105 protein-coding genes, 1 other RNA gene and 3 pseudogenes are annotated in these 104,300 nt (G+C 59.2%); 40 read left to right on the top strand and 69 right to left on the bottom strand.

Going from position 1 to position 104,300, the window contains the following annotated elements:
- Positions 1-476: pseudogene (locus EKL29_RS18210) on the top strand (phage tail protein); the annotation flags it as partial.
- A 179-nt stretch (positions 477-655) separates the two neighbouring features.
- Entirely contained in the window at positions 656-1,066 is a 411-nt protein-coding gene (locus EKL29_RS18215; RefSeq protein WP_311779040.1) for a tail fiber assembly protein, read from the top strand.
- Positions 1,067-1,094: 28 nt separating this feature from the next.
- On the opposite strand, the gene EKL29_RS18220 is transcribed toward EKL29_RS18215, so the two are convergent.
- The 17 genes and pseudogenes from EKL29_RS18220 to EKL29_RS18295 form a co-directional block, all read right to left on the bottom strand.
- Positions 1,095-1,685, bottom strand: coding sequence for a tail fiber assembly protein (locus EKL29_RS18220; protein WP_126690372.1), 591 nt, complete (start codon positions 1,683-1,685; stop codon positions 1,095-1,097).
- Positions 1,685-2,752, bottom strand: a complete 1,068-nt coding sequence (locus EKL29_RS18225; protein ID WP_126690373.1) for a phage tail protein — start codon at positions 2,750-2,752, stop codon at positions 1,685-1,687. The genes EKL29_RS18220 and EKL29_RS18225 overlap by 1 nt, the downstream gene beginning before the upstream one ends.
- Complete coding sequence (locus EKL29_RS18230) at positions 2,749-3,357, bottom strand: phage tail protein I (protein WP_126690374.1); 609 nt, start codon at positions 3,355-3,357, stop codon at positions 2,749-2,751. The genes EKL29_RS18225 and EKL29_RS18230 overlap by 4 nt, the downstream gene beginning before the upstream one ends.
- Positions 3,350-4,258: a baseplate J/gp47 family protein gene (locus tag EKL29_RS18235; RefSeq protein WP_126690375.1), complete on the bottom strand. Its 909-nt coding sequence runs from the start codon at positions 4,256-4,258 to the stop codon at positions 3,350-3,352. The genes EKL29_RS18230 and EKL29_RS18235 overlap by 8 nt, the downstream gene beginning before the upstream one ends.
- A gap of 4 nt (positions 4,259-4,262) precedes the next feature.
- On the bottom strand, positions 4,263-4,610 hold the full coding sequence (locus tag EKL29_RS18240) for a GPW/gp25 family protein (protein ID WP_120454869.1): 348 nt from the start codon (positions 4,608-4,610) through the stop codon (positions 4,263-4,265).
- Entirely contained in the window at positions 4,610-5,200 is a 591-nt protein-coding gene (locus EKL29_RS18245) for a phage baseplate assembly protein V (protein ID WP_120454871.1), read from the bottom strand. Before EKL29_RS18245 ends, EKL29_RS18240 begins: the two co-directional genes overlap by 1 nt.
- A gap of 71 nt (positions 5,201-5,271) precedes the next feature.
- Entirely contained in the window at positions 5,272-5,727 is a 456-nt protein-coding gene (locus tag EKL29_RS18250) for a phage tail protein (RefSeq protein ID WP_126690376.1), read from the bottom strand.
- Positions 5,660-5,980, bottom strand: coding sequence for an Rz1-like lysis system protein LysC (lysC, locus tag EKL29_RS23385; protein ID WP_311779041.1), 321 nt, complete (start codon positions 5,978-5,980; stop codon positions 5,660-5,662). The genes EKL29_RS18250 and lysC overlap by 68 nt, the downstream gene beginning before the upstream one ends.
- Positions 5,901-6,251, bottom strand: a pseudogene (locus EKL29_RS18255) (LysB family phage lysis regulatory protein); the annotation flags it as partial. The pseudogene EKL29_RS18255 and the gene lysC, both read right to left, overlap by 80 nt.
- Positions 6,248-6,757 (bottom strand): lysozyme, encoded by a 510-nt coding sequence (locus EKL29_RS18260; protein ID WP_126690377.1) that lies wholly within the window; start codon positions 6,755-6,757, stop codon positions 6,248-6,250. The gene EKL29_RS18260 and the pseudogene EKL29_RS18255, both read right to left, overlap by 4 nt.
- On the bottom strand, positions 6,754-6,963 hold the full coding sequence (locus tag EKL29_RS18265; protein ID WP_126690378.1) for an HP1 family phage holin: 210 nt from the start codon (positions 6,961-6,963) through the stop codon (positions 6,754-6,756). The genes EKL29_RS18260 and EKL29_RS18265 overlap by 4 nt, the downstream gene beginning before the upstream one ends.
- Before the next feature lie 2 nt (positions 6,964-6,965).
- Positions 6,966-7,169, bottom strand: a complete 204-nt coding sequence (locus tag EKL29_RS18270) for a tail protein X (RefSeq protein WP_126690379.1) — start codon at positions 7,167-7,169, stop codon at positions 6,966-6,968.
- 351 nt (positions 7,170-7,520) lie between these two features.
- Positions 7,521-7,712: a hypothetical protein gene (locus EKL29_RS18275; RefSeq protein ID WP_240629454.1), complete on the bottom strand. Its 192-nt coding sequence runs from the start codon at positions 7,710-7,712 to the stop codon at positions 7,521-7,523.
- A 166-nt stretch (positions 7,713-7,878) separates the two neighbouring features.
- Positions 7,879-9,849 carry a replication endonuclease gene (locus EKL29_RS18280; RefSeq protein WP_126690380.1) on the bottom strand — a complete coding sequence of 657 codons (1,971 nt, stop codon included), beginning with the start codon at positions 9,847-9,849 and terminating at the stop codon, positions 7,879-7,881.
- A complete protein-coding gene (locus tag EKL29_RS18285; protein WP_126690381.1) occupies positions 9,849-10,073 on the bottom strand; it encodes a TraR/DksA C4-type zinc finger protein in 225 nt (74 codons plus the stop codon). The genes EKL29_RS18280 and EKL29_RS18285 overlap by 1 nt, the downstream gene beginning before the upstream one ends.
- Entirely contained in the window at positions 10,073-10,291 is a 219-nt protein-coding gene (locus EKL29_RS18290; protein WP_120454889.1) for a DUF2732 family protein, read from the bottom strand. Before EKL29_RS18290 ends, EKL29_RS18285 begins: the two co-directional genes overlap by 1 nt.
- A 70-nt stretch (positions 10,292-10,361) precedes the next feature.
- Entirely contained in the window at positions 10,362-10,682 is a 321-nt protein-coding gene (locus EKL29_RS18295; RefSeq protein WP_240629455.1) for a hypothetical protein, read from the bottom strand.
- Positions 10,683-11,011: 329 nt separating this feature from the next.
- Between EKL29_RS18295 and EKL29_RS18300 the strand changes: the two genes are divergently transcribed.
- The 3 genes from EKL29_RS18300 (at position 11,012) to ddlA (ending at position 13,247) form a co-directional block, all read left to right on the top strand.
- Positions 11,012-11,626: a phage repressor protein CI gene (locus EKL29_RS18300; RefSeq protein ID WP_126690382.1), complete on the top strand. Its 615-nt coding sequence runs from the start codon at positions 11,012-11,014 to the stop codon at positions 11,624-11,626.
- A 111-nt stretch (positions 11,627-11,737) separates the two neighbouring features.
- A complete protein-coding gene (locus EKL29_RS18305) occupies positions 11,738-12,073 on the top strand; it encodes a hypothetical protein (protein ID WP_120454894.1) in 336 nt (111 codons plus the stop codon).
- A gap of 79 nt (positions 12,074-12,152) precedes the next feature.
- Entirely contained in the window at positions 12,153-13,247 is a 1,095-nt protein-coding gene (ddlA, locus tag EKL29_RS18310) for a D-alanine--D-alanine ligase (RefSeq protein WP_120454896.1), read from the top strand.
- Positions 13,248-13,268: 21 nt separating this feature from the next.
- On the opposite strand, the gene EKL29_RS18315 is transcribed toward ddlA, so the two are convergent.
- The 4 genes from EKL29_RS18315 to EKL29_RS18330 all read right to left on the bottom strand — a co-directional run bounded on the left by EKL29_RS18315 (position 13,269) and on the right by EKL29_RS18330 (position 18,548).
- Positions 13,269-14,693 carry a GGDEF domain-containing protein gene (locus EKL29_RS18315; protein WP_120454898.1) on the bottom strand — a complete coding sequence of 475 codons (1,425 nt, stop codon included), beginning with the start codon at positions 14,691-14,693 and terminating at the stop codon, positions 13,269-13,271.
- 369 nt (positions 14,694-15,062) lie between these two features.
- Positions 15,063-16,532, bottom strand: a complete 1,470-nt coding sequence (locus EKL29_RS18320) for a SulP family inorganic anion transporter (RefSeq protein WP_126690419.1) — start codon at positions 16,530-16,532, stop codon at positions 15,063-15,065.
- A 2-nt stretch (positions 16,533-16,534) separates the two neighbouring features.
- A complete protein-coding gene (locus EKL29_RS18325; protein WP_126690383.1) occupies positions 16,535-17,155 on the bottom strand; it encodes a carbonic anhydrase in 621 nt (206 codons plus the stop codon).
- A 583-nt stretch (positions 17,156-17,738) separates the two neighbouring features.
- Positions 17,739-18,548, bottom strand: a complete 810-nt coding sequence (locus EKL29_RS18330; protein WP_120454902.1) for a 5'-nucleotidase, lipoprotein e(P4) family — start codon at positions 18,546-18,548, stop codon at positions 17,739-17,741.
- Positions 18,549-18,648: 100 nt separating this feature from the next.
- On the opposite strand from EKL29_RS18330, the gene EKL29_RS18335 reads away from it, so the two are divergent.
- Positions 18,649-19,362, top strand: coding sequence for a polyphenol oxidase family protein (locus tag EKL29_RS18335; protein ID WP_126690384.1), 714 nt, complete (start codon positions 18,649-18,651; stop codon positions 19,360-19,362).
- A gap of 107 nt (positions 19,363-19,469) precedes the next feature.
- Positions 19,470-21,485, top strand: a complete 2,016-nt coding sequence (locus tag EKL29_RS18340) for an FAD-dependent oxidoreductase (protein WP_409339863.1) — start codon at positions 19,470-19,472, stop codon at positions 21,483-21,485.
- Here EKL29_RS18340 and rlmG read toward each other — a convergent pair whose 3' ends face one another.
- Entirely contained in the window at positions 21,486-22,604 is a 1,119-nt protein-coding gene (gene rlmG / locus EKL29_RS18345) for a 23S rRNA (guanine(1835)-N(2))-methyltransferase RlmG (protein WP_126690386.1), read from the bottom strand.
- An 81-nt stretch (positions 22,605-22,685) separates the two neighbouring features.
- Here rlmG and EKL29_RS18350 point away from each other — a divergent pair, with 81 nt between their 5' ends.
- Entirely contained in the window at positions 22,686-23,189 is a 504-nt protein-coding gene (locus EKL29_RS18350; RefSeq protein ID WP_120454911.1) for a M48 family metallopeptidase, read from the top strand.
- Here EKL29_RS18350 and EKL29_RS18355 read toward each other — a convergent pair.
- The gene (locus tag EKL29_RS18355) at positions 23,186-24,874 is read right to left on the bottom strand and encodes a chloride channel protein (RefSeq protein ID WP_126690387.1); all 1,689 of its coding nucleotides are present in this window, start codon (positions 24,872-24,874) and stop codon (positions 23,186-23,188) included. The genes EKL29_RS18350 and EKL29_RS18355 overlap by 4 nt on opposite strands.
- 147 nt (positions 24,875-25,021) lie before the next feature.
- Between EKL29_RS18355 and EKL29_RS18360 the strand changes: the two genes are divergently transcribed.
- The 3 genes from EKL29_RS18360 (at position 25,022) to sstT (ending at position 28,708) form a co-directional block, all read left to right on the top strand.
- On the top strand, positions 25,022-26,014 hold the full coding sequence (locus tag EKL29_RS18360; protein WP_126690388.1) for a Gfo/Idh/MocA family protein: 993 nt from the start codon (positions 25,022-25,024) through the stop codon (positions 26,012-26,014).
- A gap of 254 nt (positions 26,015-26,268) precedes the next feature.
- Positions 26,269-27,240: a TerC family protein gene (locus EKL29_RS18365; protein ID WP_126690389.1), complete on the top strand. Its 972-nt coding sequence runs from the start codon at positions 26,269-26,271 to the stop codon at positions 27,238-27,240.
- A 235-nt stretch (positions 27,241-27,475) separates the two neighbouring features.
- Positions 27,476-28,708, top strand: a complete 1,233-nt coding sequence (gene sstT / locus EKL29_RS18370) for a serine/threonine transporter SstT (protein WP_120454919.1) — start codon at positions 27,476-27,478, stop codon at positions 28,706-28,708.
- 376 nt (positions 28,709-29,084) lie between these two features.
- Here the strand turns inward: sstT and EKL29_RS18375 are convergent, their stop codons facing one another.
- Genes EKL29_RS18375 through uxaC form a run of 3 tightly spaced genes read right to left on the bottom strand, consistent with a single transcriptional unit; the run spans position 29,085 to position 33,446 of the window.
- Positions 29,085-30,575, bottom strand: a complete 1,491-nt coding sequence (locus tag EKL29_RS18375) for a UxaA family hydrolase (RefSeq protein ID WP_120454921.1) — start codon at positions 30,573-30,575, stop codon at positions 29,085-29,087.
- 4 nt (positions 30,576-30,579) lie between these two features.
- A complete protein-coding gene (locus tag EKL29_RS18380) occupies positions 30,580-32,028 on the bottom strand; it encodes a tagaturonate reductase (RefSeq protein WP_126690390.1) in 1,449 nt (482 codons plus the stop codon).
- Between the two features lie 2 nt (positions 32,029-32,030).
- Entirely contained in the window at positions 32,031-33,446 is a 1,416-nt protein-coding gene (gene uxaC, locus EKL29_RS18385) for a glucuronate isomerase (protein WP_126690391.1), read from the bottom strand.
- A 376-nt stretch (positions 33,447-33,822) separates the two neighbouring features.
- Here uxaC and EKL29_RS18390 point away from each other — a divergent pair, with 376 nt between their 5' ends.
- The 11 genes and pseudogenes from EKL29_RS18390 (at position 33,823) to EKL29_RS18440 (ending at position 41,251) form a co-directional block, all read left to right on the top strand.
- A complete protein-coding gene (locus EKL29_RS18390) occupies positions 33,823-35,127 on the top strand; it encodes an MFS transporter (protein WP_120455124.1) in 1,305 nt (434 codons plus the stop codon).
- Between the two features lie 126 nt (positions 35,128-35,253).
- Positions 35,254-36,027, top strand: a complete 774-nt coding sequence (gene exuR, locus EKL29_RS18395; RefSeq protein WP_120454927.1) for a transcriptional regulator ExuR — start codon at positions 35,254-35,256, stop codon at positions 36,025-36,027.
- Between the two features lie 322 nt (positions 36,028-36,349).
- On the top strand, positions 36,350-37,027 hold the full coding sequence (locus EKL29_RS18400) for a DedA family protein (RefSeq protein ID WP_120454929.1): 678 nt from the start codon (positions 36,350-36,352) through the stop codon (positions 37,025-37,027).
- Positions 37,024-37,386 (top strand): EnvZ/OmpR regulon moderator MzrA, encoded by a 363-nt coding sequence (gene mzrA, locus EKL29_RS18405; RefSeq protein ID WP_120454931.1) that lies wholly within the window; start codon positions 37,024-37,026, stop codon positions 37,384-37,386. Before EKL29_RS18400 ends, mzrA begins: the two co-directional genes overlap by 4 nt.
- 178 nt (positions 37,387-37,564) lie before the next feature.
- Positions 37,565-37,939 (top strand): DUF1090 domain-containing protein, encoded by a 375-nt coding sequence (locus EKL29_RS18410; RefSeq protein WP_120454933.1) that lies wholly within the window; start codon positions 37,565-37,567, stop codon positions 37,937-37,939.
- 36 nt (positions 37,940-37,975) lie between these two features.
- Positions 37,976-38,281 carry a YqjD family protein gene (locus EKL29_RS18415; protein WP_048784365.1) on the top strand — a complete coding sequence of 102 codons (306 nt, stop codon included), beginning with the start codon at positions 37,976-37,978 and terminating at the stop codon, positions 38,279-38,281.
- Positions 38,282-38,283: 2 nt separating this feature from the next.
- Positions 38,284-38,682, top strand: a complete 399-nt coding sequence (locus EKL29_RS18420; RefSeq protein ID WP_179256414.1) for a phage holin family protein — start codon at positions 38,284-38,286, stop codon at positions 38,680-38,682.
- Positions 38,679-38,966, top strand: a complete 288-nt coding sequence (locus EKL29_RS18425) for a YqjK-like family protein (protein WP_120454937.1) — start codon at positions 38,679-38,681, stop codon at positions 38,964-38,966. The genes EKL29_RS18420 and EKL29_RS18425 overlap by 4 nt, the downstream gene beginning before the upstream one ends.
- Positions 38,967-39,175: 209 nt before the next feature.
- Positions 39,176-39,589, top strand: coding sequence for a DoxX family protein (locus EKL29_RS18430; protein ID WP_120454939.1), 414 nt, complete (start codon positions 39,176-39,178; stop codon positions 39,587-39,589).
- 75 nt (positions 39,590-39,664) lie between these two features.
- Positions 39,665-40,639: a glutathione S-transferase family protein gene (locus tag EKL29_RS18435; RefSeq protein WP_126690392.1), complete on the top strand. Its 975-nt coding sequence runs from the start codon at positions 39,665-39,667 to the stop codon at positions 40,637-40,639.
- Positions 40,640-40,768: 129 nt separating this feature from the next.
- A pseudogene (locus EKL29_RS18440) lies at positions 40,769-41,251 on the top strand (YlaC family protein).
- On the opposite strand, the gene EKL29_RS18445 reads toward EKL29_RS18440, so the two are convergent.
- The 3 genes from EKL29_RS18445 to rsmI form a co-directional block, all read right to left on the bottom strand.
- Complete coding sequence (locus tag EKL29_RS18445; protein WP_126690393.1) at positions 41,248-42,651, bottom strand: PLP-dependent aminotransferase family protein; 1,404 nt, start codon at positions 42,649-42,651, stop codon at positions 41,248-41,250. The pseudogene EKL29_RS18440 and the gene EKL29_RS18445 overlap by 4 nt on opposite strands.
- 150 nt (positions 42,652-42,801) lie before the next feature.
- Positions 42,802-43,179, bottom strand: an RNA gene (gene rnpB, locus EKL29_RS18450) — RNase P RNA component class A.
- A 33-nt stretch (positions 43,180-43,212) separates the two neighbouring features.
- The gene (gene rsmI / locus EKL29_RS18455; RefSeq protein WP_126690394.1) at positions 43,213-44,076 is read right to left on the bottom strand and encodes a 16S rRNA (cytidine(1402)-2'-O)-methyltransferase; all 864 of its coding nucleotides are present in this window, start codon (positions 44,074-44,076) and stop codon (positions 43,213-43,215) included.
- A 62-nt stretch (positions 44,077-44,138) separates the two neighbouring features.
- On the opposite strand from rsmI, the gene EKL29_RS18460 reads away from it, so the two are divergent.
- Genes EKL29_RS18460 through dolP form a run of 4 tightly spaced genes read left to right on the top strand, consistent with a single transcriptional unit; the run spans position 44,139 to position 47,720 of the window.
- The gene (locus EKL29_RS18460) at positions 44,139-46,178 is read left to right on the top strand and encodes a penicillin-binding protein activator (protein WP_126690395.1); all 2,040 of its coding nucleotides are present in this window, start codon (positions 44,139-44,141) and stop codon (positions 46,176-46,178) included.
- On the top strand, positions 46,136-46,531 hold the full coding sequence (locus EKL29_RS18465; protein WP_126690396.1) for a YraN family protein: 396 nt from the start codon (positions 46,136-46,138) through the stop codon (positions 46,529-46,531). The genes EKL29_RS18460 and EKL29_RS18465 overlap by 43 nt, the downstream gene beginning before the upstream one ends.
- Positions 46,532-46,545: 14 nt before the next feature.
- On the top strand, positions 46,546-47,133 hold the full coding sequence (diaA, locus tag EKL29_RS18470; RefSeq protein WP_120454953.1) for a DnaA initiator-associating protein DiaA: 588 nt from the start codon (positions 46,546-46,548) through the stop codon (positions 47,131-47,133).
- A gap of 14 nt (positions 47,134-47,147) precedes the next feature.
- Positions 47,148-47,720, top strand: coding sequence for a division/outer membrane stress-associated lipid-binding lipoprotein (gene dolP / locus EKL29_RS18475; protein WP_120454955.1), 573 nt, complete (start codon positions 47,148-47,150; stop codon positions 47,718-47,720).
- Between the two features lie 42 nt (positions 47,721-47,762).
- On the opposite strand, the gene EKL29_RS18480 is transcribed toward dolP, so the two are convergent.
- Entirely contained in the window at positions 47,763-48,467 is a 705-nt protein-coding gene (locus EKL29_RS18480; protein ID WP_120454957.1) for a pirin family protein, read from the bottom strand.
- Positions 48,468-48,597: 130 nt separating this feature from the next.
- Between EKL29_RS18480 and EKL29_RS18485 the strand changes: the two genes are divergently transcribed.
- Positions 48,598-49,497: a LysR family transcriptional regulator gene (locus EKL29_RS18485; protein ID WP_120454959.1), complete on the top strand. Its 900-nt coding sequence runs from the start codon at positions 48,598-48,600 to the stop codon at positions 49,495-49,497.
- 45 nt (positions 49,498-49,542) lie between these two features.
- Here EKL29_RS18485 and EKL29_RS18490 read toward each other — a convergent pair whose 3' ends face one another.
- The 11 genes from EKL29_RS18490 to pmbA form a co-directional block, all read right to left on the bottom strand.
- Positions 49,543-51,453 (bottom strand): transcription antiterminator, encoded by a 1,911-nt coding sequence (locus tag EKL29_RS18490; RefSeq protein WP_126690397.1) that lies wholly within the window; start codon positions 51,451-51,453, stop codon positions 49,543-49,545.
- A 130-nt stretch (positions 51,454-51,583) separates the two neighbouring features.
- Positions 51,584-52,324: a 2-dehydro-3-deoxy-phosphogluconate aldolase gene (gene dagF / locus EKL29_RS18495; RefSeq protein WP_126690398.1), complete on the bottom strand. Its 741-nt coding sequence runs from the start codon at positions 52,322-52,324 to the stop codon at positions 51,584-51,586.
- Positions 52,321-53,442, bottom strand: coding sequence for a DgaE family pyridoxal phosphate-dependent ammonia lyase (locus EKL29_RS18500; protein WP_126690399.1), 1,122 nt, complete (start codon positions 53,440-53,442; stop codon positions 52,321-52,323). The genes dagF and EKL29_RS18500 overlap by 4 nt, the downstream gene beginning before the upstream one ends.
- Complete coding sequence (locus EKL29_RS18505; RefSeq protein ID WP_126690400.1) at positions 53,426-54,559, bottom strand: amidohydrolase/deacetylase family metallohydrolase; 1,134 nt, start codon at positions 54,557-54,559, stop codon at positions 53,426-53,428. The genes EKL29_RS18500 and EKL29_RS18505 overlap by 17 nt, the downstream gene beginning before the upstream one ends.
- 45 nt (positions 54,560-54,604) lie before the next feature.
- Positions 54,605-55,246, bottom strand: coding sequence for a DUF4310 family protein (locus EKL29_RS18510; RefSeq protein WP_120454968.1), 642 nt, complete (start codon positions 55,244-55,246; stop codon positions 54,605-54,607).
- 10 nt (positions 55,247-55,256) lie between these two features.
- Positions 55,257-56,033, bottom strand: a complete 777-nt coding sequence (locus EKL29_RS18515) for a DUF4311 domain-containing protein (protein ID WP_126690401.1) — start codon at positions 56,031-56,033, stop codon at positions 55,257-55,259.
- A 28-nt stretch (positions 56,034-56,061) separates the two neighbouring features.
- Positions 56,062-56,361: a DUF4312 family protein gene (locus EKL29_RS18520; RefSeq protein WP_120454972.1), complete on the bottom strand. Its 300-nt coding sequence runs from the start codon at positions 56,359-56,361 to the stop codon at positions 56,062-56,064.
- A gap of 2 nt (positions 56,362-56,363) precedes the next feature.
- Positions 56,364-56,726: an SFCGS family glycine-rich protein gene (locus EKL29_RS18525; RefSeq protein WP_120455125.1), complete on the bottom strand. Its 363-nt coding sequence runs from the start codon at positions 56,724-56,726 to the stop codon at positions 56,364-56,366.
- Positions 56,727-56,741: 15 nt separating this feature from the next.
- The gene (locus tag EKL29_RS18530) at positions 56,742-57,074 is read right to left on the bottom strand and encodes a glycine dehydrogenase (protein ID WP_240629457.1); all 333 of its coding nucleotides are present in this window, start codon (positions 57,072-57,074) and stop codon (positions 56,742-56,744) included.
- A 293-nt stretch (positions 57,075-57,367) separates the two neighbouring features.
- On the bottom strand, positions 57,368-57,754 hold the full coding sequence (gene cybC / locus EKL29_RS18535) for a cytochrome b562 (RefSeq protein ID WP_120454975.1): 387 nt from the start codon (positions 57,752-57,754) through the stop codon (positions 57,368-57,370).
- Between the two features lie 70 nt (positions 57,755-57,824).
- A complete protein-coding gene (gene pmbA / locus EKL29_RS18540; RefSeq protein WP_120454977.1) occupies positions 57,825-59,165 on the bottom strand; it encodes a metalloprotease PmbA in 1,341 nt (446 codons plus the stop codon).
- 117 nt (positions 59,166-59,282) lie between these two features.
- On the opposite strand from pmbA, the gene yjgA reads away from it, so the two are divergent.
- Positions 59,283-59,825 (top strand): ribosome biogenesis factor YjgA, encoded by a 543-nt coding sequence (gene yjgA / locus EKL29_RS18545; RefSeq protein WP_120454979.1) that lies wholly within the window; start codon positions 59,283-59,285, stop codon positions 59,823-59,825.
- Positions 59,826-59,920: 95 nt separating this feature from the next.
- Here the strand turns inward: yjgA and mpl are convergent, their stop codons facing one another.
- A complete protein-coding gene (mpl, locus tag EKL29_RS18550) occupies positions 59,921-61,273 on the bottom strand; it encodes a UDP-N-acetylmuramate:L-alanyl-gamma-D-glutamyl-meso-diaminopimelate ligase (protein ID WP_126690403.1) in 1,353 nt (450 codons plus the stop codon).
- 168 nt (positions 61,274-61,441) lie between these two features.
- Here mpl and fbp point away from each other — a divergent pair, with 168 nt between their 5' ends.
- On the top strand, positions 61,442-62,446 hold the full coding sequence (fbp, locus tag EKL29_RS18555; protein WP_126690404.1) for a class 1 fructose-bisphosphatase: 1,005 nt from the start codon (positions 61,442-61,444) through the stop codon (positions 62,444-62,446).
- A gap of 83 nt (positions 62,447-62,529) precedes the next feature.
- Here the strand turns inward: fbp and EKL29_RS18560 are convergent, their stop codons facing one another.
- Positions 62,530-64,089 carry a methyl-accepting chemotaxis protein gene (locus EKL29_RS18560; RefSeq protein ID WP_120454985.1) on the bottom strand — a complete coding sequence of 520 codons (1,560 nt, stop codon included), beginning with the start codon at positions 64,087-64,089 and terminating at the stop codon, positions 62,530-62,532.
- A 156-nt stretch (positions 64,090-64,245) separates the two neighbouring features.
- Here EKL29_RS18560 and EKL29_RS18565 point away from each other — a divergent pair, with 156 nt between their 5' ends.
- The 3 genes from EKL29_RS18565 to ppa all read left to right on the top strand — a co-directional run bounded on the left by EKL29_RS18565 (position 64,246) and on the right by ppa (position 65,810).
- The gene (locus EKL29_RS18565) at positions 64,246-64,659 is read left to right on the top strand and encodes a lysozyme inhibitor LprI family protein (RefSeq protein ID WP_126690405.1); all 414 of its coding nucleotides are present in this window, start codon (positions 64,246-64,248) and stop codon (positions 64,657-64,659) included.
- A 71-nt stretch (positions 64,660-64,730) separates the two neighbouring features.
- Positions 64,731-65,180, top strand: coding sequence for a DUF441 domain-containing protein (locus EKL29_RS18570; protein WP_120454989.1), 450 nt, complete (start codon positions 64,731-64,733; stop codon positions 65,178-65,180).
- 99 nt (positions 65,181-65,279) lie between these two features.
- Positions 65,280-65,810 (top strand): inorganic diphosphatase, encoded by a 531-nt coding sequence (ppa, locus tag EKL29_RS18575; protein WP_120454990.1) that lies wholly within the window; start codon positions 65,280-65,282, stop codon positions 65,808-65,810.
- Positions 65,811-65,945: 135 nt separating this feature from the next.
- Here the strand turns inward: ppa and EKL29_RS18580 are convergent, their stop codons facing one another.
- The 3 genes from EKL29_RS18580 to EKL29_RS18590 are packed head-to-tail and all read right to left on the bottom strand — an operon-like array spanning position 65,946 to position 71,787.
- On the bottom strand, positions 65,946-66,302 hold the full coding sequence (locus EKL29_RS18580; RefSeq protein WP_033792318.1) for a gamma-glutamylcyclotransferase: 357 nt from the start codon (positions 66,300-66,302) through the stop codon (positions 65,946-65,948).
- 2 nt (positions 66,303-66,304) lie between these two features.
- Entirely contained in the window at positions 66,305-70,075 is a 3,771-nt protein-coding gene (locus tag EKL29_RS18585) for a translocation/assembly module TamB domain-containing protein (RefSeq protein ID WP_126690406.1), read from the bottom strand.
- Positions 70,072-71,787: an autotransporter assembly complex family protein gene (locus tag EKL29_RS18590; protein WP_311779042.1), complete on the bottom strand. Its 1,716-nt coding sequence runs from the start codon at positions 71,785-71,787 to the stop codon at positions 70,072-70,074. Before EKL29_RS18590 ends, EKL29_RS18585 begins: the two co-directional genes overlap by 4 nt.
- Positions 71,788-72,258: 471 nt before the next feature.
- Here EKL29_RS18590 and EKL29_RS18595 point away from each other — a divergent pair, with 471 nt between their 5' ends.
- Positions 72,259-73,587, top strand: coding sequence for a hemolysin family protein (locus tag EKL29_RS18595; protein ID WP_120454996.1), 1,329 nt, complete (start codon positions 72,259-72,261; stop codon positions 73,585-73,587).
- Positions 73,588-73,620: 33 nt separating this feature from the next.
- On the opposite strand, the gene EKL29_RS18600 is transcribed toward EKL29_RS18595, so the two are convergent.
- On the bottom strand, positions 73,621-73,827 hold the full coding sequence (locus EKL29_RS18600; protein WP_033754894.1) for a DUF1107 domain-containing protein: 207 nt from the start codon (positions 73,825-73,827) through the stop codon (positions 73,621-73,623).
- A gap of 315 nt (positions 73,828-74,142) precedes the next feature.
- Between EKL29_RS18600 and EKL29_RS18605 the strand changes: the two genes are divergently transcribed.
- A complete protein-coding gene (locus EKL29_RS18605; RefSeq protein WP_120454998.1) occupies positions 74,143-74,697 on the top strand; it encodes a YtfJ family protein in 555 nt (184 codons plus the stop codon).
- A 33-nt stretch (positions 74,698-74,730) separates the two neighbouring features.
- Here EKL29_RS18605 and cysQ read toward each other — a convergent pair whose 3' ends face one another.
- The gene (cysQ, locus tag EKL29_RS18610) at positions 74,731-75,471 is read right to left on the bottom strand and encodes a 3'(2'),5'-bisphosphate nucleotidase CysQ (RefSeq protein WP_120455000.1); all 741 of its coding nucleotides are present in this window, start codon (positions 75,469-75,471) and stop codon (positions 74,731-74,733) included.
- Between the two features lie 272 nt (positions 75,472-75,743).
- Here cysQ and EKL29_RS18615 point away from each other — a divergent pair, with 272 nt between their 5' ends.
- Entirely contained in the window at positions 75,744-77,687 is a 1,944-nt protein-coding gene (locus EKL29_RS18615; protein WP_126690408.1) for a bifunctional 2',3'-cyclic-nucleotide 2'-phosphodiesterase/3'-nucleotidase, read from the top strand.
- A 93-nt stretch (positions 77,688-77,780) separates the two neighbouring features.
- Here the strand turns inward: EKL29_RS18615 and fklB are convergent, their stop codons facing one another.
- Positions 77,781-78,401, bottom strand: coding sequence for an FKBP-type peptidyl-prolyl cis-trans isomerase (gene fklB / locus EKL29_RS18620; RefSeq protein WP_120455003.1), 621 nt, complete (start codon positions 78,399-78,401; stop codon positions 77,781-77,783).
- Between the two features lie 218 nt (positions 78,402-78,619).
- On the opposite strand from fklB, the gene EKL29_RS18625 reads away from it, so the two are divergent.
- On the top strand, positions 78,620-79,291 hold the full coding sequence (locus EKL29_RS18625; RefSeq protein WP_158591251.1) for an OapA family protein: 672 nt from the start codon (positions 78,620-78,622) through the stop codon (positions 79,289-79,291).
- Between the two features lie 99 nt (positions 79,292-79,390).
- Here the strand turns inward: EKL29_RS18625 and rplI are convergent, their stop codons facing one another.
- From rplI to rpsF, 4 genes are read right to left on the bottom strand one after another with little or no spacing between them, the layout of a single operon-like run.
- On the bottom strand, positions 79,391-79,840 hold the full coding sequence (gene rplI / locus EKL29_RS18630; RefSeq protein WP_120455007.1) for a 50S ribosomal protein L9: 450 nt from the start codon (positions 79,838-79,840) through the stop codon (positions 79,391-79,393).
- Positions 79,841-79,879: 39 nt separating this feature from the next.
- Complete coding sequence (gene rpsR / locus EKL29_RS18635) at positions 79,880-80,107, bottom strand: 30S ribosomal protein S18 (RefSeq protein ID WP_000135199.1); 228 nt, start codon at positions 80,105-80,107, stop codon at positions 79,880-79,882.
- A 4-nt stretch (positions 80,108-80,111) separates the two neighbouring features.
- The gene (priB, locus tag EKL29_RS18640; protein WP_120455009.1) at positions 80,112-80,429 is read right to left on the bottom strand and encodes a primosomal replication protein N; all 318 of its coding nucleotides are present in this window, start codon (positions 80,427-80,429) and stop codon (positions 80,112-80,114) included.
- A gap of 6 nt (positions 80,430-80,435) precedes the next feature.
- On the bottom strand, positions 80,436-80,831 hold the full coding sequence (gene rpsF, locus EKL29_RS18645) for a 30S ribosomal protein S6 (protein WP_120455011.1): 396 nt from the start codon (positions 80,829-80,831) through the stop codon (positions 80,436-80,438).
- A gap of 373 nt (positions 80,832-81,204) precedes the next feature.
- Here rpsF and EKL29_RS18650 point away from each other — a divergent pair, with 373 nt between their 5' ends.
- A complete protein-coding gene (locus EKL29_RS18650) occupies positions 81,205-81,411 on the top strand; it encodes a hypothetical protein (RefSeq protein ID WP_120455013.1) in 207 nt (68 codons plus the stop codon).
- Between the two features lie 48 nt (positions 81,412-81,459).
- Here EKL29_RS18650 and yjfP read toward each other — a convergent pair whose 3' ends face one another.
- Positions 81,460-82,221, bottom strand: coding sequence for an esterase (gene yjfP / locus EKL29_RS18655; protein WP_126690409.1), 762 nt, complete (start codon positions 82,219-82,221; stop codon positions 81,460-81,462).
- A 156-nt stretch (positions 82,222-82,377) separates the two neighbouring features.
- Here yjfP and EKL29_RS18660 point away from each other — a divergent pair, with 156 nt between their 5' ends.
- Together EKL29_RS18660 and bsmA are read left to right on the top strand one after the other, a co-directional pair.
- Positions 82,378-84,309, top strand: a complete 1,932-nt coding sequence (locus tag EKL29_RS18660; RefSeq protein ID WP_126690410.1) for a methyl-accepting chemotaxis protein — start codon at positions 82,378-82,380, stop codon at positions 84,307-84,309.
- A gap of 56 nt (positions 84,310-84,365) precedes the next feature.
- Complete coding sequence (gene bsmA, locus EKL29_RS18665; RefSeq protein ID WP_120455017.1) at positions 84,366-84,692, top strand: biofilm peroxide resistance protein BsmA; 327 nt, start codon at positions 84,366-84,368, stop codon at positions 84,690-84,692.
- Here the strand turns inward: bsmA and EKL29_RS18670 are convergent.
- The 15 genes from EKL29_RS18670 to nnr all read right to left on the bottom strand — a co-directional run bounded on the left by EKL29_RS18670 (position 84,666) and on the right by nnr (position 102,738).
- Positions 84,666-86,294: an isovaleryl-CoA dehydrogenase gene (locus EKL29_RS18670; protein ID WP_126690411.1), complete on the bottom strand. Its 1,629-nt coding sequence runs from the start codon at positions 86,292-86,294 to the stop codon at positions 84,666-84,668. The two genes, bsmA and EKL29_RS18670, sit on opposite strands and share 27 nt — an antisense overlap.
- A gap of 85 nt (positions 86,295-86,379) precedes the next feature.
- Complete coding sequence (gene rlmB / locus EKL29_RS18675; RefSeq protein ID WP_081140753.1) at positions 86,380-87,114, bottom strand: 23S rRNA (guanosine(2251)-2'-O)-methyltransferase RlmB; 735 nt, start codon at positions 87,112-87,114, stop codon at positions 86,380-86,382.
- A gap of 83 nt (positions 87,115-87,197) precedes the next feature.
- Complete coding sequence (gene rnr, locus EKL29_RS18680; RefSeq protein ID WP_126690412.1) at positions 87,198-89,627, bottom strand: ribonuclease R; 2,430 nt, start codon at positions 89,625-89,627, stop codon at positions 87,198-87,200.
- Positions 89,628-89,643: 16 nt separating this feature from the next.
- Positions 89,644-90,087 carry a nitric oxide-sensing transcriptional repressor NsrR gene (nsrR, locus tag EKL29_RS18685; RefSeq protein ID WP_120455022.1) on the bottom strand — a complete coding sequence of 148 codons (444 nt, stop codon included), beginning with the start codon at positions 90,085-90,087 and terminating at the stop codon, positions 89,644-89,646.
- 219 nt (positions 90,088-90,306) lie between these two features.
- Positions 90,307-91,605, bottom strand: a complete 1,299-nt coding sequence (locus EKL29_RS18690; protein WP_120455127.1) for an adenylosuccinate synthase — start codon at positions 91,603-91,605, stop codon at positions 90,307-90,309.
- A 164-nt stretch (positions 91,606-91,769) separates the two neighbouring features.
- A complete protein-coding gene (locus EKL29_RS18695; RefSeq protein WP_126690413.1) occupies positions 91,770-91,970 on the bottom strand; it encodes a DUF2065 family protein in 201 nt (66 codons plus the stop codon).
- Positions 91,971-92,026: 56 nt separating this feature from the next.
- Positions 92,027-93,031, bottom strand: coding sequence for a protease modulator HflC (gene hflC, locus EKL29_RS18700; RefSeq protein ID WP_120455026.1), 1,005 nt, complete (start codon positions 93,029-93,031; stop codon positions 92,027-92,029).
- A 3-nt stretch (positions 93,032-93,034) separates the two neighbouring features.
- Complete coding sequence (hflK, locus tag EKL29_RS18705) at positions 93,035-94,270, bottom strand: FtsH protease activity modulator HflK (protein ID WP_120455027.1); 1,236 nt, start codon at positions 94,268-94,270, stop codon at positions 93,035-93,037.
- 183 nt (positions 94,271-94,453) lie between these two features.
- Positions 94,454-95,734, bottom strand: coding sequence for a ribosome rescue GTPase HflX (gene hflX / locus EKL29_RS18710; protein WP_126690414.1), 1,281 nt, complete (start codon positions 95,732-95,734; stop codon positions 94,454-94,456).
- Positions 95,735-95,815: 81 nt separating this feature from the next.
- Positions 95,816-96,127 carry an RNA chaperone Hfq gene (hfq, locus tag EKL29_RS18715; protein ID WP_081140747.1) on the bottom strand — a complete coding sequence of 104 codons (312 nt, stop codon included), beginning with the start codon at positions 96,125-96,127 and terminating at the stop codon, positions 95,816-95,818.
- Between the two features lie 102 nt (positions 96,128-96,229).
- Positions 96,230-97,180, bottom strand: a complete 951-nt coding sequence (gene miaA / locus EKL29_RS18720; RefSeq protein WP_126690415.1) for a tRNA (adenosine(37)-N6)-dimethylallyltransferase MiaA — start codon at positions 97,178-97,180, stop codon at positions 96,230-96,232.
- A complete protein-coding gene (gene mutL, locus EKL29_RS18725; RefSeq protein ID WP_126690416.1) occupies positions 97,173-99,050 on the bottom strand; it encodes a DNA mismatch repair endonuclease MutL in 1,878 nt (625 codons plus the stop codon). The genes miaA and mutL overlap by 8 nt, the downstream gene beginning before the upstream one ends.
- A 47-nt stretch (positions 99,051-99,097) precedes the next feature.
- Positions 99,098-100,756 (bottom strand): N-acetylmuramoyl-L-alanine amidase AmiB, encoded by a 1,659-nt coding sequence (amiB, locus tag EKL29_RS18730; protein ID WP_120455034.1) that lies wholly within the window; start codon positions 100,754-100,756, stop codon positions 99,098-99,100.
- Positions 100,753-101,217, bottom strand: a complete 465-nt coding sequence (gene tsaE, locus EKL29_RS18735; RefSeq protein WP_120455036.1) for a tRNA (adenosine(37)-N6)-threonylcarbamoyltransferase complex ATPase subunit type 1 TsaE — start codon at positions 101,215-101,217, stop codon at positions 100,753-100,755. The genes amiB and tsaE overlap by 4 nt, the downstream gene beginning before the upstream one ends.
- Positions 101,218-101,223: 6 nt before the next feature.
- Entirely contained in the window at positions 101,224-102,738 is a 1,515-nt protein-coding gene (gene nnr / locus EKL29_RS18740; RefSeq protein WP_126690417.1) for a bifunctional ADP-dependent NAD(P)H-hydrate dehydratase/NAD(P)H-hydrate epimerase, read from the bottom strand.
- Here nnr and queG point away from each other — a divergent pair.
- Entirely contained in the window at positions 102,737-103,876 is a 1,140-nt protein-coding gene (gene queG / locus EKL29_RS18745; protein ID WP_120455040.1) for a tRNA epoxyqueuosine(34) reductase QueG, read from the top strand. The two genes, nnr and queG, sit on opposite strands and share 2 nt — an antisense overlap.
- Positions 103,877-104,300: the final 424 nt, after the last annotated feature.

The following is a 104,300-nucleotide window of genomic DNA, read 5'->3' on the forward strand; positions in this document are numbered from 1 at the left end:
AAAACCTTGGTTTAGGAGAAGGCGCGCCAGTCATCGGATCCCCATTCCCCTGGCCGCACGCGCAAATGCCTAATGAACTGTTCGCATCGATGTCTGGCATGGTCTTTCTGAAAAGCAATGGGGCCAGTTTCAGCGGGACGCTATATCCGAAACTTGCCTTAGCTTATCCGGGGTTAAAGCTGGCTGATCTTCGCGGTGAGTTTATTCGCGGTTGGGATGACGGGCGCGGGGTAGATGCTGGGCGTACCATTTTATCTGCGCAGGCTAGCTCCGAGATAAAGGATTGGGCGGGTGCAAATGGCGACTATCCATACCGGGGAACTATAGGCGTTTCATTCGGCGACGGTGCTGGTCAGGGGGATGCGGGCTGGTCGATCGCAAGTAATTCGGGTCAGGTCTCAGTTGGCGTGGGAACAAGCACAACCAAAATCCGCCCGCGCAACGTCGCGTACAACTACATCGTGAGGGCTGCCTAATGGCAAATGTAGCGCTTGATAAAAATGGCCTGGCTAAAGCGGCCGGCACATTGACGATTTATAACTTTCACAGTCTGACAGGCGAGTTTACCGGCTCAGCTGATGAGTACCTGCAGCGGGGCGTCGGGCTTCCTGCCTGCGCCTGTACAGCTGCCCCGCCTGAGACAGAGGCGGGTAGCGTGGCGGTATATCGTGACGGCGGCTGGCAGGTCGTTGCCGACCATCGCGGCGAAACGGTCTACTCCGTAGCTGATGGCTCGGCAATCGTAGTATCTGAACTGGGCGATTATCCGTCAGGCACAACACCGCTTGCGCCTGCAACCGCCTGGGATACGTGGGACGGGAAAAAATGGGTAACTGATGTGGATGCGCAGCAGGCCGCCACCGTTAATAATGCAGCCAGCCACAAATCATCGCTTATCAGCGAGGCGAACGGCGTAACTCAGGCATGGCAGACGCAGCTGCTGCTCGGCATCATCACGGATGCAGACAAAGCCACTCTCACGGCGTGGATGAAATACATTCAGACGGTTCAGTCTGTGGATCCTGCCGACGCGCCAGATATTATCTGGCCGCTAAAACCTCAATAAATAAAGCCCGCTGATGCGGGCTTTATTGTTACTGCGGTTTCCGTGGCCAGATGACGTCTGGTGCTACTTGAATATTCAGAGCCTGAACGTCCTGAATATATTTCATCCACGCTGTGAGTGAGGCCCTATCCGTATCGGTGATCATGTCCAGACGCAGCTGCGTCTGCCAAGCTTGCGTGATGTTGTTCGCTTCGGCAATTAGTGCTGCCTGTCGCTCTTCGGCTTCTTTGAGGATTGCCGCTTTCTCTTCCCCCGGATCAGTTACCCACTTTTCACCATTCCATTTATCCCAGGCGGTTGCTGGTTTCAGCGGCGTAGTATCTGCCGGAAATTCGCCCGGCGCGGTAATCAGCACTGCCGCGCCGTCAATAACTGAATAAACCGTTTCGCCACGGTGATCGGCAACGGCCAGCCAGCTTCCATCACGATAAACAGCTACGCGCCCGTTTTCAAAGGCTGGCGGCGCGGTAATAGTGGCGTTAGCGGGCAGGCCAATGCCTTGCAGCAGATACTCTTCACTGGATCCGATATACTCGCCATTCAAAGCGTCAAAATTATAAATTGTCAGAGTACCGGCCGCTGTTGCAAGGCCATTTCTGTCAAGCGTTGCTTTAGTCATTAAGCAGCCCTCACAATATAGTTAAATGCAATGTTCCGTGGGCGGGTTTCAAGTGCGCTGCGAAAAACTGCACGCGATATTGAATCAGTAGTACCACCAAAACTATCTCCTGCTTCAATCCCGTCTAGGGCATCCGTTGCCGGATAAGCCGCCGATCGGGGGGTACTGACAAAAAGTGCCTGTATAGATTTGCTATTTGTTGCAGAAGAAATCCCGATTGCATCCGCCTGGGAGGAAAATAAATTTCTTCCACTATCCACCCCACGCCCATCATCCCAGCCACGTATAAACTCGCCGCGCAGATCGGGAAGCTTCAGTGAAGGATACGCTTTTGCCAAAGCGGGGTAAGTCGCAGCATTAAACGCAGCGCCATTGCATTTTAGCCACCCGTTTGGAGGCGTCGCTGACGGCCAGGGAACCGGTACGCCGACCGGCAGCGCAGAGCCTTCTCCTAAACCAAGGTTTTGTAGAACATCCGCCACCTTCCCCGCGCTCTTAATTTCCGCCAGCGCATTCGCAATCTGCAAATACTGCTTATGCGGATTCGCCGCCGCAACGTGGTCAGCCAGCCCTTTATCGGCGTACTGTTTCGCCTCAATCACCCCGTCATCCACATACTGACGCGTCGCCAGCACCACGGACGGGTCGATCTTCAGCGTCACGGCCGAGGTGCTGTTGACGATGATAATCATGCGAACGGTCTGCGTGCGGCCGCTGCCCTCCTGCAGCTGCGGCTTATAGGTTTCCGCGCAGTTAGCGACGGCAATCATTACGCCATCGGCGTCGAACAGGCCGATCTCGCGGATCCAGAAGCCACCTTCGTTCTCGGGAATAATCTGCTCGGCGATAATCTGGCTGCTGTTGGCCGCATCAATGCTTAACGAGTTAAGCGCCGCGCGGCGTTTTTCGCCGATAAGCTTTGTCTGCGAGGCATCCGGCGTCGGCAGCGCGCCACCGCCGTCGCCTACCGCCATTTCCGTGATCTGCAGCTTAGTGCCGAGCGCCGTGGCGTTCGCCAGCTTTGCCGCGCCCTGATTAGTCAGCAGGGCATAATATTTCGTTGTCATGTGCGCACTTCCGTCAGGTCAATTAAATGTACCGCTGTGCCGGTATAGCCCGGCCCGCTCACGGTGATGATTTCAGGGGTGTAGGGATAAACCGTCAGCTCGTCGCCGCTGTAGCTGGCAGCAGCCACCGGCAGCGTTCCGCTGGAATCGAGATTGACAGAGAGGCCAGTCAGATGCCGACTGCACGGCTTCGCATCGGCGATCAGCCGCTCCAGCTCGTTGTACATCGCCTCGGTAATGCCGGTATCGAGCACGCCGACATCGAGGCGAAAGGTGCCGGGCGCTTCGCCGGTTTTCCACCACTCGGTAATACGGATCAAATAGCCGAGCGGCTCGACGATGCGCCGAAGCGAACCGATGGTGCCTTTATGCCGGTGCACATACTCCGAGGCGGCAACAACGCTGCGTTTCGTTGCCTCATTCCAGTTGGAATCCCAGCGGTCAACCGACCAGGCCCAGGCGAGATAAGGCAGCAGCGCGACCGGACAGGTCTGCGCGTTCCACAGCTGGCGCAGCGGCACCGGCATCTTTTCGATATCCGCACACGCCTCGGCGGCGGCGACCTCGAGCGGCGAGGAGCCGGTCGGCAGCAGCCGATCACTCATCGGAGCCTCCCACCGCGATGCTGTAGCCGCTGCAGTACGCGGCCTGAGTTTTATCCAGCACCACATCTTCGGTCGGCTGCGCCAGCTCAACGCGCTGCACACCTTCTACATGCAGCGCGGCATAGAGCGCAGACTGGCGAATATCGCGTCCCAGGCGCGACTGTGCGTTGATAAAGGCGATTAACTTCGCCTCGGCGGCGGCGCGAACAGGCTCCGCTTCCGGGCCGGGATAGAGATAGAGCGTCGCGTCGATGCGGTAATCGACAATGGCGGCCGCCTGCACCCTGACGCGATCGGCGACCGGGCGCACATCCTCATCGTTCAGCGCGTTCGCTACGATCGTCAGCAGATCGGCAGGCGCCGTGCCGTCGCCCTCGCGGCTCAGGACGGTAATCACGACCTCCGCTGGTGCCGGGCTGGTGGCGGAAACGTCCGCCACGCGCCCGTCGGCGCTTTTGGCATGATACTCATAGGCGCCGCTCGGCCCCGCCACACTCAGCCCTTCGAAGGCGGCGGCGATGCGCATGCGGAAGTTCTCGTCGCTCTCCATCACCGCCGCGGTCGGCGGAATGGTGCTGTTATCCGCAGCCCTCAGCGTCAGTCGGGTCACGCCGTTGTTGGCGCCCAGCTGGTCGAGATCGCTGCCGGTCGCCCACGCCACCATATTGGCTTTCGCCGCCTCGTTGATGCGCTGACGCAGAATCAGCTCGCGATAGGCGTTCTCCTGCAACAGCTTAACCAGCGGCTCCGACTCCAGCGTCAGTGTGCGGGTTATCGCCTGCTGCTGCTCGGCCGGGTAAAGAGAAATCAGCGTCGCCTTGCGCTCGGCCAGCAAGGTTTCATAATCCAGCGTCTCCACCACGTCGGGCGCAGGCAGCTGGCTCAGGTCAATGGTTGCCATAGGTTCAGCTCACGGGAATAGTCAGGGAAAATTCTTGCGTCGTATCGCTGCGGCTGCCGGTAAGCTCTACCGTCATGCCGCCGTCACAGGACGCTTCATAGCTGATAGCGCTCAGCTGGATGCGCGGTTCCCACTGCAAAATCGCCATATAACAGGCGGACATAATTTGCAGACGCAGCGCCGGGTTTTGCGGCTGGTCAATCAGCGCCGAAAGCAGCGAACCATAGCGACGACGCATCACGCGGGAGCCGAGCGGCGTGGTCAAAATATCGCGCACCGACTGCCGGATATGCTCAAGGTCCGCCAGCGCCGCCCCGCTGTCGCGGCTCATACCGCTATATTTTTCACTCATTACTGAGGCCCTCCCGACAGATCGCCGCCCGACTTCACGCCGCCATGCTGATGGGCATCGACCACGATGCCGTTAGAGCTAAGGCTGCCGCCGCTGTGCGTAACAGTGCCCTGCAACGTCCCGCCACCGGTGACCTCCAGCGTGGCGGTTTTCAGCTTTGTCGTGCACTCCACCAGCGGCGCATCAAATACGATGCTGGTCGCCGCCTGAATTCTGGCGCTCTGAATGCCGCTCGCCTTCAGCGCGCCGTTCTGCGGTTCGTACTCGATAGCCGCGCCGTCGGGAAACGACCAGTGCAGCGCGTCAGCCGAGGCGGAAGGCGCGGGATGGCTGTCAGAAAAGATGCCCGGCAGAATAAAGCCGGTGTTCAGCTCGCCGCCCAGGCTCAGTACCAGCACCTGTTCGCCGACCGACGGCGCGCTCCAGGCGCGCGATCGTCCGGCACGGGCGCTGAGCCATGGCAGCCAGCCGGTTTCGTTGTCGCCGCTGCGTACGCGACAGCGCCCGCTCTGCGGGTCAACCGCCGAGACGGTGCCGATACGGATAAGGTTGCGCAGCAGGCGCAGGATTTCGCTGATATGTTCGTTCATGTCGCTAGTGTTACCTCTGGTGCATGCGGCCAGCAACGCGACGCCGACCGCTGAGAGATGACAGGACAGCTTTAGCGCTGCCACTCGCTGACCAGCTCGCCGTGCACCCAGAGCTGCAGCGGCGCATAGTCGTTAGCTGGCGGCGTCGGTTCGCCGGGAAAGGTGACCTGAAGCGCGTCATCCGTCTGCACTACCCGCGCCCGCTCGCTCAGCGTCAGCCCGATGCTGAGGGCGCCGGACGCGTCGAACGTGAAGGTAAAATCGCTGCGTCGCTTATCGGCGTTGCCCATCATTTCCGGCTGGTTATCCCGCAGCCAGACGAGCAGCGGCACAATGACGGCCTCGACATCCTGCTGGTAGTCGGCAATCGTTAACGCAAGCTGATAGCGATACTCGAAAGAGAGCGACGGTGCGCTGGTCGATACCACTGTTCCGGCGGCGATCGCCATGCTCAGCCGCTCAGGGTTTTGCTGTAGCAGCGGCACGCTGCGGTTGAGCGCCGCGCGTAGCTGTTGAGGTTTCTGCATCCTGTTGCTCCTGACACTCTTTAATGATTTCAATCTGCAGCCCGCAAGAAACGAGCGCAGCCTCTAACTGACGGTTATCTGCCGCCAGATCGCCCTGCGTTTGCAGGTTGTTGCCCGGCAGCGGGCAGCTGTTCACGCGCGGACAGCCAGCCCAGATAATCGCGGGCGTTGTCGAAGGCGGGACGGCTGTGCAGCCGGATAAGATCATCAGGCAGAGCGGCAGCAGACCACTCGCGTAACGCTTGACTGGCATCGGTTTCTCTCGCTATGTGCACTTCACGGCTGAGGGCGATGCGGCTGGCGCGATCCTGCTGCAGGCGCAGCGCCGCTTCGCGTTTACTGTTCACCTGCGCCTGGGTCGTCAGACGGGCAATAATCTGGTCGCGGCTGGTGAGATCGGCGGAGAGCGCGGCGTTGGCGCGCCTTGCCTCGCGCAGCTGGTCGCCAACCTTTGCGCCGCGCCAGCTGGCGAAGGCAAGTAACAGCAGCAGTAGCGCCAGCAGCGCAGCGCAAAGGCGCATCATGCGACGCCTCGCAGACACCAGGCGCGCTCCCGCATGCGCCGCTCCGCCAGTCCGGCGCTCTTCACGCCGTTAACGTAGATCCAGCGCGGCAGCTGATCGCACGCCGCGCGCCAGCGCTGCTGGTTGAGGTAGCTCACCAGCGTCGAACGGCAGGCGGCGCCAGCGCCGACGTTAAAGGCGAAGCTCGCCAGCGCATCCCAGACCGGCTGCGGCATGTTCACCGGCACGCAGAGAGAGAGCTGGCGTTCGACCCGTATCAGGTCGTCCACCAGGTTAACCGCCGCCTGGCGCTCGCTGACTACGCTCTGCGGCGTGACGCCGGCGGTATGGCCGATACCGTTGGTCCAGACGCCAGCGCTGCACTGGTAGGGCGAGGTGCGACAGCCTTCCGCATCCGCCAGCAGCTGTAGCCCGCCAGAGGAGATTTTCAGGGTAGAAAACTGCGGCAGCAGCGCGGCGATCGCCACCACGGCGACCACGGCGCAGCGTTTCGCGGTCTGGCTCAAGGGTGCCTCCCTTCGCGCTGGCGCTGTAGCTCATAGGTTTTGCGGCGGTAGTGCCAGTTAATGAAAAAGGTCGCCACGTTAACGATCAGGGTGATCACCGCCACGCCGGAACCGACCAAAAAAGCGATATCCTGGATGGTGTGACGGCCCAGCCACATCAAAAACAGGCTGACCAGGTAGTTAATCAGCGAGCTGGTTTTCTCCATCGTTAGTCCCACAGATTCACGGTTTCGCCTGTAGCGGCCTCCGGCAACTCCGGCAGCGTCACCGCATAGCCGTGCGGCAGTACGACGCCGCGATCGGCAAGGCCGGGATTGGCCGCGTAGACCTGCTCAACCGCCTGCTGCGTACGGCCGTAGTAGCGATAGCAGATCTCATCGACCGTATCGCCCTGGAGCGCATAGATATTCATAGCGATAACTCCCCGTCAGGCCCGCTGACGGGTACGCAAAAATGGTGCGTCACTGTGCTTTTCCCCGTTGAAGGTGGTGTTGGCAAACGCAGGCTCGAGCCTGCTCCGCCGTTGAATTCGTCATCCGGCAGAGCCAGTCTCTCCGCTACGGGGCGATGGCTCAACGCCAGCCCGCCTGCTGGAATATGGGTAAACAGGGAGGTCGCAGCGCAAAAAAAAACGGCACCTACAGGGTGCCGTTATTGCTTCTGGTCAGCCGTCGCCGGACGGCGCAAGCATCAAGGGGAAAGGTTCGGGATCTGCTGCTTTTTATGAGTCAAACGATCGCATCTCATTGCCATACCTGCATTGTTATTTATTGGTGGATATAGCGGCAAACGAAACGGCAAATTCCTTGTTTTTTATCATCATGTCGCCAGCTATCTCGGCGATTAAAGCGAGGGCCACTTCCCGGTCGCGCTCCCTGCAAACTCCTTCAGTGGTCAGACGTGCAATGAGCTCAACACGCTCAAGCATTACCTGTTCTTGTAAATCAGTATCCACTTTCCCTCCCCCAATTTATAACTGTATATCTATACAGTAGCACAGCATGCAATCTGATATAAAGAAAATTAAGTTCTGAATGACGCCTGCTTAGGCTATTGATATAGCGACTTTTTTAGCGATAGTGCCACTAAGTCAAATGGGTAAAAAAAGCAGAAAAAGCGCCTTATGGCGGCGCATTTTGTTCGCATAACGCGCCCTTGCGAAGCGGTTTTGTCCGCTTTTGAGGCACCGGTTCGGCATAATGATTTAACCGCGCTAATACGCCTTGCCGACTTAACGTCCGCGTACAGTTAATGACAGAACTCCAAGCTGACGCCTCCGGCTCAACATTCCCGATCTCTGGCTGACGCTTCGGCACCAGCTTCCAGCTCACCAGTCGGGTCAGCAGCGGTTTTTCTTCGCCCGCTTCGGTGCTGTAAACGCCTTTAATGCGCGCGATCTCTTCGCCCCAGCTATTAGGTTGTTCGGCGTTTTGATACCAGACGCGCACCGCCAGCTCGTCGCGGCGCACGAACGGCCCTCCCTGCACGTTAACGTAGGCGGCCCAGTCGCCGTTGTCCGCCGCCTCGCGCGCCTCGGCCAGCTCCTCGCTCAGACTGCGCAGGCTCTCTCCCTCCGTCAGGCGACGTAGCTCACGCCAGACGGTCACCGGCGCGCCGCCGACAAACTGAAACTGGCGAATATGCCAGCGTCCCGCCCAGGCGGAAACCGCTGCCGCGCAGTCGCGCAGGCTCTCGCCGCTTTCGTTATCTCGCTCGCCGTCCAGCGCGTAGCCATCGATGTTTTTTGCGATATATTTGGCGATATAGCCGGTAGCGCTGCCCTTTTGCGGGTCGATCGCCGTCGTGTGGAAGCGAGCCTTGCGCGCTTTTTCGCTGGTCAGCTCTTCGTGGTCTTGCTGGCAGGCGTATTCCGTCAGGATCTGGCGTACCTGCGCGGCCTGCTGTGGGCGCATAAACAGCAGCAGATGCCAGTGCGGCGTGCCGTCATGGTGTGGTTCAGCGACGCGGATGCCGAACAGGCGGATCTGCTCGCGATGCAGTCTGGCGCGCACCTTCTGCCAGAGCTGACAGAGGTAGCGCTGCGTCTCAGCCGGGCTGGCGCCGCGCCATTTCGGGTTATGCTGGCCGCTGCTGAGCGTAGCGTGATAGCGCGCCGGAGCGGTCAGGGTGCAGAACTCACCGACGTAGCCCATCTCATTGCAGATATTTTCAAAGCCGCGGATACGGGTCATCAGCTCGCAGCGACGGATCGCAGGGTTGGCGACGCTGCCGTCATGCTTGTCGATCAGGCTGATGCGGTTGCCCTCTTCGTCCTCCAGCTCCATGCCCTGTAAAAAATCGCGGGTGCGGCGCTTCTGCTCGCGCCATTCAGCGATGGTCGTGCGGCTGGCGTAAGGCGAACTTTTTTTACTGACGTGCGCCAGTGCAATCTGCAGATGCTCGCGCCAGGCGGCGGCGATACGGCGCAGCCGCCCTTTCCACCAGGTCTCTCCCTGCATCCGCATAATGGCTGGCGTAACCTCTTCCGGCGCGAAGAGGCGGGTCGTGACTTTCTGCCACAGCGGCGGCGTCTGGCGGAACTCACGGGTAATGGTTGCGGCGGTGAGATAGAGACGGTGGCTGTAACGCCAGTCCGATTCCGCGCCGTTCTGCGCATGCAGCTGTACCAGCTCGGCAAAGATAAAGCTGGCGATATCGCCCGCCAGCAGATCGACATCGGCGCGCGACATATCGGGCAGCCGGTTAAAACGTCGCATCAGTTCCCACAGCGCACCTGCCGCAGCGGCGGCGCCTTTTTCCTGTGCGGCGTGGCCGCTCAGCAACGTGACGGTGCCGCGACGCATCTCGCCCAGCCGATACTGCGCACTCACCTGTTCAATACGCGGCAGCAGGCGATCGGCGAAGGTCGTCGTCAGATAGCCCGCGGCAGAGACTATGCCTCGTTCGCTCTCCAGCTGAGCGTGACGCAGCCTGATGGCGCGCTGCACCAGCGCCGGCTGCTGCTCCAGCGCGATCCATGCCTGTGATAGCGCAGCCATCTGGCGGCTGCGCTGTTGCATCTCGGCGTGAGTGGGATAAGGCGAGGCGATAGCCTTACGCGGCGCGTTCCAGAGCCAGCTGTAGCGCTGCATTATATGCCGCCCTGATAGTGCCGACCGCGCAGCTCAGCGATCTCCTGACAGGCGACGCAGCGGGAAACGCCGGTGACGGCGCGTCGACGCGCTTCGGGAATGGCGCTGTCGCACTCCTCGCAGAAAAAGGCGCTTACGCCTTTGGGCCGTTGGGTAACGGCAGCGATATCCAGCGCCAGCTGCTCCGCCTGACGCTGCTGCTCTATATCCATGGTATCGACCATCAGTGCAGCTCCTGTGATTCATCGCGGTAGCGCTGCGCTTCATGGCGAATCAGTTCGGCGGCCTCAATACCGTTTAGTCCCTGGCGGCTGATATGCATCGCCATCGCGGCCAGACGATCGGCGACGGCCTGCGCGCGGCCTCTGCGTTCGTCGTAACGCGCAGCGGTTAACAAGGCGCTCAGCGCATCGGTTTCAAGGTCAGGGTTAGGGTGTCTCATTTCATCTCTCCTGAATTTGGGCAAAGCGAGGCCCGACGGGTTGACGTCATCAATGTGCGGTTAAGGTCAGTTATTCAGACAGATACTGGTCTGCGTCAGAAAAAGAGCGAGGCAACAGCCTGCCCCAGCGCACCATTTTGTTCATTGCGGCAATGATCAGCTCACGCCGGGCCTCATCGAAGGATTCAAAGGGGTTGCCGACCTCGTGAAGCCGGAAGCTGCCGGGTCTTTCCCGGTTCGCCAGCGTCAGCACGCAGAACTTAAAATCATCGTTTTGCCGGTTGAAGGCGACCAGCGCCGGGTTACGGCTGTTGTTGCGCATCTGACGCCAGCTTTTACGAAACTCGTCAAAGCTCATTGCTGCAACAGGTTCAGGCTGGCTATTCATCATAAGTGAGTCAGACCGGCTGAAAATTAACAGAAAAAGAATATCTCCCTTTCGTCGCCCGGTACGATCCTTTCAGCACGCTTTTTTTCGCCGCAGCACGGCTGCATGCGGCGGCGAAAACTTCTGTTAACGCGCGGTATGCCTTAACAAAAAGCGCTGAAACAGGACGTTTTACGCCGGTCCGTAATAAAAGGAGGACAGCTATGGCATTTGTAATGTCAGGCCTCATAGGGCATCATCTCCAGTTAACGTAATGTCACTCATATGCGATAACATTCACAACGCAGTGATGCTAATTCAAATATGTTAGTAACACAAGAGGAAGCTCAAAAATGTTAGTCACTAATTTTAACGGGAGCGGCGGGGCTATCCTCGACAGACTGATTCAGGCTTATGGATTTAAACAAAAATCACAGTACGCTGAGCATGTCGGCCTCTCCTCAAGCAACCTGGCAATGCGTTATAAAAGAGACGCTTTCCCCGCCGATCTGGTGGTGCAATGCCTGATTGACACAGATGCCGAGCTGAACTGGATCCTCTATGGTCAGGGCAACCCGCCCAGTGCAGTACAATCGCTGGCAGCGGAAAAGGGCAATGAAAATCGCCCGCTAAAAAGTCTGACGGACATTGAGCGGGTAAAATTAACAAATGGTGAACTCAGGCCTGTTGATTTTGTGACTCTGGAAAACAAACTTTTTCTGGATAAGGTGGCGGCTAACAGCGACCTGCTGGCGGTCATCGAAGGCGAGCAGCAGTACATCATTAACCGCAGCTATAAGACGGTCGTGGACGGGAAATGGCTGCTGGATATTGAAGGCATGGCCAGCCTGCGCAATCTCTCTCGTCTGCCCGGCGGTCGCGTCAGGATTAGCGGCGGCGATGCAGAGTTTGAATGCGCGCTGAATGAGATCTCCGCGACGGGAATTGTCGTGATGACGTTGATTTAAAAGCGGTGCGCTTTCCCAGTCGATAAGCGCAGCCCTTTACCGTACCGATCTCAGGCCCCGCGATCCGCGTTATACTCCCCCGCTTTGCACCAGCGAGCATAATTCATAGCCATGACTTCCAGACTTAAAATCATTCTTCCGCTTCTTATTCTCTTCGTAGCCGCCGCCTGGTACTGGCTTACGCCGCACTACAGCAAAGAGGACGAGGCCTACTACGTCTCGGTGTTCTGCGCCATTCACCATGAAGAGAGCAGCCGCTTTGTGGCGGATATGCGCACCGTTATTGAAGGCGGTAACTCCGACTACGCCCTGCAGAAAATCCATTTCCAGCCGCGCCTCGGCGAACAGGTGGTCAAAGCCTGGCAGAGCCTGAGCGCAGAACAAAAGACGCAGGCCAGCGCCGACGCCACTCAGTGCCGCAACCTGCTCGCTGATGCGTTAAAGTAAGCGCCCCGCGCGATGCCGTTACAGGGCGAAATCCGCGTGTTATCTTGTGGGTTTCGCAACATCTTTCAGGCAAGCTCTAATGACAAAACTGCGGGTAGGCATTGTGTTCGGCGGCAAATCGGCCGAGCACGAAGTATCGTTACAGTCGGCTAAAAATATCCTTGATGCGATTGATAAAACGCGTTTCGAGCCGGTGCTGTTAGGCATTGATAAACAGGGTCAGTGGCATCTGAATGACGCCTCGAACTTTCTGATCAACGCGCAGGATCCGGCGCTTATCGCGCTCAACCGCGGCGGCGAAAGCGTGGCGCTGGTACCGGGCGAGTCGCAGCAGCAGGTGATCGCCCGCCAGAGCGGCCACGCGCTGTCGCAGATCGATGTTATTTTTCCTATCGTGCACGGCACGCTCGGTGAAGATGGTTCGCTGCAGGGATTGCTGCGTATGGCGTCGCTGCCCTTTGTCGGCTCTGGCGTGTTGGGTTCGGCGGTCAGCATGGACAAAGATGTCACCAAACGTCTGCTGCGCGACGCCGGGCTGCAGGTTGCGCCCTGGATTAGCGTGACGCAGGCGCAGCGGTCGCGTATCCAGGCGTCTGAGGTAGTCGCGCAGCTGGGCCTGCCGCTGTTTATCAAACCGGCCAATCAGGGCTCATCGGTCGGCGTCAGTAAAGTCGACACTGTCGAAGCGTTCGATAGCGCGCTGGATCTCGCCTTCACCTTTGACCGCAAGGTGCTGATTGAAAAAGGGATCAAAGGCCGTGAAATCGAGTGCGCCGTGCTGGGTAATGATGAACCGCAGGCGAGCCCGTGCGGCGAAATAGTGGTGCACGACGCTTTCTACTCCTACGAGACCAAATATATCAGCGAAACCGGCGCGCGGACGCAGGTGCCTGCAGCCATTGACGCTGAGCGCAGCGAGGCGATCCGCGCCGTGGCGATCAAGGCGTTTCAGGCGCTGGAGTGCAGCGGCATGGCGCGCGTCGACGTCTTTCTGACGGACGCAGGCGAGATTATCGTCAACGAGGTGAATACCCTGCCCGGCTTTACCAATATCAGCATGTATCCCAAGCTGTGGCAGGCGGCGGGACTAGAGTATCGCGAGCTTATCACTCGCCTGATCGAGCTGGCGCTGGAGCGTCATCAGCAGACCAGCCAGTTAAAAAGCAGCGTGTAAGCGTGAGCGCGACGGGGTGATTTACGCCACGTCGCTGGCCAGCGTCAGGGTGCGCCAGGCGGGCGAAGTCTGGTTGCGCCCGTTGCGTTTGGAAAGATAGAGATTTTTATCCGCGGCGGAGATCAGCTTATTCACCACGCTGTGCCAGCCGCGCTCTTCACCCGCCCTTCCCTGCGCCAGCCCCAGGCTGGCGGTTACGGTAACGGTGTTGCCCTGCAGCCAGAACTTCTCTTTGCCTATCGCCTGCCGCACCGCCTCCGCCAGCCGGTAAAGCTGTTCAGGCCGGGCGTCGAACAGCACGATAGCAAATTCTTCACCGCCGAAACGGCAGATGAGGCCCTGTTTACCCACCACTTTTTGCATCCGCAGCGCGATCTCTTCCAGTACGCCGTCGCCAGCGTCATGGCCGAAGTTGTCATTGATGGTTTTGAAATAGTCGATATCAAGCAGGATCACGCCGACGCTACGCCCGGCAGAGAACGGCTCCTCTTTCAGGCTCTCGTAAAGCCCGGAGCGCGACAGCAGCTGGGTCAGAAAATCGTAGTTGGCGCGCAAAGCGAGCCGCTGGTTAAGCTGGCGCACCGCATCCATACTGACGGCGACGATCAGCGGACTGATGGCGACGGTCGCCACGCCGAGGCGCGCCGAAGTAAGGTGGCTTAAAGGCAGCAGGTTGTCATTGCCCTGAATATTCATCACGCCGTGCGAGACCAGCACGATTTCGCTGATGCCGGCCAGGAGTATCACCAGGCTGGTTACCGGGATCGGCAACACGATGGCGCACCAGATCAGCGCCGGAACCGGAAACGTCAGGCTGCCCGCGCCGCCGATCATGGCGCCGACCACCAGTGACAGCACGACGCTCAGCAGCGGAAGCCATTTGCCCGGTGAGAGCGGCGCGGCGACCGACAGGCTGCGCCAGCTGCGCGTCAGTAAAAACGGCAACAGCATCAGGCCGGTGGATAACTGTTCGCTGAACCAGTCGCTCCAGGCGGTGGCGAAGCGGGCATCGAAGCTCATATTCTGTGCCAGCCCACCCCAGGTGGCGCATGCGAAGGCGGCGAGCAGACAGGCGGGAAAGATGCGCAGCGCGTTGCTGATCTGCCTGCGATCGGCGTCGCGCAGGTAGTGCTTTACCAGCATAGAGACAGAAATAAAGATAAACAGCAGGTTAGCGACGTTCAGCGTGACGGCGGGCCACGCCCAGCCGGAAAAAACCGTGTCGTTCACCACCATGGCGGCGAAGCTGGTGAGGTAGTAGCGAAAGCGATGCAGAAAAGGATGGCGGACAATAACGGCGGCGACAATGGCGTTCACCGGCCAGAATAGCGATAGCTCGGCGGGAATGCGCAGATGACTGCCTAAAAAGCAAAACAGCAGGGTGATCAGAAACAGCGATAAGACATTCTTTGTAGCCTTGTGCTCTGCAAACAGCTTAACGCGCATAGGTCTGAACCCTGTAGCCTGTAAATTCTCCGCTCCCTGCCCGTCCCGGACGATCGCCGCACGCCATTAAACCGCATTCGCCGTCCGGGCAATTCAGCGAATAAACGGCAGGGATCGACGCTACTCATCATCTGGGTTACGCCGTCTGGCTTTCGGCGCGCCAATTATGCCCTAAATAAAAAAAACGGCCATCCGAGATATCTGATTTTCAGACGGTTAAGGAGTCAACTGGCGGGTGACATAGACTGAGGAGCGAAGCGTCCCGCGACAAGGATGTCGCGGGACGAGCTGGCAGGGATGCCGTCTTTTGTGTCTTTGCGATCGGGCCATGTCACCCGCGTAAGCACCTGACTGGCAGGCTACCCCCCCTTACTTGACCGCTACCGGCCACTGGCTGAGGCGAATGCCGCGCTTATCCGCGCTGTCGCCGAAATCTTTCAGCACCGCTTTTACGTCTGGATCCAGATACTCGGCGTTATCGTGATCCACAATCACCACGCTGTTTTCCGGGATCTCCGCCAGCAGCCCCTGTAGCTTCGGGTTATGCAGAAAGGTCAGATTCTGCTGGAAGCGCAGCACATAGTGATCGTCATAGCGGGTCAGCTGTAGCGCATTGCGGTGGCTCTTATACAGGCTAATAAGCATCTGCGTCGCCAGACCGATACCAATGCCCATCAGCATGCCAGACAGAATAATGCCGCCAATGGTGGCGAGGAACGGCACGTACTGCTGCGCCCCCATGCGGAACTGCTCTACGAACAGGCGCGGCGTTGCCAGCTTATAGCCGGTATAGAGCAGCACCGCCGCCAGGCTGGCCAGCGGAATGGCGTTCAGCAGATCGCTGAACCACAATCCGCAGATCAACAGCAGCACACCGTGAATAAGAACAGAGAGTTTGGTCTGCGCGCCAGTGCTGACGTTCACCGAGCTGCGCACGATCACCGCCGTAATCGGCATGGCACCCAGCAGACCGGCGCTGAGATTGCCGATGCCCTGTGCGAACATCTCCCGGTTGGGCGACGGCGGCGGGTTCTGCGGGCGCAGCTTCTTCAGCGCCTCCTGGCTCAGCAGCGTCTCCAGGCTGGCGACCAGCGCCAGCGTTACCGCCACCACCCAGACCGACGGGTTTTGCCACGCCGTCCAGGCTGGACTCTCCAGCTGAGCCGTCAGCGCTGAGAGGCTGTCGAACGACGGCAGCGCGATGCGTGACAGCTCGTTCGCCCTCTCCGGCATCAGCCGCCCGCCGAATAGCGTCGCGGCGCAGCCAAACAGCACCGCGACCAGCGGACCGGGTATCCAGCCCAGCGCGCCAGCCTTCTTTATCAGCGGCGTGGTCCATAACCACAGGATCGCCAGGCTGCCGCCAGCAACCAGCATCGCAGGCGCGGAGAAGGCAGCGGCCCCGCTGGCGAACCCCGCCAGCCCCGCATCGCCCTCAATGCCGAACGCCACCGGGATCTGCTGGATAATCAGCAGAATACCGATGGCCGCCAGCATTCCCTTGATCACGCTGCCTGGCACCAGCGAGATAAACCGGCCGGCGCGCAGCAGGCCCAGGCCACACTGCATCAGGCCCGCCAGCACCAGCGCGGTAAGAAAAGCGCTGAAGCTGCCGAGCGTTTCAATCGAGGCGACGACGATAGTGACCAGTCCCGCCGCCGGGCCACTGACGGCAAAGCGTGAAGGGCTTAACGCGGTGACCAGCAGCCCGCCGATCACGCCGGTCAGCAAGCCGGCAAACGGCGGCAGCCCGCTCGCCTGCGCGATGCCGAGACAGAGCGGCAGCGCCACCAGAAAGACCACCAGACCGGCAGGAATATCCTGACGAAGCGTATTCACATTCATGGCGAAGATTCCTCTGCTGATTGCTGGATTAACTCTTTGAGATGGCCCGACTGCAGATCGTAAACGCAGCCGAAGAGATCTAATGTCTGGCCCGCTCGCCACGTGTCGCGCACCGGCGCGGTAGCGGCCAGACGGGAGAACTGCGCTAACACGTTTACCTCAACCAGCTGGTTTAACGTCTCGGCTGTTGCTTCCTGTTCATCGGGCAAACTGGCGCCCAGCACCTGTCGCAGCGTGGCGATACGCCGCGCCAGCGCTGAGGTTTCCTGCGCCAGCGGGCTTTGCGGTAGGGTAAGCGCCGCCTGAACGCCGCCGCAGCCGTAATGACCACACAGCACGATGCGTTCTACGCCGAGATAAATGATGGCGTACTGCAGCACGCTCATCAGGTTGTCGTCGCCGTCGACCACCATATTGGCGATATTGCGATGGACAAAGAGTTCGCCAGGATGGGAACCGGTCAGAACCTCGGCCGGTACGCGACTGTCTGAGCAGCCAATCCAGAGCGAGTGTGGTTTTTGTTGATGGAGGTATTGTGCAAAATAGTCAGGATTACGTTCACGGCGCTGAAGCGCCCAGCTGCGATTTTTCGCTAATAAAGGTTTCAGTGTCGTCACATTCGTCTCTCTCAACAACCGGGAAGGAAATATACAGGCGAACAAAGGAGTGAACCGGCTCACAGTTAACGACTGGCTGTCAGGAAAAGAGCGCAGTTCATCACAGAAATTGTTTATAGCTCTTTATGATTAATTAAGCATGCGTAATTTTTTATAAGCCAGAACGGCACGAGGTTTGTAAGCATTAATTCAGTTACGGTAAATTAAAGGTAAAACTGATTAAGCTGATAAAATTAACGACGCTAAATATCAATTGATAAATTTTATAAATATCAATCGATTAAAATAACAACATAATTAAAAAGCCTTTCTCAATGACAAATAATTACACTTAGCTTTGCTGGACTGTTGCCCGCACTCAATTAGCAACGGCACTTTATTACGGAAAATTCCGAATTAATTTCTTAACCAGTAGCGATTAAAACTGGCTATCAGCAAAAAAAGCAGTGTAATGCGCTTAATAAGCGCCGCTTTAAAAGTAAGAGATAATTAAATTAGTTTGCAGTGAAATAATCCCTCCTGAACGTAAATATCAGCGGCAAAAATAAAGAGCCTGTTATTGCAGGCTCTTTCGCTTGACGAATTATTTACCGTTCCATGCCCTCAGCCGCGCATCGCGCGTTGAAAGCTGCTGTTGCGGCGTCAGCTTATTGTAATTCTCCGCCATGCCGCTCTCCCAGTCGCCATAGAGCGGATTCGGCAAGACGATAAACCGGGTGCCGAAAAGCGTGTGATTCTGGCTGACAAAGGCGCGACGCTGCGCGTTGTCCTGATGCCAGGTCGCCTCGCCGAAATCATTCAGGTTATCGCCGACGTAGAGCACGACGTTATAGCCTGCCGCTTTGATAGCGTCGAAACGCGCCTGCTTGTTTGAACTGCCGCTGCTGAGACGTACGGTCTGCGGGTTAACCTGCGGGAATCCGAGCTGCGTCAGGTTGGCAACCGTGGCGTCATAATCCTTCTGGTCGCGGTTAGACACATAGAATAGCGTGCCGCCATGTGACGTAACGTAACGGGCGAAATCGACCGCGCCGGGCACCGCCAGCGCCTGCTTCGCCCGGGTCCATGCCGACCAGCTTTGCGCGCTGTACGGCTGCCCGTTTTTCGCCTGCCAGGCGCTGTAGGCGCTGTTGTCGATCATGGTCTCATCCAGATCGACGATCACCGCCTTAGGCTTGCCGGTCAGCGACGGGGCGGCGTCAAAGGCGAGACGCGCGCCGTTGAAGGCCTGCCACGTCAGGGCCTGATACTCGCCGGACTGCTGAAACCAGTTAAGTGCCATCACTGACTGCTGGCCGAGCTGTTGCTGCGCATTTTGCGCCGACTGCGAGGCGCAGCCCGACAGCATCAGCGCCATCAGGCCGCTGGTCAGCAGCGTTGCGGTCATTTTCATCTTGTTATCCTTAAGCCGGAAAAGTAGAAGGGGGTAACGCTTTCAAAATGTAGCAGTTAACCTAAGCTGAATGCAGCCAAACGCCTCAGAGGAGATTCATATGGGAATCCGCGTACGCTCTACCCTGCTTGATGCGCTGGAGTGGGTTGAATATGCCTTCCAGCCCGCAGGCGAAGCGCCGCCCGACGATGTCGCTTACGGCCATCAGCGCCACAGCGCGACGGTGGTAGATGACGCGGCCAACGTGCCGCCGAAAAGCTGCGAATCGGATGGCATTATCGGCTTTGGCGAGCGGCCGGTGGCGGTCTACACCGCCGACTGCCTGCCGGTGCTCATCGCCGATACGCAGCAGCGGCGCGTGGCGGCGGTGCACGCGGGCCTGAAAGGCACGCTGGCGGGCATACTGGATCGCACCGTGGAGCGGCTGTGCGAAGATGGCACCTCGCCGGATGGCCTGTATGTCGCCATCGGCCCGGCCATCGCGCCCTGCTGCTACGAACTGGGCGAGGAGATGCTGTCGTCGATCGCGCAAAGCTTCTCTGGCTCGCTGTCGCACTGCTGGCACCGCGAGCAGCCGCATAATCCTTTCGCCGTCAGGCCGCAGGCGAAGGCTACGCAGAATGGCATCTGGTTCAATCTGCCACAGCTGGCGACGGAAATACTCCTGAAAGCAGGCGTGCCGGCGGCACATATCGAAAACGTCGGTTTTTGCACCTACTGCATGGCGGAAAACGGCGCCAGCTATCGCCGCAACACCCACTTTAACAGCGGCTATCAGTCGCGCTTTTCATGGATACGCCGTCGGGGTGGCTAAGGCCCGCTTTTTTGATGCGCCTCACAGCGCGGTAAACTTTCACTTTTTTTTAACATCACGGCAGCTACATTACACTCATCCGACCACTTAACCTGAGTGATGCCGCCGTGAAGAGTCACGCCTACCCTGCCCTGTTCGCCCCGCTCGATTTGGGATTTACCCGGCTGCGCAACCGCTTCCTGATGGGATCGATGCATACCGGGCTGGAAGAGCATCCCGACGGCGCGCAGCGTCTCGCCGCTTTTTATGGCGAACGCGCGCGCGAAGGGGTCGCACTGATTGTTACCGGCGGCGTAGCGCCCGATGCGCAGGGCGTCACCATGAAGCATGGCGCGATGCTCACCTCGCCTGACCAGTGCGGCTGGCACCGCCAGATTACCGACGCCGTACATGCGCAAGGCGGCAAAATCGCCCTGCAGATCCTGCATACCGGCCGCTACAGCTATCAAAAAGATCTGGTCGCGCCCTCGGCGATCCAGGCACCCATTAACCCTTTTCTGCCGCAGGAGATGGATGAGCAGGCGATCCTGCAAACCATCAGCGACTTCGCCCGCTGCGCGCGGCTCGCCCAGCTTTCAGGCTATGACGGCGTGGAGATCATGGGCTCTGAAGGCTATCTGATTAACCAGTTTTTAGCGCCGCGCACCAACCAGCGTAGCGACCGCTGGGGCGGCGACGCACAGCGCCGTCAGGCCTTTGCCCTCTCCGTTACCCGGGCGATACGCGACGCCGTGGGCCGCGACTTTATTGTGATTTTTCGCCTGTCGATGCTGGATCTGGTAGAAGATGGCAGCTCGCTGGCAGAGACGCTGGCGCTGGCCGAGGAGCTGGAGAAGTGCGGCGTTACCCTGTTCAATACCGGCATCGGCTGGCACGAAGCGCGCGTTCCCACTATCGCCACCTCAGTGCCGCGCGCGGCTTTCGCCTCGGCGGCGCAGCGGCTGCGCCAGCATGTCTCGACGCCGGTGATCGCCACCAACCGCATCAACCACCCGCAGGTCGCCGAGCAGCTGTTGCAGAGCGGCTGTGCCGATATGGTGTCGCTGGCGCGTCCGTTTCTCGCCGATGCCGCCTTCGTCAGTAAGTCCGCGCTCGGCGCGGCGGAGAGCATCAATACCTGTATCGCCTGCAACCAGGCCTGTCTCGACCAGATCTTTGTCGGCAAGATCACCTCCTGTCTGGTGAACCCGCGCGCCTGTCATGAAACGGTGATGCCGGTTACGCCCTGCGCCACGCCGAAGCAGATCGCCGTAGTGGGTGCGGGTCCGGCGGGGATGGCCTTCGCGCTGCAGGCGGCGCAGCGCGGTCATCGCGTGCGGCTCTATGAGGCCGCTGCAGAGATTGGCGGCCAGTTCACTATCGCGCGCCAGATCCCGGGCAAAGCTGAGTTCAGCGAAACCTTACGCTATTTCGCCCACCAGCTCGCCGCCGCTGGCGTCGAGGTGCGTACCGGCTATCGCGCGACGGCGGAGAGCCTGCAGGATGCCGACGAGGTGGTGCTGGCGACCGGCATCCAGCCGCGCACGCCGGATATTCCGGGTATCGATCACCCCAGCGTACTCAGCTACCTTGAGGTGCTGCGCGACAAAAAACCGGTAGGCCAACGCGTCGCCATTATTGGCGCGGGCGGCATCGGCTTCGATACCGCCATGTATCTCTCTCAGCCGGCGGAGCAGCAGACGACAGAAAGCTTTTGCCGCGAATGGGGCATCGACCTGACGCTGACGCAGCGCGGCGGCCTGCAGCCTGCGCAGCCCCTGCCCGCTGCGCGCGCTATCTGGCTGCTGCAGCGCAAACCGGGCAAGCCGGGCGCGGGGCTGGGTAAAACCACTGGCTGGATCCATCGCGCCACGCTGCAGGCGCGCGGTGTGCGCATGTGGGGCGGCGTAGAGTATCTGGCGATTGATGATGAGGGATTGCACCTGTGCCGCGACGGCGCGGTGACGTGCGTGCCGGTGGATAACGTCGTTATCTGCGCTGGGCAGGAGCCACAGCGCGAGCTGGAAGCCGCGCTGCGCGCACGCGGCCAAGCCGTTCACCTTATCGGCGGCGCCGACGTGGCGCTGGAGCTGGACGCGCGCCGGGCAATCGCCCAGGCCGTACAGCTGGCGCTGACTATCTAATCAGCGCATCTTTACCGCGCGCAGCACCACGAACTTCTGGTTCGACGCCACCAGCGTGCAGTTGCCGAACAGCTTTTTCAGCTTGTGATGATAGTCGAGGTGGCGGTTGCCGACGATGCGCAGCTCGCCGCCATACTGCAGACAGCGTTTGGCGTCGCGGAACATTTGCCATGCCAGATGATCGGTTACGGCGTGCTGCTGGTGGAAAGGCGGATTGCAGAGCACTGCGTGCAGGCGATCTGAAGGGTAGCCGCTCAGCACGTTGTTGACGCGGAATACACAGCGCGTCAGGTCCTGCGGACGGTTCACCTCAACATTAAGCTGGCTCGACGCCACCGCCATATAGGACTCGTCGAGAAAATGCACTTCAGCCTGCGGATTGCTTTCCAGCGCCATCAGGCCGATCACGCCGTTGCCGCAGCCGAGATCGACAATCTCGCCCTCGATATTTTCCGGCAGGTGCTGCATAAAGAAGCGCGCGCCGATATCCAGCGACGTGCGGGAGAAGACGTTGGCGTGGTTGTGGATCTGACAGGGCGTCTCATCCAGCGGCCAGACGGTGGTCGCCGCCTGCGGTGCCAGCGCGGGCGCGCTGAAGTGGCTATAGATCAGACGCGCCTTTTTCCACGCCAGCGAGGTGCGGGTTTCGCCGAGGATCTTCTCGAACAGCTGCAGCGTGGAGTTATGGATCTCTTTGGCGCGCGCCGCCGCCAGGATCACCGTATCGGCGGTCACGACCTCTCGCAGAGCGCGCAGCTGTTGCTCCAGCAGCGCCAGGGTTTTCGGCACCTTAATCAGCACGGCGGCCGGCGCGGCGGGCAGCGCATCGAGGCTGCTGAGAAAATGCACCTCGCCGTCGTCAAGCGCGTTAAGACGCAGGTTTTGCCGCGTCGCCTGCTGGCTGAGCCAGGAGTCGCTGACGTGCCAGACCGGACGCGGATTAAGCGCACAGGTGAGCGCGCCGAAGCTGTCGTTGAACACCAGGATCGGCCCTTCCGGCAGCGACTGCTGCAGCAGATATTCATCCGCCGCGTCCCACGCCTGAAGCGGACTCTCTTCACGCATTTGCGGGAAACGATGCAGGATCAGGGTGCGATCGACTAGTTCAAGTTGGCTCATGAATTCTCCGGCTGGTACAATCTGGCTGTTTTACGCCCCAAAAGGGGGGCGCAGTATACTGTCTTTCGCCGGGAATCCCTAATGTCCTCACTTATCTATCTGCAGGGTTATCCTGAGAACATCCTTCAGCAGGTTCAGACGCTGATCGACCATGAAAAGCTTGGCGCTTTTTTGCAGCAGCGCTACCCCGACACGCACGATATCGTCAGCGATAAAGCGTTATATGACTATACCCAGGCGCTGAAGAATCGCTTTATGCGCAACGCTCCGCCGATCAGTAAAGTGATCTGGGATAATAAAATCAAGGTCATGAAACATGCGCTGGGCCTGCATACGGCGGTGTCGCGCGTCCAGGGCGGCAACCTCAAGGCCAAAGCGGAGATCCGCGTCTCCACCTTTTTCCGCCTCGCGCCGGAGCCTTTTTTGCGCATGATCGTGGTGCACGAGCTGGCGCACCTGAAAGAGAAGGATCACGACAAGGCTTTCTATCAGCTCTGTTGCCATATGGAGCCGAACTACCATCAGCTGGAGTTTGACGCCCGGCTCTGGATGACGGATCAGGCGATGCGCGGCAACGCGGCCTAGAGAAACTCCTGCGCTTTCTGGATCAGGCTGGTTTTGGTCAGCGCGCCGAGAAAGCGTTTCTCCTGCGGATTGTTGAGCACCGGCAGCCGCTCCAGCGTTACGCGGGCGAACGCCTCCCATCCTTCACGCATGCTTTGATTCTGGTAGACGACGGGAAAGTTGTCGTCCATCACCGTGGCGACCGGCGAATTCAGCGTGATCTCCTGCGCCAGCACCTTACGCGCGATGTCGTGAATCGAGACCACGCCGAGAAAGGCACCCGCCGCGTTGATGACGTAGACATAGCGCTCGCGCTTCAGCGAGCTGACCGCCAGCGCCTGGCCGACCGACTCCTGCGGCTGCAGCGCCGCGCCGGGAATAATCAGCTCCGCCACGCGCATATTGTCGAAGTCATATTTGGCTTCTGAGCGGTTAAAGTGATTGCCGACCACCGGGTAGGTGCTGGCGGACTGCAGGCGATAGACCACCATCGAGGCGAGTACGGCGGCGATCATCACCGGAAAGAGCAGCGTGCTGTTAAGGGTCATTTCCAGCACCATCAGGATCGCCATCAGCGGCGCCTGGCTGACGGCGGCCAGCACCGCGGCCATGCCGATGGCGGCATAGGGCAGCACGTTACCGAGCGGCAGATGGAGCGCCGCCCCCAGCGTCGCCAGCGCCACGCCGAGCAGCGCGCCGATCAACAGCGATGGCGTAAAGAGCCCGCCCACCGCGTTGGAGCCGACCGACAGCATTGTCGCCAGCGTCTTCAGCACCAGCAGCAGCAGCAAACCCGGCAGCAGATAGTCGCCCGCCATGATTTTAACGATCACTTCGTAGCCGTTGCCGAGAATATCGGTAGAGATGAGCGCCAGCACGCCCACCGCCAGCCCGCCCGCGCCCAGCCGTAGCGGCAGCGAACGGATATGGCTGAACAGCGCCTTGCTGCGCGCGATAAGCTTAATCAGCAGCCAGCCCGCCAGCCCGGCGATCAGACCTATCGCCACCGTCATCACCAGGCTGCTGACGTCCATCTGAAAACTGGCGTCCGCCAGCGGATAGAGCGCGTTGCGAAAGCCCAGCGACCACATGGTCATCACGGCGACAGACGAGGCGATGACCAGCGGGATCAGACGCTGCAGCGCCGAGATGCCGAAGGCGATCTCGGCGACGAAGATCGCCGACGCCAGCGGCGCATGGTAGACCGACGAGAGTCCGGCGGCGGCGGCCATCGCCACCACGTCGCTGTTTTTCAGATTCAGCGAGGCGGGCATCCAGCGCCCCAGCACGCTGCCGCACAGCGCGGAGAGCTGCACCATCGGTCCCTCTTTACCGATCGAGGCGCCCGAGCCGATGCTGGCGATCGAAGAGAGCGCGCGGAACAGCGAGGTGCGGGTCGGTACCGCGTCGAGCCGCGCGTTAATCACCTCAAGGTAATCAGTCTTTACCGTCTGCTGCTGTTCGATGCTCACCGCATAACGCAGGAAAAAACCCGCCAGCACACCGCCCGCCCCCACCAGCAGCGGCCAGAAGATCCACGGCCAGGCGTGCATCGCCACGGTGATCTCATTGCTGCTGCCGAACAGCAGGCGGTTAATCAGTTCGATAATGCCGCGAAATGCCAGCGTCACCAGCGACGCCGCCAGGCCTACCGGGATCGCGACCAGCAGCGTGGTCCAGTTCAGTGCGTGTTTACTTCCTTTCAAGCGCTTTCTCCACTTTTTTTAGCCCGTCGCCGTTGCGTCATCACTATATTGGAAGGCGGATCGCAGGATCAAATTCCCTTTCTTTCCGGCGCTTGCTCCCGCTCTGCGGCGTGCTACTCTGCCGCTATTTGCCGCAGGAGAGTCGACGTGATCCGTTTTGCTATTGTGGGAACCAACTGGATAACGCGCCAGTTTATCGAGGCCGCGCACGAAACCGGCCATATGCGCCTGAACGCCATCTTTTCGCGTACGCAGCAGCAGGCGGAACGCTTCGCCGAAGCCTATCCCTGCTCGCATCTCTTTACCTCGCTGGAGGCGCTGGCCGCCAGCGATCTTATCGACGCGGTTTACCTGGCGAGCCCGAACGCCCTGCACTGCGAGCAGGCGCTGCTGTTTATGGCACATGGTAAACATGTTATCTGCGAAAAGCCGCTCGCCTCTAACCTGCGCGAAGCGGAGCAGATGATCGCCTGCGCCCGGCAGCATCAGGTGATTCTGTTTGAGGCGTTTAAAACCGCCAGCCTGCCCAACTTCGCGCAGCTGCAGCAGGCGCTGCCCGCTATCGGTCCGCTGCGCAAGGCGCTGTTCAGCTACTGCCAGTACTCGTCGCGCTATCAGCGCTACCTCGACGGTGAAAATCCCAATACCTTTAATCCGCGCTGGTCGAACGGCTCGATAATGGATATCGGCTACTACTGTCTGGCGACGGCGGTGGCGCTGTGGGGCGCGCCGCGGGCGGTAAAAGCCAGCGCCGCGCTGCTGGCCAGCGGCGTTGACGGCCACGGCAGCGTGCTGCTCGACTATGGCGACTTTGACGTCACGCTGCTGCACTCCAAAGTCAGCGACTCGCGTATTCCCAGTGAAATTCAGGGCGAAGCGGGCTCGCTGCTGATCGAAAAGCTGTCAGAGATGCAGTCGGTTAGCCTGGTGCCGCGCCAGACCGCCGCGCAGCCGCAGGATCTCAGCCAGCCGCAGCATATCAATACCATGCTCTATGAAGCCCAGAACTTTGTGCAGCTGGTGCGGCAGCGCCGCGTCGATCATCCGGGGCTGGAAACATCGCGTATCACCGCCGCGCTGCTGACCGAGATACGTCGCCAGACCGGCGTGGTTTTTCCCGCCGACGGACAGTCTGTGTAAATATGTCTAAATATGAATGGCCCGCTATTGCCTCTTGCAGGGTCAGCGCCTATCTTAACTGCCAGCAAAGGGGAGTAACTTGTAAGCTGAACGATCGTCATTACGATGCGCAAGCATCCGGTCGTCAGGCAACCCGGAATCTGATTCTGCGTTGTAAGTGAGACCTTGCCGGAAGGCAAGGTTTGCTTACATCCCTGTAAAGCGGCTGATGTCTTCTGACCTCAGCCGTTTTTTATTTCAGGGCAGGAAAAGTTATGCAGACGGTAGGAACGCCTCTTCTCTGGGGCAGCTTTGCGGTAGTGGTGCTCGTCATGCTGGCGATCGATCTCTTTTTACAGGGACGCCGCGGCGCGCAGACCATGAGTTTTAAACAGGCGGCAGCCTGGTCGCTGATTTGGGTATCGGTGTCGCTGCTGTTCAGCGCCGCCTTCTGGTGGTATCTCGAGGGCAGCGCCGGTCGGGAAGTCGCCACGACGCAGACGCTGGCGTTTCTAACCGGCTATGTGCTGGAGAAAGCGCTGGCGGTCGATAATGTCTTTGTCTGGCTGATGCTTTTCAGCTACTTCTCGATTCCCGCCGCGCTGCAGCGCCGCGTGCTGATTTACGGCGTGCTGGGCGCCATTGTGCTGCGCACGATTATGATCTTTGCGGGCAGCTGGCTGGTAACGCAGTTTAGCTGGATCCTCTATCTGTTCGGCGCCTTCCTGCTGCTGACCGGACTCAAGATGGCCTTCTCCAGAGAGGATGATGAAAACGCGGTGGGCGACAAGCCGGTGGTACGCTGGCTGCGTAAACACCTGCGTATGACCGACGCGCTGGAGGGTGAGAAGTTTTTTACCCGCAAGAATGGCGTGCTGTTTGCGACACCGCTGCTGCTGGTGCTGATTATGGTGGAGCTGAGCGACGTGATCTTCGCGGTTGACAGCATTCCGGCGATTTTCGCCGTGACCACCGATCCCTTTATCGTGCTGACCTCTAACCTGTTCGCCATCCTCGGCCTGCGCGCCATGTACTTTCTGCTGGCTAACGTCGCCGAGCGCTTCTCCATGCTTAAGTATGGTCTGGCAATCGTGCTGGTTTTTATCGGTATCAAGATGCTGATCGTCGAGTTCTACCATATCCCGGTGGCGATCTCGCTGGGCGTGGTCGGCGCCATCCTCGGTTCAACCCTGTTGATTAACGCCTGGGTGAATCGCAAAAGCGACCAAAAACAGCGCTCGCAATAATCCGCTACAGGGGCAGGTAATGCCCCTGTTTTATTTTGCCAGTCACTGGTGCGACATTTCATCGCTCTGTCACACTTCCTTCATCCAGCATAATAGAAATCCGATCCCCCTCGCACAGACAGAATTATCTCTTTCCTCGCCCGCTCTTTTCCTTATACTCCGCCGGGCAAACCGCTTCAGGCGCGTTAATCGACGCCCTCTGAAGCCACATCCCGCTACAACCTAAAGAACAATTATGCAGAACTCTCTTTCCGGTCGTCTGGGCGCGTTACTCGCAGGAAGCCTGGTAAAACAAATCATGGTAGGGCTGGTGGCCGGTGTGGCGCTGGCCTGGGTCTCGAAGGATGCCGCGCTGGCCGTCGGCCTGCTGGGCGAACTCTTCGTCAGCGGACTGAAGTCCGTTGCGCCGCTGCTGGTACTGGTGCTGGTGATCGCTTCTATCGCCAGCCATCAACAGGGCCAGAAGACCAATATCAAACCTATTATCGCGCTCTATCTGTTAAGCACCTTTTTCGCCGCGGCGATCGCGGTGGTGTTGAGCCATCTGATGCCGCAGACGCTGACGCTGGCGGTCGGCAAAACCGAAATTACGCCGCCGTCGGGCATAACTGAGGTGCTGCGCGGCCTGCTGATGAATATGGTAGCGAACCCGATTACCGCGCTGATGGAAGCAAACTACATCGGCATTCTGGTGTGGGCGATCGGCCTCGGCCTGGCGTTCCGCCACAGCTCGCCCGGCACCCGCGCCCTGCTTAACGATGTCTCGCATGCGGTGACCTGGCTGGTGCGCTGCGTAATTCGCTGCGCGCCGGTCGGCATTTTCGGTCTGGTGGCGTCGATTCTGGCCTCTACCGGCTTTGGCGCCCTGTGGCAGTATGCGCATCTGCTGGGGCTGCTGCTGGGCTGTATGGCGTTAATGGCGCTGGTGGTGAACCCGCTACTGGTCTACAGCAAGATCCGTCGCAACCCCTATCCGCTGGTCTTTACCTGCCTGCGCGAAAGCGGCGTAACCGCCTTCTTTACCCGCAGTTCGGCAGCCAATATTCCGGTGAATATGGCACTGGCGAAACGCCTGAATCTGGATGAGGATACCTATTCGGTCTCTATTCCACTGGGGGCGACCATCAGTATGGCGGGCGCATCCATCACCATTACCGTGCTGACACTGGCGGCGGTGCATACGCTGGGTATTCAGGTTGACGTGTCGACCGCGATTCTGCTGAGTCTGGTGGCGTCGCTGTGCGCCTGCGGCGCGTCGGGCGTGGCGGGCGGTTCGCTGCTGCTGATCCCGGTCGCCTGTAATATGTTCGGCATACCGAACGAGCTGGCGATGCAGGTGGTGGCAGCCGGTTTTATTATCAGCGTGCTGCAGGACTCCGCCGAAACGGCGCTGAACTCCTCTACCGATATTCTGTTTACCGCCGCGGTTTGCCAGGCTGAAGCCGAGCGCGAAGCCAGCCGGGCTTGATCTACAGCTGTGCTGCTGAGGTCGCTCTAACAGGCCGCAGCCCAAGCTTGCAAGCGGATGAGAGGGAACGAGGAGCAAAGCGTCCCGCCTCAGGGAAGAGGCGGGCCGAGCTGGCAGGGATGCCGCTTTTTGCGTCTTTGCGATCGAGCCATCTCATCCGCGCAGGCTCGTTGTCACAGTCCAGTATCACTCTCTTTTAGCCGTATGCTGTCGCGGGAAGCATGGACCGATCGCAAAGTCGCTTTACGCATCCCTGCTCGCTCGGCCCGCGCCGTCCATGGCGCGGGACGCTTTGCTCCTCGTTCCATGCCACCCGCTCCCCGTACTTTCGCGCCGTCTGAAACAGCGACATTAACCTCTCTGTCGATTAGCCAATTTACAGCGTCACGCCGCTTTTAAAAATCGCCAGCTCGCGAAAATCATTCTTCTCGTTGTTGGTCAGCTTGCCGCTGGCGATCGCCACGATGGTGTCGACGAAATCCTCCAGCAGCGCATCCATGCTCATCCCTTCCAGCAGACGGCCAGCGTTAAAGTCGATCCAGTGCGGCTTCTTCTCCGCCAGCGGCGAGTTGGTCGCCAGCTTCACCGTCGGCACAAAGCCACCGTAAGGGGTGCCGCGCCCGGTGCTGAACAGCACCATATGGCAACCCGCCCCCGCCAGCGCGCTGGTGGCGACCGCATCGTTGCCAGGGGCGCTCAGCAGATTCAGCCCCGGCGTTTTCAGCCGCTCGCCATACTTCAGCACATCCACCACCTGGCTGGAGCCCGCTTTCTGGGTGCAGCCCAGCGATTTCTCCTCCAGCGTGGTAATACCGCCCGCCTTGTTGCCCGGCGAGGGATTCTCGTAAATTGGCTGCTGGTGGTCGATAAAATAGCGCTTGAAATCGTTAATCATCGCCACGGTTTTCCCGAAGGTCGCTTCGTCGCGACAGCGGCTCATCAGGATACGCTCCGCGCCGAACATCTCCGGCACCTCGGTCAGCACCGTGGTGCCGCCGTTAGCGATCATCTGATCGGAAAAGCGCCCCAGCAGCGGATTGGCGGTAATGCCGGAAAAACCGTCGGAACCGCCGCACTCCAGACCAAACTTCAGCTCGCTTAGCTTGCCCGGCTGGCGTTTGTCGTGACGCATCACCTCATACAGGGCATGCAGACGCTCCAGACCCGCCTCTACTTCATCGTCGTGCTGCTGGCACACCATAAACTGGATGCGATCGCTCTCCGGCAGACCCAGCGTCTCGCGGAAGACGTCGACCTGGTTGTTTTCACAGCCGAGGCCGATAACCAGCACCGCGCCAGCGTTGGGATGACGCACCATATTTTGCAGCATGGTGCGGGTGTTCTCATGATCCTGCCCCAGCTGCGAGCAGCCGAAGGTGTGGCTAAACAGAAACGCGCCGTCGGTGCCCGCCGCGTTGTCGGTCTCTTTAAGAAAGCGCTGCAGGATCTGACGCGCAATGCCGTTGACGCAGCCGACGGTCGGCAGGATCCAGAGCTCATTACGGATCCCGACATCGCCGTTGGCGCGGCGATAGATCTGCACCTCGCGATCCCCAGGCTGCGGCGGCACCTCGACAAAGGCCGGCTGATAGTCGTACTCATCCAGATCGCTCAGGTTAGTGCGCGCGTTGCTGGAGTGGATCACCTCGCCTGCGGCGATCGGCTGCGTGGCGTGGGCGATTGGCAAGCCGTACTTGATCACCAGTTCGCCCTCGCCGATGGGCCGCAGCGCGAACTTATGGCCGCGCGTAACGGCCTGCAGCAGCTGCACCGCCGTCTGCTGCAGGTCGATAGTCTGCCCTGCTTCTAAGTCGCGCAGCGCTACCGCGACGTTATCCTGAGAGTGAATCTTAATCGCGTCTTGCATAGCATTATCCCAGTGTGCTCAACGCCTCACGCATGCCGTGGACGATGATATTTTGCAGGTGTCGGCTGACCTCGGCCGCCAGTTGCGGCTGCCGGGTCAAATCTTCGCCCCAGTGCTGCGCGTCGCTTAACACCTCGCGCACCAGCTGTTCCGGGGAAATCTGGTCGTTATTGAGTGCCTGCCAGTTTTTTTCAAAGCGCGCCAGCCAGTGCGCGTCATCCTGTAGCGGCCAGTTTTTCTCCGCCGACGCGCCACGATAGAAGGCGATCAGCGCCGCCAGCGCGAAGGTCAGACGCGGCGGCCAGGCGCCATTCTGCGCGTGCGACGCCAGCAGCGGCGTCAGCAGGCGGGTGCGGAACTTGGTCATGCCGTTCAGCGCGATGGAGAGCAGCGCATGGCGGATAAAGGGATTACGGAAGCGTCGCTCTACCGCATCGGCGAAGGCGAGCAGCTCGCTGCGCGGCAGGTCCAGCGTAGGAATGATCTCCTCGCGCAGCAGACGATCGACAAAACCTGAGATAGCCGGATCTGCCATCGCTTCGCCGACACTCTCCAGCCCAGCCTGGAACGCCACCGGCACCATGGCGGTATGTGCGCCATTGAGGATCGCCACTTTCTGCGCCTTCCACGGCGCGATATCCTCGACCAGCCGCACCTGCGGCGCCAGCGCATCCAGCTTCAGCTCGTCGAACAGCGCGCGCGGTCCCTGCAGAATGAACTGGTAATACACCTCGCCCGCCACCAGAAAACGATCCTCGTAGCCCAGCTGAGCGGCGAGCGCCTCGCTCTCCTGCGGGAAACCGGTCACGATGCGGTCCACCAGCGTGTTGTAGAACATGCAGTGCTGCGTTACCCAGGCGGTAAAACTTTCTGGCAGCTGCCAGTGTCGCGCATAGCGCAGCACCAGCTCGCGCAGGGCGTCGCCGTTATGGTCGATTAGCTCGCAGGGCACAATCAGCCAGCCTTTGTCGCTGGCGCCGCTGAAGTGCTCGAAGCGCGCCCATAGCAGCTGCGTCAGTTTGCCGGGAAAGCTGGAAGCGGGCGCATCCGTCAGGCGATCGCTCTCGGCAAAGGCGATGCCCGCCTCGGTGGTGTTGGAGAAGACAAACCGCATCTGCGGCGCGCGCGCCAGCGCCAGAAAGTCGTCATGCTGGAGATAAGGCTGGATCTCGCGATTCAGACTGCGGATCAGGCGCGTTTCGCTGACTCGCTCGCCCTGTTCGTTCAGACCGCGGATCAGCGTGGTATAAAGGCCATCCTGCTGGTTCAGGCTGTCGCTGACGGCACGGTTGCGCGGCCGTACCACCACGACGCCCGCGTCGGTGCCCTGATGCTGGTTCAGCCAGTCGAGCTGCCAGTCGATAAAGGCGCGCAGAAAGTTGCCCTCGCCGAACTGGATGACGCGCTCGCTGTAGATCGCGCCGGGAAAATCGTGGCGATTTAGCCGCTGCATTATCAGGCTCCCAGCTCTATGCCGAAGTAGTCGCGCGCGTTGTTAAAGCAGATGTTTTGCACCATCTGGCCCAGCAGCGCCTCGTCGCCCGGCGCTTCGCCGTTTTCAACCCAGCGACCAATCATCTGGCACAGCAGGCGGCGGAAATATTCGTGACGCGTATAAGAGAGGAAGCTGCGGCTGTCGGTCAGCATGCCGACAAAGCGGCTAAGCAGGCCAATCTGCGCCAGCTGCGTCATCTGACGCTGCATGCCGTCGAGCTGATCGTTGAACCACCAGGCGGAGCCGAACTGCATTTTGCCCGCTTCGCCCTCTCCCTGGAAATTGCCCGCCATGGTCGCCAGCACCTCGTTGTCGCGCGGGTTCAGGCAGTAGAGAATGGTTTTCGGCAGCGCGTTATGCAGGTTCTGCGCGCCCAGCAGCTTCGCCAGCGGTTCCGCCAGCGGCTGGTCGTTAATCGAGTCGAAGCCGACGTCCGGGCCCAGCAGTTCAAACTGGCGGCGGTTGGTGTTGCGCAGCGCGCCGATATGGTACTGCTGCACCCAGCCGCGACGCGCATATTCGCCGCCCAGCCACACCAGCACGGCGGTTTTAAACTGCGCAATCGCCTGCGCGTCCGGCGCGTTGCCTGCGCGGCGAGCGGCCAGAATGGCGTCCAGCGTCGCGTCGTCCGCTTCGGCGTAGAGCACGACGTCAAGCGCGTGGTCTGAAACCTTACAGCCGTGATCGGCGAAATAGTCGAGGCGTTTGCTCAGTGCGCTGCGCAGATCGTCAAAGCGGCGCACGCTGATGTCGGTCAGCGACTCCAGCTTCTCGATCCATGCCAGGAAGCCTTCCGCCTCAATATTAAAGGCTTTGTCCGGACGCCAGCTCGGCAGCACCTTGACGCTGAAGCTGCCATCCTGCGCCAGCGCGCGATGGTGCTGCAGGTCATCCAGCGGATCGTCGGTGGTGCCGACCATCTTCACATTCATCTGCTGCATAATGCCGCGCGCGGTAAAGTCATCCTGCGCCAGCAGTGCGTTGCAGCGCTCCCAGATGTCGTCGGCGGTTTTTTCAGAGAGCAAGGTATCGGTTATGCCGAAAGGGCGACGCAGTTCAAGGTGCGTCCAGTGATAGAGCGGATTGCCGATAGTGTGCGGTACGGTGCGCGCCCAGGCGTTGAATTTTTCGCGGTCGCTGGCGTCGCCGGTGCAGAAGGCTTCCGGCACGCCGTTAGCGCGCATAGCGCGCCACTTGTAGTGATCGCCCTTCAGCCAGATGTCATAGAGGTTGGCAAAGCGGTAATTTTCGGCAATCTGCTGCGGCGGAAGATGGCAGTGATAGTCGAAAATCGGCTGATCCTTTGCATAGTCGTGATAAAGGCGACGAGCAAATTCGGTATCCAGCAAAAAATCCTCGGTCATAAAACGCGACATACTTGCTTCCTCTTGATAGAGCCTGAATGCGCTCAAAGTTATCATACCAATTTTAGTCAGCTACAGAATTCTTTGAGATCTCGCTCACATAAATAGCAGCAACGCCCTGTCCTCATGGACGTTTTTGCTCTCTGTAGCGTGCTAAATGGCTGTCCTGACGCAGATTTAAAGTATCCCATATTGCAAAAGGGGCTTTTGTGATGGCTCTCAACTTTTAAAGTTGTATAACAAGTTACGCTCTCGACCCGTAATGGCAAGGTAAACACAGGGCCGCATTCGCGTGGCCTGCGGGCGTGAGGTAAGCCGAATCACGGTTGTCCCGCTCCAGATAACAACAGCGGCAAGACCGCAGACAGAACACTGGAAGAGGTAAATGATGCGTAAGATTAAAGGGCTACGCTGGTATATGATCGGGCTGGTGACGCTGGGCACCGTGCTGGGTTATCTCACCCGTAATACCATCGCCGTCGCCGCGCCGACGCTACAAACCGATTTACATATCACCACCCAACAGTACTCCTACATCGTGGCGGCCTACTCCGCCTGCTATACCGTTATGCAGCCGGTCGCGGGCTACGTGCTCGATTTGCTCGGCACCAAAGTCGGCTATGCCGTGTTTGCCGTACTCTGGGCGATTTTCTGCGCCGCGACGGCGATGGCAGGCAGCTGGGGCGGTTTTGCGCTGGCGCGCGGCGCAGTCGGCGCGGCGGAAGCGGCGATGATCCCGGCGGGCCTGAAAGCGAGCAGCGAGTGGTTCCCGGCTAAAGAGCGCTCCGTCGCCGTGGGCTACTTCAACGTCGGCTCCTCGATCGGCGCTATGCTGGCGCCGCCGCTGGTGGTGTGGGCGATTGTGGCGCACAGCTGGCAGATGGCATTTATCATCACTGGCGTGCTGAGCCTGATTTGGGCGCTCTGCTGGCTGATCTTCTATAAGCATCCCAAACAGCAGACCAAACTCAGCGACGAAGAGCGTCAGTACATTATTTCCGGCCAGGAAGCGCAGCATCAGACCGGCAACACTAAAAAAATGTCGGCGCGTCAGATTCTGCGCAACCGCCAGTTCTGGGGTATCGCCCTGCCGCGCTTCCTGGCGGAACCCGCCTGGGGCACCTTTAACGCCTGGATCCCGCTGTTTATGTTCAAGGTGTATGGCTTCAACCTGAAAGAGATTGCGCTTTTCGCCTGGATGCCGATGCTGTTCGCCGATCTCGGCTGCATCCTCGGCGGTTATCTGCCGCCGCTGTTTCAACGCTGGTTCGGCGTCAACCTGATCGTTTCGCGCAAGCTGGTGGTGACCATGGGCGCGGTGCTGATGATTGGCCCCGGCACTATCGGCCTCTTCACCAGCCCCTATGTCGCTATCGCGCTGCTCTGCGTCGGCGGCTTTGCCCATCAGGCGCTCTCCGGCGCGCTGATTACGCTCTCTTCCGACGTCTTCGGCCGTAACGAAGTAGCCACCGCCAACGGCCTGACCGGCATGGCGGCCTGGACGGCCAGCACCATGTTTGCGCTCGTAGTTGGCGCACTGGCCGATACGCTGGGCTTCAGCCCGCTGTTCGCCGCGCTGGCGGTGTTCGATCTGTTAGGCGCCGTGGTGATCTGGACGGTCCTGCGTAATCAGCCGGTCTCTGAGCTGGAGAAAGAGGTCGTGCCGCCGCAGGGAGCAACCGTACGCGGCTGAGGCAGCCAGCTGCTGACACGCCCGCCAGGTGGGAAAACAAGCGTCCCGCGTCATAATGACGCGGGACCTTTTATTTAGCGGCCGCAAAGTGGTATAACAACTTTATTTGCGACACGGGAATACGCTATGGAACTGACCGAACCTCGTCGACTTTACCAGCAGCTCGCCAGTGATCTGAAAAGCCGTATCGAAACAGGCGCTTATCCTGTAGGCGATAAGCTGCCTGCCGAACGCCTGATCGCGGAAGAGATGAACGTCAGCCGCACGGTGGTGCGCGAAGCGATTATCATGCTGGAGGTAGAAGGCTACGTTGAGGTACGCAAAGGTTCCGGTATTCACGTTATAGCCAGCCAGCAGCAAAACCGCGTGATGACCTCAAGCCAGCTCGAATTCGCCACTTTTGGCCCCTTCGAACTGCTGCAGGCGCGTCAGCTGATTGAGAGCAACGTCGCCGAATTCGCGGCGACGCAGGTGACGCGGCAGGACATTATCGAGCTGATGGCGATTCAGGAAAAAGCGCGTCAGGAAGATCACTTCCGCGACTCGCAGTGGGACATGCAGTTTCATGTGCGCATTGCGCAATCCACCCAAAACAGCGCGCTGGCGGCCATTGTCGAAAAGATGTGGCTGCATCGCCTGCACAATCCCTACTGGCTTAAACTCCACGAACATATCGACCAGCGCAGCATTCTCAGCTGGTGCGACGACCACGATCAGATCCTCAAGGCGCTGATGCGCAAAGATCCCGCCGCCAGCAAACTGGCGATGTGGCAACATCTGGAAAATACTAAACAGATGCTGTTTAACGCGACCGCCGATGATTTTGAATTTAATGTGGATCGTTATATGTTTGCCGAGAACCCCGTTATCCTGCCGGACGGCTCTAGCCATTCACATTGATTCTGCTGCGTTTTCGCGCAGGAAAGTCAGTTAATCTGCAATAGTGTCAGGTCGTGTAAAGCTCCTTTTGACGGACCTTGTCAAAGGGTAAAACTCCTGTGCGACGGACACATCCCCCTGTCTCAGCCCTGTAGTTTTTGTTACAGTTAGCGCCCCTTTTTTACCCTTTGCGACAGGGTTTAAAAATTCGCTGGTTAAACAATCTGTTCTGGAAGGATCCGGAAAACTCTGCCCAGACTGTGCTCCTAAAACAGATAACCAAACGCCGGTCTGCGCTTATGTCCTTTGAGACGCGTTAAACAATGATGTTCAGGAATGATTGATGGATATTTTGCATGCGTTGCTGCAGGCCTTGTGGCAACAGGACTACGAAACCCTTTCCGATCCGACGCTGGTATGGGCCATTTACGGCGTGCTGTTTATGATCCTCTTTCTGGAGAATGGTCTGCTGCCCGCCGCGTTTTTGCCGGGTGATAGCCTGTTGATTCTGGTGGGCGTGCTGATCGCCAAAGGCACCATGAGCTTCCCGCTGACAATTCTGGTACTGACTACCGGCGCCAGCCTCGGCTGCTGGGTCAGCTATATTCAGGGCCGCTGGCTCGGCAATACGCCGACGGTACAGAAGTGGCTCTCTCATCTTCCTGCACAATATCACGCTCGCGCGCACAGCCTGTTTCATCGCCACGGCCTGTCAGCGCTGCTGATTGGCCGCTTTATCGCTTTCGTGCGCACCCTGTTACCGACGATTGCCGGTCTTTCTGGCCTGGATAACGCCCGCTTCCAGTTTTTTAACTGGGTCAGCGCGCTGCTCTGGGTAGTGATTCTCACCGTACTCGGCTTTGCGCTGGGCAAAACGCCGATCTTTCGTCGCTATGAAGATGAAATGATGTTCTGTCTGATGCTGCTGCCGCTGGTGTTGCTGGTTATCGGCCTGGTGGGCTCGCTGGTGGTGCTATGGCGCAAGCGCCAGGCGAATCAGAATGGTAAGGGCGAATCATGAAAATTTATCGCCCCATTCCCCGCCGTATGCTGCCCTGGCTGGCGATCGCCGCGCTGCTGCTGCTGGCGATCGGCCTGACGCCGATGCTGCTGCAGCATGAAAGCGTGGTGCAGATCCGCGTTTCTCATGCCGGCGGCCCGCTGCCTGACGGGTTTTATCTCTATCAACAGCTGACGGCGCAGGGCATCCGCATCAAAAGTATTACTCCTTCAGGCGATGCGCTGATTATTCATTTCGAAAACGAAGAGCAGAGCCTTGCCGCGCAAAAAGTGCTGCGTCGTTTGCTGCCGGACGGCTTTGTCGTCGCCAGACACCCCGATTCGGCTTCCGCCTCCTCAACCATGCTGAATATTTCCTGACCCGCTGTTGCCGTCTTGCGCTGACAGGACGGCAACAGAATAATCTGTATCCCCCCGTCTTTTTTGAACTTTTTACAGGCGCTGTCTATGCTTAGTGGATGGCTCAGCTATCTGACACGCCAGGAGATGACGCTGTCTGGTCACGGCAGGTCAGTAACAATGGAAGGTAACAAGCCTGATGAAACATCAATTACTTCTTGGCCTCGCGCTGTTTTCTCTCTCGGGTTCGCTGATGGCGGCGGAATCGCTTTGTCAGCAGAAAGAGCAGGACATTCAGCATGAAATTGCGATGGCGAAACAGCATAACAATCAGCGTCGCGTCAATGGACTGGAGCGCGCCTTAACCGAAGTACGCGCCAGCTGTAGCGACAATAAACTGAAAGCCTCTCACCAGGCGCGCATCAAGGCGCAGCGAGAAAAAGTCGCAGAGCGCGAACGCGAGCTAAAAGAAGAGCGTCAGGAGGGCGACGACAGGGAAAAAATTGCCAGACGTGAACATAAATTGGAAGAAGCCCGCCAGGATCTGAAAAAGTTACAGGCGGAGCCTTATTAATCCGGACTCAATCACTGAAGCTAAAAGGAACATTACATGTCAAAAGACACTTCATCAGAACATTTGCGTGCTGAGTTAAAAAATCTGGCGGATACGCTGGAAGAGGTGCTGAGCAGCACCACGGATAAGTCTAAAGGCGAACTGGATAAGCTGCGTCAGAAAGCGCGCGTAGCGCTCGACAGCTCACGCGAGAAGCTGGGCGATTCCGGTGAATATCTGGCACAAACCACGCGTGAAGCCGCGCAGAAAGCAGACGGCTACGTGCGTGAAAACCCCTGGCATGGCGTTGGCATCGGTGCGGCAATTGGCGTGGCGATCGGCATCCTGATTTCACGGCGTTAATTATGGCGGATTCTCAGCAGAGCCACGGCCCCGGCAAAGGGGTCATCAACATCGGTCAGCGCATCGTCACTACGCTGGTCAGCATGGTCGAGACCCGTGTACGTCTGGCGGTGGTCGAGCTGGAAGCGGAAAAGGCCAACCTGATTCAGCTGTTGCTGATGGTTGGCCTGACCATGTTGTTCACCGCCTTCGGACTGATGAGCCTGATGGTGTTGATTATCTGGGCCGTCGACGCGCAGTATCGTCTGATGGCGATTGGCATTACGACCGGCGTACTCTTTCTTCTGGCGATTATTTTCGGCCTGTGGAGCCTGCGCAAATCGCGTCAGTCCACTCTGTTGCACCATACGCGCAAAGAGCTGGAGAATGACCGTCAGCTGCTGGAGGATAACCGCGCATGAGCAGCAAACAGGAACGTGAAGCGCGCATTCATGCGCTGCTGAGCGATATACAACAGCAGCGGCTCGATCTGAGCGCCAGCCGCCGTGATTTTTTGCTAAGCACCGCGCAGTATGACCGCGGCTGGCTGACGTTCCTCAGCATGCGGCGTTATCTGGCCATCGGCAGCAGCGCGCTGGCTATCTGGTCGGTGCGCAGCCCGAATAAATTTATGCGCCTGCTCAAGCGCGGCTTTGGCGTCTGGAGCACCTGGCGCATGCTGAAAGCGGCCCTGCCGCAGCGCTAATTTTTCTCTTCCTGTAGCCGGTGCGAAAACGCCGGCTTTTCTTTATCAGATTTCCTGAATAACACCTACAGAATATCTCGCTTACAACCTTTCCCCTCCGCGACTATTATCTCCAGCTATCAGCTCAGCAAACGGCTAAACCGCCTTATGCTGGGAACTATATAACGCAGGCGCTGCTGTCCTGCCGTAAAATTAGCCTGGAGTAAATGATGAAAAAATTCGAAGATACTGGCCTGCTGCTGGCGCGCATTTTAATGCCGATCCTGTTTATCACTGCCGGCTGGGGCAAGATCACCGGCTATGCGGGCACGCAGCAGTATATGGAAGCGATGGGCGTACCCGCCTTCTTCCTGCCGCTGGTTATCCTGCTGGAGTTCGGCGGCGGCCTGGCGATTCTGTTCGGCTTCCTGACCCGTTTTACCGCGCTCTTTACCGCGGCTTTCACCATCCTGACGGCGTTCCTGTTCCACAGTAACTTCGCGGAAGGTGTCAACCAGCTGATGTTTATGAAAAACCTCTCTATCGCGGGCGGTTTCCTGGTGCTGGGCCTGGTGGGTCCAGGCGCGTACAGCCTTGATCGTCTGCTGCGTAAAAAAGCGCAGCCGGTGGGCGCACTTCGCTAAGCACACATCTGGCGTAATGCCGCATATACTTAGCAGGGCGAGGAGACTCCTCGCCCTGTTTGCACTGGAGGCGATATGGGCCAACTGATCGAAGGTGTCTGGCATGACACCTGGTACGATACCAAATCAACCGGCGGACGCTTCAAGCGCACTGAAGCGGTCTGGCGCAACTGGGTAACAGCGGACGGCAGCGCTGGCCCAACGGGCGAAGCGGGCTTCAAAGCTGAACGCGATCGCTATCATCTGTATGTTTCTCTCGCCTGCCCCTGGGCGCACCGCACGCTGCTGATGCGTAAGCTGAAAGGGCTGGAGTCGATGATCGACGTCTCCGTGGTGCATCCTTTGATGCTGGAAAACGGCTGGACATTCGACGACGATTTTCCCGACGCCACCGGCGACAAGCTCTATCAGAACGAATTTCTCTATCAGCTCTATCTGCATGCCGATCCCTACTACACCGGACGCGTCACCGTGCCGGTTCTGTGGGATAAGCAGCAGGGCACCATTGTCAGCAACGAATCGGCGGATATTATCCGCATGTTCAACAGCGCTTTTGACGCTGTCGGCGCCCGCGCGGGCGATTACTATCCGCCTGCCCTGCGCGAGAAGATAGACGAGCTGAACGGCTGGATTTACGACACGGTTAACAACGGCGTCTACAAATCGGGCTTCGCGACTTCGCAGGCAGCCTATGACGAGTCGGTGACGGCGCTGTTTCACTCGCTGTCGCGACTGGAGCAGATTCTGGGCCAGCACCGCTACCTGACCGGCGATCAGCTGACCGAAGCGGATCTGCGCCTCTGGACCACGCTGGTGCGTTTCGATCCGGTTTACGTCACCCACTTTAAGTGCGACCGTCATCGCATCGGCGATTACCTCAACCTGAGCGGCTTTCTGCGCGATATCTATCAGATGCCGGGCATTGCCGATACCGTGAATCTGCCCCATATCCGCCATCACTATTACGTCAGCCATAAAACCATCAACCCGAACGGCGTGATTTCGCTGGGTCCGGCGTTTGACTGGGATGAGCCGCACGGCCGCGGTTAATCGTTCGCGCCGTCTCCTTGCCGGGACGGCGCGCGTCTGAACTGTTATAAAAATTCTGCGCGGTTCTGTGTCTCCTCCGGCTCACTGTTATCTGTTCTACTGAGCAGAAAAGTGACGGTGAGGTGAACAATGGACGCCATTAAACAAATCTTAATCGATGAGATCGCTACGCTTAATCGTGAGGAACGCCGCGACAACCGCCCGCGTTTTAGCTTCTCTTTTCTGAAAACCCATCCCGGGCTTTGGGCAGTCATGTAACTCTGCTACGCCCTGTGCGTGGCGCTGATTTTTTCTACCGAAATGCTGGGCTGGCCCGCCTTCTGGTTCGCTACCATTTTCGTACTGGTAATGAGCTTTCTGATGCTGCTGGATATCAACCCGAAATACCGCTTCGAGGATATCGACGCGCTGGATCTGCGCGTCTGTTATAACGGCGAGTGGTACTACGTGCAGCCGGTTTCTGAAGGCGGCGTGAAGAAGATTTTGAATCTGCCGGATGCGCCGGAGCAGGTGAAAAGCGGCATTCATCGTCTGCTACAGCAGAAAGGCGAAGTCGATTTTTATGACATCTACTATCTGACCTGGGGCCACCAGCAGGCAGCGCAGGTTTAAATCTTACGCTGTTCGGCAATCAGCCTTCCCAGCGTCTCGACCGCCGCTTCGGCGCGTGTATCCCACGGCCAGGCGGCGTTAATGCGAAAACAGTGGGTAAACTCCTCGCCCGCTGAAAACAGTCGCCCCGGTGCGATGCTGATCCCCTGCTGTAACGCCTGCTGATAAAGCTGTGTCGTGTCATAGCCGCGCGGCAGCATTACCCACAAAAAGAAGCCGCCCGGCGAATCGCTCACGCTGGCGCCGTCCGGCAGCACGCGGCGCAGCGCCTGACGCACCCACTCTTTACGCCGCGCCAGCGTCTGCCGCAGTTTTTTCAGATGGCTATCGTAGCGGCGCGTGGCGAGAAAATCCGCCAGCGCCAGCTGCATCGGCGCGCTGGTAGAGAGCGTGCTCATCAGCTGCAGGCGCTGGATGCGCTGCGCGTGCTGTCCCGCCGCGACCCAGCCGACGCGGAACCCGGCGACCAGACATTTGGAAAAGGAGCCGCAGTGCAGCACGTCGCCGCCGCGATCCCAGTATTTCGCCGGATGCGGCGGTTCATCGCCTGTCCAGAGTTCAGCGTAAACATCATCTTCTATCAGCGGCACCTGATAGCGCGCCAGCAGCGCTACCAGCTGCGCTTTGCGCGCGGGCGAAAGGGTAACGCCAAGCGGATTTTGCAGCGTAGTCATCAGCCAGCACGCTTTCACCGGCCAGCGCTGCAGCGTCTCTTCCAGCTGCTGCATATCAATGCCCTGCTGCGCGTCGCTCGGCACCGCGAGCGCTTTCAGCTTCAGCCGCTCGATCGCCTGCAGCGCGCCATAAAAGGTCGGCTGCTCGATAACCACATAATCGCCTGGTTCGGTAAGCGCCTGCAGGCTGAGATTGAGCGCTTCCAGCGCACCGTTGGTAATCACGATTTCATCTGGCGACAGCGTAATGCCCTGCCGCGCATAGCGCTGCGCCAGCATCTGCCGCAGCGCCGCATTGCCGGGTGGAAGATTATTGAGCGCGTCGAGCGGCGTCAGCTGATGTGAGACATTGGTCAGTGAGCGCATCAGCTGACGCTGAGGAAAGAGTTCGGGGTCGGGGAAGGCGGAGCCAAAAGGTACAATGCCCGGATCGCGGATCGCCTGCAGCACGTCGAAGACAAAATCGTTAATATCGACCTGCTCGCTGAGCGCCACCTGCGCTGGCGCGGTTTGCAGCGCGCGCGGCGCGACGTAGTAACCGGACTGCGGACGCGAGACGATCCAGCCCTGGCTTTCCAGCACCTCGTAGGCGTGCATCACCGTCATCAGGCTTAGCCCGTGCTGCGCCACCTGCTGACGAAGCGATGGCAGCTTCGTGCCTGGCAGCCAGATACCCGCCTCGATCTGCTGCTGAATCTCATCCGTCAGTTGCTGGTATTTCGCCACGGGCTGCTCCTTTCGTTGCCGCCGCGCAGTTTAGCATGGCAAGGTCCTGAGGCAACGGGGAAGCCCCAAATGCAGTGAGCGTGGCGCAAACGCGGGGGCAGCTTGCTCCAGAAAGCAAAAACCCCGCTTGCGCGGGGTTTTCACCTGAAAAGTCGAAACTGACCGATAAGCCGGGTTCTGTCGTGGACAGTCATTCATCTAGGCCAGCAATCGCTCACTGGCTCAAGCAGCCTACCCGGGTTCAGTACGGGCCGTACCATGCGAACCCCTATTTGGCCTTGCTCCGGGTGGAGTTTACCGTGCCGCGAACTGTTGCCAGACGCGCGGTGCGCTCTTACCGCACCCTTTCACCCTTACCTGATCCCATAAATGGGCCATCGGCGGTTTGCTCTCTGTTGCACTGGTCGTAGGCTTGCGCCCCCCAGGCGTTACCTGGCACCCTGCCCTATGGAGCCCGGACTTTCCTCCCCTCTGCCCGTCTCCCTACAAGAGGGACGACGACAAAGCGGCGACTGTCTGGTCAGCTTCGGCGCCGGATGATAGGGCATTCGCCCGCAATTGTCACGTCTCTTGCTGATCAAGAGCAAAGCGATAGAGCGCATTTTTCTTCACGCCGTGGATTTCCGCGGTCAACGCCGCCGCCTTTTTCAGCGGCAGCTCTTTCTGCAGCAGCGCCAGCGTGCGCAGCGCTTCGGCGGGCAGCGCCTCTTCGTCCGGCTTATGCCCTTCGACGACCAGCACCATCTCCCCTTTGCGACGATTCTCATCTTCTTTGACCCAGGCAAGCAGCTCGCCCACCGGCGCGCCGTAAATCGACTCCCAGGTCTTGCTCAGCTCGCGCGCCAGCACCACATAGCGCCCGGGGCCCAGCTCGTTCGCTATATCCTGCAGGCTGTCGAGCAGACGATGAGTAGACTCGTAGAAAATAAGGGTCCGCGGCTCCTGCGCCAGCGCGCGCAGCGTGTCGCAGCGCGCTTTGGTTTTGGCGGGCAGAAACCCTTCGTAACAGAAACGATCGGACGGTAACCCGGCGGCGCTTAATGCTGTGACGGCGGCGCAGGCGCCTGGCAGCGGCACCACGCGAATGCCCGCCTCGCGGCAGCGGCGTACCAGATGGTAACCCGGATCGTTAATCAGCGGCGTCCCGGCATCCGAGACCAGCGCGATGCTCTGCCCTTCCTGCAGCTTCGCCAGCAGCAGTTCGGCCTTCTGCTGTTCATTGTGGTCGTGAAGTGCGAAGAGCCGCGCAGCGATGGCGAAATGTTGTAGCAACAGTCCGGTATGACGTGTATCTTCCGCTGCGACCAGATCGACGCCCGAAAGCACCGTCAGCGCCCGCTGGGTGATATCACCCAAATTACCAATCGGGGTTGGAACGATGTAGAGCGTGCTGGCAGAAATCTCTGCCCGATCGAGTTGTTTCATTGTTTCATCCGAATTGCCGATTTAATATTGAGCATCTTGAAAAAAACATCACTGGATACAGTATGCTTCCTTCAAAAGTCGTTCGTCATAAAGCAGGACGCTTTGTGCCTGTCCTTCTTGCTGGGCTGATTTTAGCCGCCTGTAGCGGTCAGGGGCCGCAAACCTCAAACGTTAATATTCAGGGACCCGTGACCGGCGGGTCTGATTACTATCTGCAGCAAGTACAGCAAAGCAGCGATGATAGCAGGACAGACTGGCAATTACTTGCCATCCGTGCCCTGATGAAAGAAGGAAAGTACCCACAGGCTGGCCAGCAGCTTAACCAGCTGCCGAGCCGCCTCAGCGACACGCAACAACAGGAACTGCTGCTGCTTAAATCGCAGTTCCTGTTTAGCCAGCAGAACGTGCCGGGTGCGACGCAGCTGTTGAATCAGGTGAAAGTCGACGACCTGTCGAAAGAGCAGCAGGCGCGCTACTACGGGCTGCAGATCGCCGCCGCGCAGGGTAAAACCTCGCTGGCGCTGCTGCGCGCCTATATTGCGCAGGAGCCGCTGCTGACCGGCGACGATCATCAGAAAAACATCGATGCCACCTGGCAGGCGCTGACGCAGATGACGCCGCAGGAAGCCAGCAGCCTGGTGATTAACGCCAGTGAAAATACCCTGCAGGGCTGGCTGGATCTGCTTAATGTCTGGCGCGCCAACGCGCAGGATGGCGAGATGCTGAAGTCCGCACTTAAAGACTGGCAGACGCGCTATCCGCAAAACCCGGCGGCTAAAACCTTGCCGACGCCGTTAAGCCAGGCGCAGAACTTTACCAAAGCGTCAACCAGCACCATCGCGCTGCTGCTGCCGCTGAACGGTCAGGCGCAGGTGTTCGCCAGCGCGATTGAGAAAGGTTTCAACGATGCGAAAAACGGCGCCCTGAATGCTGCGCCGCAGCCGACCGCGCCGACCGCAGCTCAGCCCGCCGCCGCAGGCGCGCAGCCTGCGCCAACCGGCGCAGCTAACGCGGTGGTCAGCCCGGCAGCCGCCTCGATCACGCCAGCCGAGTCCCCGCAGCCCGCCGCCGCGCAGCAGCAGCAGCAGCAGCAGCAGCAGCCAGCCAGCGCTCCCTCCAGCAGCGCGCAGATCAAGGTGTATGACACCAGCAGCCAGCCGATTCAGCAGGTGATGCAGCAGGCGCAGCAGGACGGCGCCACCCTCGTGGTCGGTCCGCTGCTGAAAAACAACGTTGAAGCGGTCGCTAACAGCCAGACGCCGCTCAACGTTCTGGCGCTTAACGCGCCGGAGCAGATCCAGAACCATCCGAATGTTTGCTACTTTGCGCTTTCTCCTGAAGACGAAGCGCGCGATGCCGCGCACCATATGTGGGATCAGGGCAAACGCCAGCCGCTATTGCTGGTGCCGCGCAGCAGCTTCGGCGATCGCGTGGTTAATGCGTTTTCGCAGGAGTGGCAGAAACTGGGCGGCGGTGCGCCGCTGCAACAGCGCTTCGGCTCGACTGCTGAGCTGAAACAGGGCATCAACAGCGGCGCGGGCATTACGCTGAGCGGCACACCGGTTACTACGCAGCCGGCTGAACCGCAGGGCGTCGCCATCGCCGGGCTGAATATTCCCTCGCCGCAGCAGCAGAGCGCGCCGCCAGCGGCGAGCAGCGGCGGCAACGTCGATTCGGTCTATATCGTTTCGACGCAGGATGAGCTGCAGCTGATCAAGCCGATGATCGCCATGCGCACCGGCAGCCGTAGCGCAGCGTCGCTCTACGCCAGCTCGCGCAGCTATCAGGCTGGCGCAGGCCCCGATTTCCGCCTGGAGATGGAAGGACTGCAGTTCAGCGATATTCCGCTGCTTTCAGGTCGTAATCCGGCGCTGATGCAGCGGGCAGCGCAGTCGTTCAACAACGACTATTCGCTGGTTCGCCTTTATGCAATGGGCATTGACGCCTGGACGCTGGCGAACAGTTTTAATCAGATGCGCCAGACGCCGGGCTTCACCATTGACGGCAATACCGGCAAGCTGAGCGCGAATCAGGATTGCGTGATCAACAGGGCGTTGTCATGGAGCCAGTATCGTCAGGGCGCGATCGTTCCCGCCTCCTGACCTCGCGGCGCCTCGGCGCTGAACAGGAACAGCGCGCCCGGCGCTATTTAGAGCGCGCCGGGTTGCGCTGGATCGCCAGCAACGTGACTTATCGCGGCGGCGAGCTGGATCTCATCATGCGCGACGGCGCATGCTGGGTGTTTGTGGAGGTGCGCTACCGGCGCGATGCGCGCTACGGCGGCGCGCTGGCCAGCATCACCCGCCTCAAGCGGCAAAAACTGTTGCGCGCCGCCGCCCTTTGGCTGTCGCAGCGCGGCGGCAGTTTTGATACGGTGGATTGCCGTTTCGACATCATCGCCATTACCGGTACGGCGCTGGAGTGGCTGCCCAATGCCTTTAATGCAGACGTATAGAACCAGGTGGTCGTGTGCAGGACAGAATTAAAGCGTGTTTTACTGAAAGTATCCAAACCCAGATTGCCGCCGCGGAAGCGCTGCCGGATGCCATTTCCCGCGCCGCGATGACGCTGGTGCAGTCCCTGCTTAACGGCAATAAAATTCTCAGCTGCGGCAATGGCGCATCGGCCGCCAACGCGCAGCATTTCGCCGCCAGCATGATTAACCGCTTCGAGACTGAGCGTCCCAGCCTGCCTGCGCTGGCGCTCAGCGCGGATAACGTGATGCTGACGGCGATCGGCAACGATCGTCAACACGATGAAATTTACGCCAAACAGGTGCGCGCGCTGGGTCAGACCGGCGACGTCCTGCTGGCGATCTCCACCCGCGGCAACACGCGAGATATCGTCAAAGCGGTAGAAGCCGCGGTTACCCGTGATATGACCATCGTTGCGCTCACCGGCTATGACGGCGGCGAGCTGGCGGGCCTGCTGGGTCCGCACGACGTGGAAATTCGCATCCCGTCGCACCGTAGCGCCCGCATCCATGAGATGCATATGCTGACGCTGAACTGTCTGTGCGACCTGATTGATAACACCCTGTTTCCACACCAGGAATGACTGAAGGAGCAAACATGAAAGCATTGAATGCTGTCGCCATCCTGTTAACCGCCATGCTGTTGCAGGGCTGCGTCGCCGTTGTCGCCGGCGGCGCGGCCGTCGCCACCAAAACCGCCACCGATCCGCGCACCGTAGGCACCCAGGTAGACGACGGCACGCTGGAGCTGCGCGTCAGCAACGCGCTGGCAAAAGATCAGCAGATTAAAACCGACGCGCGCATCATCGCCACCGCCTATCAGGGCAAAGTGCTGCTGACCGGCCAGGCGCCGTCGCAGGATATCGCCAGCCGCGCTAAGCAGATCGCCATGGGCGTAGATGGCGCGACCGAGGTCTATAACGAAATTCGCATCGGCCAGAAAGTGAGCCTGGGCACTTCGTCGTCCGATACCTGGATCACCACCAAAATCCGCTCGCAGCTGCTGGGCAGCGATCAGGTGAAATCGTCGAACGTGAAGGTGACGACCGAGAACGGCGAAGTGTTCCTGTTAGGTCTGGTAACGCAGGAAGAGGCGAAAGCAGCGGCGGATATCGCCAGCCGGGTCAGCGGCGTGAAGCACGTCACTACCGCATTCACCATGCTGAAGTAACAGGCAAAGAAACGGAACGGGCGGCCTGAGCCGCCCGTTTTTTTATACCGGTATATCAATCACCAGCGCCCGCGTCGCGGTTTTCGCCCGCAGCCGGATCTGCTGCTCCTCCTGCAAAAACGCCCCGTCGCCGCAGCCCAGCTTCTCCTGCCGCTCGCCTGAAGTTGCCGCCTCCAGCGAACCGTGAATCGACTGCAGATAGGCACGTGGCCCGCGCAGCGTCAGCGACTGCTCTTCGCCTGGCGCCAGCAGCAGCTGGTGAACCCACACCTGCTGACGCAGTTGCAGGCTGTTACCCGCGCCGTCCGGCGAGGCGATCAGCTGCAGCTTGCCGCGCTCTGACAGCGCAATCTTCTGCAGCGTCGGGTTTTCACGCTCGGGACAGGCCGCCAGCCAGAGCTGCATACGCGTCAGCGGCTGATCCTTGCGCAGGTTGATTTCGCTGTAGCTGACGCCCTGCTGCGTGGCGAGCAGCAGCGCTTCGCCCTCGCGCGCGACGATATGATTGCCTTCACTGTCGCGGTACTCCGCCTCGCCCTGCAGCACGATATTCAGCACGTCGACCTGCGGATAGGTGCGCGGCTGAAAGGCGGCCCCTGGCGCCAGCACTTCCTGATTCAGCACCCGTAGCGAGGCATAGCCCATAAGTTTGGGATCGAAATAGTGACCAAAAGAGAAACTGTAGCGTGCCTGCAACCAGCCGAAATCGGCCTGACCGCACGCGGACGCGCTGCGCGTCGTTATCATAATTTACCTCCAGCTCGCTGCGGCAGAGAGCGGCCGCAGACCTGATACCCATTATGGTAAAAGGCTGGACGCCGTATTGTTAGCCAGTTAATCTGCCGTGCATATTCAAATTTCCTGAAAGAGAGTTCGGATGGCTAAAGAGCGTGCCTTAACCCTGGAAGCGTTGCGCGTGATGGATGCGATCGATCGTCGCGGCAGTTTTGCGGCGGCCGCGGATGAACTGGGGCGTGTGCCATCGGCGCTCAGCTACACCATGCAAAAGCTGGAAGAGGAGCTGGACGTGGTGCTGTTCGACCGCTCCGGCCACCGGACGAAATTTACCAACGTCGGGCGCATGCTGCTGGAGCGCGGACGCGTGCTGCTGGAGGCGGCGGACAAGCTCACTACCGACGCCGAAGCGCTGGCGCGCGGCTGGGAAACGCATCTGACTATCGTTACCGAGGCGCTGGTGCCGACCGACGCGCTCTTTCCGCTGGTGGAGAAGCTGTCGGAAAAAGCCAATACCCAGATTTCGCTGGTGACTGAGGTGCTGGCGGGCGCGTGGGAACGGCTGGAGCAGGGCCGCGCAGATATCGTTATCGCGCCCGATATGCACTTTCGCGCCTCGACCGAAATCAATACCCGTAAGCTCTACACCATGATGAGCGTCTATGTCGCCAGCGCCGACCACCCTATCCATAACGAGCCGGAACCGCAGTCGGAAGTGACGCGCGTGAAGTATCGCGGCATCGCGGTAGCCGATACGGCGCGCGAGCGCCCGGTTCTGACAGTGCAGCTGCTGGATAAACAGCAGCGCCTGACGGTGAGCAGCATGGACGACAAACGCCGCGCGCTGCTGGCGGGCCTTGGCGTCGCCACTATGCCCTATTCGCTGGTGGAGAAAGATATCGCGGAAGGTCGGCTGCGCGTCGTCAGCCCGGAATATACCCGCGAAGTGGATATTATTATGGCGTGGCGACGCGACAGCATGGGCGAAGCCAAAGCTTGGTGCCTGCGCGAGATCCCGCGTCTGCTGGCGAAAAAAAGCTAAACGCGTTCCTGCTCCAGTCGGCCCTTAGCAGGCTGGAGCCTTATCTTACAGCCGCCCCAGACACTCAATCGCCACCGCCTTGAATTCGGCGAAATCTTTGCTGTCGCGCAGCCGGGCTACAGCCCTTTCACGTAAAAAAGTCACGAACAGGTCGTAGATCGCCATCGCCTCTTCATACTCGCTTTTGCTGATCGCCAGCAGAAAGATCACCGAGGCGGTATCCTCTCCCAACGCAATGCCCTGCGGCGCCAGCACCGTGTAAACCACGGTCTTCTTCGCCAGCAGGCCGAGCGAGTGCGGCAGCGCAATGCCTTCGCCCAGCATGGTGCTGACGATCGCCTCACGCTCCTCGACCGAGGGATAAAAGCTCGCGTCGACAAAGCCTTCCGCCTCCAGCCGCTCGCACAGCTGACGAAACAGCTGCGACTGCGTCATCGGCTTATCGACAATCAGGAAGTGCTGCGCGTCGAAGAATTTCTCCAGCATATAGGGCCGGGTGCGATCCACCAGCACCAGCTTGCCGATCTGCTCCAGCTGAAAGCCGGTGGGGAACGGCGATATCACCACCACCGGCTTATCCTTCTCGCTCAGGCGCGTGGTGGAGATAACGAAATCTTCGTCGATACGCGTGCGCTCCTCATATTCGCGCTGCGACAGGCGCCCCGTGACCTGCAGCTGCGGATACTTGCGCAGCAGCATCGCCTCAATCATCCGCAGCGTCGAGTTGCCGCTGTCGCACACCAGCAGCACCTGCGGGTGGCGCTGGTAGCCGACGTCGTAGTGCCGCTCCAGCCCGACGCCGATATGCAGCACCAGAAAGCCGATTTCGTTTTCGCTGATAACGTAAGGCGTATATTTGCCCCAGCTGGAGACCGCCGACAGCGTGACGTCATAGGCCATAGGGTAGTGCTGTTTAATATTGCCCAGCAGCGGGTTTGGGATATGGATCTGGTAACGCACGCGGGTGATCATCGTCTTAATATGCGTTAACAGATCGGCGCGCAGCTGCTCGTCGCCCTGCAGGTTGTAGTTATAGTGGGTATTAATATAGCTGAGCAGATAGTCCACCAGCGCGTCGGCGTCATCGGCGTTGATGGCGCTCGGCGCGACCTCCTGCATCTGGCGCGCCGCGATATTGACGCGCAGCCACCCCTCTTCCGCCGGCGATACCGGCTTGCCCACCAGCGGCCGCAGCAGATTAATCAGCTCGTGCGCCGCCTCGCGCACGTCGAGACCGACATCCTCCGCGCCGGGATCGCTGAGCGGGTAACCTTCGCTGATGCGCCGCACCGCCACGGCGCAGTAAAGGCGCAGATAGCGCTCTCCCTCATCGCTGAGGCGAACGTTGTGGCGCGACAGGCACTGCTGCAGCAGTGGGCGCAGCGTCTCCAGAATATTGCTGTGCAGCGCTTCGATAGTGATAAGCGGGCTGTCGGCCTGTTCCTGATCGATCTGCCACAGCAGATCGGTTAAGCAGGTACGGATCGCCACTTCGCTGCCGAACAGCTTCATGCCGTAATGGGGTTTGCTTTCGATATTCAGGTGATAGCGCGCCAGCCATTCGCGCACCTCGGTCATATCGTTTTGCAGCGTGGCGCGGCTGACGAACCACTCATCCGCCAGATCCTCCAGCTTGAGCGACCAGGCGGCGGTCAGAAAGCGCGTCAGCATATAGCGCACCCGCTCGGCGGAAGTGCGCGGCACGCGCAGCGGCGAGCGTTTTTGCAGCTCCAGCCGCTGGAAACGCTGCGCATCCTCGATTTTTAGCTGATACCCCTCGCCGCGGCTGAGCACGAACTGCGCGCCATACTCCTCCAGCAGCGCGTTGAGCGCGCTGATATCGGCGCGTACGGTGCGCGTTGAAACGGCGAAGCGCCGCGCCAGCTCATCCTGAGGCAGCGTTTCGTTTTGCAGGGCGTCAAACAGCTGTGCAAGGCGTTGATTAGGAAATCTCAAAGCGGTCTACCTGTTACGGCGCTGGCATGCATTCAGCGGCATCATGTCGAAAAATAGCAGCCTAAAGCGAACGGCGCGTTACGTCCAGGCAAGCGCCGACGCCCTGTGAAGCGCGCCGGCGTGGTGGTCGTTACGGCAGCAGTTTTTTGCAAATCGCCAGAAGCTGGCGCACATCTTCCACCCGCGTATCGCCGCTGGCGGGATCAATAATGGAGCTGTAGACGTGCGGGATGATTTTACTGACGCCAGCCTCCAGCGCGATCGTCAGGATCGCTTCGACGTTATCAAGATCGATGCCGCCGGTCGGCTCCAGCCAGAAGTCATGCGCCGCGCACGCCTGGGCGACGGCGCGATACTCATCGACCGCCTTCAGCCCGCCCATCGGGAAATATTTCACCGAGCTGCCGCCCATATCCTTCAGCAGCGCGATGGCACTGTCGATCGGCACCAGGGCGTCGCTGCCCTGCGAGCTTAGCGGGCCGGTAGAGATTTTTACCAGACCCGGCGTGCCGGTCGGCGAAATCAGCCCGTTAACCACGGTTTGTGACTGACCGAGCAGCGCGCGGCTGGTGGCGACGCCGGTGAATACCTGGTTAACGTGCTGCGGCTGCAGCACGGCGGAAATTTCGCTCACCATTTTTGACTGGTTCGGGTCGCCCGCGCCAAGTCCGACCGAGAGCGCGTTATCGATCAGCGCGGCATATTCGCGCATATCGGTGATAGCCGCTTCGTTGCTGCTGTAGTTTTTTGACAGCACCCCTACCAGCACATGCCCTTCCGCCGCTTCCCAGATGGCGCGCGCGTTCGCTTTCGATCCGGCCAGCACGTTAAGGCACAGACGATCCTGATAGAAATTTGGGGTCAGCTTCATGCGATTTTTTCTCCGTTCAACAGCGCCTGGATCGCGGTGAAAATGGTGTGCAGCTGCTCAGCGCTGACGCTGCGGACATCCGCCTCGATAATGCCTTCATTGGCCTTGTAGCCGCGAAAATAGATAGCGGTCTCGCCGTTCTTCAGCGCCTGTACGATATCGCCGGTACGCTGACCGATAGCCGCCTCGTCGAATTTGATCTCGGCACGGGCGATATCGCGCCCTGCCGCGTCCCAGACTACGCGCGCGCTAACGCCGTGCAGCTGGTTGAGATGGTCGATAAAGGGCGTCATCTTCTCTACCATCTGCGCGCCGCTCACCTTTTCCAGCCGCAAATAGTTTTCAATCGCCTGCGTCAGGCCAAGGATCCCCTCCTTGCCCACCTTCATCGCCCGGCCGATACCGCTGCTCTGCCGCTTCACCCATTCAACATACTGCTGTCGGCCGATTACCAGCCCGCTGGTCGGCCCTTCAATCGCCTTCGCGCCGCTGTAGATCACCAGATCGGCACCGTACTGGTAGTAGCACTGCAGATCCTCTTCGGCGGCCGCATCGACGATCAGCGGGACGCCATGCTTGCGCGCCACCACCGCCGCCTGCTCGACGCTTAAATGACTTTTTTGCACGCAGTGGTGAGATTTAACGTAGAGGATCGCAGCGGTTTGCGGCGTGATCGCCGCCGCCAGCTGCTCAGGTGAACACTCGTTGCTGTAGCCCGCTTCCACCAGACGGCCGCCGCCCAGCGCCACCATGCTGCCGACCGGCGCGCCAAAATTGACGTTATGGCCTTTCGGCACCACGATGTCGTGCGGCACCTCGAGCGGCGCGGCGTGCAGGTTATCCAGCAGCCAGTCGCTCTCTTTCACGATGACCGCTGCGACGCACTGCGCAATGCCCGCCGAGGCGCAGGAGACCACTACCGCGTTTTCGACATTCAGCAGCCGGGCGATATACGCGCCGGTCTTGTTGACCAGATCTTTCATTTCAAAATAGTGGCTGAGGCCGGTCTGCACGGTATCGACCACCTCAGCAGAGGGCGTAGAGACGCCGAGGATCGTCATGCGGCCCGAGGCGTTGATAACCGGCTTCAGGCCATATTTTTCATAGATCGAAGACATTGGCTTTCCCTTCTTCTGTCAGGAACCACTCGCCCGCCACCACGGCGGCCAGCGGCGTAAGATGTTTCTCCCCGGTGACCTGTTCGCCTTCGGAATCAACAAACAGGCGGGGTGCTTCTGTGACGCTGAAAATGGTGAGATCGGCGTCAAAACCCGCCTCCAGACGCCCTTTTCGCGTCAGATGCAGCCCATCCGCCGCTTTCCAGGTAACGCAGTCAATCACCTGCGGCAGCGTCATACCGACGCTGAAAAATTTCGACATGACGTGCGCCAGGTTATGCACCGGGCCGTTGAGGCGGTTGCGGCAGTAGATATCCGAGCTGATGGTGTCAGGCAGAATGCCCTGCGCGATGGCGACGCGCGCCACCTCGAAGCTGAAGCTGGCGCTGCCGTGGCCGACGTCCATCTTCACGCCGCGCGCGATAGCCTTTTGCACCGACGCCTTGAGTTCGCCCTGCGGCGTCAGTACGCGGTTGGGCTTGCCGTTAAAGCAGTGGGTGATGATATCGCCTGCGGTGAGCCGGTCGGCGATCTCCGCCAGATCCGGCGGGTTGTTGCCGATATGCACCATAAGCGGCAGATCCCCGACCCGCTTCTGGATCGCTTTGGCTTCGATCAGCGGCTGAATGCCGTTCTCGCCGACCACGCTGCTGCTCATGCGCGCCTTCAGGCCGACGATAAAGTCAGGCAGCCGCTCGACGGCTTTCTGCACCGCATCGCCGTCGATCTGTCGCATATCCGCCAGTTCGTTCTGCGTCACGATGCCGGTGCGCGCGATATTGATCAGCGCGTAAACCTGCGTACTGGCCGCCCGCGTAATGGCATAGAAATCATCAATATGGTCTGCGCCGGTGCTGCCTGCGTCGATCACCGTGGTAACGCCAGTGGCGACGCCGATGGCGTCCGCCTCGTCATGATAGATCGGCGATTTGGGGTAGCAGTGCACATGAGAATCGATCCAGCCTGCGCTGACGTAATAGCGCCCGGCCAGATCGCGTTCGCTTTTTGCTTCGCCCTGCACGCTGTCGGCAACGACGGCGATTTTCCCGTCCTGAAGAGCGATATCCACCCGCCGCTCATCCGTCAGCCTTGCGCGACGAAGAATCAGATCGAACATAGCACCTCCTTAACGCGGCGGCCCGCTGACGAGCCGCCGCCGGTTTCAGATAGCGATCGGGAAGATCGCGCCGAGGATCATGGCGCCCAGGATCGCGCCGCCGGTGATCGGCTTGTTCCACAGATAGAACAGCAGCGCGCCGAGCAGCGAGCCAAGCCCGATTGGAATCGAAGCCGCCATCGCGGAAAGGATGATCAGCGGCCCCAGAAAGCGGCCGGAGGCGTTGCCTGCGCCCATCATGACGTCCGCACCGTAGGTAGAGTCGCTCTGGTTAATGGTGAACTTGCGCGCCAGGATGATGATGTAGCCGATAGCCAGGCCAATCACCAGGCCCGTCGCCAGCGAGGCGGCGAAATTCGCTACCGGGAAGACGATGCCCGCCCCGAGCAGCAGCGCCGGAACGCCCAGGCCAACGCCGGTCTGGATGGCGCCGCCGATGTCGAGGATGCCCACCAGCGAGCCTTCGATGATGCGCGCAAAGAGAAAACTCGCGCCGAAGGCCGCTACCGCGCCATAGACGCCGGTTTCCATGCCGGCGCGCAGCATAGAAACAAACGCCACTTCATTAAACGCGCCGATGCCGTAGAGGTAGTACATATGCGTACCGGCGAATACACCCGCCGAGAGCAGGCCGACGAAGATCGGGAAAGACCAGTCGGCGTACCAGAAGCCTTTATTTTCAGTCATATCGTTAGCCTTACTTGCCGCTCAGAGAGTTGTGGATCATGTCGAGCCAGCCGGGAATGCCTAACTGGAACGACTGCAACAGCTTCATATCGAAACCGCGGAAGAAGCCGCTCAGCACGAACAGCAGCACGATCGCCACCATCATTACTTTGGTGACTTTGTTCCAGCCGCTCTCTTCGACGCCTTTGCCGATCAGAATACCGAGCACCAGCCCGGGCACGGCGTTACCCATGATCAGCTGCGCCAGGCCGCCGAAAATCGTCGCCCAGAAGCCCGATTTTTTTCCGGCGTCGATCGCCGCCAGCCAGAAGATCACCGGCATGACGGTGTTAACCAGCAGGTTAGCCGCCGGCACCAGCACTTTAACCGCGGTCACCTGTAGCGCGGCCGGGACGGCCGACGCGGTGGAGTTCAGGAAGGCCACGACGATCATGCCGATAATGCCGCAGGCGATGGCCATCTTTTTCGGGTCATGCAGGGTTTCGGCCAGGTTGCGGTTTTTAACCATCAGCGCGGCCGCGCCCCAGTTGGGAATGATGCGGTGGTCGACGTCCTGAGTGAAGGAGCCTGCTGCGACGGAAGATGCCCAGGCATTGAAGAAAAAGCCGAGACCAAAGGAGAAATGCGAGGCGGGATCGCCCTCGCAGGAGTTGAGCTCGCCCAGCGTACGGAACGCGCCCATGCCCTGCGACGTCGGCGCGTGGAACATGCGCGCCGCACCGGCGCCAACGCCCACACCTACCAGCCCCCCAATGATCAACGACTTAAACAAAATAATTAAAAACATGTTTTTTTACCTTTGTTGTCGTCTGTTTTTACGGTGCCGCCGTGAATGTCACCTGCCCGGTATCAATCACGGTGACGCTGACGGAAATCTCCAGCTCAACGCTGTAGTTCCGCCGCTGGCGCGCCAGAAAGAAGAACAAAAACTTCTCCGTTCTGACGCTCTCCTGCGCGCGCAGCACCCGAACATCCAGGGGTTCAATGCGCAGCAGAATTTTTTGCGTCGCGCGCAGAACCTGGTTCTGCACGTGACTCAGGGCATCGGCAAACGCCTTCTCTTTGCTGTCGCCTTTGCCCTGCACCGTCACCTGAGTAACGTATTGTTCTTTCATAATCAGCTGCCGTGCTTCTTGTTCCAGGCCTGCACCAGCCGCTCGCCTAACTCTTCTTTGTCCATAAAGCCGAAGCCAAGCACGTTGGCCCCTTCGTTGATGGCGGTGACGCCTTCGTCAACGGAGCGCATACCGTGGCGCGCTTTGTAGCCATATTTGTTCTGGGCAGTGATGGCGCCCGCGCCGCCGCTGCCGCAAAAGGAGATGCCGAAGTCGGCGTTTTCCGCCTTCATCACGTCGCCCAGCTTCATGTCCGCCGCGACGCCCGGTACGACGACGGCGCGCCCGCCCGCTTTTTCTACGCCTGCGGCCACTTTCTGTCCTTTACCTAAACGATCGCCAATCACTACGGTCACCATGGTTATTTCCTCTTTATACAATTAGTTAGAACGAGCCACTTCTATATGGACGGAGAGAAGCCAGGCCTCTTCGCGCGGCAGATTGCCGAACAGATCGACGATCTGCTGCGCCAGCTGCATGGTTTCCGGCGAAATATCCTCAAACAGCTCTTCTTCCACCTCCGGAAGCGGTTCGCCAGTCAGCGAGCGCTGCGCCATGGCGCGGACGTGCGAAGCCAGCATCTGCTGCTGCACCGCGTTCGGCTCTATATCGTGTCGGGCATAGATCGCCGCGATTTGCGCCATGACCTTGTCGGCCAGGGCCTGAATCTCTTCCGGCGTTGCCTGCCGTACCGAAGCTCCGTTGCTGCTCACCTTGCTACTCCTGTTCACGAAAATTCGCGTTACGAATAAATTACGGCGTGGCGCGGCGGAAGTGCAGACGCACTTTTTCCGCATGGAAGTGGAAATCGCAGGGCAGGCTGTGCGCCAGATCGCAGGACGCATGGATTGTGTGACAGAGGCCGCGTTATGCGTGGATTGCGCCCGATTGCGCCATTAAAGAAGAAGTGTGCGCACGTCCTGCGGCGCGGCGCGCATCAGGAGCGGATTCAGATAAGAAAATATGATGACGATGCGAAGCCGGTCGCGCGGACCGGCCCGATAGATCAGCGGAATTTTTTATGGTTGGCGTTGCGGATATCCGCCAGCTTCTTCGCTTCGGCTCTGGCGCCGTCCAGGTTGTTGGCTTTCGCCAGCTCGTTAACCACATCAATCTGCGCAATCAGCGAGTCAAGCCCGGCGTGGTAATCCTTGATCGGCGCGCTGTCGGCTGGCTGGCCTTCAAGCTTCTCCGGCGTCGATTTTTTAGCGTCCTGCGCAGCCTGACGCATCTCGCCCAGCGCTTTCTGCATCGTCTGCGCGTCGCTGGTTTTCATAACGGTATTCAGCCCATCTTTCAGGGTATCCATATCATTTTCTAAATCCGCCGCGTAAAGGCTGGCGCTTCCGAACAGCAAAGAGAGAGACAACATAGCAATCACATGCTTACGCATCGGTATATCCTTTTTTATTGTGGGTAAAAAAAAAGCAGCCAGAGCGGCTGCTTTCAGGAAGCGAGTTTTCTTATTGTCCGGCGATTTTCATCTCCGGCAGCAGCACCGAGCCACATTGTATGTTGCTGCGGGTTTCAATGTCGTTACCGACCGTGACTATATTTCGCCACATGTCCTTGAGATTTCCTGCAATAGTGATCTCGCTCACAGGATACTGAATCTCGCCGTTCTCGACCCAGTAGCCGGCCGCGCCGCGCGAATAGTCGCCGGTAATGGCGCTGACGCCCTGTCCCATCAGTTCGGTAACGACCAGGCCGCGTCCCATTTGCTTCAGCAGGTCATCAAAGCTGCTGCCCTGCCCGGCGATGCGCCAGTTGTGAATGCCGCCCGCATGACCGGTGCTTTTCAGGCCCAGCTTGCGCGCCGAGTAGCTGGTCATCAGCCAGGTTTGCAGTACGCCATCCTTAATGATGTCGCGCGCCTGGGTACGTACCCCTTCGCTGTCGAACGGCGTTGACGCCAGGCCTTTTAACAGATGCGGATGCTCCTGAATCGTGAGCCACTCCGGCAGGATCTGCTGGCCCAGCGCATCGAGCAGGAAAGTCGATTTACGGTAGACGCTGCTGCCACTGATGGCACCGACCAGATGGCCGAACAGGCCGGTAGCGACTTCCGGCGCGAAAATAACCGGCGCTTTCATGGTGGAGAGCTTGCGCGGCGCCAGGCGCGACAGCACGCGACGCGCGCACTCTTCGCCGACCCAGTCGGGACTTTTCAGATCTTCAAAAGCGCGGCCGATGGTGTAGGCGTAATCGCGCTCCATATTGCCGTCCTGCTCGGCGATAACGCAGCTGGAGAGCGAATGACGGCTGGAGCAGTAGCTCTGCAGCATGCCGTGGCTGTTGCCGAATACCTTAATGCCGACGTGGCTGTTGAAGCTGCCGCCTTCGGTATTGGTGATACGCGGATCCGCCTTCAGGGACGCCTGCTCCGCCTGGGCGGCGAGCTCGATGGCGCGATCGGCATCGATCTCCCAGGGGTGATAGAGATCGAGATCCGGCGCCTCGAACGCCAGCAGATCGGCATCCGCCGGTGCGGCGTAAGGATCCGCCGAGGTGTAGCGCGCGATATCGATCGCCGCCTGCACGGTGCGTTTGATCGCTTCCGGGCTGAGATCGGTGGAGGAGGCGCTGCCCTTGCGGTTCTGGTGATAAACGGTGATACCGAGCGCGCCGTCGCTGTTGAACTCGACGTTCTCCACTTCGCCGTAACGGGTGCTGACGCCGATTCCGGTGGTTTTGGTCACTGCCACTTCCGCGCCGTCGGTGCTGGCTTTTGCCAGATCGAGCGCCTGCGCCACTGCCTGTTCCAACACTTTTCGCTGTTCTGCAACCTGAGTAGATACGTTCATCGGCCTGCCGTCTAATCTTATGTATGAAAGTTTTGAGTCTATCAGAGTCAGAGAACAATTTCGCAGTCACCCGATAAACTGATAGGATTAGCCTCTTTTTTTAGGGGAGCCCAGAAAATGACCAAACAGCCCGATGAGTGGCTCGACGATGTGCCGGATAATCAGGAAGAAGATGATGAAGAGATTATCTGGGTCAGTAAAAGCGAAATTAAACGCGACGCTGAAGAGCTGAAACGCCTGGGTGCCGAACTGGTCGATCTGGGCAAGAACGCCCTGGAGAAGATCCCGCTGGATGAAGAGCTGCTGGCCGCTATCGAACTGGCGCAACGCATCAAAAAAGAGGGCCGCCGTCGTCAGCTGCAGCTGATCGGCAAAATGCTGCGCTCCCGCGACGTTGACCCGATCCGTCAGGCGCTCGATAAGCTGAAGAACCGCCATAACCAGCAGGTTGCGCTGTTTCACAAGCTGGAAGCGCTGCGCGATCGTCTGATCGATCAGGGCGACGAGGCGATGAACGAGGTGATTACGCTTTATCCCCACGCCGATCGTCAGCAGCTACGCAGCATGATCCGCAACGCGCAGAAAGAGAAAGCGGGCAACAAACCACCGAAATCGTCACGTCAGATTTTCCAGTATCTGCGCGAGCTGGCGGAAAGCTAAGCGGCGACGGGAAAAGCTGCCCGTCCGAAGGCGAACGCCAACGCAGCAGACAGATAACCGCATAAACAAGCGCCCTGAAACGGGCGCTTGTTCTTTCAGGCGAGGCGATCCAGCAGCTTCTGATGGATGCCGCCAAATCCGCCGTTACTCATGACCAGGATCGAATCGCCCGGCTGAGCGGCTTTCGCCACCATCTCGACCAGCGTATCGATGTCGGCGCTCCAGTGCGCCGGCGGCATGCAGGCTTCAGCAACGTCAGAGACCTGCCAGGGAATATGGTGCGGCTGGAACAGAAAGACCTCGTCCGCACGCGCCAGCGACGGCGCCAGATCGTTTTTGCTCACGCCCATTTTCATGGTGTTGGAGCGCGGCTCCAGCACCGCCAGGATACGCGCTCTGCCGCCGACTTTGCTGCGCAGAGCGGATAAGGTCGCCAGAATCGCCGTCGGATGATGCGCGAAGTCGTCATAGACCTTAATGCCGTTCACTTCGCCGCGCAGTTCCAGACGGCGGCGCGCGTTGATAAAGCTGTCCAGCGCCTGCGCCGCGTCTTCCGGTTTGACGCCGACGTGACGCGCGGCGGCGATCGCCATCAGGCCGTTATGCATATTGTGCTCGCCGACCAGTGACCAGTTCACCTCGCCAGCTTTCTCGCCGTCGAGCAGCACTTCCCAGCGCGAAGCGTCCGGCGTCAGTTTCTTCGCCTGCCAGTGACCGCCTTCGCCGACGCTCTCCTGCTCGCTCCAGCAGCCCATCGCCATCACCTGGCGGATATTGTGATCGTGCTCCGGCAGCAGGATTTTGCCCTGGCCCGGCACGATACGCACCAGATGGTGGAACTGCTTCTGAATGGCGCGCAGATCGTCGAAGATATCCGCGTGATCAAACTCCAGATTGTTGAGGATCAGGGTGCGCGGGCAGTAGTGAACGAATTTGGAACGCTTGTCGAAGAAGGCGCAGTCATATTCATCCGCCTCGATGACGAAGAATGGACTTTTTCCTAATTTTGCCGAGACGTCGAAGTTGCCGGGCACCCCGCCGATGATAAAGCCAGGTTCCAGTCCGCACGACTCCAGAATCCAGGCTACCATACCAGAAGTGGTTGTTTTACCGTGGGTTCCTGCTACCGCCACCACCCAACGATCGCGCAGTACAAAGTCATGCAGCCACTGCGGGCCGGAAAGGTAGGGAATATTGCGCTCTAGCACCGCCTCTACGCAGGGGTTGCCGCGCGTCATGGCATTGCCGATGATAACGAGGTCCGGCGCGGGATCGAGCTGAGAGGCGTCGTAACCCTCTGTTAATTCAATGCCCTGCTGCTCAAGCAGCGTGCTCATCGGCGGATAAACGTTGGCGTCCGAACCGGTCACCTGATGGCCCAGGGAACGTGCCAGCATCGCCAGACCGCCCATAAACGTGCCGCAAATCCCAAGGATATGAATGCGCATAACAAGATCCATTACTCAAAAGTTCGGCGCACAGTGTAACCCCGCTCGCAGAGTTAAGAAACGGATTAGGACTATGGTTTTTGAAGTTCAATCGGCTAAACTGCGTACGCAAACGTTGGCGGTTTGACAGGCAGGCTGCCACTCCATCGAAGATTCAGGGAATGTGTTATGAAAACGTTAGGCGAATTTATCGTCGAGAAACAGCACGACTTTCCTCACGCTACAGGTGAACTGACGGCGCTGATTTCCGCTATCAAGCTGGGCGCGAAAATTATCCATCGCGACATTAACAAAGCTGGCCTGGTGGATATTCTCGGCGCAAGCGGCGTTGAAAACGTCCAGGGCGAGCAGCAGATGAAGCTCGATCTCTTCGCAAACGAGAAGCTTAAAGCGGCGCTGAAAGCGCGCGGCATCGTGGCGGGGATCGCCTCGGAAGAAGAGGACGAGTTTGTAATCTTCGAAGGAGTAGAACACGGTAAATATGTGGTGCTGATGGATCCGCTGGACGGCTCCTCAAATATTGACGTTAACGTCTCTGTCGGCACCATCTTCTCTATCTACCATCGCGTCAGCGCCCCTGGCACCCCGGTAACCGAAGCGGACTTTATGCAGCCGGGCCACAAGCAGGTGGCAGCAGGTTACGTGGTATATGGCTCCTCGACCATGATGGTCTATACCACCGGCTGCGGCGTGCACGCCTTTACCTACGATCCGTCGCTCGGCGTCTTCTGCCTGAGCCACGAGCGCATGACCTACCCGCCGACGGGCTACACCTACTCCATTAACGAAGGCAACTATATTCGTTTCCCGCAGGGCGTGAAGAAATACCTGAAGTTCTGCCAGGAAGAGGATCATGCCACGCATCGTCCTTACACCTCGCGCTATATCGGATCGCTGGTAGCGGATTTCCATCGCAACCTGCTGAAAGGCGGCATCTACCTCTATCCGAGCACCGCCAGCCACCCGAACGGCAAGCTGCGCCTGCTCTATGAGTGCAACCCGATGGCGTTCCTCGCCGAACAGGCGGGCGGCAAGGCGAGCGACGGCGCGAAGCGTATCCTCGACATCCAGCCGGAAACCCTGCATCAGCGCTGCCCGTTCTTCTGCGGCAACAACGCAATGGTGGATGACGTTGAGCGCTTCCTGCGCGAGTACCCGGACGCGGCGCAGTAAGTTCGCAAACGTGTAAAACAGACTGCGTTCCGCGTGCTGATTGACGCGGAACGACAAGGGCGCGAATATCGCGCCCTTTTCTTTTACGCCGTTTCCAGACGGAACAGCGAGACCGTGGACTGCAGATGCTGCGACTGCGCCTCCAGCGACTGCGTAGCCGCTGTGGCCTGCTCTACCAGCGCCGCGTTCTGCTGCGCCACCTCATCCATCTGCGTCACCGCCTGATTAACCTGCTCAATGCCGCGGCTCTGCTCATCCGACGCCATGGAGATCTCTTTCATCAGCGTCGTGACACGCATCACCTCGCTGGAGATCTCATCCATGGTCTCGCCCGCGCGCGTCGCCATATCACTGCCCTCTTTCACCCGCGTCTGCGACTCGGAAATCAGCCCGCGGATCTCTTTCGCCGCGTTGGCGCTGCGCTGCGCCAGGGTGCGCACTTCGTTCGCCACTACGGCGAAACCGCGTCCCTGCTCGCCCGCGCGCGCCGCTTCTACCGAAGCGTTCAGCGCGAGAATATTGGTCTGGAAGGCGATGCCGTCGATAACGCCGAGAATATCGCCGATGCGGTTCGCGCTGTCGGTAATTTCCTGCATTTTTTCCATTACATAGCAGACCACTTCCGCGCCGCGATCGGCCGTGTCCGAGACGCTGTTCGCCAGCTTATGCGCCTGCTGCGCGTTGGCGGCGTTAAGGCGTACCGTGGCGGTAAGCTGTTCCATGCTGGCCGCCGTCTGCTCCAGCGACGCCGCCGACTCTTCGGTGCGCTGGGAAAGATGCACGTTGCCCGCCGCCAGCTCGCGGCTGCCGACGTCGATCTGCTGGCTGGCGTCGAGCACCTGACTCACCTGCACGCGCAGCGCCTGCTGCATCTCGCCGAGCGCGCGGTTAAGGCGGCCCAGCTCGTTGTCGCCCGGGGGCGGCAGCGTCTGTGAGAGATCCCCTGCCGCAACCTGTTCCAGATGCGCGATGGCACGGTTAAGCGGCAGCAGCAGCAAGCGACGCATCAGCACCCAGGCCAGCACGAACAGCAGCAGCGTCAGCGCCACCGCTGCGCCGATCAGCGCTTTCATAAAGGCTTCGTTTCTGGCCGCCTGCGCCAGCTGCGCGTCGGTGACCTGATCGGCGTAGCTGCCAAACGCCCCTACCGCGTTGCTGTAGTTAAGCGCCAGCTTAGCGAGATTGCCTTCCAGTACGCTGTAATATTCATCGGTATACTGTTTTTCCAGCGCGCTCATGATGGGTGTGATGCCCTGCGCCAGATAGGCGTTCCAGGTGGCGACCACCTCGTCGGCCAGCTTTTTGCCCTGCTCCGTCACCGTCCCGGCTGCAATAAAGGCTTTCATGCTCTGCTGCGACGCCTGGACGTCAGCCTGCGCCTGCTTCACCGAGGCGGTGCCCTCATCCAGCAGGCCGATCTCGATTTTGCGCACCGCCAGCGCGGCGGTGGCGCGCGCGCGCATCAGATCGCCGTTGCTTTGATAGAGCGCGTTAAGTTCGATACCCTGAATGCGGTTGATAACATCCAGCGATCGGTTTCCTTTGTTAATGGCAATAATCCCCATGACGCTGACCGCCAGCAGCAGCAGAGTCATAAAGGCGAGTAAAGCTAATAGTCCTGTGCGTAGTGAGAGCTTATTCATGATGTTGTTTTCCGTTTGCTTATATAAAGGCAGAGAATCCAGCAGCCCTAAAACGTACAAGTTATCGGCAGTTGCGCAGGGAAACTTTATCGCTATTGATGGTCATTAGCCTGATCATCACCCAGGCTTAGCCCCTTCAGAAAAAGGATCGCAAGAATGAAAATGTGGATTGCCGCCGCAGGCTTGCTGGTATGCGCCTCCGCGCAGGCGCAGCAGAACCCCGTCGACGAGGCGCTTAAGCACTGCCTGAATGACGCCTCCACTACCCTGGCGATAGTGAACTGCTACGGCCGCGCCAGCCAGGCGTGGGACAGCGAGATGAACGCGCAGTATGCGCAGCTGATAAAGCAGCTCAGCGGCGAGCCGAAAGAGAAACTGCGCCGCGCGCAGCGGCAGTGGCTGGCTTACCGCGACAGCTGGCAGGCGGCGAGTGCGGCTTATTTCACCCACACACAGGGCTCGCTGGCGCAGGTTTCGCTGGCGGCGCAGGGCGTCGATCTGGTGCGCAACCAGGCGCTGATGCTGCGGTCGCTGAATAAAGGCAGTTGCGCCCGCGACGCCGATTGTTGATTAATGGGGGGTAACTCTTACTCACGCGCTGGCGCTGGCCAGCACATCCGTCTTTTTTTCAGGGAGAAATCATGGCTGCGTATGCCTCTACCCTTATTCTTATCGGCCTCGCGGTCCTCAGCTATTTCGTTCACAACAGCGCGGTCACTATCTCTATTCTGATCCTGCTGGCAATCAAGCTCACGCCGCTGTCGCAGTTTTTTCCCTATGTTGAGAAACAGGGCATCCAGCTCGGCATTATTATCCTGACGGTCGCGGTCATGGCGCCGCTCGCCAGCGGTTCGCTTCCCGCCTCCTCGCTGCTGAAATCTTTCGCCAGCTGGCAGTCGATCGTGGCGATTCTGGTGGGCATTTTCGTCGCCTGGCTGGGCGGACGCGGCGTCAGTTTTATGAGCGTGCAGCCGTCGGTGATCGGTGGCTTATTAATCGGCACGGTGATTGGCGTCGCCTTCTTTCGCGGCGTGCCGGTCGGACCACTGATTGCTGCGGGGATCGTCTCGCTGTTTGTGGTCGCGAAGTAAGGCGAGGAGCATTCCGAAAGGTCAAAATTGGGGCATACTTTCACAGGCAGTTGGCTATAATAGCCGACACTCAACATGTGACTATTGAAGGAATGCCCGATGAGTTTGAACCAGGTGCCTGCAGGTAAAGAACTGCCAGAAGATCTCTACGTTATCATTGAGATCCCGGCTAACGCCGATCCGATCAAATATGAAGTCGACAAAGAGTCTGGCGCCCTGTTCGTGGACCGTTTCATGTCCACGGCGATGTTCTATCCGTGCAACTATGGCTACATCAACAACACGCTGTCGCTGGATGGTGATCCGGTTGACGTGCTGGTTCCAACCCCTTATCCGCTGCAGCCGGGCTCCGTGATCCGCTGCCGTCCGGTTGGCGTGCTGAACATGACCGACGAATCGGGTCAGGATGCGAAAGTGGTCGCCGTGCCGCACACCAAGCTGACCAAAGAGTACGATCACATCAAAGATGTGAACGACCTGCCGGAACTGCTGCGCGCGCAGATCACCCATTTCTTTGAGCACTACAAAGATCTGGAAAAAGGCAAGTGGGTGAAAGTTGACGGCTGGGCAGACGCCGAAGCGGCGAAAGCTGAAATCGTTGCCTCTTTCGAGCGTGCGCAGAAGAAGTAATCTGTCGCCGACCGATATAAAAACACCGTCCCCTGGACGGTGTTTTTGTTTACAGCGGTTAGGGTTCAGTGGGCGATATGCCCGCCTGCAGACGCTTCCGGTAAAAAAACACCGTCCTCTGGACGGTGTTTTTGTTTATGCGTCTGACGGTGGATCGTCGCGCCGTAGCCAGTCGCCGCTGGCGATGCGCTGACGCCCCTTAACCGGGCGCTGGTAGACGTAGAGCCATGCGCTGCCGTAAGGCGTTTGCATCAGCTGGCGTTTGTATTCGCCAGCCTTTGTGCGCAACGCATCCAGCTCACCCAGCGTGGTGGCATCGATGCGGTAAACTTCACAATAGACGGTTCCTTCGCCCGGGATCACGCCCGGATAATGGCCAAGACTGTAGAGCTCATAGCCCTCAATCTGCATATCCCCCAGCCATTGCGCATTCGTCATCCAGTGACTGTTTCCCTGTTTGCGCCGTAAACTGCCGTAGACAATTATTCGCATTGCTAAAACTCAAACTGATAGAGCAAATCAAGAGCCTGGTCCACACCGGACACGGCTTCCAAATAGAGTTTGGGCATCAGGCGATAACGCAAGGTTAACGTCGCCAGTGAATCAAATATGCCAACACCATATTTTACTTGTAGACCCGGCAGCACATAGCCACTGACCTGCACCTGCTGGCTGTCGCCAACGCCGGCAGTATCAAGGGCAAGATTGCTGACGCCGAACGTCTCGCCGATTTTACCCACAACCTGCCCACTTTGTGCAACCCCCAGACCCACTAAGGCAGAAGTTAATGCGTTGCTGTCGCCGTCCGTTCCCAGTCCCTGGCCGCGCAGCAGGTAGGAGAGCGCTTCCTGCTGCGACATCGCCGGATCGGAGAAGACCTCGACTTTCGGCTCGTCCGCCAGTCCGGTGACGCGCAGGCCAGCCGTCACGTCATTTTCTGTCGCCTCGGGATTACGGATCGCCTCAAGGTTGATATAGGGCTGATCCGGCGGCCCGGCGAACTGCAGCTCGCCTTTACGCACGATAAGATCCTGGCCGTAAGCATGGAAGCGGCCGGACGGGATATTAATCTGGCCGTTGAGGCCCAGCCCGGTTTTATCCTGCACCACTTTCAGGTCGCCGTTAAGCTTCGCTTTCAGGCCAAAGGCGGACAGGCGAACATCGTTGCCGACGTGAATGACCAGATTGCTGTTAATCGGGATCGCGGCGGTTTTCGGCTGAATCGGCTGCAGGTTTTTATCCAGCAGCACTTCGTCCGACGAGACGCCTGTGGCGCTCTCCGGCACTTCCTGCACCGTAATGCGCGCCCAGGGAATATCTACGCTGCCATCCAGACTGAAGGCCGCTGGCGTCGCTTCGAAGACCAGATCCGGCGAGACGTCCATGCGCACCATCGGCGGAACGGTGACCCGCACGCGGCTGCCCTGCGCGGCAATACGCGCGCGCCAGTTGTCGAGCTGGCTCCAGTCCGCATTGCCGTTGAGGTTGATATTGCCCTGCGCGGTTTGCACCAGTCCATTGAGCGTTGAGCTCATGCCGTTGAACACCATGTTCAGGTTAGCGGCGGTGAGATCGACCGGCATAAAGTTGCCGTCGACGTCGACACCCTGCAAACCAAGCTGGCCGAAGATCTGCGGCTGCTTCACGCTGCCGCCGAGGCGCAGGCTGCTGTTCAGGTTGCCTTTGATCTTCTCGCCCTGCGCCAGCGCTGGATTGAGCATCGTCAGTGAGATATTGCGGATATTGACGTTGCCGCCCAGCGTACGACGGTTCTGCGGATCGCTGATCTGCACGTTGCCATCGAGCTGGCCATTGTTGGCAATGCGGATTAGCCAGTCGAGATCGGCGCGGCCGTTGCGCAGCGCCGCGTTGAGGTTCAGCGTGTTGAAGTCGACAGGCAGCGTATTGCCCTGCACATCCTGTCTGACCTTAACACCGTTGCCCTTCAGCGAGACGGTGCCGGTCGGCAGCGCGCCGTCCGCCGTCCAGTTTACGCGCGCGTCGCCGCTGAATACGCCTGCAAGCTGGGTGGCGTCAGGTAAGAACGGCTTGATCATCGCCAGGTCGAAGCGGTTGAGCGCGATATGCGCATGCCCGCTCGGGCCAGCTTCGACCGGCTCCGGCACGCAGAGCTGCGCGTTGGGGTTCTGCCAGCAGTGCGGGCCGATGGTGGCGGTCTGCTTCGCATTCAGGTAGTCGATCGCCATCGCGCGCGTCAGTCGCCATTCGCCGACCGGCGTATCGAAGCGCGTGTCGTTAAGCGCCCCTTTCCAGCGCTGCTGCTGACGATCAAAGCTGCCGCTAAGCGCCAGCTGACCGGAAACCGGCTCGCCCTGCACCTGCAGCTTCAGCTGATGCTGTTTTTCATTGCCGTCGGCGTTGAGCGTCAGCAGGCTGATAGTAAGCGCATCCTGTTTCAGCTGCTCGACGCGCAGCTGCAGCTTGCCGGCGATCTGATCGCTGGAGCGGACGTCGCCGTCCAGCGTTACGCGCCGGATCTGCAACTGCTGCCAGCGCAGGCCGGTGGCGTTAAGATCGGCCAGCAGCTGCGGCGCCTGCAAGGTGCCGCGCGCCTTGATGGTGCCTTTAGCAACGCCACCCAGCCCCGGCAGCGCGTTATCGAGATGGGGCGCGTCGATGGTGGCGTCAAGATTGAGCGCGTCGCCCAGCGAGCCTTTCACATCCAGATTATTGCGGCCCAGGGCGATTTTCACGCCCGGGATCTCCCACTGGTTATAGCTGTTGCCCTTCAGCGACCCTTCGGCGCTTACCGCATTCTGCTTAACGTTGCCCTTCAGCTGCAGCTGCGGCACGCTCACCTGCCAGCTGCCGCCGTAGAGGCTGCCGCGCGTGGTGATTTTACCGTCCAGCTTCGCTGGCCAGTCAGGATACTGGCGCGCGGTGTTGATGCCGGAGAGCGTCAGCTCGCTGCGCCAGCTAATGGCTTTGCTCCAGTCCACCAGCGCCGTGAGATCGACGTTGCCCTGCAGCGCGCCGATGCGCAGCTTGTCGAGGTTGAACTGCTCGACGTTGCCTTTGCCGTCCAGCGCCACGGTGGCGGGCGGCACACTGTCGCCTTTCACCGCCGTACGCAGCGACATCACGTAGCCAGTGGCTTTGCCTTTGAACTGATAGTCGAGATTATCCGCCTGATACTGCACCGCGCCGGTCAGCGGCCAGCGCAGCTGCGGGCTGGTGAGATGTAGCGACAGCGGCAGGCCCGCCATCGCCAACTGGGTGGCGGCGTCGAGCCGGGCGCGGACCGGACCGGAGAGGTTGAGGCCCAGCTTCAGCTCGTCGCGCATGGCGCCGCCCAGCTCGAGCTTGATCTTCTCTCCTTTCAGCGGATCGACGTTCGCCGTGCCGTTGAGCGTGAAATTTACCGGCCAGTTGTCCGCCAGCGTCGCTTCGCCGCTGCCGTTAAGCTGGCCAAGCGTCGAGTCGACGTCCAGCGTCTGCAGCTGCAGTCGTCGGTCGGCCGTTTTCGCCTTCAGCAGCAGGCGATTTACCGCAATATCGGTATCGCCAGTGAGACGCAGCTGCTCGCCAAGGATCTCCTGCACGTCAATATCGAGCGGCAGACGAAAATCGGGCAGCTCCGGCAGCAGCGGTTTCGCAAACATCGCCTGCAGGGTTTCGCCCAGCGGCTTTTCGTCCGGCTGCGGTTTCTGCACTTTCGGCTGCACCACCTCTTCGCTGGCGACCTGTGCCGCTTTCGGCAGGGCCACCAGCAGACTCTGGATATGCGTCGGGTTGAGCGTCAGCGCGCGCCCCTGCCACTGCAATCCGGTGGTGAAATCGAGCAGCGAAATGGCAGTATCGTCGATTTTCACATTGATGTTATGCAGGCCGAGATGGCGCAACGTAACGGGATAAGGCGTGCTGAGATCGCCGCTGCCATTATCCTCTTCCTGCGGCGCCTCCTGCGCGGGGGCCATCTTTTTGCTGTCGACCACCACGCTGACATCTTTCAGCGCGATGTCGTTAACGCACACCGAAGAGTGCAGCAGGCAGTTGAGATCGACCGCCAGATGAAAGGTGCCGGCGTCGACGCTGACGCCGGGCATTTCATAGCGCAGCCCGCTAATGGTCAGGTTGCGCCAGCCGCCCTCGACCTGTTTGATCGATAAACCCGGTACCCAGCGCGCCGCGCCGTTCAGCACCAGATGCAAGCCAGGCGTCGTGCCGATTAAAAACGCCACGCCTCCCAGCAGCACTACCAGAAAAATCAGGATGCCGATCAGGACCTTTTTCCACAGCTTCATAGTTCAGGCCCCAGTCCGATATAAAATTGCAAACCATGCTCCTCGTTGTCGCCAATCGGCCGGGCAATATCCAGTTTGATCGGCCCGACCGGCGACGCCCAGCGCACGCCGAAGCCCGCGCCGGTTTTAAAATTGCTCTGTTTGATGTCGTTGACCGCTTCACCCGAGTCAATGAACGCAGCGCCCCACCATTTGCCGGTCACGTTGTACTGATACTCCAGCGAGCCGGTGGCGAGCTTCGAGGCGCCGGTCAGCTTGCCGTCCTCGTCGCGCGGGGAAATATCTTTGTATTTGTAGCCGCGAATACTGCGATCGCCGCCCGCGAAGAAGCGCAGGTCAGGCGGCACCTTTTCAAAGTCGTTGGTTTCGATCCAGCCGAGATTGCCGCGCGCCACGAAGCGATGTTTATCCGCCAGCGTGCGGATCCAGACGTTCTGCGCCTGCAGGATCAGGAAGTCGACGTCTGAGCCCCAGGTAGTGTCGGAGACATCCACCGAGTAGCGTTGCGAATCGCCCCATGTCGGCATCAGGCCGCCGCGCGAGCGGGTGCGGTTGAGGCTGACGCCCGGATAGAGCAGCATCGTGGTGTTGGTAACGCTGCCCTGGGTAAAGTGATCGAGGCTCCATTTCAGGTTGATCGCCTTCTGCCAGCCGGAGCTGTTCTCCCAGTAACGCGATACGCCGAGCGTCGAGGTGTCAGCTTTGGTGTCGTTCAGATCGGTGCGCTTCAGGCCGCCGGAGAAGATGTAATACTGCTCCAGCGGGCTTTTCAGCAGCGGCACTTTGTAGCTGAGGTCGAGCTGCTGTTCCGGCGCGGAGAGATAGGCGTCCGCCGTCAGGCTGTGGCCGCGATCGTTGACCCAGGGCTTTTTCCAGCTGCCTTTCAGACGCGGGCCGACATCAGTCGAGTAGCCGATACCGGTTTCGATGGTGTTTTCGGTGCGCGGCGACACCACCGCGCTCAGCGGCAGCACTTTGGTTTTTCGCCCCTGCGCGAATTCCGGCGCGACCACCACCGAGTTAAACCAGCCCGTCGCCGAGAGACGCCGGTTCAGCTCGGCGAGATCGCGCGAGCTGTAGTAGTCGCCTTTCTTAAAGGGAACAAGGTTTTTCAGATACTCTTCGCGGATCTGCGAGCCGGAGAAGCTGACGTCGCCGAAGCGATAGCGCTGGCCGCTGTCATAGTCGATATCCCAGAAGGCTTCGCGCCGTTCGACGGAGACGCCGAGCTGGCTCTTTTTAAAATCGCCGTCGAAATAGCCGTTGCGCAGCGCCAGGTTCGAAAAGCCGCTTTTGAATTTGTCATACTCGCCGTGGTTGAGCTGCCGCCCTTTTTTTGGCGTCCCCTCTTTCACCCAGGCCCGATAGTCGGGATCGCGCAGCGCGTCGCCTTCGAGCACGATGGTGCTGCCTGCGATTTTTACCGGCTCGCCGGGTGTGACATGGGCGATGAGCACCGGTCGTCCGCCGTGCGGCGGCGCGGGACGCGATTCAAAATCGATGTCGGGCTCGTAGTAGCCGAGCGCCTTAAGCCCTTGCTGGATCGCCTCTGAAACACGTGCGCGAAAACGGCCATCGTTTGACACCTCATCGGCGCCGATGGTCGAAAGGCGAGCACGCACGTTTTTGTTGAGATCCCCGGTTAAGCCCTGCACTTCAAGGCGCACTTTCGCTGCCTCAGCGACTGGCGCGGCGGCCAACAGGCAGGTCATAAAACAGACGTGAATTCGTGGCACGCGTACTCCTGTTAATCATGCCGACCCCTATTCCGCGGGGCGTGATATATCCCTGATATAAGAACATCGCAGCGGCGCAGTCATCATCATAGCCGTATAAAGCGGCCTGCGGCTGCGAAAAAACGTTAACAAAGCCAAATAGCGCCCTATTGTCAGCAAATGACCGGACTGATACAACCGCTGCGCAGCATAAGCGCTCGCCACTCGGATTAATCTGAGCGAAACGGCGTCGCCGGGATCTCTGGCGGCGTTGAGGGCGCTGCTGCTATAATCAGCGGCGCAGGTTACGCCTGCTCTATTTCTGCCCCGGCGCTGCTCCGCACCGTCGATAAGGCGCAGACATTTTTGGCACGGATAGCCCAGACTACGAGGTGAGTACAATCGGTACGCCCTTTGCGTGCGCTGCCCAGGCCAAAAATGACAAGTGGATAACCTTTTGGATAACCTATGTTAGATAGCTTGCTTGTCATATTATTGCTGATCGTGATCAGCGCCTTTTTCTCTCTCTCGGAAATCTCGCTGGCCGCCGCCCGCAAGATCAAACTGAAACTGCTGGCCGATGAAGGCAATATCAACGCGCAGCGCGTGCTGAAAATGCAGGAAACGCCCGGCACTTTCTTTACTGTCGTGCAGATCGGCCTGAACGCGGTTGCCATCCTTGGCGGTATTGTTGGCGACGCGGCGTTCTCGCCAGCCTTCCGTAGCCTCTTTAACCGCTTTATGGAGCCGGCGCTCGCCGATCAGCTCAGCTTTATCTGCTCCTTCGTTATCGTCACCAGCCTGTTTATTTTGTTCGCCGATCTGACGCCGAAACGCGTCGGCATGATCGCGCCGGAAGTGGTGGCGCTGCGAATTATTAACCCGATGCGTTTCTGCCTGCTGGTGTTTAGTCCGCTGGTATGGCTGTTTAACGGCCTGGCGAACGTCTTCTTTCGCGTCTTTAAGCTGCCGATGGTGCGTAAAGACGACATTACTTCCGACGATATCTACGCGGTGGTGGAAGCGGGCGCGCTGGCGGGCGTGCTGCGTAAGCAGGAGCACGAGCTGATTGAAAACGTCTTTGAGCTGGAATCGCGCACCGTGCCCTCCTCCATGACCTCACGCGAAAACGTGGTCTGGTTCGATCTGCGCGAAGACGAAACCATGCTGAAAAGCAAAATCGCTGAGCATCCGCACTCTAAGTTTCTGGTGTGCGACGGCGATATCGACCATATCGTCGGCTATGTCGACTCTAAAGAGCTGCTGCTGCGCGTGCTGGCCAATCAGAGCATGGCGCTCAACAGCGGCGTGCAGATCCGCTCGGCGTTGATTGTGCCGGATACGCTGACGCTCTCTGAAGCGCTGGAAAGCTTTAAGACCGCCGGCGAAGACTTCGCGGTGATCATGAACGAATACGCGCTGGTGGTGGGCATAATTACCCTGAACGACGTGATGACGACGCTGATGGGCGATCTGGTCGGCCAGGGTCTGGAAGAGCAGATTGTGGCGCGCGACGAAAACTCCTGGCTGGTAGAGGGTGGCACGCCGATCGACGACGTAATGCGCGTGCTGCATATCGACGAGTTTCCGCAGTCGGGCAACTACGAAACCATCGGCGGCTTTATGATGTATATGCTGCGCAAAATCCCGAAACGCACCGATTTTGTGAAGTTCGCCGGGTTTAAGTTCGAAGTGGTGGATATCGACAGTTATCGTATCGATCAGCTGCTGGTGACGCGGATTGACGATCGTCCGCCGGTGCTGAATGTGGCAAAAACCACGGAAGCTGAAGAGTAGAAAATCAGAGGGCGCCGACGGCGCCCTTTTTTATCAGTTGAACTCCGCCTGAAGGCGCAGAACCTGACGGTTAATTTCGGACATCACGCTCAGGTGCTGGATGTCCTTTACGCGCGGGATCAATACTTTCCCTTTGTCGAATTCGAACGCGCCAACGTCCTTGATATACATCCTTCCTTTGAACAGCGTTTTTACATATTTCGCTATTTGCAGTGGATTATAGCGTTGGAAGATCTTCATGCTGTCTAACTCCTGTACATTTATAAATACGCTTCGCCGTTTCCAAGTTCGGTACGAGCCCATGAAGCGCAAAGTGCCGGTAAACTATAGAACACTCAGCTGGGATAATGTTCCGAAAACTGAACTTTTTTACTGAATTGACACATCATTACAGAATAGTCTGTTATCACGCTTTACCAACACAGTATAAATCCAAACTTGTTAAGAAATTGTGGCATGAATAACAAACCTGACACCTTAACAAGACAGGCGCATCATCCCTGCTTACTATTGCAGAAAAATGACCAACTGGTCCGATCACTAAGGAGACTCACAATGCGACTCGCCTGTGCCCTGTTTGCGCTGGTTTTATTACCCGGCGCGGTTTTCGCCCATAGCCTGAAAGAAGATCAGCGCGTGCCTGCGGTCGGCGTCGACGATAAAGGCGAGCTGCTTTACCAGCAGGATGACTTTAGCTACAAACGCTGGAACAGCGCGCAGCTGCCGGGCAAAGTGCGCGTTATTCAGCACATCGCCGGTCGCTCATCCGCTAAAGAGAAAAACGCCGCCGTGGTTGAGGCGATCAAAGCCGCGGCCTTCCCGCACGATCGCTACCAGACCACGACTATCGTTAACACCAATGATGCTATTCCCGGTACCGGCATGTTTGTGCGCAGCAGCATTGAGAGCAACAAAAAGCAGTACCCCTGGTCGCAGTTTATCGTCGACAGCAAAGGCAACGTAAAGCATGCCTGGCAGCTTGCAGATGCCGGTTCGGCCATTGTGGTGCTGGATAAGAGCGGTCATGTCCGCTTTGTTAAAGACGGCGCGCTGACGCAGGAGGAAGTGACGCAGGTCATTACGCTGGTGCGCACGCTGCTTAAACCATGAATGAAAACGGGAGGCTTTCGCCTCCCTTATTGATCAAAACAGCGACACGCGAAAACCGGGATTGAGAAAAGATTCACGCGGCGCGTAGTCCAGGGTTTTGCCTTGCCAGTCGTGGACGTGCGCGCCAGCCGCAACGGCAACGGCGTGCCCCGCGCCGGTATCCCAGATATTGGTCGGCCCGAAGCGGGGATAGAGCTGCGCTTTGCCCTCCGCCACCAGACAGAACTTCAGCGAAGAGCCGATGGCGACGGTCTGATGCTCGCCCAGCTGCTGCAGATACTCTTTCAGCTCGTCATCGGCATGGGAACGGCTGACCACGACCAGCGGCGGTCGCGCCTCCTGCACGTGGATCGGCGTCTTATGGCCGCCCTCTTCTTTCCAGGCTTTGCCCTCTGCGGCGGAGTAAAGCACGCCGAGCGCAGGCGCATATACCACGCCCATCACCGGTTTGCCCTGATCGATCAAGGCGATATTGACGGTAAACTCGCCGTTGCGCTTGATAAACTCTTTGGTGCCGTCGAGCGGGTCGACCAGCCAGTAGCGCTGCCACTGTTGCCGCTCGCTCCATGAAGGTGGATCCTCTTCCGACAGCACCGGCACTTCCGGCGTCAGCTGTTTCAGCCCCTGCAGAATAATATCGTGCGCGGCAATATCCGCAGCGGTCACCGGGGAGTCGTCGGCTTTGCGGGAAACGTCTACCGGCGTTTCCTTTTCATAAACCAGCATGATCGCGTTGCCCGCTTCGCGCGCCAGCTGGCAGATTTGCTCTAACATCTTTCACCTCCTCATCGGTGGCGACTGCACGACGTCATCGTGCGCCACATCGGTTAAATTTTAGCAGCTACTGCGCCGCCGCCCGGGCTTCCGGGCGCTTTTCTCTCAATATTTTAACAATATCAATATCATAGATTGCGCCTGGCCGCTATGCCGTACAGTAATCACCCTTTTCAACCTGTAAAACGTTAAACCCATCACGTATTCCTCTGACACATCATCATTCTTTTACATTAATTTGAGAGACTTACTCTTTTGCAGCAGGAGCACGCATGTTTAAACCCACTATCACCTTTCTGGCGCTGAGCCTTTCAGTCAGCCTGCACGCCGCCACCGTTGATCTACGTCTGCTGGAAACCACCGATCTGCACAGCAATATGATGGACTTCGACTACTACAAAGATACCCCGACCGAGAAATTCGGACTGGTACGTACCGCGTCGCTAATCCATGCCGCGCGTCAGGAAGTGAAGAACAGCGTGCTGGTGGATAACGGCGATATTATTCAGGGCAGTCCGCTTGGCGACTATATGGCGGCGAAAGGGCTACAGCAGGGCGAGATCCATCCCGTTTATAAGGCGCTGAATACGCTGGATTACAGCGTCGGCAACCTTGGCAACCACGAGTTCAACTACGGTTTGCCCTACCTGCGCAAGGCGCTGGCGGGCGCGCGTTTTCCCTATGTGAACGCCAATATCATCGATCTTAAGACCAACCGCCCCATGTTTACGCCCTGGCTGATTAAGCCTGTTCAGGTGACGGATCGCGACGGCAAGAGCCAGCTGTTGAAGATCGGCTTTATCGGCTTCGTACCACCGCAGATTATGGTGTGGGATAAAGCCAACCTGCAGGGCAAAGTGCGCGTAGAGGACATCACCGAAACCGCACGGCGCTATGTGCCGCAGATGCGCGCGCAAGGTGCGGATCTGGTGGTGGCTATTCCCCACTCCGGCCTCAGCAGCGAGCCTTACCATGCGATGGCGGAGAACTCGGTCTACTATCTGAGCCAGGTTGCAGGCATTGACGCTATTCTCTTTGGCCACGCCCATGCGGTTTTTCCCGGTAAAGATTTCGCCGCCATCAAAGGGGCCGATATTGAAAAAGGGACGCTGAACGGCGTTGCAGCGGTGATGCCCGGCATGTGGGGCGATCACCTCGGCGTCGTGGATCTGGTGCTGACCCATGAAGGCGGCCGCTGGCAGGTCAGCGACAGTCGAGCGGAAGCGCGCCCGATTTACGATGCGGTGCAGAAAAAGTCGCTGGCAGCGGAAGATCCGGCGCTGGTTAAAGTGCTGGCGGAAGATCACCGCGCCACACGGGAGTTTGTGGCGAAACCGATCGGTAAGTCTGCGGACGTGATGTACAGCTACCTTTCGCTGGTACAGGACGATCCGACCGTGCAGATCGTCAATAACGCGCAGCGCGCTTACGTAGCGCATTTTATTCAGGGCGATCCCGATCTGGGTCGTTTGCCGGTGCTTTCCGCCGCCGCGCCGTTTAAAGCGGGCGGTCGCAAGAACGATCCCGCCAGCTATACCGAAGTAGAGAAAGGCGACCTGACCTTCCGTAACGCCGCCGATCTCTATCTCTATCCTAATACGCTGGTCGTCATGAAAGTGAGCGGCGCGCAGGTAAAAGAGTGGCTGGAGTGCTCCGCCGGTCAGTTTAACCAGATCGATCCGCAGCGAAGCAGCGCGCAGTCGCTGATCAACTGGGATTTCCGCACCTATAATTTTGACGTGATCGACGGCGTGAATTACCAGATCGATGTGACTCAACCGGCGCGCTACGACGGCGAATGCCAGCTCATCCATCCCGACGCTTCGCGTATTAAAAACCTCACCTGGCAGGGCAAGCCGGTCGATCCGCACGCCACCTTCCTGGTCGCCACCAATAACTATCGCGCCTACGGCGGCAAATTCGCAGGCACCGGAGATAAATTTATCGCCTTCGCCGCGCCCGATGAGAACCGTGCGGTCGTCGCGGCCTATATCAGCGCGGAGACCAAAAAACAGGGCGAAGTACGTCCGCAGGCGGACAACAACTGGCGACTGGCGCCGATAAAGAGCAGCACCCCGCTCGATATCCGTTTTGAGACCGCGCCGGGCGAGAAGGCAACCGCCTTTATCCGCAGCCATGCGCAGTACCCGATGCAGCCGCAGGGCAGCGATGAGATCGGTTTTGCTATATGGAAGCTAGATTTACAGCAGAAATAAGCGCGTAAAAAAGCCAGCCTGCAGGCTGGCTTCATCATTCTGATACGCTGCGCAATTGCCGGGCGTGCGCCTCGTTAATCGCGCAGGCGTTGCTTACAGAATTTCCAGCAGCTCAACTTCGAAGATCAGGGTGCTGAATGGCGGAATTGATGCGCCAGCGCCACGCTCGCCGTAGGCAAGGTTGTGTGGAATCGTCAGTTCCCACTTCGAACCGACCGGCATCAGCGTCAGCGCTTCAATCCAGCCTGCGATCACGCCGGTCACCGGGAATTCTGCCGGTTCGCCGCGCGCGACAGAGCTGTCGAATACCGTACCGTCGATCAGTTTGCCCGTGTAGTGTACGCGCACGCGATCCTGACGTGACGGGACTGGACCGTCGCCCTGCTTGATCACGCTGAACTGCAGGCCCGATTCGGTGCTGTTAACGCCTTCGCGCTGCGCGTTTTCAGCCAGGAAAGTCTGACCTTCGGCAGCCATCGCCTGCACGCGCTCACGACGCACGCCTTCAGCGCGCTCGTGCACTTCACGCAGCGCACGATGCACGACGTCAACCGGCACCGCCGGCGAATTCCCTTCCAGCGCGTCGCGCAGGCCCGCGAGCAGCGCTTCCGGCTGAAGTCCCTGCAGACCAGACTCCAGCAACTGCTGGCCAACCTGTAAACCAATTCCGTAACTTGCTTGTGATTCGACGCTGTCGAATGAAGGGGTCGTCATCTTGATACCTGTCTCTTTCGCTAATTTGAACCGGAAGCATATCAGCGCGGGCCGCTGGCGTAAAATCCCACGCCGCGCAGGTGACTTTTCGCGGTGAAACAGAAACAATACGCAGGTCATATTTCTAAAGGCTGGCAGGCACGTCGCGCCCGTATTGCCCATACTATAAATCTGGACGAGGGCAACTTTTCCAGAGCACTGAAAAGAAGAGAAGATACATGGGTCAAATCGCCCCACAACGCCGCAGGACGCGCGCGCCACGCACATTGCGCACATTGCGCCAACGCTTCGCCTGGCGGTCTGTTAAACCGCCGCGCGCCGCTGGCGATGAGGAGGATTCACGAATGGCTTCAGACGCGCCTTCCCGCTTGCCCGCCTGGATCAGTAAAGTCTGGCACTATACGGATCACATCCGCTGGATGGCCCCGCTGCCGCCTGCGCACCGGCGCGGTATCATTATCGCCCTGCTGGTAATGCTGCTGGCGTTTTTATGGCCGTCTAGCTCGCCGCAATATCCTGTCGAACGTCCGCAGACACAAAGCACGGAAAAAGAGGTGCCGATGCAGGCGGAGATTTACGACCAGAAAGCGCCGCAGCAGAATACGCAGCCGCCGAAAGCGGATTCACAGGGTGAATGGCACAACTATACCATCGCCTCAGGCCAGACGCTGGCGCAGCTGTTTCGCGACAATAATCTGCCGGTGGGCGACGTGTTCGCCATGGCGCGCGTAGAGGGCAACGATCAGCCGCTGAGTGCGTTGCAGAGCGGGCAGCAGGTGAAGATTCGACAGAATGCGCAAGGCGTGGTGACGGGACTGACCGTGGACGGCGCTAACGGCCCGGTGCTCTTTACTCGCCAGCCGGACGGCACTTTTATCCGCGCGCAGTAAAAACCTGGTTTTACGAACGGGCCGCTTTTCCTGTCGGGCCCGATCGCCAGATACAAAAAAGCCGGCGCAAGGCCGGCTTTTTCGCATTACCGAGTAAAATTACTCAGCAACTACATTCACAACCAGTTTAGCGAAAACTTCGCTGTGAACCTGGAAGTCAACTTCATGCTCACCGGTGGTGCGCAGAACGCCGTTCGGCAGACGAACTTCGCTCTTAGCCACGTCAACGCCAGCTGCAGTTACAGCGTCAGCGATGTCGCGAGTACCGATAGAACCGAACAGTTTACCTTCGTCGCCTGATTTAGAGGCGATGGTCACTGAACCCAGTGCATTGATTTTCTCAGCGCGTGCGTTGGCAGCAGCCAGAACGTCAGCCAGTTTGGCTTCCAGTTCAGCGCGACGAGCTTCGAAATATTCAACGTTTTTCTTGGTAGCCGGGACAGCTTTGCCCTGCGGTACCAGGAAGTTGCGCGCGTAGCCCGCTTTAACGTTGACCTGATCACCCAGGCTGCCCAGGTTTGCTACTTTATCAAGCAGAATAACTTGCATTACCTTATCCTCTTAAAGTCGTTAATGGACAGTTGCCGATTACTGATGACGATCAGTGTACGGCAGCAGAGACAGGTAACGCGCGCGCTTGATAGCACGAGCCAGCTGACGCTGGTATTTTGCGCGAGTACCGGTGATACGGCTCGGTACGATCTTACCGCTTTCAGTGATGTAGTTTTTCAGCGTAGCGATATCTTTGTAGTCGATCTCTTGAACGCCTTCCGCGGTGAAACGGCAGAACTTGCGACGACGGAAATAACGTGCCATTTGGCTAGTCTCCAGAATCTATCAATTCAATCTGCTCGGCATGCAGCACCATTTTACTCTGTCCATTTCGCGCCTGATGGCAGCTAATGAAGCCTTCGAGGGTGAGCAGCGTGCCGACCGTTATATGTTGAGTAATCTCCTGATGAAGCGTGCCGCTGATAATCACGGGCATTCTGCACCAGGCTTGCCGGTGGAAACCGGCCTCTTCCTGCACTGAGCGGTGCTCAAGCACGAACTGACAGTGAGGAATTCCTGACGGGCTCACTTTTCGAACCGGCGTCTTGCACACGGTGCCAGACAGGCGCAGTCGATTGGCCGTCACGAATGATTACTCTTCAGAATCCCCAGCATCTGACTCGTCAGAGGTTTCGTTAGCGAAGTCTTCGCGGCGCTCACGACGCTCGTCTTTCGCTTTAACCATCGGAGATGCTTCGGTTACCGCGTGCTTAACGCGCATAACCATGCTGCGGATAACGGCGTCGTTGAAGCGGAAGTTCGTTTCCAGCTCGTCGATCACTTCCTGCGGCGCTTCAACGTTCAGCAGAACGTAGTGAGCTTTGTGCAGTTTGTTGATCGGGTAAGCCAGCTGACGGCGGCCCCAGTCTTCCAGACGGTGGATCTTGCCTTCTGCACCAGTGATAGCACCAGTGTAACGCTCGATCATGCCCGGAACCTGTTCGCTCTGGTCAGGATGGACCATAAATACGATTTCGTAATGACGCATCGAAATTGCTCCTTACGGATTATTCAGCCTCCTGTCAGGGTCAGCTGCGGCCCACGGAAGCAAGGAACGTTATAGGTCGTGAAACATTCGATGAATGTAACGCGCCCCTGAATGCAGCTGAAAAATTGACGCGTAATCATACTGACGCCGGGCGCTAAACTCAAGCGCACATTTCATTAAATCGTCATTAAAGAGGCTTTATGTGCTAACCCCTGAAATTCATCGGGTTGCGCCTCACTCCATCAGTTTTTCTGATAAAGGCGTTCAGCGTCGCCGTCTGGTATCGGCGCTGGCGCGCACTAAACTTAATCATGACGCGGTGAGATTGCTTCACGGCGTCGCAGAGTGTGTTCCCATCAGTGAGGAGTCGGGCATGAAAACGTTCGTCATCGCCACTTTACTGGGTCTCTTCCTGTCTCCACCCGCCCTTGCCAGCCAGACTGACTGTGCGCAGCAGATAAGAAGTAACAGCAGCAAAGCGGCTTCAGGCTATGTCTACGTCAATCGACTGGACGCGCCGGGCAATACGCACGCCAGCGCCACCACCAGCGCGGCGGAGCGATTGTCGAATCAGCTGTAATACCAGTGCAGGGCAACGGGCTGACGGGGTTCCGCCAGCCCGGCTGCGTTACAGATGCTGTTTAAAGAAATCCGTCAGCGCGCGCAGAGCGAAAGGGGTAATTTTATGGCCAATTGCTTTTTCTGAAAGGAAGGTCATATTGTCCGCCTTGCCGCTGGCCCGCAGCGCCTCCACTAACCGCGCCGTTTCGGCGAAAGGCACCACGTCGTCCGCTTCGCCATGCCACAGCAGCAGCGGCCGGTTCGCCAGCGCCTCCAGCTTTTCGCAGGGATCGTAAGCCGCCAGCGGCGCCATAAGCCGATCGAACTGCGCCTGCTCCTCTGACGTGCTCACCTGCAACGGCGGAAAGAGCGACCGGCTCAGCTGCATAAAGTAGCCGGAGCCCATCAGACAGGCGACGCTGCGGATGTGCGGATAGCGCGCCATCGCGCCCAGCGCGGTCATGCCTCCCAGCGACGCGCCCGCCACGCCGAAGCGGTCGCCGTCAATCAGGCCAGCGGCGCGCAGCGCGTTTTCCAGCTGCGGCATCTCGTCAATATTACGCTGCAGGATCTGCCAGAAACGGGCGAGTCGTACGGCGTCGTTGCCATTATCGCGCGCGCCGTGCAGGTCGGCGTCAGGCATCACGGCGCGGAATCCCGCCTGCGCCAGCGCCACGGCCAGATAAGCGTAAACCTCTTTAGACGAGGTGAACCCATGGTAAAGCAGCACCGTCGGCAGCGCCGTCGGCAGCGCCGCGTCGCGCTGGCCCGCTGGCGCGGCGTGCAGCACCTGAATGCCCGCCAGCCGTTCTGTATTCAGTTCAATCATGCTCGCCCCGCTGTGGATGTCGACTCCGCTGAGTTTACGTGCCCCGACCTTAATCTGCGAACAACTTCACAAATCCTTTACAAGATTTAGGGGGTAAACCTTTTGCTGCCGATGCCGTTAATCGTATATCCCCCAAATCCCATCCAAAGGTATCTTATGAAGCGTCTCTCTCTCAGCCCCATGAGTCTTGGAGTTAAGCTGTCTGTACTGACGTCTCTCAGCGTCGCGCTGTTGCTGTTCGCCCTGACACTGACCCAAAGTCACAACGCCTCCCGCCAGCTGCAAAGCCTGGCCACGGACGACATGCACAATCAGGTGCAAGGCATCAGCGAAATGGCGACGATGTTTAACGCCACCCTCACCGAAGAGGTGGACAACTATACCCAGCTGTTCGCCAGCTTTTTACCGCAGCGCTTTAGCCGCGACGAGAGCTCGCGCATTCAGGTAGGGGAATTCTCGACCCCGACCCTGCGCGCCGGACTCAAAACCCTGAACCTCGATCAGGTCGCGGTCGATGACTTTTTACAGCGTACTACCGCCGTTTCCACCATCTTCGTACGCGACGGCGATGATTATTACCGTGTCTCCACCTCGCTGAAAAAAGAGGACGGCAGCCGCGCCATCGGTACCCGCCTCGACCGCAGCAGCGCGGCGTGGAAAAGCGTGAGCCGAGGCGAGATCTATCGCGGGCTGGCGACGCTGTTCGGCCACCGTTACATCACGCAGTATCAGCCGGTTAAAGATGAGAGCGGTACAGTTATCGGCATCCTGTTCGTCGGCGTACAAATCGATAAGCAATACGCGCTGATGCGCGATAAAGTGCTGGCGCGCAAGCTGGGCGACAGCGGCCATTTCTACGTGCTGAACGGCGCGCCAGGCGCAGCGCAGGGACAGTATCTCTTTGCCGCGCAAAATGAAGGCAAGCAGCCAGCCTGGGACGCCAGCGTGCAGCAGGCGCTGCTGAGCCAGCCGCAGGGCGTGCAGGAAGTCGAGCTGGAGGGCGAAAGCAAAATGCTGGCATGGCAACAGCTTCCGGGCTGGAACTGGATTGTCGTCGGCGAAGTGAGCCGCGACACGCTGCTGGCGCCGATTACCCACAGCCGCAACCTGTTTATGCTGACCGGCCTGGCGCTGGTGCTGATTTTTGCGTTGGGCTTCGTGCTGTATAGCCGCCGCGCCATTACCCGACCGCTGCAGCAGGTGATCCACCTGGCCGAGCAGTACGCGGCGGGTAACCTGCGCGTGCATCTGGACACCCAACGCCATGACGAAGTCGGCCAGCTGATTAGCGCGATTAACGGCATCGGCGACGGGCTGGAAAAGATTGTCAGCCAGGTACGCGTCGCCGCGCAGGAGATCAGTGACGGCACCGATACCATCGCTGCCAGCAGCCTCAATATCAGCGAGCAGATCGGTCGCCAGGCGAGCAGCGTCGAGGAGACTTCAGCCAGCATGGAACAGTTCGGCGCGACGGTAGAGCATACTGCCGATAACCTGCGTCAGGCGATGACGCTGGTAGCGGAAGCGAGCGGCCTGGTGACGCACGGCAGCCAGACGGTGAGCCGTTCGGTGAATACTATGTCGGCGATCCAGGTCTCTTCTAAGAGCATTGCCGATATCACGCACGTTATCGAATCCATCGCTTTCCAGACCAATATCCTCGCGCTTAACGCGGCGGTAGAAGCGGCGCGCGCGGGCGAGCACGGACGCGGCTTCGCGGTGGTGGCGGCGGAAGTACGCGCGCTGGCGCAGCGCAGCGCGCAGGCGGCGAAAGAGATCGACGGCCTGATCGCCACCTCGATCCGCAACGTCTCAGAAGGTCACCAGCTGTCGCAGCAGACTCACGACGCCATGACCCATATCGTGTCGCATATCGAACAGGTGCAGGCGCTGATGAGCGAAATCAACGTCGCAGCACAGGAGCAGGCGGCAGGCATTGGGCAGGTCAACCTGGCGATGAATCAGATTAGTCAGGCGACCCATGAGAATAGCGAGCTGATGGCGCAGGCGGATGCTTCGGCGCAGAACCTGAGCCACAAAGGTCATCATCTGACGCAGTTAGTCAGCGTATTTCATCTGAAATCCTGACCCTCTTTTGGGACGGTGGCTTACACTTACTGCACCGTCCCTCTGGAGGAAACGTTATGCGTTACGCTTACTTACTGACAATGGCGCTGCTGTTAAGCGGCTGCTCGGCGATGAAAACCACGCCGCAACCGCCGCCTGCACCCACTCACCAGGCGCAGGAGATCACGCGCGCGCAGAGCGCCGGTTTGCCAAGGCTCGGCAGCATCACCACGCAGGTACGCGGTTCGCCGGATGACGCGCAGCGTTCGCTGGCGGCGGAGGCCAATCAGCGCGGCGCGGTTTACTATCAGGTGATTATGCTGGACGAAACGGTGACGCCGGGATACTGGTACGGCACGGCGATCCTGTACGGCGCATCACCCACCGCTGGCGCGCATCAGTAAGCGCTCAGCCACCAGGTTTTCCAGCGGACGGACGCCGCGACTGTCGAGCCACTGCCGGCACCATGCATCCGCCAGCGGCGGCTCGGCATATTTCAACAGCTGCGCGCCCGTCGCCAGCAGAAACAGGCGCTGGGCGGTGTCACGTGCCTGGCTCTCCTGCAGCCGGTTCAGGCGCAGTTTTAGCTGTCGCCAGCCAGCGTCAAACAGGCGATTGACGCCCCTGACCGCGTCGAACTCCTGATTCAGCATCTCCATTACGCCCGGCTGCTTACGCAGCACGCGCAGCACGTCCAGGCACATCACGTTGCCCGATCCCTCCCAGATGCTGTTGACCGGCATATCGCGATAGAGACGCGGCAGCTCGCTATCTTCGCAGTAGCCGATGCCGCCCAGCACCTCCATCGCTTCAGCCACAAACGGCATTCCCGCTTTGCAGACAGCATATTTTGCCGCTGGGGTGAAGAGCCGCGCGAACACGCCTTCCAGCGGCTGCGCCGGTTGCGACCAGGCGCGCGCCAGCCGCATCAGCAGCGCCGTTTGCCCCTCAAGCTGCAGCGCCTGCGCCGCTAACACCTGGCGCATCAGCGGCTGATCCACCAGATTTTTACCCATAACCTGACGCTGGTGCGCATGGTAAAGCGCAACGGAGAAGGCGCGCCGCATCTGACCATGGCTGCCGAGGGCGCAGTCGAAACGGGTCATACCGCCCATTTTGAGTATCATGCGCACGCCGTCGCCCTCTTCCCCCAGCAGCCAGCCGGTAGCGTCCTGAAACTCCGCTTCGCTGCTGGCGTTGGCGCGGTTGCCCAGCTTATCTTTTAGCCGCTCAAGGCGAATGGCATTGCGCGTGCCGTCCGGCAGCAGACGCGGCAGGAAGAAGCAGCTTAATCCATTGCCGCTTTGCGCCAGGATCAGGTGTGCGTCGCTCTGCGGCACGGAAAAGAACCATTTATGACCGGTGATGCGCCAGAGTGAGCCGGGCGCGCGATCCGCCAGCGGCTCCGCGCGCGTGGTGTTGGTGGTGACGTCGCTGCCGCCCTGCTTTTCCGTCATGCCCATGCCGATCAGCAAACCGCGCTTCTGATCGCCCGGCAGCGCGTGGGTGTCGTAGCGATCGCTGAGCAGCGGGTCGCGCCAGTCGCTGAAGGCGTCGGGCAACCAGCGTTGCAGCAGTGGTATGGCGGCGTGCGTCATGGTCGCCGGACAGAGCGTGCCCGCCTCGACCTGAGCGTGAAGGATAAAGCGCGCGGCGCGCGCCACCATGGCGCGATCGAGCACGTCGGGCTGCCAGCTGAGGTTGTGCAGGCGGCTGGCGCAGACGCCCTGCATCAGCAGGTGCCAGGCGGGATGAAAACGCACCTCGTCGATGCGTACGCCGCGTGCGTCGTAGCGCTGCAGCTCCGGCGGCGCGGCGTTGGCCAGCCGTCCCAGCTCCAGCGACTCGGCGCCCCCAAGCTGCGCGCCTACCGAGGCCAGCCACTCGCGATCCCACTCCGCGCCTTCGCGCGCCAGCGCTTCGCGCAGCGGCGTGTCGGAGAGAAAGAGATTACTGTTGCTAAGGGGCTGCGGCTGATTAAAAACGGTGTGGGTTGTCCAGGTCATAACCACTCCTCGCAATGCGTGTCCCGATAAGTATGGGAGAGCGCTGCGTGGTTATGCCTGGATCTGAAAGGTTTTGCGGCGGCGATCACGCCCCGCGCTGGCGTACCGCTTCGAACAGGCAGACGCCGGTCGCGACAGAGACGTTAAGCGATGAAACGCTGCCCGCCATCGGGATGCTGATCAGCTCGTCGCAGTGCTCGCGCGTCAGACGGCGCATGCCTTCGCCTTCTGCGCCCATCACTAGCGCCATTGGCCCGGTCATTTTGCTCTGATAGAGCGTATGATCCGCTTCGCCAGCGGTGCCTACTACCCAGATGTTGTATTCCTGCAGCAGACGCAGCGTACGCGCCAGGTTGGTGACGCGGATCAGCGGCACGTTCTCCGCCGCGCCGCTGGCGACTTTCTTCGCGGTAGCGTTGAGCGAGGCGGAACGATCTTTCGGCACGATTACCGCATGCACGCCTGCGGCGTCGGCGCTGCGCAGGCAGGCACCAAGGTTATGCGGATCGGTAACGCCATCCAGCACCAGCAGCAGCGGTTTTTCCAGACTCGCCAGCAAATCCGGCAGGTCGCCTTCCTGGTACTGACGGCCAGGTTTAATGCGCGCCACAATGCCCTGATGCACGCCGCCTTCAACCTGACCATCCAGCCACTGGCGGTTCGCCAGCTGGATAACGATGCCCTGAGCTTCCAGCGCCGCCACCAACGGCTGCAGGCGACGATCGTCACGGCCCTTGAGGATAAAGACTTCCTGAAAGCGCTGGGGATCGCGCTCCAGCAGCGCCTGCACGGCATGGATACCAAAAATAATTTCGCTCATCGATCTGCTCAGTTAAGAATTGAATGGACTTCAGCGGACGCTTTCTGCGCAGCAGAAAGCGTCCGTTAACGCATCAGGCCGAATCAGGCCTGCTTTTTCGCGGCGCGCTTCGCCTTGGTGGCGGCGGCGATTTTACGGGTTTTTTCCGACGGGGTTTTGCTTTTTTTCTCTTTCTTCCCTTTCTCCGGCGTCGACTTGCCGTCGCGGAAAGCTTCGTTCGGTTCGAAGTTGCCTTTTTTACCTAACTGACGACGACGCTTCGGCGGCGCTTTGCCTTCGCGCTTCGCCTTGTCGCGCGCGGTTTTGCCCTCGCCGCGCGGCTGGCGCTGGCTGGAGATCAGCGCGAAGTCGATCTTGCGCTCGTCCAGATGCACCGCCTCGACCCGAACTTCAACCGCATCGCCCAGACGATAAGTGCGTCCGCCCGACTCGCCGATCAGACGCTGCCCCACTGGATCGAAGCGGTAGTAGTCGTTGTCCAGCGAAGAGACGTGCACCAGTCCGTCGATAAAGAGATCGTTCAGGCGCACAAAGAAGCCGAAGCCGGTCACGCTGGAGATCACGCCGTTAAAGGTGTTGCCAACCTGATCCTGCATAAAGTCGCATTTCAGCCAGTCGGCGACGTCGCGCGTGGCCTCGTCAGCGCGGCGCTCCGTCATGGAACAGTGCTGACCCAGCTGCAGCATCTGCTGCATCTCATAGTGGTAGCCGCCGGTCGCCGTGGTGTTACCTTTCACCTCGCCTTCGGCCTGCGCCAGCAGATATTTAATGGCGCGGTGCAGCAGCAGGTCGGGATAACGACGGATCGGCGAGGTAAAGTGCGCGTATGACTGCAGCGCCAGACCGAAGTGTCCGCGGTTTTCCGGATCGTAGACCGCCTGCTTCATTGAGCGCAGCAGCATGGTCTGCAGCATTTCCGCATCTGGACGATCGGCGATCTGCGTCAGCAGCTCGGCGTAGTCGATCGGTTCCGGTTTGGTGCCGCCTGGCAGCGAGAGGCCCAGTTCGTTGAGCACGGTGCGGAAGCTGGTAATGCTGTCGTCGCTGGGACGATCGTGATCGCGGAACAGCGCTGGTTCCTGATGTTTCTCGACAAAGCGCGCCGAGGCGATGTTGGCGAGGATCATGCACTCTTCGATCAGCTTGTGTGCGTCGTTGCGCACGGTGCGCTCTACGCGTTCAATACGACGTTCCGCATTGAAGATAAACTTCGCTTCTTCGGTCTCAAACGAGATGCCGCCGCGCGACTCGCGCGCTTTTTCCAGCACCTTATACATGCTGTGCAGCTCTTCCAGCGGCTTCAGCAACGGCGCGTACTGTTCGCGCAGCTCCGGGTTGCCCTGCAGGATATTCCACACTTTGGTGTAAGTCAGACGCGCGTGCGAGTTCATTACCGCTTCGTAGTGCTTAAAGCCGGTCAGCTTGCCCGCGGAGGAGATAGTCATCTCGCACACCATGCAGAGGCGATCGACCTGCGGATTCAGCGAGCAGAGCCCGTTGGAGAGCACTTCCGGCAGCATGGGGACCACCTGCGACGGGAAATAGACTGAGGTGCCGCGCTGAAGCGCTTCGTCATCCAGCGGCGTGCCGGGACGCACATAGTAGCTGACATCGGCGATGGCGACCCACAGGCGCCAGCCGCCGCCGCGTTTTTTCTCGCAGTAGACCGCATCGTCGAAATCGCGCGCATCTTCGCCGTCGATAGTGACCAGCGGCAGCTTACGCAGATCGATACGCCCTCTTTTCGCCTCTTCAGGCACCTCTTCGCTGAGCTTGCTGACCTGTTTCTCTACTTCAGGCGGCCAGCTGTGCGGAATTTCATGGGTGCGCAAGGCCATATCGACCGCGAGGCCGGTGCCCATATTGTCGCCGAGGATCTCCGCGACTTTACCAATGGCTTTGGTGCGGCGCGTCGGACGCTGCATCAGCTCGACCACAACGACCGAGCCCATACGCGCTTGCAGCGTCTCTTCCGGCGGAATAAGAATGTCAAAGCTGAGACGGCTGTCGTCCGGCACGACAAAGCCCGCGCCCGCATCGGTGAAGTAACGGCCGACGATTTGGTTGTTGCGCGGTTCCAGCACGCGCACGACGCGCGCTTCGCGGCGTCCTTTGCGATCGGCGCCCAGCGGCTGCGCCAGGATAACGTCGCCGTGCATACACATTTTCATCTGCTCGGCAGAGAGATAGAGGTCATCCTTCTGGCCCTCTACGCGCAGAAAGCCGTAGCCGTCGCGGTGGCCGATGACCTTGCCGCGCAGCAGATCAAGCCGTTCCGGCAGCGCATAGCACTGGCGACGGGTAAAGACCAGCTGGCCGTCGCGCTCCATGGCGCGCAGACGACGACGCAGCGCTTCCAGGTGCTCTTCGTCGGTGAGGTTCAGTTCCTGCGCCAGCTCGTCGCGGCTGGCAGGTTTTTCGCGTTTTTCCAGATGAGCCAGAATAAATTCACGGCTCGGAATAGGGTTTTCATATTTTTCAGCTTCTCTTTGCTGAAAAGGATCGTTTGACATAGCGGTTCCTCCGATGTCATTTCAGATTCATTGCCACCGGCGGTTCGGACAATAAAATTTGGTATAAGGGTTCGTTGCCCTCGACTAAGTCTGCCAGCGTGTAGCTGTCCAGTTCCCGCAGAAACAGCTGTACCGCGTCGTTTAGCGCTTTTCTTAAGCGGCAGGCTGGCGTGATGGCGCAGGCGCCGCAGTCTACAAGCTGTAGCGGCTCCATTTTGCGCACCACATCACCGATGACGATATCATGCGGATCCATCCCAAGACGGATGCCGCCATTTTTGCCGCGCGTCGCGGCGATAAAACCCGCACGGCTGAGTTGATTAATGATTTTAACCATATGGTTGCGCGACACGCCGTAGGTCTCAGTGACTTCAGTAATACTCGTCATTCTGCCTTCCGGCAAACTGGCCATATAAATTAAAGCTCGCAGACCATAATCGGTAAAACTTGTCAGCTGCACAATTACCTCAGTGAATCACCCATGGCGTGTTGATTAACTTCGTCCGCGTTGCGGTTGATTTTAATAGTAAACCGGCTTGCGGTTACTCTAGATGATAAACCAGAGTCGAACCCAGAGTGTGTTTTTTTCAGCCGAACGGCGATGTGATAAAGCGAAGGGATGATAAGCGGCTTGCTAAGCGGGGAAACAGAGGCCGGAGCAGCTCCGGCCTGTGCAGGATTATGCGTCGAACGGATCGCGCAGAATCATGGTTTCGCTACGGTCCGGGCCGGTAGAGATAATATCAACCGGTACGCCCGTCACTTCTTCAACGCGTTTAATGTAGTCGCGTGCGGCCTGCGGCAGACCTTCCAGCGTTTTCACGCCAAATGTGGTTTCGCTCCAGCCCGGCAGGGTTTCATAAATCGGCTCAATGCCTTCCCAGTTTTCCGCCGCCAGCGGCGTGGTGGTAACTTCGCGGCCATCCGGCAGGCGATAGCCCACGCAGATTTTTACTTCTTTCAGGCCATCCAGCACGTCCAGCTTGGTCATGCAGAAACCTGACAGGGAGTTGATCTGTACCGCGCGACGCACCGCGACCGCATCCAGCCAGCCGGTGCGACGACGACGACCGGTGGTCGCGCCGAACTCGTTGCCCTTGGCGCACAGGAACTCGCCGATATCGTCAAAGAGTTCGGTCGGGAACGGGCCCGCACCGACGCGCGTTGAGTAAGCCTTAACGATGCCCAGCACGTAATCGACGCAGCGCGGACCAATGCCCGAACCGGTCGCCACGCCGCCAGCGGTGGTGTTAGAGGACGTCACATAGGGATAGGTGCCGTGATCGATATCCAGCAGCGTGCCCTGCGCGCCTTCGAACATAATCAGGTCGCCGCGTTTCTGCGCCGTATCCAGCAGGTCAGAGACATCAACCACCATGCTGGTCAACACGTCGGCAACCGCCAGCACGTCACGCAGCACTTTGTCGTAGTCGACCGCATCTTCTTTGTAGTAGTTAACCAGCTGGAAGTTGTAGTAATCGACAATCTCTTTCAGCTTGACGGCGAAGGTCTCTTTATTGAAGAGATCGCCGACGCGCAGACCGCGGCGCGCCACTTTATCTTCATAGGCCGGGCCGATGCCGCGACCGGTGGTGCCGATAGCTTTGGCGCCGCGCGCTTTTTCGCGCGCCAGATCCATCGCGACATGGTATTGCAGGATCAGCGGGCAGGCTTCAGAAATCAGCAGACGTTCGCGTACCGGTACGCCACGCTCTTCCAGGCCTTTCATCTCTTTCATCAGAGCTTCAGGCGAAAGCACCACGCCGTTACCGATAATGCTGGTTACGTTTTCGCGCAGAATGCCGGATGGAATTAAATGGAGGACGGTTTTTTCACCGTTGATGACAAGCGTATGGCCTGCATTGTGGCCACCCTGGTAGCGCACAACATAGTTAGCGCGTTCAGTCAGAAGGTCTACAATTTTACCTTTGCCTTCGTCACCCCATTGGGTGCCCAGTACGACGACGTTCTTACCCATTTTCAAAATCACCGATTGCTTAAAAATGGATTCTACCATCTGATCTTGCTGCTTTCAGCACTTTTAGCATACGTTTGCGCGCATTTTTCGCCCGAATTTTGCTCACTACAACATCCTGGGGAAACGGAACGCAAAAGGCACAATTTAGCCGACGGATAAAAGATTCAGGCACCGCTGTGCGCGCTGAGCATGTAATAAATCACCACGCCCGCGACCACCAACCCGCCGCCGAAACGGTGCAGCAGACGATCCGGCAGCTGCGCCATGCTGAGGATCATACGGCGCCAGATGCGCGGCAGAAACATCGGACCCAGGCCCTCCAGCACCAGTACCAGCGCCAGCGCCATCCATATGGTTTTATTCATTTACCATTCCAAAAAAAAGGCCGACATTATTGTCGGCCCGTAGGTTATAGCAGTTCTTATCGCGTCGCGTTAGAGGGTGCTTTCATATATCGGAAGAAATCGCTATCCGGGCTGAGCACCATCACGTCCTGATTGCCTTCGAAGCTGTTCTCATAGGCGCGCAGGCTGCGGATAAAGGCGTAGAAGTCCGGATCCTGACTGAACGCGTCAGCGAAGAGTTTCGCCGCCTCGGCATCGCCGTCGCCGCGCGTAATCAGCGCGCTGCGCTGCGCTTCCGCCAGCGTGCGGGTAACCTGATAGTCCGCCTGAGCACGCAGTTTTTCCGCCTCTTCCTGACCCTGCGAGCGCTGGCTGCGCGCTACCGCTTCACGTTCGGCGCGCATACGGTTGTAAATCGCGTCCGAAACCTCGGTCGGCAGGTTGATCTGCTTAATGCGAACGTCAACAACCTGAATACCCAGCGCCGCCATGCTGTTTGGATTGATTGCCGGCTCTTTGCTGTTGGTTTCGCGCTCGACGCGCGCCGCCGCGCTGGCGATTGCGTCATCAGCCGCTGGCGTCTGCACGTCATCGTCGTTGCCGGCGCTACCGGTATTCAGCGCATCGCGCACGTCGGTGGTCAGACGACCGCGGGAGTCCGTCACGATGTCTTTAACGTCAAGACGCCCCATCTCAGAACGCAGACGGTCGCTGAACTTACGTTTCAGCAGCACTTCCGCCTGCGATACGTCGCCGCCGCCCGTCGCCAGGTAGTAGCGGCTGAAATCGCTGATGCGCCATTTGATATAGGAATCAACAATCAGGTCTTTCTTCTCTTTGGTGACGAAACGATCCGCCTGGTTGTCCATGGTCTGAATACGCGCGTCCAGCGTTTTTACCGTCTCAAGGAAAGGGACTTTCATATGCAGACCCGGCGCGAACACCTGCGGTTTGTTTTCATCGTCGCGCAGCACTTTACCGAAGCGCATGACGATACCGCGCTCGCCTTCCTGTACCACGAACAGTGAAGCGTAGAGCGCCACCAGTACAACAATAATGACTACAATTATGGGCTTACGCATCGATTACTCTCTCCCTTCGCGCTGGGTATCGTTGCGCAGAGCATTGGCCCGACGCTGATCCATGATGCTGTCTGGACTGTAGGCTGACGTGTCGCTGCGGCTGGCAGTGCTGCCGGGCGAAGCGGGCAGCGTAGTCAGACTCGCGCCTTTCTGGCCGCCCTGCGCCGCGCTGCTTGCGCCGCGCATCAGCTGGTCGAGCGGCAGTACCATCAGGTTATTGCTGCGATCGTTAACCAGCACTTTGCGGGTATGGCTCAGCACGCGTTCCATGGTCTCGATATAGAGACGCTCTTTGGTAATAGCCGGTGCCGCCTTGTACTCAGGCAGCAGCTTAGCGAAGCGCGCCACTTCGCCCTGCGCTTCCAGCACGGTCCGTTCCTTATAAGCGCGCGCCTCTTCGAGAATACGCTGCGCCTGGCCGTTCGCACGCGGCTGTACTTCGTTCGCGTAGGCTTCCGCCTCGCGCACATACTGCTCGCGGTTTTCGCGCGCGGCGATCGCATCGTCAAATGCGGCTTTCACCTCTTCCGGCGGACGCGCCGCCTGGAAGTTGACGTCCAGCAGCGTGATGCCCATGTTGTAAGGACGAATGGTTTCGTCAATTTCGCGCTGCGTATCGCTACGCACGACGGTACGTCCTTCGGTCAGGATACGGTCCATAGTGGAGCGGCCAATAACGCCGCGCAGCGCGCTGTCGGTCGCCTGGCGCAGGCTGTCGTCCGCGCTGGTGACGGCGAACAGGTAACGTTCAGGATCGGTTACGCGGTACTGCACGTTCATCTCGACGCGCACCACATTCTCATCGGAGGTCAGCATCACGCCCGATGCGGCAAGCTCGCGCACCGCTTCAACGTTCACTGCACGCACCTGATCGATAAAGGTGGGTTTCCAGTTCAGGCCTGGCTCAACCAGATGACTGAACTTGCCGAAGCGCGTAACGACCCCACGCTCCGCTTCTTTGATGGTGTAGAATCCACTGGCGGCCCAGATAACCACCGCCGCGACAGCGACGATACCAACCAGTTTGCCACCGCCGCCGCCGCTGCGCTGACCATTGTCACCCTGTTTGCCACCGCCCAGTCCGCCGAGCTTTTTGCTCAACTTACGGAAGATATCATCCAGATCCGGAGGTCCCTGTTCACGACCGCCTTTGTTTCCCCCAGAGTTGCCGCCTTTATTATTGCTGCTTCCCCACGGGTCGCGGTCCTGTCCGTTATTACCGGGCTGATTCCACGCCATGTTCTACTCCATTTATTGTTAGTGCGCTGTTTACCCTGCAGCTTTCAGGCTGTAGCTGTTGTTGGCTGCCTTCGTTCACCCCGCTATTTACCGGCGTAAACGGACAGGGAGAATCATCCCAGAAAAACGGCAGCCGCCTGCTACACCATACACGCTATTGCGTAAGGACGTTTGGGCAACGTGTCAAACTATGTAATCGAGCAGCGCCGGTTCCTGCTTGCACAGGCGTCGCCAGTCAACCATCGGCATACGCACGCGTAACCCGACGCCGCCATCTTCTTCATTCCATTCATCTTCAATGGCCTGCAGCTGATAGAAGCGGCTGCGCAGGCGGCCCGCTTCCGGCGGCAGGCGCAGCTCGAACTGCGCGATTTCGCCCGCCAGCCGCTCAGAAAACGCCTGCCATAGCAGCGGTATGCCTTCGCCGCTCTGCGCTGAAAGCCAGACGCGGATCGGCAGATCTTCTTCATTACGGTCGATGCGCGGCACGAACCCGTCCAGCATATCGATTTTGTTCATTACCAGCAGCGTGGGGATCTCATCCGCCTCGATCTCTTCCAGCACCGCATCGACCGCTTCGATGTTCTCGTTTACGCGCACGTCGGCGGCGTCGATCACATGCAGCAGCAGCGTCGCCTGACGCGTTTCCTGCAGTGTCGCTTTAAACGCGGCCACCAGGTCATGGGGCAGATGACGGATAAAGCCGACGGTATCCGCCAGCACTACTTCGCCGACGTCTACGACGTTCAGACGGCGCAGGGTCGGATCAAGGGTTGCAAACAGCTGGTCCGCCGCATAGACATTAGCGGACGTAATGGCATTGAATAAGGTGGATTTACCGGCGTTGGTATAGCCGACCAGCGACACGGTCGGCACGTCCGCTTTAGCGCGCGCCTGACGTCCCTGCTCGCGCTGTTTTTCTACGCGCTCAAGCCGGGACAAAATCTGGCTGATTCGATTACGCAGCAAACGGCGGTCGGTTTCCAGCTGCGTTTCGCCCGGACCGCGCAAGCCGATACCGCCTTTCTGGCGTTCAAGGTGCGTCCAGCCGCGTACCAGGCGGGTAGCAAGATGGCGCAGCTGGGCCAGCTCGACCTGCAGCTTACCTTCATGCGTGCGGGCGCGTTGGGCAAAAATATCCAGGATGAGACCAGTACGGTCAATGACTCGGCATTCGCACAGGCGCTCCAGATTACGTTCCTGCGCAGGGGTTAAGGCATGATCGAATAAAACGACCGATGCTCCACTCGATTTTACCGCATCGGCAATTTCAGCTGCCTTTCCTTCACCGACAAAATATTTGGGATGTGGCGCTTTGCGACTGCCAGTAATCACTTGCAGCGCTTCTACGCCCGCAGAAGAAACCAGGGTTTCAAATTCCTGCAGATCTTCCATCTCTTTGTCTTGGGAGAACCAGATGTGTACCAGTACGGCCTGCTCACCGGCATCATAACGGTCAAACAAGCTATAACCTCGCTTATAAAATAGAAGACCAGGACGGAAAACGTTCTGCGTTCTCCCGCCCTGGCTTGTACGGGTAGCGCGTTATTCCGCGTTATCGCCGTCTTGTTGTGGCTGCGACTGTGCAGAAGCGTTGCTACCGCCGTGATGGTAGTTATTGCTGCCGCCACCAGCATTGTTGCTGTGGTGAGAAACCGGGCGTGATGGAACCACGGTAGAAATGGCGTGCTTGTAAACCATCTGGCTTACCGTGTTCTTCAACAAAATCACGAATTGATCGAAAGACTCAATTTGTCCCTGCAGCTTGATACCGTTGACCAAATAAATCGAAACCGGAACACGTTCACGACGCAGTGCGTTCAAAAACGGGTCTTGTAATGATTGCCCCTTAGCCATTCTATCTTTTCCTTATATGCTTGTTGTTTATTACTTGTAGAACCGAAGTCCTGAAAATACTGCGTAAAAATTTGCGCACGATAACCAGCCAATTGTACACAATCACCCATGCTTCGCACTAAGAACCTGAAGCACCTCGTTACGCGCGGATTCTGGGCTGTCGCTGTCAAGCCAGCGGACATTTTCCCAGCCGCGTAACCAGGTCATCTGGCGTTTAGCGAGCTGCCGGGTCGCGCAAATTCCTCGATAAACCATCTCGTCGTAATCGATCTCGCCAGCCAGATATGACCACATCTGACGATAACCGACACAGCGAATGGAAGGCATATCCGTATGCAAATCACCTCGTGCAAACAGGGCCCGAGCCTCCGCTTCAAATCCCGACGCCAGCATCTGCTGAAAGCGCAGTGCGATACGCTGATGCAGCAGTTCACGGGTCGCGGGGGCGATGGCGAACTGATACACATCGTAGGGTAACGCTTCGCCGGATGTTTTTGTCAGTTCCGTTAAAGTTTTACCCGAAATAAAAAAAACTTCCAGTGCTCGCGAAAGTCTCTGCGGATCATTCGGATGAATACGCCCCCCGGCCACCGGGTCGATTTCACACAGCTGACGATGCAGCTCATCCCACCCTTTTTCACGCGCCATTTGCTCTATGCGCTGACGCACCTCCGGATCGGCCGAGGGGAGCGGCGACAATCCTTCCAGTAATGCCTTGAAATAGAGCATAGTTCCGCCAACCAGCAGCGGTATACGGCCGTTCTGAACGATCTCCTCCATGGCCGCCAGCGCATCGCGACGAAAGTCGGCGGCTGAATAGGCTTCCGACGGATCGCGAATGTCCAGCAGGCGATGGGGCGCCTGGGCCAGCTCTTCAGCCGAGGGTTTAGCCGTGCCGATATCCATCCCGCGATAGATTAAGGCAGAGTCAACGCTGATAAGTTCCACCGGCAGCTGCTTTCTTAATGCAATTGCCAGCGCGGTTTTGCCCGAGGCGGTTGGCCCCATCAAAAATATAGCCTTCGGTCGGCCAGCCTGGTTTTGTTCACTCATGCTTAAATGCGGCAAGCGCGCTCTCAATATCTATAGTCTGAATCAGGCCTGAAGGCGGCGATTTTAACAATTGCGGACAGAGCCTTTCGAGATCTGTCAGCAGCGCAATCGCCTGCGAGTGATTCCAGAGGGAGGTTTCCGTCTCGCAACGTCGCGCCAGCCAGTGAGCCAGCTGCGGGGCATCGCTCTCCGGCTGCTGTGCAAGGTAGCCTAACAGCTCTGGGATCAGGATTTGTAAATTTTGCGTGCGTAAGGGTAAAGGCACCGCGCGCAGCGTAACGTGATCGCCTTCCGGCTGCAGATCGATGCCCATCTCCTGCAGCAGGCCCTGCTTATCTGCGGCGATCTGACGCTCCGGCCGGGCAACCTTCATGCGCACCGGGATCAGCAGCGGCTGCGGCTTCAATCCCGTCTCGCCTGGCTGTAGCTGCGCATGCCGTACCCAGCGCGCCGCCACCGGCAGCGAAAGCAGCTGCAGTCGCTGCTCCTGTTCCAGCAGCGCATAACGCTCCCGCACAACCGTCAATACGCGGCCGAAGCTCTGGGCATGCGACGTCAACGGCGCGTCGACAGGCTGCGCGCGCGGCGCGACAGGCGGCGCGACCGGTTCAGCCGGGGTGCGCTGGCCCGACGTCGGCGTTTTCAGCAGCTGCTGATAGACCGCGCCTTCGCGCTTGCTGTAGCTGTTCTCTTTATTTTGCCAGCCCGGCTGCGCGTTTCCGCCGCCGCCTCCGCTTCCACTCCCGCTTCCGCCTTCGCTGCGGCGCGGCGCGGCGGGCTGAGAAAAGTGGTTGCCGCCTGCCGCCTGACGATTCTCCGGCTGCCAGCGCGGCGCAGGCTCTTGCGCCTGTACCGCTGGCAGGGTCGGCGCGCTGCTTGCCTGCAGGACGCTCATTACGCCCTGGAAGATAAAGTCGTGCACCAGCCGTGACTGATGAAAGCGCACCTCATGCTTGGCGGGATGGACGTTGACGTCTACCTGATGCGGATCGATTTCCAGATAGAGCACGTAAGCAGGCTGCTGGTCGGCCTGAAGCTGGGTCTGAAAAGCCTGGCGTATCGCATGGTTGATCAGCTTGTCACGCATCATACGGCCGTTGACGTAGCAATACTGAATATCGGTCAGCTGGCGCGATCCGGCCGGATCGGCCACCCAGCCCCGCAACAGCAAATCGTCGTGCTGCCAGTCGATGCGCAGCGCATGCTGCATAAAGGTCGCGCCGCAAATCGCGCCCAGCCGCCGCTCGCGCTGCGCCTCGTCGCTGACCGCGCGGTACTGCCGCATCAGCTTGCCGTTGTGGCTGAGCGAGATCGAAACGTCAAAACGCGCCAGCGCGATACGACGGATGACCTCGTCGATATGGCCGAACTCGGTTTTCTCGGTGCGCATGAATTTCCGGCGCGCGGGCGTGTTGTAGAAGAGATCGAGCACTTCCAGCGTGGTACCGCACGGGTGCGCCGCGGGTTTAACCGTCACCTCCATCTCGCGGCCTTCGGCGTAAGCCTGCCAGGCTTCGCTCTGTGCCTGGGTGCGCGAGGTTAAGGTTAAACGTGAAACCGAGCTGATGCTGGCGAGCGCTTCGCCGCGAAATCCCAGGCTCATAATGGCCTCAAGATCGTCGAGCGAGGCGATTTTACTGGTGGCGTGACGCGCCAGCGCCATCGCCAGCTCCTCTTTACTGATGCCGCAGCCGTTATCGCGAATGCGGATGAGTTTCGCGCCGCCTTTTTCAATATCGATGTCGATACGCGTCGCGCCGGCGTCAAGACTGTTTTCCACCAGCTCTTTTACCACCGAGGCCGGGCGCTCGACGACTTCGCCCGCCGCAATCTGGTTAGCCAGCTGCGGCGGTAAAATTTGAATAGGCATGGTGTTTATCCTTGTTGAGCTGGCCCGGCGCCTGGCCGGGCTGACCGTCAGGAGGCGGGGATTTTCAGGGTTTGCCCCAACATAACGTTCGAGGACTTCATATTGTTCGCCTGGATGATCGCCTGCGGGCTGACGCCGTAATGCGCGGCGATTGCCGTCAGCGAGTCGCCCCGCACCACTTTATGACGCGTCGGCGCGCGCGCGGCCACGCTGTTGCTGGCCGGCACCTTCAGGCGCTGTCCGACCCAGACCACATCGCGCTTAAGCCGGTTCATGTCGCGCAGCGTGCCCATGCTGACGCCATACTTCGCGGCGATGCCGGAGAGCGTTTCGCCGCGGGTCACCGTATGACGCTGCACCGCGCCGGTATACTGCGTGGTGCCGGTCGCCGGATTACTGGCGACGCTCACCGTCGGCGATGAGCCGAGCGGACGGTTTTCCTCCTTTGGGAGCGATTGTAGCGGGTGCGCCAGGAAATAATTGCGCAGGCCTTTGTAGATAGCCATCGCAATTTTATCCTGGTAAGCGCTACTGCCGAGCAGTCGCTCCTCCGAAGCATTACTGATAAAGCCAGTTTCTACTAACAGCGAGGGAATATCCGGCGAACGCAGCACGCCGAGGCTGGCGTGCTCCGGCAAACGTTTATGCAGCGGCGAAACGCCGCGCAGCTGTTGCAGCACCTTCACCGCGACGTCATAGCCGACGCGCTGCGAGTGGCCAAACTGGAGATCAAGCACCGCCTGGCTGAGATAGGGATCCGCCTGGCTGTTCGCCAGCAGATCCCCGGCGCCGCCCAATAGTTCGGACTGTTTCTCGCGCTGCTCCAGCCAGTTCGCCATTTCGCTGTTGGCGCGGCGGTTAGAGAGCACCCATACCGAGGCGCCGGTAGCGCTGTGGCTCGGCGCCGAGTCGGCGTGAATAGAGACCAGCAGGTTGGCATTCTCTTTACGCGCTACCTCGGAACGGCCCATCACCGAAATAAAGTAGTCGCCGTCGCGCGTCAGCACCCCTTTGAACATCGGATCGTTGTTCAGCAGCACCTTCAGCTTGCGCGCGATAGCGATAGTCACGTTCTTTTCATGCAGGCCGCGCTGTCCGGTCGCGCCGGGATCCTGGCCGCCGTGGCCCGCGTCGATCGCGACAATCACCGTATCGTTGCTGGTGGGCATCGCATTGCCTGGACGCGTCGTGGTGTTGGAATTGCTGACCGCGGTGACCTGGTTGGCGTTAAACGGGTTAGCGGCGCCCTGGCGCGGCGTTACGCGGCCCGGCGTCTCCGTTGCTGCGGTCGACACGGGCGCGGCGCGGGTGACACGCTGCCTGCCCTGAATGGTAAACACCACGTTATAGCTGCTGCCGTTACGCTGGGTGACCGCGCGGGTTTTGCCCGGCTGCGTCAGTTCAAAGACCAGCCGAATGCTCTGCTTATCTTTTGGCGTGCTGGTGCGAATACGCCTGACAATATTTTCGCCGCTGAAGTTCAGCGGCAATCCCTGAATCACGCCGCTCTGGCGAATATCCAGCACCACGCGATCCGGATTGCGCAGCGGAAAGTAGCCGTATACCGGCTGTCCGGCGAAGCTCAGGGTAACCGTCGCCTGACTGTCGCCGTTCTCCACTTTAATATCGGAAAGGCTGGCGGCCAGCGCAGGCGCCGCAGCCAGACAGAGTAGCAGCAGCAGCGCGCTTTTCATCCTTGCGATCATGCCTGCGCCACCTGCTCTGTCAGGGTCTCACCTAGCGCAGAGTGCGCTTCAAGACGCGCCTCGCGCGCAGCGCCGACGTAGCTCAGCGTCAGCGCCAGATCGGGCGGGGGCAAGACGCCAGCGCCCTGCTGCGGCCACTCGACCAGACAGATTGCGTCACCGGTGAAGTAGTCGCGGATACCCATAAATTCCAGCTCTTCCGGATCGGCCAGCCGATAGAGATCGAAGTGATAAAGCGCGCGCTCACCGAGCTGATAGGGTTCTACCAGCGTGTAGGTCGGGCTTTTAACGTTGCCCTGGTGGCCGAGCGCCTGCAAAAATCCACGGCTGAAGGTCGTTTTACCCGCGCCCAGGTCGCCATAGAGATAGATTACCGCCGCGCCGGTACAGGCGCGGGCCAGCTGAGCGCCCAGATCGAGGGTCGCCGCCTCATCGGGCAAGGAAATAACACAGGTCTTCATGCTTTATTATTGGGTCATCTCTGGATTAACAAACTGCCAAAGCAGCTCGAATAAATCTGTTGCCAACATGCCGCGCGTACCACGTCGCGCCGCCACTGCGTCCGCTGCCGCGCCGTGCGCCACGCAGCCTGCGCAGGCCGCATCGAACAGCGCAAGCTGCTGCCCCATCATCGAGGCGATAATACCACTCAATACGTCACCCATGCCGCCGGAGGCCATGCCGGCATTGCCGACGTCGGCGAAGGCCATTTCGCCCTGCTCGCTGGCGATAATCGTGCCAGCGCCTTTTAACACCACTACCCCGCCGTAGCGCATCGTTAACTTCTGCGCGGCAAGAAGGCGATCGCTCTCGACTTCGCTGGTCTTAATACCCAGCAGTCGCGCCGCTTCGCCTGGGTGTGGCGTAATGATGCGATTCTGACGTTTCTGCGCATTTATTGCCAGCAGGTTAAGCGCATCCGCGTCCCAAAGCATCGGCTTTTCACTGGCTTCGACCGTTTTCAGCGCATTCTGTCCCCATTCGCGCTGGCCCAGTCCCGGGCCAATGGCGATAACATCCGCCCACTCCAGTCCGCTTTGCAGCGCCTCGTCGGTCAGTTCGTCCACCATGATTTCCGGGCGCGCCGTCAATATCGGCGCAATATTATCGCGATGCGTCAGTACGCGCACCAGCCCCGATCCGCTGCGCAGCGCCGCTTCCGCCGTCATGCGAATCGCGCCTGCGGTGCCGGTATCGCCGCCCACTACCAGCAGACGGCCATGATTGCCTTTATGCGACGTGGGCTTTCGCGGCTTTAGCCAGTGCGACAAAAAGCTGGCGTCGAAGCGCGCCATGGGGGCGTTTTCACCGGCAAGAAAAGCGCCTAATCCGAGATCGGCATAGCGCAGCTCGCCGATAAGATCGCGCGCTTTGCCGGTAATCTGGCCAGGCTTAAGCGCAATGACGCTTAGCGTCTGCGTGGCGTTAATCGCCTCGCCCGGCGCGCAGCCGGTCGCCGCCGACAGCCCCGACGGCATATCGATCGCCAGCACTGGCGCGGCGTGCGCGTTCGCCTGCTTGATCAGACTGAGGTAAGGTTCAGCAGGCGCGCGATTAATGCCGGTGCCCAGCAGCGCATCGATAATGAGATCAACCTCTTCCGGCCAGGCGGCGTCAGCGGCATGAATATCGCCTCCCGCTTCGAGCCAGGCTTCGCGCGCGCGCTGCGCCTCATCCGGCAGCGGCTTATCGCTTTCGCACGCCAGCAGCGTCACCGCACAACCCGCCGCCTGCGCCAGCCGCGCTACCACATAGCCATCGCCGCCGTTATTGCCGTGACCGCAGAGGATTAACCAGTTGCTCGCCTGCGGCCACTGCGCGCGCGCCAGCCCGAACGCCGCCTGCCCCGCGCGCTGCATCAGCTCGTACAGAGTAATGCCCAGCGCGTCGGCGCCATCGCGCTCCAGCTGGCGCAGAGCCTGCGCAGGCCAGACGGAATATGGTAAACTGCGACCGTTTGCTTTCGATTCCTGGTTACTCATGTCATACCCTCTCGATCTTCATCAGCTTGCTCAACAGATTAAACAGTGGGGCAAGGATCTCGGCTTTCAGCAGGTCGGCATCACCGACACCGATCTCAGCGCGGAAGAACCGCGTCTGCAGGCGTGGCTGGACAAACAGTATCACGGCGAAATGGAGTGGATGGCGCGCCACGGCATGATGCGTGCGCGTCCACATGAACTGCTGCCCGGCACGCTGCGCGTGATCAGCGTACGCATGAACTACCTTCCGGCGAAAGCCGCCTTTGCCAGCACGCTGAAAAACCCGCAACTCGGCTATGTCAGCCGCTACGCTCTGGGACGTGATTACCACAAAGTATTGCGCAATCGTCTGAAAAAGCTCGGAGAAATGATTCAGGAAAAGTGCGGCGAGCTCAATTTCCGCCCCTTTGTCGACTCTGCGCCAGTGCTGGAACGCCCTCTGGCGGCCAAAGCGGGCCTGGGCTGGACCGGCAAACATTCGCTGATCCTGAACCGCGAAGCAGGCTCATGGTTTTTTCTCGGCGAGCTGCTGATCGATCTGCCGCTGCCGATTGACGCGCCGCAGGAAGAGCAGTGCGGCCGCTGCGTCGCCTGTATGACGATTTGCCCGACCAACGCTATCGTCGAACCCTACGTGGTAGACGCGCGCCGCTGCATCTCCTATCTCACCATTGAGCTTGAAGGGGCGATTCCGGAAGCGCTGCGTCCGCTTATGGGTAACCGTATTTACGGCTGCGACGACTGTCAGCTGATCTGCCCGTGGAATCGCTACGGGCAACTCAGCGATGAAACGGACTTCTCGCCGCGCGCTGCGCTGCATGCGCCGGAGCTGATGACGCTATTCCAGTGGGATGAAAAAACCTTTTTACGCGTGACGGAAGGCTCGGCAATACGCCGTATCGGCCACCTGCGCTGGCTGCGCAATATCGCCGTGGCGCTGGGCAATGCGCCCTGGCGCGCGGAAATTGCAGAGGTATTGAAGAAGCGGCTGGGCGAAAACCCGCTGCTTGATGAACATATTGAGTGGGCGCTGGTTCAGCAGCAGGAGAAACGGCAGGCGCTGTCGATTGATGTGCAGCCCGCGCAGCAAAAACGGCTGGTACGCGCCATTGAGAAGGGTTTGCCGCGCGATGCATGATTAATCAATGCAAATCGTCAGCTACTTTTCCACAAGCTGTGCATAAAAATAAAAAGCTGTTGTCATTCAACTGACACAGAGCGCGTCAAGGCTGATTTTAACAAAATGAAATATCCTCATTACATGATAATTCAATGAGTTAAATAAAGAATGTGTATAAATGATAATGTGGATAGCGCAGCAGAGCGCAGGGCAACTTGTGGATAACTCTGTTTAAAATAGTTTTACAGATCGCTCAGAGCGGCGGAAAAACACGGCTGACGCGCTGTGGATAACCTGATAAGCGCAGCGTTACGCGGCGATCATCAACGGCTTAAGCTAAGCGTATGATTTTTAGCGATGTAAAATTTGGAGCGGGAAACGAGACTCGAACTCGCGACCCCGACCTTGGCAAGGTCGTGCTCTACCAACTGAGCTATTCCCG

The organism is Pantoea sp. YU22 (genome assembly GCF_003970755.1).
GTDB lineage: Bacteria > Pseudomonadota > Gammaproteobacteria > Enterobacterales > Enterobacteriaceae > Pantoea > Pantoea piersonii.

Bases quoted from the DNA above. Each gene is read 5' to 3' on its own strand.
- EKL29_RS18485 (WP_120454959.1), top strand. From the start codon at position 48,598: ATGGCTAAAGAGCGTGCCTTAACCCTGGAAGCGTTGCGCGTGATGGAT.
- EKL29_RS18330 (WP_120454902.1), bottom strand. From the start codon at position 18,548: ATGAAAATGACCGCAACGCTGCTGACCAGCGGCCTGATGGCGCTGATG.
- exuR (WP_120454927.1), top strand. From the start codon at position 35,254: ATGGAACTGACCGAACCTCGTCGACTTTACCAGCAGCTCGCCAGTGAT.
- EKL29_RS18280 (WP_126690380.1), bottom strand. From the start codon at position 9,849: ATGCAGCGCTACAGCTGGCTCTGGAACGCGCCGCGTAAGGCTATCGCC.
- EKL29_RS18570 (WP_120454989.1), top strand. From the start codon at position 64,731: ATGGCTGCGTATGCCTCTACCCTTATTCTTATCGGCCTCGCGGTCCTC.
- yjfP (WP_126690409.1), bottom strand. From the start codon at position 82,221: ATGATTGAACTGAATACAGAACGGCTGGCGGGCATTCAGGTGCTGCAC.
- EKL29_RS18235 (WP_126690375.1), bottom strand. From the start codon at position 4,258: ATGGCAACCATTGACCTGAGCCAGCTGCCTGCGCCCGACGTGGTGGAG.
- EKL29_RS18420 (WP_179256414.1), top strand. From the start codon at position 38,284: ATGGCGGATTCTCAGCAGAGCCACGGCCCCGGCAAAGGGGTCATCAAC.
- EKL29_RS18625 (WP_158591251.1), top strand. From the start codon at position 78,620: ATGGGTCAAATCGCCCCACAACGCCGCAGGACGCGCGCGCCACGCACA.
- EKL29_RS18220 (WP_126690372.1), bottom strand. From the start codon at position 1,685: ATGACTAAAGCAACGCTTGACAGAAATGGCCTTGCAACAGCGGCCGGT.
- queG (WP_120455040.1), top strand. From the start codon at position 102,737: ATGTCATACCCTCTCGATCTTCATCAGCTTGCTCAACAGATTAAACAG.
- miaA (WP_126690415.1), bottom strand. From the start codon at position 97,180: ATGAGTGAACAAAACCAGGCTGGCCGACCGAAGGCTATATTTTTGATG.
- EKL29_RS18315 (WP_120454898.1), bottom strand. From the start codon at position 14,693: ATGCGCGTTAAGCTGTTTGCAGAGCACAAGGCTACAAAGAATGTCTTA.
- EKL29_RS18590 (WP_311779042.1), bottom strand. From the start codon at position 71,787: ATGACCTGCCTGTTGGCCGCCGCGCCAGTCGCTGAGGCAGCGAAAGTG.
- rnr (WP_126690412.1), bottom strand. From the start codon at position 89,627: ATGTCAAACGATCCTTTTCAGCAAAGAGAAGCTGAAAAATATGAAAAC.
- dagF (WP_126690398.1), bottom strand. From the start codon at position 52,324: ATGAAGCTGACCCCAAATTTCTATCAGGATCGTCTGTGCCTTAACGTG.
- EKL29_RS18380 (WP_126690390.1), bottom strand. From the start codon at position 32,028: ATGCAGCGGCTAAATCGCCACGATTTTCCCGGCGCGATCTACAGCGAG.
- EKL29_RS18375 (WP_120454921.1), bottom strand. From the start codon at position 30,575: ATGCAAGACGCGATTAAGATTCACTCTCAGGATAACGTCGCGGTAGCG.
- EKL29_RS18660 (WP_126690410.1), top strand. From the start codon at position 82,378: ATGAAGCGTCTCTCTCTCAGCCCCATGAGTCTTGGAGTTAAGCTGTCT.
- EKL29_RS18390 (WP_120455124.1), top strand. From the start codon at position 33,823: ATGCGTAAGATTAAAGGGCTACGCTGGTATATGATCGGGCTGGTGACG.
- rlmB (WP_081140753.1), bottom strand. From the start codon at position 87,114: ATGAGCGAAATTATTTTTGGTATCCATGCCGTGCAGGCGCTGCTGGAG.
- yjgA (WP_120454979.1), top strand. From the start codon at position 59,283: ATGACCAAACAGCCCGATGAGTGGCTCGACGATGTGCCGGATAATCAG.
- EKL29_RS18510 (WP_120454968.1), bottom strand. From the start codon at position 55,246: ATGACTGAAAATAAAGGCTTCTGGTACGCCGACTGGTCTTTCCCGATC.
- nnr (WP_126690417.1), bottom strand. From the start codon at position 102,738: ATGAGTAACCAGGAATCGAAAGCAAACGGTCGCAGTTTACCATATTCC.
- EKL29_RS18515 (WP_126690401.1), bottom strand. From the start codon at position 56,033: ATGTTTTTAATTATTTTGTTTAAGTCGTTGATCATTGGGGGGCTGGTA.
- EKL29_RS18435 (WP_126690392.1), top strand. From the start codon at position 39,665: ATGGGCCAACTGATCGAAGGTGTCTGGCATGACACCTGGTACGATACC.
- EKL29_RS18425 (WP_120454937.1), top strand. From the start codon at position 38,679: ATGAGCAGCAAACAGGAACGTGAAGCGCGCATTCATGCGCTGCTGAGC.
- EKL29_RS18565 (WP_126690405.1), top strand. From the start codon at position 64,246: ATGAAAATGTGGATTGCCGCCGCAGGCTTGCTGGTATGCGCCTCCGCG.
- EKL29_RS18240 (WP_120454869.1), bottom strand. From the start codon at position 4,610: ATGAGTGAAAAATATAGCGGTATGAGCCGCGACAGCGGGGCGGCGCTG.
- hflC (WP_120455026.1), bottom strand. From the start codon at position 93,031: ATGCGTAAGCCCATAATTGTAGTCATTATTGTTGTACTGGTGGCGCTC.
- EKL29_RS18520 (WP_120454972.1), bottom strand. From the start codon at position 56,361: ATGAAAGAACAATACGTTACTCAGGTGACGGTGCAGGGCAAAGGCGAC.
- EKL29_RS18350 (WP_120454911.1), top strand. From the start codon at position 22,686: ATGTCCTCACTTATCTATCTGCAGGGTTATCCTGAGAACATCCTTCAG.
- EKL29_RS18305 (WP_120454894.1), top strand. From the start codon at position 11,738: ATGACTTCCAGACTTAAAATCATTCTTCCGCTTCTTATTCTCTTCGTA.
- EKL29_RS18460 (WP_126690395.1), top strand. From the start codon at position 44,139: ATGCTTCCTTCAAAAGTCGTTCGTCATAAAGCAGGACGCTTTGTGCCT.
- mzrA (WP_120454931.1), top strand. From the start codon at position 37,024: ATGAAAATTTATCGCCCCATTCCCCGCCGTATGCTGCCCTGGCTGGCG.
- EKL29_RS18560 (WP_120454985.1), bottom strand. From the start codon at position 64,089: ATGAATAAGCTCTCACTACGCACAGGACTATTAGCTTTACTCGCCTTT.
- EKL29_RS18225 (WP_126690373.1), bottom strand. From the start codon at position 2,752: ATGACAACGAAATATTATGCCCTGCTGACTAATCAGGGCGCGGCAAAG.
- EKL29_RS18230 (WP_126690374.1), bottom strand. From the start codon at position 3,357: ATGAGTGATCGGCTGCTGCCGACCGGCTCCTCGCCGCTCGAGGTCGCC.
- EKL29_RS18615 (WP_126690408.1), top strand. From the start codon at position 75,744: ATGTTTAAACCCACTATCACCTTTCTGGCGCTGAGCCTTTCAGTCAGC.
- EKL29_RS18300 (WP_126690382.1), top strand. From the start codon at position 11,012: ATGTTAGTCACTAATTTTAACGGGAGCGGCGGGGCTATCCTCGACAGA.
- rpsR (WP_000135199.1), bottom strand. From the start codon at position 80,107: ATGGCACGTTATTTCCGTCGTCGCAAGTTCTGCCGTTTCACCGCGGAA.
- EKL29_RS18400 (WP_120454929.1), top strand. From the start codon at position 36,350: ATGGATATTTTGCATGCGTTGCTGCAGGCCTTGTGGCAACAGGACTAC.
- EKL29_RS18695 (WP_126690413.1), bottom strand. From the start codon at position 91,970: ATGAATAAAACCATATGGATGGCGCTGGCGCTGGTACTGGTGCTGGAG.
- EKL29_RS18500 (WP_126690399.1), bottom strand. From the start codon at position 53,442: ATGTCTTCGATCTATGAAAAATATGGCCTGAAGCCGGTTATCAACGCC.
- EKL29_RS18335 (WP_126690384.1), top strand. From the start codon at position 18,649: ATGGGAATCCGCGTACGCTCTACCCTGCTTGATGCGCTGGAGTGGGTT.
- pmbA (WP_120454977.1), bottom strand. From the start codon at position 59,165: ATGAACGTATCTACTCAGGTTGCAGAACAGCGAAAAGTGTTGGAACAG.
- rsmI (WP_126690394.1), bottom strand. From the start codon at position 44,076: ATGAAACAACTCGATCGGGCAGAGATTTCTGCCAGCACGCTCTACATC.
- EKL29_RS18265 (WP_126690378.1), bottom strand. From the start codon at position 6,963: ATGGAGAAAACCAGCTCGCTGATTAACTACCTGGTCAGCCTGTTTTTG.
- EKL29_RS18365 (WP_126690389.1), top strand. From the start codon at position 26,269: ATGCAGACGGTAGGAACGCCTCTTCTCTGGGGCAGCTTTGCGGTAGTG.
- bsmA (WP_120455017.1), top strand. From the start codon at position 84,366: ATGCGTTACGCTTACTTACTGACAATGGCGCTGCTGTTAAGCGGCTGC.
- EKL29_RS18465 (WP_126690396.1), top strand. From the start codon at position 46,136: ATGGAGCCAGTATCGTCAGGGCGCGATCGTTCCCGCCTCCTGACCTCG.
- sstT (WP_120454919.1), top strand. From the start codon at position 27,476: ATGCAGAACTCTCTTTCCGGTCGTCTGGGCGCGTTACTCGCAGGAAGC.
- EKL29_RS18480 (WP_120454957.1), bottom strand. From the start codon at position 48,467: ATGATAACGACGCGCAGCGCGTCCGCGTGCGGTCAGGCCGATTTCGGC.
- EKL29_RS18605 (WP_120454998.1), top strand. From the start codon at position 74,143: ATGCGACTCGCCTGTGCCCTGTTTGCGCTGGTTTTATTACCCGGCGCG.
- EKL29_RS18580 (WP_033792318.1), bottom strand. From the start codon at position 66,302: ATGCGAATAATTGTCTACGGCAGTTTACGGCGCAAACAGGGAAACAGT.
- rplI (WP_120455007.1), bottom strand. From the start codon at position 79,840: ATGCAAGTTATTCTGCTTGATAAAGTAGCAAACCTGGGCAGCCTGGGT.
- EKL29_RS18670 (WP_126690411.1), bottom strand. From the start codon at position 86,294: ATGACCTGGACAACCCACACCGTTTTTAATCAGCCGCAGCCCCTTAGC.
- EKL29_RS18430 (WP_120454939.1), top strand. From the start codon at position 39,176: ATGAAAAAATTCGAAGATACTGGCCTGCTGCTGGCGCGCATTTTAATG.
- EKL29_RS18295 (WP_240629455.1), bottom strand. From the start codon at position 10,682: ATGATGAATAGCCAGCCTGAACCTGTTGCAGCAATGAGCTTTGACGAG.
- fbp (WP_126690404.1), top strand. From the start codon at position 61,442: ATGAAAACGTTAGGCGAATTTATCGTCGAGAAACAGCACGACTTTCCT.
- EKL29_RS18410 (WP_120454933.1), top strand. From the start codon at position 37,565: ATGAAACATCAATTACTTCTTGGCCTCGCGCTGTTTTCTCTCTCGGGT.
- EKL29_RS18415 (WP_048784365.1), top strand. From the start codon at position 37,976: ATGTCAAAAGACACTTCATCAGAACATTTGCGTGCTGAGTTAAAAAAT.
- mutL (WP_126690416.1), bottom strand. From the start codon at position 99,050: ATGCCTATTCAAATTTTACCGCCGCAGCTGGCTAACCAGATTGCGGCG.
- lysC (WP_311779041.1), bottom strand. From the start codon at position 5,980: ATGCCAGTCAAGCGTTACGCGAGTGGTCTGCTGCCGCTCTGCCTGATG.
- hfq (WP_081140747.1), bottom strand. From the start codon at position 96,127: ATGGCTAAGGGGCAATCATTACAAGACCCGTTTTTGAACGCACTGCGT.
- EKL29_RS18250 (WP_126690376.1), bottom strand. From the start codon at position 5,727: ATGCAGAAACCTCAACAGCTACGCGCGGCGCTCAACCGCAGCGTGCCG.
- cybC (WP_120454975.1), bottom strand. From the start codon at position 57,754: ATGCGTAAGCATGTGATTGCTATGTTGTCTCTCTCTTTGCTGTTCGGA.
- EKL29_RS18650 (WP_120455013.1), top strand. From the start codon at position 81,205: ATGAAAACGTTCGTCATCGCCACTTTACTGGGTCTCTTCCTGTCTCCA.
- ddlA (WP_120454896.1), top strand. From the start codon at position 12,153: ATGACAAAACTGCGGGTAGGCATTGTGTTCGGCGGCAAATCGGCCGAG.
- uxaC (WP_126690391.1), bottom strand. From the start codon at position 33,446: ATGTCGCGTTTTATGACCGAGGATTTTTTGCTGGATACCGAATTTGCT.
- ppa (WP_120454990.1), top strand. From the start codon at position 65,280: ATGAGTTTGAACCAGGTGCCTGCAGGTAAAGAACTGCCAGAAGATCTC.
- EKL29_RS18600 (WP_033754894.1), bottom strand. From the start codon at position 73,827: ATGAAGATCTTCCAACGCTATAATCCACTGCAAATAGCGAAATATGTA.
- amiB (WP_120455034.1), bottom strand. From the start codon at position 100,756: ATGATCGCAAGGATGAAAAGCGCGCTGCTGCTGCTACTCTGTCTGGCT.
- EKL29_RS18245 (WP_120454871.1), bottom strand. From the start codon at position 5,200: ATGAACGAACATATCAGCGAAATCCTGCGCCTGCTGCGCAACCTTATC.
- dolP (WP_120454955.1), top strand. From the start codon at position 47,148: ATGAAAGCATTGAATGCTGTCGCCATCCTGTTAACCGCCATGCTGTTG.
- tsaE (WP_120455036.1), bottom strand. From the start codon at position 101,217: ATGAAGACCTGTGTTATTTCCTTGCCCGATGAGGCGGCGACCCTCGAT.
- EKL29_RS18690 (WP_120455127.1), bottom strand. From the start codon at position 91,605: ATGGGTAAGAACGTCGTCGTACTGGGCACCCAATGGGGTGACGAAGGC.
- EKL29_RS18270 (WP_126690379.1), bottom strand. From the start codon at position 7,169: ATGAATATCTATGCGCTCCAGGGCGATACGGTCGATGAGATCTGCTAT.
- EKL29_RS18585 (WP_126690406.1), bottom strand. From the start codon at position 70,075: ATGAAGCTGTGGAAAAAGGTCCTGATCGGCATCCTGATTTTTCTGGTA.
- mpl (WP_126690403.1), bottom strand. From the start codon at position 61,273: ATGCGCATTCATATCCTTGGGATTTGCGGCACGTTTATGGGCGGTCTG.
- EKL29_RS18290 (WP_120454889.1), bottom strand. From the start codon at position 10,291: ATGAGACACCCTAACCCTGACCTTGAAACCGATGCGCTGAGCGCCTTG.
- cysQ (WP_120455000.1), bottom strand. From the start codon at position 75,471: ATGTTAGAGCAAATCTGCCAGCTGGCGCGCGAAGCGGGCAACGCGATC.
- rlmG (WP_126690386.1), bottom strand. From the start codon at position 22,604: ATGAGCCAACTTGAACTAGTCGATCGCACCCTGATCCTGCATCGTTTC.
- EKL29_RS18595 (WP_120454996.1), top strand. From the start codon at position 72,259: ATGTTAGATAGCTTGCTTGTCATATTATTGCTGATCGTGATCAGCGCC.
- fklB (WP_120455003.1), bottom strand. From the start codon at position 78,401: ATGACGACCCCTTCATTCGACAGCGTCGAATCACAAGCAAGTTACGGA.
- EKL29_RS18285 (WP_126690381.1), bottom strand. From the start codon at position 10,073: ATGGTCGATACCATGGATATAGAGCAGCAGCGTCAGGCGGAGCAGCTG.
- EKL29_RS18505 (WP_126690400.1), bottom strand. From the start codon at position 54,559: ATGTTCGATCTGATTCTTCGTCGCGCAAGGCTGACGGATGAGCGGCGG.
- rpsF (WP_120455011.1), bottom strand. From the start codon at position 80,831: ATGCGTCATTACGAAATCGTATTTATGGTCCATCCTGACCAGAGCGAA.
- hflK (WP_120455027.1), bottom strand. From the start codon at position 94,270: ATGGCGTGGAATCAGCCCGGTAATAACGGACAGGACCGCGACCCGTGG.